Here is a 114960-nt window from a genome sequence, read left to right as displayed (position 1 = left end):
TCGCCGCGCATGTTATGCCAGTCGTACGGATTGACGGAGCTGGCACGTACCCGGACCAGGACCTCGCCGTCGCGAGGAACGGGGATGGGGATTTCGCTAAGTGTCAGGACGTCGGGTGGCCCGTACGAGCGTGAGACGAACGCCTTCATCGCCATCTCCTTATGCGAGTCAATGCGAGTGCGGAGGCAGCCAAAAGGCTAAGAAACGCGGCCAGACCACCGGATCAGCCGAAAGTACGCCTGATCGCTGGATGATCGGCTGACCTGAATCGGACCGTTCGTGTGATGAGCAGACATGGGCGAAGAAGCCACGATCCCCTCATGACCGAAAGCAGTGTGAGGGACAGCAAGCTCCAGAAGGTACAGCCGGGCGGGCGGGGCGCCAAAGTCCCCGGATGGATGGGGCCCACCGGCCTGATCATGCTCAGCGTGATTCCGGTGGTCGCCGGTGCGCTGCGTGTGGGGGAATTAGCAGGTGGCGCGGCGATCACCCCCGCCAACGCGCGATTCTTCGCGACACCGCTACCCGTGGTGTTACACATCATCGGAGCGTCGCTCTACGGCATTGTGGGCGCCTTCCAGTTCGCGAAGAGGTTCCGTCGTCGGAGGCCGGGCTGGCACCGCATGGCAGGACGGACTCTCGTTGTATGCGGACTTGTCGCCGCACTCTCCGGCCTGTGGATGACCGTGTTCTATCCCCGCCCGGAAGGCGACGGCGATCTCCTCACGGCGTTCCGGCTCGTGTTCGGCACGGCGATGGCGGCCTCCCTCGTGCTCGGCTTCGCCGCGGTCCGGCGGAGAGATTTCCGCCGCCACCACGCCTGGATGATCCGCGCCTACGCGATCGGCATGGCCGCAGGCACCCAGGCGTTCACCCAGCTCCCCTGGATGCTCCTCGTCGGCCCCCTCGGCGAGATCCCCAGGGCCCTGCTCGTGGCCGCCGGATGGATCATCAACCTCGCCGTGGCCGAGTGGATCATCCGCAGACCCTAGTGCAGTGCCGCAAAGATCCCTGAGGGGTTCAGGTGATCACTCGGAGTCAACCCTCTGATTCTGCAAGGTGGACACGGCAGGCACACTCCAGTGCCTCGCTGGGCGTGCCGACGCGGCTGCCGCTCGGCAGGATCGAGGGCTCGTAATCCTCGCTACTGGCCCGGTAGATCGCGAACCCCCAGGCGTCGGGATCGCCGAGGTACTCGATCCGGGCCAGCGGGAAACCCTCATCGCTTTCGTCGTCATCGAAATGCCCGGTCAGATAGCCGAAAGAGCCCTTCCAGCGGACGGTCACCTCTCCCAGCTGAGGCCAGTGCGTGAAGGCATAGGAATCGGCGTCCTCTTCGACGAGGACTTTGACCTGCTTGGGCGGTACCGGCATGGTGACGATTGTGGCCGATAGCGGTGTGTTGGTCCCGCTTCGACACCGTCAGCACTGCATCCTCGGGCGATCACTCGTGACCACCGAAGGATGGGAGTTCATGGCTGGACCGGTCAGCGAGGTCGTCATCACCATCGGTCATCGCCGCAGGAGGCGCCTCAACAAAATCATCAGCAGGCACTCCAGCCCGCAGTCGTTGGTGCTGCGCGCCCGGATCATCGTGCTGATCGCCGACGAGCGCCTGCCGGTGGCCGCGGTCGCCGAACGCTTGTCCACGACAGAGACGACCGTCCGTAAATGGCGCGACCGGTTCGCCGCGGGCGGCATCAAGGGGCTGGTCGACCTGCCCCGGCCGGGCCGCCCCGAACTCTACGGCCCCCAGGTGCGGTTACGGGTGATCGCCTGCGCAACCAGCACCCCGCCCGAGGGACAGGCGGCCTGGACGCACACGACGATCGCCGCCCACCTGGCCGATACCGGAATCTCCGCCTCCCAGATCGGGCGGATCCTGGCCGAGGCCGACCTGCGGCCGCACCGCGTCCGGGGCTGGCTCAACCGGCTCGACGATGAGCAGTTCTGGCACCTGGCCGGCGCCGTCTGCGACCTGTACCTCAACCCGCCCGAAGGTGCGGTCCTGCTCAGCGTGGACGAAAAGACCGGAATCCAAGCCAAATCCCGTAAACACCCCGAGATCTGCGCTCGGCCCGGCCGGCCCGGCCATGCCGCCCGGCGGGAGTTCGAATACATCCGCCACGGCACCGTCTCCATCCTCGCCGCGATGGACGTCCTGACCGGCCAGATCCTGGCCGAACGAATCGACCGCAACACATCTGCGACCTTCATCGCCTTCCTCATCCTGCTCGATCAGATGATCGACCCGGCCCTGGACATCCACCTGATCCTGGACAACGGCGCCAGCCACACCTCCAAGGCCACCCGCGCCTGGCTGGCCGCCCACCCCCGGTTCACGGTCACCTACACGCCCAAGCACGCCAGCTGGCTCAACATGATCGAGATGTGGTTCTCCGTGCTGACCCGCCGCCTTCTCCGCCGCGGTGATTTCACCTCCCGCGAGAACCTGATGCAGCAGATCGACACGTTCACGATCCGCCATAACGCCACCGCGCAGCCGTACCGGTGGCGCTACGACGCACGCGCCGACCACATCCGCTACCTCACCCGGCGCGATCAGGAACGGACACGTGCCGCACTCTTGAAGAAGACAGCAAGTTGAGCACGTACCGTTACGACTCGGACCCCTTAAGGATCTTTGCGGCGCTGCACTAGTTCCTGACCCGATGGGTCTCGTACGCCCATATGGCGATTTCCACCCGGTTCCGGGCGCCAAGCTTGGCCATCAGGCTGGCGATATGGGTCTTGACGGTGCTGAGTGAGATGTGAAGTTCGTCAGCGATCTCACTGTTGGTACGCCCCCGGGCCACCGTGACGAGAATCTGCTCCTCACGCTCGGTGAGCGCCTCGATGGGACGGACCGGCGGCGCGGCGGGCCCGGCGTGGGCGAAGGCGGTGAGCAGGCGGGCGGTGACGCTCGGAGCGATGAGGGCGTCACCGGCCGCCGCGGCGTGAACGGCCTGGGAGAGCAGCTCGGCGCCGGCGTTCTTCAGCAGGAACCCCCGGGCTCCCGCGCGCAGCGCCGCGTAGACGTACTCGTCGAGGTCGAAGGTGGTGATGACCACGACGGCGAGTGGGTCGTCGACGGTGGGCCCGGCGAGCATCCGGGTGGCCTCGATGCCGTTGAGCACGGGCATCCGGATGTCGAAAAGGCACACGTCCGGTCGAAGCCGTCGGGCGAGTTCGACCGCTCGCCGCCCGTCGGCGGCGTCGCCGACCACCTCGATCCCCGGTTGAGCGTTGAGGATCATCACCAGTCCGGTACGGACGATCTCCTGGTCATCGGCGACCAGCACCCGGATGCTCACCTGGCCACTCCGGTACGCGGCAGCACGGCGGTGACGCTCCATCCCCGGTCGGGATTGGGGCCCGCCGCACAGGTGCCCCCGAGGAGATCAGCCCGTTCGATCATGCCGGTGATCCCGTAACCGGGTGTCCCTGCGGGGCGAACGGGATCGCCGTCATCGCTCACGTACAGACGGACCGACCTGGCATCGGCGCTGACCCGAACCAGGACGCGGGTGGCGTGCCGCGCGTGGCGCCGCGCGTTGGTGACCGACTCCTGGGCGAGGCGGTAGATCGCGGCCTCGACGGAAGGGGAGAGGCCGACGGTGTCGCCCTCGATCTCCACCTGGACGGACGGGCCGGATTGTCCCGGGCTTTCGAGCTGGGAGAGATCGGCGATGCTCCGCCCAGGCGCCAGGTCCGCGGGCACGTTCCGGCGGAGGACGTGAACCATGGCACGCATCTCGGCAAGCGCCTGGGTCGCCTCGGCCTCGATCACCTGCAACGCCTCGGTGGCGGCGTCCGGCCGCGACGCCGCCGTCGCCAACCCCGCCTGCGCCCGGATCGCCATCGCCGAGACGTGATGGGCGACGGTGTCATGCAGATCTCGAGCCAGTTGCTCACGTTCAAGCAGTTTGACCTGGTCAAGCTCCCGCGTCCGCGCCCTCGTCCGGTACCGGAACGCCGCTCCCACGGCGACCACCGAGAACACGACGGCGAAGGCGGCGGCGGTGTCGGCGGGACCGGGATAGTCCACAACCATGGAGAACGTGGCTTTGGCGAGAATGATCGCCAACCCGATGATCGCCTCTCGCCCGGACCCCCACCGGAACAGCGCATAGGGCAGGAGAAGCAGATAAATCATGGTGTTGGACTCGGGCGAGTCACCACCCGTCAGCACCTGGGCCACACCCGACGCGCCGAACGCGATCACGACCATCAACAGCGGCTGGGTGCGGCGCCACAACAAGGTGGGCACCAGCCCGACCGCGAGGCTTACCGAAATGACCCGTGAGGGCATATCCGGCCGCACCACTCCTTCGAGCAGCGCGACCGGCAGCAACACCCCCACGAGCACCCAGTCTCGCCACACCCGACGCGGTGCGTTGGGGGAACGGGGCTCGTACCACACGGAGCGAATAAGGCCGTGCACGAAGTCATGGTACGAGAGTCCCCACCACCCACAATCAGCCCAAAGTACGAGACATTTCGCTCACCGGATTGGTAGCGGTCGCGGACGACGCCTCAAAAGTGGATTAACCGGTTGTTGGAGGAGGAAGGTAACGAAGCCCAGGAGCTGCGGTAGCCGTTCAGCCTGTACTGCTTCACAAGTCGCCGCAGGGGGCTTTACCTGCGGATCGACCTGAGGCTGCTCAGGCAGGCTCGGTTCTTGTGCCTCGCGGTCTCTTCTACCTGCTCATGATCCGGATGTTCGGCTGGCTGGTGCTCCTAGTCCCTGGCGTCCGGCGGTCACATTCGCGCGAACGCCGGACGCCTCTCTGGAGTCGTCTACCAGCACCGCACAGCGGAGGCCGACCGCAAGATCGCGAATGCCATGAACGGAAAGATCACAGAAGCCCTGCCGACCAAGGTGAGTGGTCACTGAGCAAGATCGTCCGCGTCGGCCAATGACACGCTAATGGCATGAGCCCCGGTTCCACAGGTGGAACACGGGGCTTTTTTCGCTGGTCGGCGGTACTGGGTTCGAACCAGTGACCCCTCGCTTGTAAGGAGCCAAGATCGCTCTCGGTGGGACGCTGGCCTGCGTGTTGGCCTAGCGCGGCACTCCCCCGCCGACCGTCCTCGACCTGGCCTAATGGCGCGCTAATGGCACGACGATCATGCCTCTTCGCGCAGTTCTTCGGCGCTCCGGCGTTTATAGAGAGCTGTAATGGCTGGAGGGCCAACCTAGCCCAAGCTGAAGATTGAATCCTCATCCCAGAAGGGCAGGACATACCGGCATGCCGCACAGATCATCAACGTCACCTGGTGCGGGTTCCAGCCGTACTTGCTATCGAGGCGGCCCTCTGTCCGCTGGAACGCGGTGCCGCGACAAAGGGGGCAGGTTAACTGCGATGTCGTCATGCCAGCGGAACGAGCAGGCGATCAAGCCGGTTCCACTGCGTCGCCCTTGGCCGCCTTCAGCATGACCATGTCTGCGGCGTACTGGTTGTCCACGCCGTCCCATCAGCAGTGCCGGTGGATCTCCAGGGGCGAAGCGCGCTGTTCTCGGTGCGTCTCGCCACATGCGACACGGTCGTAGGCGTCGCGAAGGATTTGCGTACAGCGAACGAGTGGCCCGAGCACGGCCGTGCGGAGCAATCGTCAAGACCTGTGGATCAAGATCTTTTAGGCGGCTATCGACTGGTCCTCGATGGCCGGTGACTCCTCGGGCCGCTCAACGAGCTTGCCCTTGACGAACGTCGCCCCGGCGCGCACCAGGGCGACGAGATGCGGCGCATTGACCGCGCGCCAGCGCTTCTGCGCCGCCTCGATCAGCTTGAAGGCCATCGCCAGCCCGGCAGCACGCGAGCCCGGCCCCTTGGTGACCTTGGTCCGGTGCCGGACCGTGGCGAACGTCGACTCGATCGGGTTGGTCGTGCGCAGATGCACCCAGTGCTCCGCGGGGAAGTCGTAGAAGGCCAGCAACTCCTCGACATCGTCGACGACCTTGGCCACGGCCTTGCCGTACTTGGCACCGTAAGCGGCCTGGAACGCCTTCACCGCCGCCAGGGCGTGGTCCTTGTCCTCGGCGTTCCAGATCTCCGCCAGGTGCTTCTTGGCGGCCGGGTGGGCCGACTTCGGCATGGCCCCGAGTACGTTAGCGATCTTGTGAAACCAGCACCTCTGGGCCCTGGTCTGCGGAAACACCTCGCCCAGCGCCGACCAGAAGCCCAGCGCGCCGTCCCCGATGGCCAGCACCGGAGCCCGCATGCCCCGTCGTTTACAGTCGCGCAGCAGGTCCGCCCACGACTCGGCCGACTCGCGGTAGCCATCGCTCAGCGCGACGAGCTCCTTGCGGCCGTCAGCCCGCACACCGATCATCATCAGCAGGCATAGCTTGTGCTCCTCCAGCCGGATGTTGACATGGATGCCGTCCACCCACAGGTAGACGTAGTCCACGCCGGACAGATCACGCTCGGCGAAAGCGCGCTGCTCGCCCTTCCACTGCTCGGTCAACCGGGTGATCACCGAGGCAGACAGGCCCGCCGAGCTGCCCAGGAACTGGCTCAGGGCGGGCACGAAGTCCCCCGAGGACAGACCATGCAGGTACAGCAGCGGCAACACCTCAGTCAGCTGCGGGGTCTTACGCGCCCAGGCGGGCAGAATCGCCGAGGAGAACCGCCGGCGCTCGCCCGTCGTCTCGTCGATGCGCTTGTCGTTGACCCGCGGAGCCTTCACCTCGATCGCCCCGGCGCCGGTGAGAAGCTCGCGCGGTTGGTGATAGCCGTTGCGCACCACCAGGCGGCGGCCGGCCTCGTCGCGCTCGTCGGCGAAGGCGGCGATGTAGGCATCCACCTCGGCCTGCAGCGCGGCGGCGAGCATCTTGCGCGCGCCCTCACGAACGATCTGGTCGATCAACGAGGAGGAGTTCGCTGGGGAGTGGTCGTCAGCGGCCAGCTCGGGCACTACGGTGAGCACGGGTGTGCCTTCCCGACCGACGTTGGCGCGTCGGCCTTATCTCGAAACCTTGATCAGATGATTTGGGAAGGTACACCCCTTCCCGTCAGATCCACAGGTTTCGATCATTGCTCGCCGTGCGCGAGAACGGCCCCCAGGCCGCACGCGCAGCGTGCGGCCGAGCGCAGGGCGCGCCGGCGGCGCGGAGCGCCGTCGCTTGACCTGAACGCGGGCACAGTCACCGTTCGGCAACAGCATGTCGAGTTGGACACGGGCGAGCTGCTCGTCGGGCCGCCCAAGTCACGGGCCGGTGTCCGGACGGTCGCCATTCCTTCGGCAATCATCCCCGCGCTTCGGGATCACCTCGACGACTTCACCGACCCGGAGGACGACGCCCTGATCTTCACTGGCGCGCGGGGCGGTACCCTCCGGCGAAGCAACTTCCGCCGAGTCACCGACTGGGCGAAGAACACGAAGAAGATCGGTTTCCCCGGCCTGCACTTCCATGATCTCCGACACACCGGCAACACGATCGCCGCCAGCTCGGGCGCGACCCTCCGGGATCTCATGGAGCGGATGGGACACGACTCCGTCCGCGCCGCGGTGATCCACCAACACCGCACGGCGGAGGCCGACCGCAAGATCACGAACGCCATGAACGGCAAGATCACAGAAGCCCTGCCGAGCAACTAAGCAAGATCACCCGTCGGCTAATGGCACGTTAATGGCACGAAACCCCGTAGCAAGATCGCTACGGGGCTTGTTCTGGCTGGTGGGCGGTACTGGGTTCGAACCAGTGACCCCTCGCTTGTAAGGCGAGTGCTCTACCGCTGAGCTAACCGCCCCAGACTGGACTACACCTTACGACACCAGGGCGCCTTTCAGCACATCGGGAGATCGGTCCGTTCCCTTCGCGTACGGCCCGGCGACGCCGGAGCGCCTCCGCCGCCGGGCCGTCGCGTCACGGTAGGGCTAGCGTGCGCCGAGCAGCGTCGCCGGCGTCCAGTCGGCGCCCACGCCGGGCTCGCCGGCGGCCTGCCAGCCGAGCAGCGCGGCGCCCAGCATCCCCGCGTGTACGCCGAGGGCCGCCGGGCGGAGTTCGGGGGGCTCGCAGAAGGCGAGCCGCGCGGCGAGCCGTTCACGCAGCGGATCGAACAGGACGGCCCCCGCCTCCCCGAGGCCGCCGCCGATGACGATCAGCGACGGGTCCAGCAGCAGCGTGTATGAGGCGAGCGAGATCGCCAGCGCCTCGATCGCCTCGTCGAACACCTCGCGCGCGACGGGGTCGCCCGACGCCGCCAGCGTCACGACCTGCTTCGCGGTGGCCGCGCGGCCGGAGCGCCGCTCGTAGCGCCGGGACACGGCCGACGCGGACGCGTACGTCTCCAGGCAGCCGATCTGGCCGCACGCGCACGGCTCGCCGGACGGCCAGACGGTGGTGTGGCCGATCTCGCCGCCCCATCCGTGCACTCCGCCGTACGGCTCGCCGCGTACGACGACGGCGCCCGCGATGCCCGTGCCGATGGGGAGGAAGAGGAAGTCGGCGGTGTCGCGGCCGGCGCCGAAGACGCTCTCGGCCAACCCTCCGGTGCGTACGTCGTGCCCGAGACACGCGGGAAGGTCGCCCGGCACGAACTCCTCGGCGGGCACGTCCCGCCACCCGATGTTGGCGGAGTAGACGGCGGTGGACGAGGTCACGATCCCCGGTACGGCGAGGCCGACGCCGGACGGCTCCGCGCCGTAGCGGGCGCGCCCGTACCCGGCCAGCTCGCCCACGTAGGCGCGGATGGCGGCGACCACGGCGGCCGGCCCACGTTCGCGTTCCGTCGGGTGCCCGGCGAAAGGGGTCACCTCGCCGGAGCGCGTGACGAGCCCGCCCTTCATCGACGTACCGCCCACATCGAGGGCAACCACGTAACTCACCCGGACATCGTCGTCATCAAAGGACGTTTTCGCCAAATCCACGCCCGAGGACGATCAGGATCGGCCGAGAACCCGGTTGAGCGCCGCCTCGACCTCGGCCGACAAATCGGGCGATTCGGGCGTGGCGACCAGGGGCTCGCAGGAGCGCGCGACCCGCACGGCGCCGCAGGAGCGGCATTCGACCTCGCCGAGCCGGCAGATCAACACGGTGGAGCCACACGAGACGCACGCGTCGAGATCGAGATCGTGCGCACGCTGGCAGTCCGGGCAGATCAGGACCTGCGTCTCGTGGCGCACCCCGCGTTTCCAGGGACTCACGCCGCGGACCGGGTCGGTCTGCCGGGCCCCGCAACGGAAGCAGGGCATCTTCGCCTCCCGTAAGGCAGGGTCACAGATGTGTGAGCACCTTCTGGTACTCGGTGACGTCACGCGCCGATCCGATCGGGTTCACGACCTTCCAGCGGATGACGCCCTCACGGTCGATGATGAAGGTGCCGCGGTTCGCGACCCCCTTCTCCTCGTCGAACACACCGTACGCCCGGGCCACCTCACCGTGCGGCCAGAAGTCCGAGAGCATGGGGAAGGCGTAGCCCTCCCGGTCAGCCCAGGCGCGGTGGGCGAAGACGGAGTCGACCGAGACGGTCAGCACCTCGACGTCGTCGGCGACCGCGGGGAGAAGGTCGTCACGGATCGCGTTCAGCTCACCGTGGCACACGCCGGTGAACGCCAGAGGATAGAAGACGAGCACCACGTTGCGCCCTCGCAGGTTCGCGAGGCGGACGGGGGCACCGTGCTGGTCCTGGAGTTCGAAATCCGGAGCCTGTTCCCCGACTTCCACCGACATGCGTGCCTCCCCTGGCTTGGTCGCACATCATCCTGCCGCACGGCATCGCCGGGCCGTACGGCAGGGCGTCGGCGTCAGTTCAGCGGCGTGCCTTGGGCGTGACCAGCCGCGTTCCGGACCAGTCCCGGGCGGCGCTGATGCTGCTCGTCTGGGAGAGGCCGGCGGTCGTCGCGTCCTCACCGATGTCGCTGGGCTCGACGTGGCCCTCCCGGCCCGCCTTCGGCGTCAGCAACCAGATCTGGCCTCCGTCGGCGAGTGCCGTCATGGCGTCGCTGAGAGCGTCGAACAGGTCACCGTCGTCGTCGCGCCACCACAGCAGCACCACATCGACGACGTCCTCGTACTCCTCGTCCACCAACTCGTTGCCGGTCAGCTCTTCGATGGACTCGCGAAGTGCTTCGTCGCAGTCCTCGTCCCAGCCGATCTCCTGCACCACCTGACCGGATTTGAGGCCGAGTCGTTCGGCCAGGCCGCGCTCGCCCTGCGCCTGACCCGCGGTCGCGCTCACGTTTATCCCTCCTGCTTGGGTGACCCCGCCTTGTATGCGGTTGTCCGGCTCCTCTGAGAGCCATGCTTCGGCACAGTCCACACGCTGTGACCCACCGTCGTCAACGGTCGCCACGACCGGTGACCCGCACCGTTATCTAAAATCCGACAAAAACGATAAACGAACACGCCGGTCGGGGTTGTCCACGTTGAGATCAACAAGGGACACCGACTGCCAGGTGCCCAGCGCGAGCCTCCCGTCCAGCACCGGGATGGTCGCATACGGCGGAATGATCGCGGGCATGACATGAGATCTTCCATGCCCCCGGGAGCCGTGCGCATGCCTCCACCGGTCATCCGCGGGAAGCAGGTCGCCGAGCGCGGCGAGAAGGTCCTCATCGCTGCCCGACCCGAGCTCGATGAGGGCGATCCCCGCCGTCGCGTGCGGCACGAAGACGTGCAACAACCCGTCTCCCCCACACTCGCGCGCGAACTCCTCGCATTCACCGGTGATGTCGTGCACCCGGTCGCGCGCGCCGGTCCGCACCGCGATCTCTCTGGATCTCACAGCGCGATATTACGATCCCCGCTGAGCTGGGACGACGACCGCGTCCGGGCCGGGGAACACCAGGCCGGTGTGTCCGTCGTCGAATCTGACAACGTATGGCGGCTCACCACCGGGCCCGCGCACCTCGATGATCTCGCCGCGCTTGTCGTGCTCTCCCACGACGGTCCCATGCACCAGGAGCCGGTCACCCACGGTTGCATGCATCTCGTTTCCTCCCTCTCACTCCAGAGCCTGATACGGCTTTCGCCCGCAGGGAAGGGGAGTAACCCATCCTCCGCAAGAGGGAGGAACAACGCATACCGAAACGTTACGCTGTCCCATCACGACGGGCGGGGCGGATGGCGGGCGGGTTACGCCACGGACACCGAACGGCCGCGGCGAACCACGCAAGACCAGGAAAAATCGGGCGGCGACCCACGCGCGGGAGCCACCTGATCGAACGGCGCGGATCCGCCGATCCACACGGGGAAATCGGGAGGGCGGCAGCCCTTGATCCGCCCCGAGGACCGGGACACACTGGGCGGTCTGTAAGAATCGTCCCACCATCGGTGGTCTAGGCCATGTACCCCTGCCTGCCAGCAGGGACATCCTGGTTACCCGGCAGTAGAGATGCACTTTCCGGGGCAAGCGGCCAGGATGGAAGTGCCTAGACAAGACATAGTCCATCCTCGGAAGGCGAGACCCAGTGGCTTCCGGACGCCAGCGCTTCTCGATCATCAGTGACGGCCTACCCAGCCAGTTGCCTGATGTCGACCCGAGCGAGACCAGGGAATGGCTCGAATCGCTCGACAACGTCATCAAGACGGAGGGCCGCACCCGTGCCCGCTATCTGATGCTCCGACTCCTGGAGCGGGCCCGAGAGCACCAGGTCGGCGTGCCCGGCCTGCGCAGCACCGACTACATCAACACCATTCCACCGGAGCGAGAGCCCTGGTTCCCCGGCGACGAGTACGTCGAACGCCGCATCCGGGCCTACATCCGCTGGAACGCGGCCGTGATGGTCACCCGGGCCAACGCCCGCACCAACGTCGGCGGCCACATCGCGACGTACGCCTCCGCGGCCTCGCTGTACGAGGTGGGCTTCAACCACTTCTTCCGCGGCAAGGACCACGGCGAGTCCGGCGACCAGGTGTTCATCCAGGGTCACGCGGCGCCCGGCATCTATGCCCGCGCCTTCCTTGAGGGCCGCCTCTCCGCTCCGGAGCTCGACGCGTTCCGGCAGGAGCTGTCCCACGGGATCAAGGGTCTGCCGTCCTACCCGCACCCGCGGCTCATGCCCGACTTCTGGGAGTTCCCCACAGTCTCCATGGGTCTGGGGCCGATCGCGGCGATCTACCAGGCGCGGTTCAACCGCTACCTGCTGAACCGCCAGATCAAGGACACCAGCCGCAGTCACGTGTGGTGCTTCCTGGGCGACGGCGAGATGGACGAGCCCGAGTCGCTGGGCGCGATCGGCCTGGCCGCGCGCGAGGAACTGGACAACCTCACCTTCGTCATCAACTGCAACCTGCAGCGGCTCGACGGTCCGGTACGCGGCAACGGCAAGATTATCCAGGAGCTGGAGTCCTACTTCCGGGGCGCCGGCTGGAACGTCATCAAGGTCGTCTGGGGTCGCGACTGGGACCCGCTGCTCGCGGCCGACGTGGACGGCGTCCTGGTCAACCAGATGAACACCACGCCCGACGGCCAGTTCCAGACCTACTCGGTCGAGTCCGGCGGGTACATCCGTGATCACTTCTTCGGTAGCGACCCTCGGCTGCGCAAGATGGTCGAGCACCTGACCGACGACGACATCCGCAAGCTGTCGCGCGGCGGCCACGACTACCGCAAGGTCTACGCGGCGTTCAAGGCGGCCAGCGAGCACGTCGGCCAGCCGACGGTCATCCTCGCCCAGACCATCAAGGGCTGGACACTCGGCAAGGACTTCGAGGCGCGCAACGCGACGCACCAGATGAAGAAGATGTCGAAGGCCGAGCTCAAGGAGTTCCGCGACCGGCTCTACCTGCCGATCCCGGACAAGGACCTCGAAGGCGACCTCCCGCCGTACTTCCACCCCGGTGAGGACAACGAGGAGATCGCCTACATGAAGGAGCGCCGGGCCGCGCTCGGTGGTTTCCTGCCCAAACGGCTCACCCGGGCCAAGGCCCTCAAACTGCCCGGCGACGACGTCTACAAGCAGCTCGCCAAGGGCTCGGGCAAGCAGAACGTCGCCACCACCATGGCGTTCGTCCGGCTGCTGAAGGACCTCATGCGGGACAAGGAGATCGGCCACCGCTTCGTGCCGGTCATCCCCGACGAGGCGCGCACCTTCGGCGTCGACGCGATGTTCCCGACCGCCAAGATCTACTCGCCGCACGGGCAGACGTACGAGGCGGTCGACCGGGAGCTGCTGCTCTCCTACAAGGAGGCCACCGAGGGCCAGATCCTGCACGAGGGCATCAGCGAGGCCGGCTCGATGGGCTCGGTGATCGCCGCCGGCACCTCCTACGCCACGCACGGCGAGCACATGATCCCGATCTACATCTTCTACTCGATGTTCGGGTTCCAGCGCACCGCCGACCAGATGTGGCAGCTCGCCGACCAGATGGGCCGCGGCTTCCTGCTCGGCGCGACCGCCGGCCGCACCACGCTGAACGGCGAGGGCCTCCAGCACGAGGACGGCCACACGCCGCTCATCGCCTCGACGAACCCGGCCGTCGTCGCCTACGACCCGGCCTGGGCGTTCGAGATCGCGCACATCGTCAAGGACGGCCTGCGCAGGATGTACGGCGAGTCGCCGGAGAACGTCTTCTACTACCTGACCGTCTACAACGAGCCGTACCCGCAGCCCGCGCAGCCGGCGGACGTGGACACCGAGGGCATCCTCAAGGGCCTGTACCTCTTCGCTCCCGCCCCCTCGACCGGTGGGCCGAAGGCCAACATCCTGGCCTCCGGCGTCGCCGGCCCGTGGGCGCTGGAGGCGCAGCGGCTCCTCGCCGAGGACTGGGGCGTCGACGCCGCGGTCTGGTCGGCCACGTCGTGGGCCGAGCTGCGCAGGGAGGCTCTCGCCACCGAGGAGCACAACCTGCTCAACCCGGACGCCGAGCAGCGTGTTCCGTACGTCACGCGGAAGCTGTCCGAGGCTCAGGGCCCGTTCGTGGGCGTCAGCGACTACATGCGGGCCGTCCAGGACCAGATCGCCCAGTGGGTGCCCGGTGACTGGAGCTCGCTCGGCACGGACGGCTTCGGCCTGTCGGACACGCGTTCGGCGCTGCGCCGCCACTTCCACGTGGACGCCGCGTCGATCACCCTGGCGGTGCTGACCCAGCTCGTCCGGCGGGGCGAGATCAAGGCCGAGGTGCTGCGCGAGGCGATCGCCCGCTACCACCTGAAGAACGGCGTGACCGAGGTCGGCGCGCCCTTGGAGAGCAACGACACCCAGTCGATGGGCGTGTAACTCCGGAATCTCCGGGTCCGCGTCGGCGGACCCTCCTGTCGGGCCCCGGACTCCTGTCCGGGGCCCGACGCTTTCACTTCTTCTCTGGCCCGACGAACAGGATGACCTGCCCCTCCGCGCCGGCCACCGCGTCGTGGACGTACCACTCCGGCCTCACCTGGTCGCGGCTGAGCCCGTTCGGATAGGGCCGGTCGGAGCCGCGGAACTCGTAGCGGTACCCGACGCCGGTGATCTTCCGTTCCGCCAGGACGGCCCATGCCTCGGCCACCGTACGGCCGGGGACGTCCGGCAGGCCGACGCCTTCACCAGGCACGTCGTCTGGGCCGGTGTTGTACATCTCGCCGGGGCGGGCGGCCCGGCCGAACACGATGTGGGCGTAGCCCTTGTAGTCCAGCGGAACCTTGACGCCGACCCCGCAGACCTCGCTGCCGCACGCACCCTTGGCCTGGATGATCTTTATCCCGCTGTCCGCCTTGTCCTCCAGGAAGATGACGGTGCCGGCGTTCCTCGGCGAGACGGGCCTGAGGTCGAGCTTGATGTCCAGCCCGTGGGCCGCGAACTCCTTCCGGTAGCGCGCCGGGTCGGCGACCGGGTCCTTGACCGTGACGACGAGGTAGCCGTCCTCCTTGCGGAAGGACAACGCGGCGGCGTCGGCCCGGTGTGGGCCGACGGACACCGAGCCGACCTTCTGGTCGGGGCCGGCGGCCGACAGCACGACCACCCCCGCCGCGGCGACCGCGGCGGCCAGGGGGACGCCGACGAGCAGCCGCCGCCCCCACCGGCCGTGCCGTACGGGCGCCGGGGCCTCGTCGGGCGAGGTCGTCATGACGCGCTCGGCGAGGTCGTCCCTGGTCTGGCGGCTCACCATCGCGGCGGCCTCCTCCTCGCTGATCGGGTTGAGTCGTTCGACGTTCATGCGACGCCTCCTTCTGACGCGGGTGCCACTCGCTCCTCGATCAGGTCTTCGTGGGTGTTCAGCTCTCGGGCGAGACGGCGCCGCGCCCGAAACATCCGGATCCGTACGGCGTTGCGGGAGCAGCCGAGGACGACGGCGATCTCCCCGAAGTCCAGGCCCTCCCATCCGGCGAGCGCGAGCAGTTCCCTGTCCTGCTCGGGCAGGCGCCGGAAGGCCGCGGCGACGGCGGACGGCTCGGTCGCGGGCGCCGCGTGGCGGTGCGCGTGGGCGAGCTCGGCGCGCAGCCTCTCGCTCAGCGCGGTGCGCCGCCGCGCGCCGCGATGCAGGTTCGCGAGCGTGCGCCGGGCGACGCCGAACAGCCAGGGCCGGGCCCGTTCGCCGGCGGGCACCTCGTCGAGCCGCCTCCAGGCGACGAGGAACGTCTCGGCGAGGACGTCGGCCGCGTCATGGCCGTTGTCCGTACGGCGGACGATATAGGCGAGCACCGCGTCGTGATATTTCCCGTAGATCGCCTCGAAGCGGTGCCTTCTCGTGTCGGGAGGTCCCAACGGCCCTCTCCTTTCCGGGGACGCCGTAGCGTCGGATCTCGGTCTGACACCCTCCACGTGTCCCGCTCGCCGGGGAGCATTTCAGAGCCCGCGTTCCGCAGCCGAACGTTCCGGAGCTGGGCGTTTCGGGGTCGAGTGCTCGTTTCGGCCGCTCGCCCGCGTGGCCCCGGCTCACTTGTCGTCGCGCCAAGTCAGTCACAAGCGCTGGACAAGCGGGCTAACCGACGATTGCCCGCGTGAATGGATATTTGACGACTTTGATCAGGAGATTGGCCGCGACGGCGTCGATCGCCCTGCTCACCGTGACAGCCGCTGTGGGGGTCGCGGCGGCACCCCCGGCCTGGGCCGACGGCGGTGAGAACCTCTCCGTGGGCACGCTGCTGGCCGCCCGCACCCACCCGGCCGTCCAGCTCACCAGCCTCACCTTCAGCGCCGAGGTGGTCGTGCCGACGGCGGAGGTCCGGCAGGGCGCGCTGCAGGAACTCGCCTCGCAGATCCAGGTCCTGGTGGCGGCGGGCAAGATCCCCTCGGACGAGCCCAGCATGTACAAGTACATGTTCAAGCGGATGGCCGCCGACGTGGACAAGTACCTGATCCCGGCCAAGCCGAACCGTACGGTCAAGGCGCGGGTCGGCGGCATGTGCACCGGCTGGTGGGTCACCCCGGACGGCTACATGGTCACCGGCGCGCACTGCGTCGACATGAGCGACGACGAACTGTCGCAGACCTTCGCCCAGCAGGCGCTGCAGAAGTTCAACGAGGAGGACGCGCAGGAGGTGATCAAGGGGCTGGAGAACGTCGTCGCCGACGAGGCGCTGATCGAGGCCGCGCAGATGGTCTACATCAACTTCAACTCGGCGCACATGAAGCTGCAGAAGTTGCAGAAGAGCCTGTCCGTGCTGCAGTCGCTCCCCGGCGGCGGCGTGGACAAGACCGCCAAGGAGGTTCCGGCCGAGCTCGTCTCCGTGGGCGAGAGCTACCCCGGTAAGGACTTCGCCCTGCTGAAGGTCAACAACCAGCAGAACCTGCCGACGGTCCCGCTGGGCGACGACTCCGACGTGCAGACCGGCGACACGCTGTACATCAGCGGCTTCCCCGGCCTGGTCACCAACACCCCGTTCTTCAGCATCGAGTCCAAGCTCGACCCCGCGATGACCGAGGGGCCGTACAACGCCCGGCGCACCACGACCGAGGGCGTCCCGTACATCCAGACCCAGGCGCCGTCCTACCACGGGAACTCCGGCGGCCCCGTCTTCAGCCGCGACGGCAAGGTCGTCGGCATGCTGATCGCCGGAACCGTCAGCGAGGGCGGCGAAGCGTCGGAGAACGAGAGCTTCGTGCTGCCGGTCTCCATCATCAAGGAGAAGCTCAACGAGAAGAACGTCAAGCCGTCGGCCTCGCTGACCACGACGAAGTACAACGAGGCCCTCGACGCCTTCTTCGCCAAGCACTACAAGGACGCGCTGCCCCTGTTCCGTGAGGTCCAGGCCCTCCACCCGAACCACCCGTACGTCGCCAAATACATCACCGACTCGCAGCAGGCGATCTCGGCCGGCCGGGACGAGACACCCCAGCCCGTCTGGCTCTGGATCGTCATCGGCCTCGGCGTCCTGATCGCCGTCGGCGGCGGTCTCGCGCTGCTCATGGTGCTGCTGCGCCGCCGCAGGCGCGCCGCCGCCACCCCTCCCTCGTACGGCCAGGCGTACGGCGGCGTCCACGCGACGGCGATCAGCGGACAGGACGAGCGCCAGGACTGGCGGCAGGCGGCGCCGCCGCGGTACGCGCTGCCCCAGGGCGAGTCCTCCAGCGCCCCGTCGCCCGGCGCGTACGCGCGGGGAGGGCCGGCCCAGGGCCAGTACCCGCCACAGCCGCAGTACGGCGGACCGGGCTACTCCGGCCACGACGACCGGCACAACGGCCACCCGCGCTACGACCAGCACGAGCAGCCGACCCAGGCGCCGGACGGGGCCACGCGGTACGTCCGCCCCGCTCCCCCGGCGTACGAGCGGGGCGCGGAGCGCGACGTCGCGGAGCTGGAGCGCGAGGTCGCCGAGCTGCGCCGCCGCCTCGGTCAGCGGCAGCCGCCCGATGCCTGAGCGGGGACGGCCGGGGGATCCGCCGGCGTGCCTCTCCGCCGGCGTGCCCTCTCACTCGCCGGGAGCCGCGCGGGCGCGCCGCGACTTCAGCGGGCCGCCGCGGTCACCCCGTCCGGGGCCGACCGCGGCGCACCGGTCCTCCCGGCTGAGCCGAGGACCACGGTCATTTGGGCACGCGTTCCGGCAGGAAGGCGGTCCGCTTCAGCGCCTCGACCGGGGCCGCAGTAGGGTCTGATACCCGGAAATTCCGGATCGTTACGGAAAACGAGGAAAAGGAACCCCAGAGGGGTGTACCCCCGTTGATCTCCCCGAACGGTACGCTGTGCCGACCCCGACCGACAGGAGCCCGATGACCGCCCCAGGGGAGAGCCCCGGCCCGCCGCGTCATCCGATGGCGATGGGAGCCGGCGACACCCCGCCGAAGTGGCGCGGCATGTCGTCGACCGCCGTCAAGCTCGGCGCCCTCGGCGTGCTGTCCACTCTCGTCGTCGGGTTCTGCGCGGCACAGAAGCGCTACGAGGAGGTCGGCGCCGACTGCGTGGACCTCAACAGCCGCAACCCCGACGGCTCCTACACTGTCGTGGACGACAGATACTGCGACAAGGGCGGCACCTACCGCTACTACGGCTCGCGCGGCGCGTACGGCTGGTACTACGGCGGCAACCGGATGGGCGGCCGCGTGTGGCAGGGCACGACGCTGAAGCCCGCGGACGCGCAGATCAGCACGAGGTCCGGCCGGGTGATCCAGCGCGGCGGCTTCGGGTTCCACTCCGGCGGCGGCGGGAGCTGACCGCGCGCCGATGAGACGTCAACCATCGACCCCGCGCGACGGCTGGGCCGAGCTGATCGAGTCCCAGGGCCTCGCCTTCCACCGCTCGTCCCACCCGGAGAACCTCGACCGGCCGTACTGGGACGAGAGCGTCCACTACGTCCTCACCATGGACGAGGTCCTCGCCCTGGAGGAGCAGGTCGAGGAGTTGCATCGGATGTGCCTGGCCGCGGTGGAGCACGTCGTCACGCACGACCGCATGGCCGACTTCGCCGTACCCGCCCACTGCCGGGCCGCGGTCGCGGAGTCGTGGCGGCGCCGGGACCCGCACCTGTACGGCCGGTTCGACCTGCGCTACGACGGCTCGGGACCGGCCAAGCTGCTGGAGTACAACGCCGACACCCCGACGAGCCTGGTCGAGAGCTCGGTGATCCAGTGGTTCTGGCTGAAGGACGTCCATCCGGACGACGACCAGTGGAACTCGATCCACGAGCGGCTCGTCGACCGCTGGCGCGCGCTCGCCCCGGGCTTCCCGACCGGCCCGACGCACTTCGCGTGGACCGGCGCGGACGAAACCGGCGAGGAGGCGATGACGCTCGGCTACCTGCAGGAGACCGCCGACCAGGCCGGGCTGAAGACGGTCGCCATCGCGATGGAGGACATCGGCTGGGACCCCCCGAACCGGCGTTTCGTCGACACCGAGTACCGCGTGATCCGGTCGATGTTCAAGCTCTATCCCTGGGAGTGGATGGTGGCCGAGCCCTTCGGGGCGCACGCCCTCGCCCTGCAGCCGACCATGACCTGGATCGAGCCCCTGTGGAAGATGCTGCTGTCCAACAAGGCGCTGCTGGCGATCCTCTGGGAGCTGTATCCGGGCCATCCCAACCTGCTCCCTGCCTACCTGGACGGACCGCGCGGCATGTCGTCCTACATCCGGAAGCCGCTGCTCGGACGCGAGGGCGCCTCGATGCGGGTCGTGTCGCCCGGCCTCACCCTCGACACGCCCGGCGACTACGGCACTGAGGGGTTCGTCCACCAGGAGTTCCTGCCGCTGCCGGACTTCGACGGCCGCCGCCCGGTGCTGGGCGCCTGGGTGGTCGAGGACGAGTCCGTCGGCCTCGGCATCCGGGAGACCTCCGGCCTGATCACCGACGACACCTCCTCGTTCGTGCCGCACCGCATCGCGCCGTCCTGACCGCCCCACAGCGCCGCGTGGCCTCCCGGACGCGCCGACGCGGCGCCGCCGAGCGGTCCCGTAGCGACCCGATCCCCCGAACCGCCCGCCCAGGGCCGCCCATCAAGGAGCCATGGTGACCACCCAGTCCACCCCCTTCACCGAGGTGCTCGGCAACGGAGCGCTGGCGATCGGCGCGTACGCCGTGCTCGGCGTGCTGCTGCTCGTCGCCGGCTTCTACGCGATCGACCTCGCCACGCCCGGACGGCTCAGCCGGCTCATCCGCGAGGAGCGCAACCCCAACGCCGCCGCCCTGGCCGCCGCCGGCCTGGTGGCGGTCGGGCTGATCGTCGCCGCGTCGATCTGGTCGTCGGGCGGCGCGCTGCGCGAGGGGCTGATCGCCACCCTGGTCTTCGGCCTGGTCGGCATCGCCGTCCAGACGATCGCCATGATCGCCTTCGACCGCGTCGTCGGCATCCCGGTGCGGACGCTGCTCGCCGAGACCACGCTCCAGCCGGCCACGATCATGCTGTCGGCCACCCACGTCGTGATCGGCCTGATCACCGCCGTCGCCGTCGTCTGACGGCCGTCCCACCGCCGACGCGCGCGTCCGAGCAAGCGCCCGACCCGCCCACATGTCCGATTCCTTCAAGACCGCCGCCCGTTTCCGCCCCTAGGGTCGGGGACATGGCACCGACCTTCAACCTCATCGGCCTCGTCGTCGCGGACATGGGCGCGTCGCTGGACTTCTACCGGCGGCTCGGCCTCGACATCCCGGCCGAGGCGGACTCGGCCCCGCACGTCGAGACGACGCTCCCCGGCGGGCTGCGGCTCGCCTGGGACACCGTCGACACGATCCGCTCCTTCGACCCCGGCCGGACGGCGCCGTCGGGCGGCTCCCGCGTCTCGCTCGCGTTCGCCTGCGCCGACCCCGAGGAGGTGGACCGCGTCTACGACGACCTCGTCGCGGCCGGGTACGAGGGCCACAGGAAGCCCTGGGACGCCTTCTGGGGCCAGCGCTACGCCCTGGTCCGCGACCCCGACGGCAACGGCGTGGACCTCTTCGCCCCGCTCCCCTCCTGAGCGGGGCCGCCGTCAGGCGGTCAGGACGCCGAGCGGGACGCCGGCCAGCGCTTTCACCTCGCGCGAGAGGTGCGCCTGGTCGGCGTACCCGGTGCGGGCCGCGACGGCGGCGTACGGCACGCCGGTCCTGGCCAGGGTGAGGGCGCGGTCCATCCGCAGGATCCGCATGAGGGTCTTCGGGCCGTACCCGAAGGCGGGGAGGCTGCGCCGGTGGAGCTGCCGCTCGCTCAGGCCCGCCGCGTCCGCCACCTCGGCGACCGCCGCGCCCCGGCGGAGCATGGCGACGACGCCGGGAACGGCCGGGTCCGGGGGCTGCGGGGCGGACGCGAGCCGCCGGACGGCCAGCTCCTCCAGCGCGACGCCCGGACGGGGCGCCGCGTGGACGCGCTCGGCGAGCCGTCCGACCTCGGCCTCCGGCCACAGAGAGGCCAGCGGCACCCGCAGCCCGCGCAGCTCGTCCGCGGGCACGCCGAGGACGGCGGGGGCGGTGCCGGGCGCGAACCGGATGCCCGTGTAGCCGGCCGCGTCCCCCGTGCCGGTGCCGAGGTGGGCGACCGGGTCCGGCCCGGCCACGAGCAGCTCGCCTCCCACCCACAGCAGGTCCATGCAGCCGTCGGGGAGGATCCGCAGGGTCGCCCCGGGGCTCGCCCCCGGCCGTCGCCACACCACCGCCCCGGGCACCCGTGAGGGCCTCTCCCGGTACATGCTCCCCAGCATTCCATCCCGTGCCGGCCGCTCGGCCGGGCGGCGGCTCCCTGGCTCCAGCATCGCCCGTGACCTGGCACGCTAGAACCGTGACGGAGCGGAGCGAGCCAGCGAGCAAGAACGGCGTCCCTGCCGGCAGGGGCGCCGACGAGAGCGGCCGGCCGGATGAGAAGGTACGCAGAGACACCGCGCGACGGCTCGACCGGGCGATGGGCAGCCTGGGCACGGCGGCGATGGCGCGGATGGAGGAGCAGCTCCTCTGGTACCGCGCGCTGTCGGCCGAGGACCGGTCGTGGGTCGGCCTGGTGGCCCAGGCCGGGATCGCCGCGTTCGTCGAGTGGTTCGGCCACGCGGGCGAGGGGCGTCCGACACCCAACATAGAGTTCTTCGGCACCGCGCCCCGTGAGCTCAAGCGCAGCGTCTCGCTCCAGCAGACGGTCGACTTGGTGCGCATCGTCGTCGAGGTCGTGGAGGCGCAGGTCGAGGAGCTGGCCGCCCCCGGCGGCGAAGACCTGCTGCGCCAGGCCATGCTGCGCTACACCCGGGACGTCGCCTTCGCCGCCGCCCAGGTATACGCCCGGGAGGCGGAGGCGCGCGGCTCCTGGGACGCCCGGCTGGAGGCGCTCATCGTGGACGCGCTGGTCCGCGGCAAGGTGGACGACGGGCTGCACTCGTGGGCCGCGGCGCTCGGCTGGACGTCCTCCCCCGTGATCGTCTTCGCCGGCTACTCCCCGGGCGACGACCCGCAGAGCGTCATCGACGGCCTGCGCGACCGGGGGCGCCGGGTCGGCTACGACCTGCTCGCGGGCGTGCAGGGCGACCGGCTGATCGTCATCGTCGGCGGCGCGGACAGCATCAAGGACGCCGCGCGCAGCGTGGCGCCCCGTTTCGGTCCGGGACCGATCGTGATCGGGCCGGAGGTGGCCGACCTGCACGCGGCGGCCGGCTCGGCCCGCGCGGCCATCGCCGGGCTCCGCGCCGCCGCGGGCTGGCCGGACGCGCCGCGCCCCGTGATGGCCGAAGATCTGCTCGCGGAACGTGCCATCGACGGCGACCCGGCGGCCCGGGTCCAGCTCGTGGAGAACGTCTACACGCCGCTGGTGGGGACGCCGCTGCTGGACACCCTCGCGACGTACCTGGAGCAGGGGACCTCTCTCGAGGCGACCGCGCGGCTGCTGTTCGTCCACCCGAACACGGTGCGGTACCGCCTGCGGAAGATCACCGAGCTCACCGGCTACCAGCCCACCGAGGGCCGCTCGGCCTTCACGCTGCAAGTCGGGCTGATTCTCGGCCGGCTCAGCCTCACCTAACCAGCCGTACCTTAATCAGGCGGAAACAAGGACTGTAGGTTCCCTACAACCCGATCACCGCAAACTTCGTCCGGATCTCCATCTCTGTGGTGAACCCCTACAGGGCAGGGTTGTGATGTGCTCGTCATCGTCTCTCCGGGCCAAGGCGCCCAGACCCCAGGATTCCTGAGCCCGTGGCTTGAGATCCCCGGTTTCCGCGACCGGCTCTCCGCCTGGTCCGAGATCGTGGGCCTCGACCTGATCGCCTACGGCACCACGGCGGACGCGGACGAGATCCGCGACACCGCCGTCGCGCAGCCGCTGCTCGTGGCGGCCGCGCTCGCGTCGTACGAGGCGCTCGGGGTCGCACCGGACCTGGTCGCCGGGCACAGCGTGGGTGAGCTCGCCGCCGCCGCCATCGCCGGGGTGCTGACCCCTGAGCAGGCGCTCGGCCTCGTCCGGGTGCGCGGTGAGGCGATGGCCAAGGCCGCCGCCGTCACCGAGACCGGCATGACCGCGGTGCTCGGCGGCGTCGAGGAGGACGTGCTCGCCGCCATCGAGAAGCATGGCCTCACCCCGGCCAACATCAACGGCGCGGGACAGATCGTCGCGGGCGGCACGCTGGAGCAGCTGGCCGCGTTCAAGGAGGAGCCGCCCCAGCGGGCGCGGCTGATCCCGCTCTCCGTGGCGGGCGCGTTCCACACAGAGCACATGGCCCCTGCCGCCGCCGACCTGCGCGAGGCCGCCGCGGACCTCACCCCGGCCGATCCCCGCGTCACACTGCTGTCCAACGCGGACGGCGCGACGGTCGCCACCGGCGCGGAATACCTGCGCCGCCTGATCGACCAGGTCAGCAACCCGGTCCGCTGGGACGCCTGCATGGGCACCATGGCGGAGCTCGGGGTCACCACCATGATCGAGCTCCTGCCGGGCGGTACGCTGACCGGCCTGGCCAAGCGCGGGCTGAAGGGCGTACGCACCTTCGCCCTCAAGACGCCGGAGGACCTCGAAGCCGTCCGAGAGGGGTTGAACGAGCAGTGAGACTGTCCCAGGGGGCTCCGGGGGCCAAGATTCTGGCGTTCGGCGGTTACCAGCCCGCCGACATCGTGACCAACGACGACCTGGCCAAGCGGATCGACACCAACGACGAGTGGATCCAGACCAGGGTCGGCATCAAGGAGCGGCGCGTCGCCGGACCGGGCGAGTCGGAGATCGACCTCGCGGTCCAGGCGGGCGGCAAGGCCCTCGCCGCGAGCGGCCTGTCCCACGCCGACATCGACCTGGTGATCGTGGCCACCTGCACGCTGGAGGCGCAGATCCCGAACGCCGCGGCCCGGGTCGCCCACCGGCTCGGCATCGACGCGCCGGGCGCGTTCGACGTGAACGCCGCGTGCGCCGGGTTCTGCTACGCCCTCTCCGCCGCCGCGGATGCCGTACGCGCCGGTTCGGCGAAACACGTGCTGGTCGTCGGCACCGAGAAGCTCAGCCAGTGGGTCGACTGGGACGACCGCGCCACCGCGGTGATCTTCGCGGACGGCGCGGGCGCCGCCGTGGTGGGTCCGTCCGACACCCCGAGGATCGGCCCGGTCGTCTGGGGCAGCTCCGGTGACAAGTCGGAAGCGATCTCCGTCGCGAACCGCCAGTCCTTCCTGCACCAGGAAGGACAGACCGTGTTCCGCTGGGCCACGACCACGCTTCACCCGGTGGCGAAGCTGGCGTGCGAGCGTGCGGGTGTGGACCCCGCCGAGCTCAGCGCCTTCGTCCCGCATCAGGCCAACCTGCGGATCATCGAGGCGATCGCCCGCAAGCTGGGCGCCGACAACGCCGTGATCGCGAGGGACATCGTGCTCGCCGGCAACACCTCGGCGGCCTCGATCCCGCTCGCGCTCTCCCGCATGGTCGAGCGCGGCGAGGTGCAGCCGGGCGGCCTGGCCCTGTTGCTCGGCTTCGGCGCCGGCCTCACCTACGCCGGACAGGTCATCGAAATCCCCTAACGCTTTGTACGGCCTGCCGTACAAACCCTGAAAAATCCGAAATTCAAGGAGAAATCGCGACATGGCAGTCACCGAGCAGGAGATCCTCGCCGGCCTTGGCAAGATCGTCAACGAGATCACCGGCATCCCGGCGACCGAGGTCACCCCGGAGAAGAGCTTCGTGGACGACCTCGACATCGACTCGCTCTCCATGGTCGAGATCGCCGTCGCCGCGCAGGACGAGTTCGGCGTCGAGATCCCGGACGACCAGCTCAAGCACCTGAAGACCGTCAAGGACGTCATCAACTTCATCCAGGCCTGAGCGGAGACCGCCGAGCGAGAGCCCGGCGGTCCCACCCCCGCCAGATGGCCTCGTGAATGTGCCGTGCCGCGGCACATTCACGTCCACGACCAACAAGAGGAGTGCACACAAGTGAGTACGAACCGGGTGCGTGTCGTTGTCACCGGGCTCGGCGCGACGACGCCCCTCGGTGGGGACGTCGCCTCGACCTGGTCGGCGCTCCTCGACGGGAAGTCGGGAATCCGCCCCATCACCGAGGACTGGGTCGACACGGTTCCGGTGAAGTTCGCCGGCGTGGCCGCGGTCGACCCGAGCGAGGTGCTGCCCAGGCCGGAGGCCCGGCGGCTGGACCGCGCGGAGCAGTTCGCCCTGATCGCCGCCAGGCAGGCCTGGCAGGACGCGGGCGCGCCCGAGGTCGACGGCGAGCGTCTCGGCGTGGTGGTCGGCAGCGGCATCGGCGGCATCGGCACGATCCTCTCCGCGTACGACCTGTACCGGGAGAAGGGCTGGAACCGGCTCTCGCCGTTCACGGTCCCCATGCTGATGCCGAACGGCTCCGCCGGTTGGATCAGCATCGAGCTGGGCGCCAAGGCGGGGGCGCACTCCACGGTCAGCGCCTGCGCCACCGGCGCCGAGTCCATCGGCTACGGCATCGACATGATCCGCTCCGGCCGCGCCGACATCGTGGTCGCGGGCGGCACCGAGGCCGCGATCCATGGCCTGAACGTGGCGTCGTTCGCCGCGGCGCGCGCCATGTCCACCCGCAACGACGAGCCCGAGCGGGCCTCCCGCCCGTTCGACAAGGGCCGCGACGGCTTCGTGCTCGGTGAGGGCGCCGGCATCGTGGTGCTGGAGTCCGAGGAGCACGCCCGGGCGCGCGGCGCGCGGATCTACGCCGAGGCGGCCGGCGTCGGCTACACCAGCGACGCCTACCACATCACCGGCATCGACCCCGAGGGCAAGGGCGGCCGCCAGGCCATGCTGAGCGCGCTCAAGGACGCGGGCATCGCCGCGTCCGACGTCCACCACGTGAACGCGCACGCCACGTCCACGCCGCTCGGTGACGAGATCGAGGCCCGTGCGATCAAGGACGCCATCGGCGGCCACGCGGCTGTCACCGCCACCAAGTCGATGACCGGCCACCTCCTCGGCGGCGCGGGCGGCGTCGAGTCGATCTTCACCATCCTGGCTCTGCACGAGCGGATCGTGCCGGCCATCGCGAACCTCGACGACCCCGCCGACGGCATCGAGGTGGACCTCGTGCGCGGCGAGCCCCGGAAGCTCGACGGTGGCCAGCTCGCCGCCATCAACAACTCGTTCGGGTTCGGCGGACACAACGTCGCCGTGGCCTTCACCACGGTGTGACTAGGAGCCCTAGATGACTGTGCTTGACAACAGGGTGGTGACCGAGGCTTCGGACGAGGAGGCCGCCGATCCCCGCGATCCCCGGGTACGGCTGGGCCACCTCCTGGACGAGGGCTCGATCCGGCTGATCAGCCCCGAGGACAAGAGCGGTGTCCTGGCCGTCACCGGCCGTGTCGAGGGCGTCCCCGTCGTCGCGTTCTGCAGCGACGCCCGGGTCCAGGGTGGCGCGATGGGCGGCGACGGCTGCGAGCACATCGTCCACGCGTACGACGTGGCGGTCCGCGAGCGCGTCCCGGTGATCGGCGTCTGGCACTCCGGCGGCGCCCGCCTGGCCGAGGGCGTCGAGTCGCTGCACGCGGTGGGCCGTGTGTTCGCCGCCATGACCAAGGCGTCGGGCGTCGTCCCGCAGATCTCGGTCGTCGTCGGCGCGGCGGCGGGCGGCGCGGCCTACGGCCCGGCCCTCACCGACATCGTGATCCTCTCCGACAACGGCCGGATCTTCGTGACCGGGCCGGACGTCGTACGCAGCGTCACCGGCGAAGAGATCGACATGGCCTCGCTGGGCGGCCCCGACCCGCACAGCAAGCGCAGCGGCGTCGCCCACGTGGTGACCAAGACCGAGGCCGAGGCGCTGCTCAAGGCCCGCCAGATCGCGTCGCTGCTCGGCCACCAGGGCCGGGTGCGCGACGTCGACGAGGCCGACTTCAGCGACCTGCTGCCGGACAACCCGCGCCGCGCCTACGACGTGCACCCGCTCGTGAACGGCATCCTCGACGAGCCCGGTGTCGAGCTGCACCCCAAGTGGGCGCCCAACATGGTGACCATGCTGGGCCGTCTCGGCGGGCGCACGGTCGGCGTCGTCGCCAACAACCCGATGCGGCTCGGCGGCTGCCTCGACTCCACCTCGGCCGAGAAGGCCGCCCGGTTCGTCCGGATGTGTGATGCCTTCGGGGTCCCGCTGGTGGTCCTGGTCGACACGCCCGGCTACCTCCCGGGTGTGGGTCAGGAGCACGACGGCGTCGTGCGCCGCGGCGCCAAGCTGCTGCACGCCTTCGCTGAGGCGTCGGTGCCCCGGGTGACGCTGGTCACCCGCAAGTCGTACGGCGGCGCGTACATCGCGATGAACTCGCGCGCGCTCGGCGCGACCCGCGTCTTCGCGTGGCCGACCATGGACGTGGGCGTGACGGGCGCGGTGGCCGCGGTCCGGATCCTCAAGCGGCGCGAGCTCGCCGCCGTGCCGGAGGAGGAGCGCCCGGCGCTGGAGGCGAAGTTGGCCGAGGAGCACGAGAAGATGTCGGGCGGTGTCGCCCGCGCCATCGAGCTCGGGGTCGTCGACGAGGTGATCGAGCCGGCGAAGACCCGGGGCTCGATCGCCAAGGTCCTGGCCCAGGCCACCCCGGCGCGCGGCGCGCACGGCAACATCCCGCTCTGACCCCGCCCCGGCCGCCGCGGCACGGCGGCCGGGTCGACGGCGACGACAACAGGCGCCGGTCCAGCAACTGGACCGGCGCCTGTTCTCATGCCGGAAGATCCCTCGTGCGGCACGGGCCGGTGGCGCTCGGCCCGCGCTCCGCCGCGCCCGCCGGGCGTGCGGCACACCGAGCGGGACAGGCGCGGCGCCGTCAGACGGCCGCGTGCAGCCAGCGGACGGGGGCGCCCTCACCGGCGTACCGAAAAGACTCCAGCTCCTCGTCCCACTGCTTGCCGAGCAGGCGGTCCAGCTCGTCCTCCAGGACGACCCGGCCCAGCGCGGCCATGAGCATGGCGGTGCGCAACCGGTCCTCGGTGATCAGGATGTCGCCGTTCGCGCCGACGACGGCCGTGAAGGCGCCGAGCGTCGGCGTGTACGCGTATCGGGAGCCGTCCACGCCGGGCGAGGCATCCTCGGTGATTTCGAATCGGATGCGCTGCCAGGCCATGAGCGACGACGAGATCGCCGCCGCCGTCCCCGGACGCCCCTCCCACTCGGCCTGGGCACGTACCGCCCCGGGCGCGGCAGGCTGAGCGGTCCACGTCAGATCGACGGGCACGCCAAGAACGCCTGCGACAGCCCACTCGATATGCGGGCACAACGCAGGCTGAGCCGAGTGGACGTACAGCACGCCACGAGCAGCTGCCACCGGACCTCCCAAATCGCATGAGGTGCGCCTTCCCCAACGGCCTCACACTGGGATGATCACAAGTGACAGAAGGAGAGACTACCGTCCGTCGCAGCCAGGCACCAGAGGGGGGTCATACGGATTAAGACTTGACAGCGATCTGTATATGAAAGACTGCGCTCAGTAAGATTTCCGACGCGAAGGGCCACCCCCATGTGCCCACCCGCAGGCGATCTCCCCGCGGTCCGGGTCGTCGAGCCAGAGCCCGGACGCCCCGCCCTCATCCGCCCCGGAGAGCTGATCACCTCGTCACTGAGCGCGGTCTCCCGATGGACGGTCGCCGCCGTCCCGGCCGGGCCGGTCCACCACTTGCGGCTCTCGCCCGACGCCGACGTCCTCGACCTCGCGGCCGGACTGCGCGACCAGGGACACCACGCCTCGCCCAACCACGTCCTCCTCGGTCAGCCGCTGCTGTTCGGCGGCCCCGGCGGCCGGCCGGTCCCGGCGCGGCCCGTGTCGTACGCGCGGGAGGAGCCGTGGGACGTCACGGTCGGTGTGCTGGACACCGGGCTGGCCCCGCACCCGTGGCTCGCCGAGTGGTACTCCGACGAGGTCGCGGAGATCGCCGACGCCGACCACGACGGGGTGCTCGACGAGCAGGCAGGGCACGGCACGTTCGTGGCCGGGCTGATCCTGCGAGAGGCCCCGGGCGTCCGGTTGCGTGCCGTACGGGTCCTCGACAGCCACGGGGTGAGCGACCAGGCGACGCTGCTGCGCGCGCTGGCGCGACTGGGCGGTGAGCGGATCGACGTCCTCAACCTCTCCCTGGGCGGTTACACCGTGGACGACGAGCCGCCGCTCGGGGTGGCCGAGGCGTTGCGCCCCTTCCCGGCGGTGGTCGCGTGCGCGGGGAACACCGCTTCCTCCCGCCCGTTCTGGCCCGCGGCGCTGCCGGACGTGGTCGCGGCCGGCGCGCTCGACGGCGCGGCACGGGCCTCCTTCTCGGCGCACGGGCCGTGGGTCGGCGCCTGTGCCGAGGGCGTGGGGATGACGAGCAGCTTCCTGGAGCACGGGGCCTTCCACGGCTACGCGACGTGGAGCGGCACGTCGTTCGCGGCCGCGGTCGTCACGGGAGCGGTGGCGCGGCTGTGCCGGGAGATGCCACCCGCCCGCGCCGTGCGGCACGCGCTCCTGGACGGCCGGCGCATGCCCGGCCTCGGCGTGGCGGTGCCGCGGCGGCGGGACCAGGACGAGGAGCGGGCGGCCGGACCGGTCGGGTGAAAGGCCCCGCCGGGCGCGGCCGGGGCCGATAGGGTGATCGCGCTTCGCATCCTCTCCGACGCGTGGGGTGACGGACATGCCCTCTGAGAAGACGCTCCCGGGCCTGGACCAGGCGGCCTGGGAGGAGCTCGTCACCCGCTTCGACGGCCGGATGTGGGCGGTGGCCCGCGCGTGCGGGCTCGGCCCGGCCGACGCGGCCGACGCCGTCCAGGGCGCGTGGCTGCGGATGGTCGAGAGCCTGGACGGCATCCGCGATCCCGAGCGGATCGGCGCCTGGCTGATCACGACGACCCGGCACGAGGCGGTCCGGCTGGCCCGGCGGTCCCGGGGAGAGCGCCCGGCGGCGGACGCGCTCCCGGAAGTGCTCGTCCCCGACCTCGCCGCGTCCGTGGTGGACGCCGAGTTCGGCCGGCGGCTCTGGCTGCGGCTGGACGGGCTGGCCGAGCCGTGCCGTTCGCTGCTCCGCCTGTACGCGCTGAACCCCGACGCGAAGTACGCCCAGATCTCCATGCGGCTCGGCCTCCCGATGGGGAGCATCGGGCCGACCCGCTCCCGGTGCATGTCCCGGCTGAGGGCGCTGATCGAGGAGGAACGGTGACCGACGACGACCACCTGCCCACGTATCTGCTGGCGGCGCTGCGGATGGCCGCCGGGGCCGATCCGGTGCCGGGCCGCGTGTCCACCTCCGCGCGCGCCGCCTTCGCGCTGCGGCTGCCCGGCGCCGTGGTGGCGAGCCCGGCCGAGGTCGGGCCGGGCGTGGGCGCCCGCTCAGAGGGACGGCCCGCGATGCACCGGTTCGACGCGGACGGCCTCACCCTCGACGTCGAGGTGACCGTCGCCGACGGCCGCCTCGACGTGGCCGGCCAGGTGTCCCCCGCTCCCGGCCCGGGAACGAGGATCGAGGTCCGCACCCCGGGCGCCGGCAGCAGCCGCGTCCCGTCCGAGACGGGGCACTTCGCGGTAACCGGCCTGCCTCCCGGCTGGGTCAGCGTGGTCTGCCACCGGCCCGGTCGTGCTCCGGTGGCCACGCGCTGGCTCCGCGTCCGCGATTGACCGCCGTGAACCCCGGCGCTCCGGTCGACGTCGGCCCGGACGGCAATGAGGCAGCCCCGCTGGCCCGGGCCGAGCGCGCGGTCTGGCTGTCGGCCACCGATCCCGAGCTCGCCGAGGCGGAGGCCCGCGCCGTCCTGGCCGAAGCGGAGGCGGAACCGCCTGGCACCCGGCGGTGCGCCGAGGCGGTCCCGGTGGCCCTGCGGGCGGCGGCCCTCGCGGCCCGCGAGCTGGGCGACATCGACCTCGCCGTCGCACGGCTCGAACGGGCCGTGATCGTCGGCGCGGACTTCCCGAACCGGGTGGCGCAGGCGCGACTGTCGCTGGTGACCATCGTGGCCGAGCTCGGCGACCCCGAGCGCGGGCTGCGGCTGGCCGACCTCGCCGAGCGTGACCTCACCGGCGTCGATCTGGCCCGGCTCGGCGTCCAGCGCTCCGGCGCGCTCATCCTGCTCGGCCGCTTCCGCGACGCCGTACGGCACTGCGACAAGGCGCTCGGCGGGCTGGGCGGCGACCCGCGGTTCCACGCGGGCGGGCTGCTGAACCGGGGGGTCGCCCGTACCTATCTGGAGGAGTACGCGCGGGCCGAGGCGGACCTGTCGGCGTGCGCGCGGATCGCCAGGGAGGCGGGGCTCGGCCACCTCGCCATGCTCGCCGAGGGCAACCTGCCGTTCGTGGCCGCGCGGCGTGGCGACATCTCGGGAGCGTTCGAGAGTTATCGGGCCGCGGAGGCCGCGCTGTTCGGCTATCCCGAGCGGCTGGCCGCGATGCGCGCCGACTTCGCGCACGCGCTGGTCGAGGCGCGGCTGCTCGGGGAGGCCCGCACGCTGCTGGAGCGGGCCGTCCCGGATCTCGCCGGGTCCGGGGCGCAGGCCGGGCTCGCGGACGCCCGGCTGCTGCTGTCCCAGGTCGAGCTGCTCACCGGGGCGGCCGCGGACGCCCGCGCCTCGGCCGAGGCGGCGCGGTCGGAACTGGTACGGCAGGGGCGGACCGCCCGGGCGCCGCTCGCGACCGAGGTGGCGCTGCGCGCCCGGCTCGCGCTGGACGGGCCGACACCCGGGCTGCTCGCCGAGATGCTGGCCTGCGCGCGCGACCTCGACGACGGCGGCGCGGCGGCCGACGCGGCCGCGCTTCGCCTGACCGTCGCCGAGGCGGCCATGGCGATGGGTGACCTGCCCACGGCGCGCGACCGGCTGACGCTCCTGGCCCGCTCCGCCACCCCGGCCGTGATCCGGCAGCACGCGCTGGCCGTGCTGCGGCGCCTCGACGGGGACCTTGCCGGGGCGCTGAACGCGGCCCGCGCGGGCGTGGCGGCGGCGCTCGCGCCGCGCCCGGCCGCCTCCGCGAACGGTGAGGCGGCCGCTCCCGTCGAGGCGCGCGCGTACGCCGCCCGGTCCGCCGAGGATCTCGGCCGCTTCTGCGTGGGGCTCGCGCTGGAAGGCGGCGACCCGTGGACCGTGCTCACCTGCTCCGAACGCCGGCGGGCGCTCGTACGGGTGACTCCGGAGCCGTGTCTCCCGGGCGAGGCGGGGTTCGCTTCCGAGGGGGCGCTGATCGAGTTGGTGCGCAGTGACGCCGACCTCACGGGCGTGCTGGTGACGTCCGGCCGGAGCGTCCTGCGGCGGCTCGGCTCCTACCCGGCGGCGGCCGAGGCCACGGTCCGGGTCCGCTACGCGCTGCGCCGGCGCAACCTGCGCGACGTGCCGGCCGAGAGCGGCCTCGACCGCGATCTCGCGGCGCTCGACGACGCCCTTCTCGGGCCGCTCGGCGTGCCCGCCGGGCCGGTGACGATCGTGCCGACCGGCGCCCTGCACACCCTGCCCTGGCCGCTGCTCCCGTCCCTGCGGGGCCGCCCCGTGTCCGTGGCCGCGAGCGCGTCCTCCTGGCTCGCCGGGCCGGAGGCGCCTCCGGTGCGGGAACCCGCGGTCGTGGCGGTGGCCGGGCCGGGGCTGGAGCACGCGGCGGTCGAGGCGGACGCCGTCGTCCGGGCGCATCCGGGCGCGATCCGGGTGGACCCGACGAGGGCGGCGGTGCTCGCCGCCCTCGGCCGCGCCGACGTGCTGCACGTCGCCGCGCACGGAACCTTCTCGCCGCGCGGCCCGCTGCTGTCCCGGATCACGCTCGACGACGGGCCGCTGATGGCCTACGACCTGGCCCGGCTGGACCGGATGCCGAGGCTGGTGATCCTCTCGGCGTGCGAGGCGGGCATGGCGCACGCCCCGGCGGACGGAGCCGTCCTCGGACTGGCCGGCGCGTTCCTCGACCGGGGCGTCCGGTGCGTGATCGCCGGCGTGGTGCCGGTACGCGACGAGGAGGCGCCGGCGCTGATGGCGATGTTCCACCCGCTCCTCAGGGACGGGCACACGCCGGCCGAAGCGCTCGCCCTGGCGGCTGATGCGACCGATGTGCCGGGTTTCGTGTGCTTCGGCGCGGGAGATCTCCGGCTGGCGGCCCGCTGACGCCGGCCGCAGCTTCGCTGCGGAAGGCGGGCCGTCCTCCTCCGATCAGCCGGTGGCCACCGGGCGGGAGGAGTCGGTCACCCAGTGGGACCAGGAGCCGACGTAGAGCGCGGCGTGGATGCCGGCCAGTTCCAGCGCGAGCACCTCGTGCGCGGCGGTCACGCCCGATCCGCAGTAGGCCCCGACGGGCACCCCGTCCACCGCGCCGAGCGTGTTGAACCGTTCGCGCAGGAACTCGCGGTTGTGGAACCGGCCACCGGGCTCGACGTTCTCCGCCGTGGGCGCGCTGACCGCGCCGGGGACGTGCCCGGCCACCGGGTCGATCGGCTCGACCTCACCGCGGTAGCGCTCGGCGGCGCGGGCGTCGAGCAGGACGCCGTTGGCGGCGAGGTCGGCCGCCTGGTCCGCGTCCAGCGTCGGCATCCCTCCGGGGACGGCGGTGAAATCGCCGCCGCGCCCGGTGGCGTCCCCCTCGCCCTCCTCGACCGGGAGCCCGGCGTGCCGCCAGGCCCGGATGCCGCCGTCCAGAACGCGCACGTCGGGATGGCCGAAGTAGCGCAACGTCCACCACGCCCGCGCCGCCGCCGACGAGTCGGCCTCGTCGTAGACGACGACCGGGCGGGAGCCGTCCACGCCGAGGCGGCGCATCGCGGCCTGGAAGTCCGCCGCCTCGGGCAGCGGGTGACGTCCACCCGCACCGGGCGCGGCGGCGAGGTCGGCGTCGAGAGCGCAGAAGACCGCGCCCGGGATGTGGCCCTCCACATAGGACTTGTGATCGGACGGTCCACCGCCGAGCCGCCAGCGGACGTCCAGGATCGTGACTTCGCCGAGGCCGGCGAGCTCTTCGGGCGTGACAAGGATGCTCATCTGGCACTTACCTCCAGCAACGGGACATTCTGTTCGGCCGCCGTCAAGGAGCCGTGATAACCGATCATGGCGGCTTCGAGCGGCTCGGCCTGGGAGGCGACGATCGCGGAGTCGTCGTACGGCACCGCCACGACGTCGCCGATCCGGCCCAGCCACTCGCGGCGTACGGCCGGGCCGAACCACCCGGAGTCCACGGCCTCCTCCCTGGAGACCACCCAGGCCCGGCCGCGCAGCGCCTCGGCCCACGTCTCCAGGACCGCCGGGGCCGCCCCTTCCACCGTGTAGAGGTGGCGGACCCGCGCCTCGCCGCCGAGGAGCGCGACCCCCTCACGCAGCTCGGGCCGCAGGTCCACGTCCACCTTCTCGACCGCGTTGACCATGCCGTGGTCGGCGGTGACGTACATGGCCGAGCCGCGCGGCAGCGACTCGGCGATCCGCTGCGCCATCCGGTCGACGACGGCCAGCTCCTCCAGCCACTGGGTGCTGCCCCAGCCGGTCTCGTGGCCGGCCGCGTCCACGCCGCCGTAGTAGACGGTGACGAACGACCGGCCGCGCAACGCCTCCCGCGCGCCCTCGACGCGGTCGTCCACGCTCTCCGCCGCGACGTGCCGTACGCCCCGGTAGACCGCGCGGGAGAGTCCGGTCCCCCGGAACGCCCCGGGCGCGACGTAGACGGGGTCCACGCCCGCCGCGGCGAGCCGCTGGTAGACCGTCTCGGCCGGCTGCCACCACTCGGGGTCGACGGCGTGGCCGGGCGCGGTCCAGCGCAGGCAGTTGAACAGCCGCCCCTCCCCCGGGACCGCCATGAGGATGCCGACCATCCCGTGCTCGCCGGGCGTCGAGCCCGTGCCGAGCGTGGCGAGGCTCGTCGGCGTCGAGGACGGGAACCCGGCGGTGAGCGTCCGCCCCCGCTGCCCGGACAGGAACGGCGCGGCGTCCGGATGGGCGCGCAACAGGTCGGCGCCCAGGCCGTCCACGAGGAACAGGCACACCCGCTCGGCGGGGTCGAGCCGCAGCGTGTTCTCGGCGCCGGCCCCCAGGGAGGCCAGTACGGACCCCGGCAGGTCGGACAGCGAGGCCCCGCCGTACTCCGGGACGTACGGCACGGCGGAGCGCCCGGAGCGGGACTCGGTCACGTCACCTCCAGGGACGGGTCAGGCGGCGGCGTGGGCGGTGGCCTCGGAGAGGGCCTTGGCGAATTCGAGCACGTGCGCGACCGCCTCCGGGCCGTCGGCCGCCTCGCTCACCCGCAGTGACAGGTCGTCGGCGGTGATGGCCCCCGTGTAGCCGTGGTCGGCCTCGCAGTTCTCGTCGCCGCAGGTCGCCGGCTCCAGATCCACGTGCGAGATCGCCCCCCAGCCGATCGTCAGCGTGGCCTCGGTGGGAGGAACGCCGGGAACGTACGAGGCCGGGTCGGGCACCACCCGGGTGACGGCGACCGACTGGATGCGGCTGAGCCGTACGGCCTCAGTGGTGGTGGAGGCGTGCGAGGCGGGCATCCCCTCGGCGGGCGGGTGTTCGTCGGTGTGGCAGACGAGCAGCCGGCTCGCCGTGAGCACCAGGACGGTGACGTGCCTGCGCACCTCCATCGCCGGGTCGAAGGTGGCCTCGTGATGCACGACGTATGCCGTGACCTGTTCCTTGCCAAGGGCGGAGTCGACCGCGTCGGCGACCAGGTCGGGGTAGTAGCCGCTGCGCTCGATCGCCTCACGCATTCCGGCGGCGGAGACTCGGGTTTCCCTCATGGGGTCCATCCTGCCCTGTAAGGGACACCGGTTTCACACTCACGCGAAACCGGCTCCTTACCGCAGACGGCGCGGTCCGACGTCGAGCCGGGGGCCGACCTCGGGCCGCAGCACGGCCCTGGCCCCCAGCACGACGACCGCCGTCTCCCCCACCAGCACCTCGTCCAGGTCCATCCGGCGAACCTCGGGCAGCGCGTCGGCGAGGAGTCCCACCCTGACCAGCAGATCCTCCAGCGCGTCCACTGCCACCGGCGGGTAGCCATACTCGCCGAGGAGCAGCGGCGCGGCCCGCACCGAGCGCACGAGCGCGGCGGCGTCCTCCGTGGTGAGCGGGGCCAGCCGGTAGGCGCGGTCGCCGAGCAGCCGGGCCGCCACGTCACCCAGCCCGAAGGACACCACCGCCCCGGCGTCCCGGTCCTGCAGCACGCCGACGACCGTGGCGGCCGACGGCTGCGGCGCCATGTGCTGCACCGCGATCGTCGCGCCGGGGCTGAGCGTCGCGGCGAGGTCGGCGTACGCCTGGCGGAGGCTGCCCGGCTCGCCCAGGCCGAGCCGTACGGTGCCGGACCGGCGGGGCGCGTGGGGGTCGGCGGCCGCTGTCACAGGCCGTGCCACCGGCCGCAACGCCACGGGCCAGCCGAGCCGGGTGGCCGCGGCCACCGCCTCGTCGGCCGAGCCGACCGGCTCGGCGGGCCACACCTCGACGCCGTAGCAGGCGAGCAGCTCCGTCGCGTCGATCTCGACCTGCTCGGTGCCGGGGACCAGCGCGTCGGCGATCAGCCGCCTGGCCCGCGCGGTGTCCACGCCCTCGACCATCGGCGGCGTGCCGACCGGCTGCTCGCGCCAGCGGGCGTAGCCGACGGCGTGCGCGAGCGCGCGTACGGCCTCCTCCGGCGCGGGATAGGACGGGATGGAGCCTCTGGACGGGCCCTCCCCGGGGACGCGCAGCTCGACGGGCATGCCCAGCTCGCCCTGGAAGGTGGCCAGCACCGGCTTGCCGGACTCCCCGGCGACCCGGACCAGCTCGGCGGCGACCTCGGCGTGGCCGCCCGGGATCGGCGGCATGTAGATCACGACCGCCGCGTCCACGTCGGGGAGCACGCCGGAGAGGGCGGCGGCGAACTCGGCGCCCCCGGCGCGCGCCCCGAGGTTGACCGGCGGGACCGGTTCCAGACCCCGGGCGCGGCAGGCCTCGACGGCGAGCAGCGCGAGCGCGTCGGAGTTGCTCACCACGCCCACCCGGGGGCCGGCGGGCAGCGGCTGGTGGGCCAGCAGCTGTGCGACGTCGAAGAGCTGGGCCAGGTCGTCCACCCGGATCACCCCGGCCTGCTGGAACAGCGCGCTCAGCGCGGTGTCGGGCAGGCGGAGCACCCGGGCCGCGTGCCCGGTCGGCACCCCCTGGCTCTTGACGACGACGACCGGCCTGGTGCGGGAGATCCGCCGGGCCAGCCGGAAGAACTTGCGCGGGTTGCCCAGGGATTCCAGGTAGAGCAGGATCACGTCGGTCGCCGGGTCCTCCTCCCAGTACTGCAGGAGGTCGTTGCCCGACACGTCGGCGCGGTTGCCCGCCGAGACGAACGTCGAGATGCCCATGCCGCGCTGGGCCACCCGCTGCAGCAGGGCCGTGCCGAGCGCACCCGACTGGCTGAAGAACCCGACCCTTCCCTGTCCCGGCAGCGTCGCGGCGAGGGTGGCGTTGAGGCGGATCGCGGGGTCGGTGTTCGCGATGCCGAGACAGTTGGGGCCCACCACGCGCAAGCCGTACGCGCGGGCGATGCGGACCAGCTCGTCCTGGCGGGCACGCCCCTCCGGCCCGGTCTCCCCGAACCCGGAGGAGACCACGACCAGGCCCTTCACCCCTTTCTCCGCGCACTCCTTCACCACGTCGAGCACGCCCTCGGCGGGGATCGCGAGCACCGCGAGGTCCACCTCGCCGTCGATCGCCGATACGCTGCGGTACGCGCGTACCCCGGCGACCGCCCTCACCTCGCGGTGCACGGGGTAGACGGGGCCGGTGAAGTCGGCGGCGAGCAGGTTGCGCAGCACGGTCTGGCCGATGCCGCCCGGCTCGCGGCTGGCGCCGATCACCGCGACGGACTCCGGCTTCAGCAGCCGCTCGATGGAGCGCGCCTCGGCCCGGTGCTCGCGCGCCGCCGTCACCTGCACGGCGCTGTCGGTGGTGGCCAGGTCCAGCGTCATGCGTACGACGCCGTCCTCGAAGTGGCTCTGCGCGGTGTATCCGGCCTGGCGGAACATCGCCATCATGCGGTGGTTGGCGGGCAGCACGTCGGCGATGAACGTGCGGATGCCCCGCTCCCTGGCGGCGGCACGCAGGTGTTCGAGCAGCACGGACGCCATGCCCCTGCCCTGGTGCGCGTCCTCCACGAGGAACGCCACCTCGGCGTGGTCGGCCGGCTGCACCCGGTCGTAGCGCACGACCGCGACCATTTCGGTGCCGATCGTGGCGATGAGCGCGACCCGGTTGTCGTAGTCGACGTTGGTGAACCAGGCGATCTCGCGGTCGCTCAGTGTCGGCCGGGGACCGAAGTAACGGAAGTAGATCGACTCCGCGGAGAGACGCGAATAGAACGCGCGCATCAGATCCGCGTCGTCCGGCCGGATCGGGCGCAGATGCGCCGTTCCGCCGTCCGAGAGCACGACGTCCGCCTCCCAATGGGCGGGGTAGCGGGATTCCACAGATTCGAGAGTAGTCCCGGCGCTCCACCTCTCTGCAGGGCAACGCTTGTGCATCGACTCCCTGCGAGTGGCGACCCGCCCCCCACGACGTGGCCAGAAGCTGTTAAGTTTCTCGGCATAGCCCTAAAGCCCGGCGAGGACGCCGACCCCCTCCGGCGGACTCACCTCAACGAGCAGCTGGCAAGGTGGTGACATCATGACGCGGGTCGTTGTGGTGGGCGATCTCATGACTGACGCACTCGCGCGCGCCCGCTTCCCCCTCGCGAGGGCGAGCGACACTCCGGCGGTCGTGACGATGCACGGCGGCGGATCCGGCGCGAACATCGCGTCCTGGCTCGCGGTCGAGGGCCACGAGGTGGCCTTCATCGGCCGCCGCGGTGCCGACATCACCGGTCGCAACCGGGACATGGAGCTGATGGGCTACGGCGTGGACGCCCGGCTTGTGATGGACCCCGAGCGCCCGACCGGCACCTGCGTGGTGCTCGTCACGCACAAGGGCGAGCGGACCATGCTGTCCGACCCCGGGGCCAACGCCGCCCTCGCCCCCGAGGACCTGCCGCGCGACCTGTTCAGCGGCGGCGCCCACCTGCACGTGTCCGGCTACACGCTCATCAACGAGGGCTCGCGCGACGCCGGGCTGGCCGCGCTGGACCTGGCTCGCCGGGCCGGGATGTCCATCTCCGTGGACTGCGCCTCGTCCGCGCCGGTGGAGCGCACCGGCGCCGAGCCGTTCCTGGAGTGGACCCACGGCGCCAAGCTGCTGCTCGCCAACATCGACCAGGCCAAGGTGCTGACCGGCCGGGACGAGCCCGCGGCCGCGGCGAAGGTGCTCACCGCCTGGTTCCCCCAGGTCGTGATAAAGCTCAACAAGGACGGCGCCCTCTGGTACACCAACAACCGGTCCGAGCCGGTGCGGGCGCCCGCCGAGTCGATCGACCGGATCGTGGACGGCACCGGCGCCGGCGACGCGTTCGCCGCCGGCTTCATGCCCCCGTGGCTGGCCGGCAAGCCGCCCGCCGAGGCCCTGGCGGCGGGCAACGCCCTGGCCGCCAAGTGCATCTCCTACCTCGGCGCCCGCCCCCGCCTCTAGCCTCACCGCCTTCCAGCATCCCCGCGCGCGGCTCCACGTTCACGGCCGGGTGCCGCCCGGCCCCCGCGCGGCGTCAGGACGTCACGGCGAGGGCGAGCGGAAGGACGGCGGGGGCGCCCGCGTGCCGGATCTGGGCCGTGGCGAGCGTCATGGTCCAGCCGGTGTCCACCCGGTCGTCCACGAGCAGGACGGGGCCGCCCGCGGCGGCGATCCGCTCCGCGAGATCGCGCGGCATCGCGAGGGTGCCGCGGACCGCGGCGACGCGCTGGGCGCTGTTGAACTGCCGTCCCGGCGGCCCGCCGCGATAGCCCAGCTCTCCCAGGTAGTCCAGGCGGCCGATGGCGGCGATCCGCTCGGCCAGGCTCCGCACGAGCTGCGGGTGGGACGCGGACGGGACGCTGACCACCGCCACCGGCCGCGTCGGCCAGTGCCAGGACTTGAGCACGCCCACCACCGCGCCGAACACGTCGTCGGGAATCGGTCCGTCCGGCCCGGCGAACAGCTCACGCAGCCGAGTGCCCCAGCCGATGTCGGTGAGCCGGCCGAGCGTGCGGCCCGTCTCGGCCGCCAGCTCGGGCTTGATCCTGCCCTTCAGGTCGGCGAGGCCGGTCGGCCACTGGCGGCGCGCCTCCAGGTCCACCCCGGGGCGGGCCAGGCGGTCGTGCGCGACCTGGACATCCTCGACCGCGACCTCCGCCGAGCGGTGGGCGCCGGTGCAGTTGTCGCACCGGCCGCACGGGAGCGCCTCGTCGTCGAGGTGCCCGCGCAGGAACTGCTCCCGGCACTCGGTGGTCGCGATGTAGCCGAGCATGGCCTCCTGCTCGGCCGCGCGCTCGGCGGCGACCCGGCGATAACGCTCGGCGTCGTACGTCCAGGGCTCCCCGGTCGCCTCCCAGCCGCCCTTCACCCGGCGGACCGCGCCGTCCACGTCGAGGACCTTGAGCATCATCTCCAGCCGGCTCCGGCTGAGATCGACCCGCGTCTCGAGGGCGGCCGTCGAGAGCATGCCCTCCTCCGAAAGCGCCGCGAGCGTCGCGCGGACCACCTGCTCGGGCGGGAACGCGAGCGAGGCGAAATAGGACCAGATCTCCCGGTCTTCCGCGCCCGGAAGCAGGATCACCTCCGCCCGCTCCACGCCGCGGCCCGCGCGGCCGACCTGCTGGTAGTACGCCACGGGCGAGGACGGGGCACCGACGTGGACGACGAAACCGAGGTCCGGCTTGTCGAAGCCCATGCCCAGGGCGGAGGTGGCGACCAGCGCCTTGATGCGGTTGGCGAGCAGATCCTCCTCGGCGGCCAGGCGCTCGGCCGGCTCGGTCTGCCCCGAGTACGCGGCCACCGGGTGCCCCTGCTCGCGCAGATAGGCGGCGATCTCCTGGGCGGCGGCCACGGTCAGCGTGTAGACGATGCCCGACCCCGGAAGCTCGTTCAGCGTCCTGGCCAGCCACGCCAGACGCTCCCCCGCCCCGCGCAGCCGCACGACGGACAGGTGCAGGCTCTCGCGCTCAAGGGAGCCGCGCAGGACGAGCGGGGCGGCGGGATCGTCCCACTCGGGACTCGCCGCGAGCTGCTCGGCGACGTCCCTGGTCACCCGCGCGTTGGCGGTCGCGGTGGTGGCGAGGACGGGGATGCCGGGCGGCAGCTCGGTCAGCATCGTGCGCAGGCGACGGTAGTCGGGCCGGAAATCGTGCCCCCAGTCGGAGATGCAGTGGGCCTCGTCGATCACCACCAGCCCGGCGCTCTCGGCCAGCTCGGGCAGCACCTGGTCGCGGAAGTCGGGGTTGTTCAGCCGCTCGGGACTGACGAGAAGCACGTCGATCACACCCTCGGCGACCTGGGCGTAGATCTTCTCCCACTCCTCGGGGTTGGCCGAGTTGATCGTGGCGGCGTGGATGCCGGCGCGCTCGGCGGCCGCGATCTGGTTGCGCATGAGAGCCAGCAACGGGGAGACGATCACCGTCGGCCCCTCGCCCAACTCGCGGAGCAGTGCGGTCGCCACGAAGTAGACCGCTGACTTGCCCCAGCCGGTGCGCTGCACGACCAGGGCGCGCCGCCGGTCCATCACCAGCGCCTTGATCGCCGCCCACTGGTCGTCGCGCAGCCGCGCGCCGTCTCCGGCCAGCGCCCGCAGGCGCGCCTCGGCCTCGTCGCGCAACGCCTGCTCTTCCCCTGCCACTTCTGCTGTCACGGGTCTTTGCTACCAGTTCCCTCCGACTGTTCGCGCCCCGTCTTCGGCACTTGTGGACAACGCGATCGTAGAGCGGCCGGGTATGCCCCCGCCGACTCGGTTCGGCGGACATGGTTGGATGAATCCCGCTATGGACGTGACTACCTGGTACCTGGAGCAGACCGACCCCGGAGATCTACGGCCGGCGCGGGAGCCGCGCCTGCCCGTGGACATCGTGCGCGCGGCGATCCCCTCCCCCGAGTTCAACCGGTTCCTGTACACCGCCGTCGGCGGCGACTGGCAGTGGACCGAGCGCCTGCCGTGGACCTGGCAGCAGTGGATGTCCCTGCTGGACCGGCCGGGCAGCGAGACCTGGGTCGCCTGGCGCGACGGAACGCCGGCCGGCTACGTGGAGCTGGTCTCCCAGGACGACGGCGTGGTGGAGATCTCCAGCTTCGGGCTGCTGCCGTACGCGATCGGGCAGGGGCTGGGAGGTCACCTCCTCACGACCGGTACGGCACGGGCCTGGGACATGGCCGACCGCTGGCCCGGCCTCCCTCCCACCCGGCGCGTCTGGCTCCACACCTGCTCCCTCGACGGCCCGGCGGCGCTGGCGAACTACCAGGCCCGCGGCTTCCGGATCTACGACAGCCGGCTGAACGTGCCGGGCGACGAGGACGAGGGCAGCACACCCGGCCCCTGGCCGGGCGCGATGCGTCCGCTGCCCGGCACCCGCTGAGACGGCTCAGGCCCGGTCGCCCGAGAAGCGACGCGGCGTTTTTCACGGCGGCGGCCCCGCGTTCACCGAGCCCGGCCGAGCCCGGCGCTCACTGAGACGGTCCACCGCCGCGAAACGTCGGCGGGGGACCGTCCGCCACGGCGGTGACCACTGACGGTGACAGGGACACCCGACCGACCCCCACCGCGCGAGTGGAGCGAAACACCAGGTTCACCTCCTTGCCACGTCGTACCGGCAGGAACAGCACGTATCTCTGGCAAATGCGTCAAAAGTCACTTAAACCGGATTAGGCGGGGCGGGAATCGCCGCTGAGTCGCGACCACTCCCTGTCATCGGCACAATGTTCGATATGGCCCGACGCACGACCACACCCCCGCCGGACGAGGACTTCGAAGAGCGGATCGTCGACATCGACGTGTCCGAGGAGATGCGCGCCAGCTACCTGGAATACGCGTATTCGGTGATCTACCAGCGCGCGCTCCCGGACGCCCGCGACGGGTTGAAGCCGGTGCAGCGCCGCATCCTCTACTCGATGAGCGAGATGGGGCTGCGTCCCGATCGCGGCCACGTCAAGTCCTCGCGCGTCGTCGGCGACGTGATGGGCAAGCTCCACCCGCACGGCGACACCGCCATCTACGACGCGCTGGTGCGCTTGGCACAGCCGTTCTCGATGCGGCTGCCCCTGGTGGACGGGCACGGCAACTTCGGCTCCCTCGACGACCTGCCCGCCGCCATGCGGTACACCGAGGCCCGGCTCGCCGCCTCGGCACTGCTCATGGTGCAGTCGATCGACGAGGACACCGTCGACTTCAAGCCCAACTACGACGGCCAGGAGACCGAGCCGACCGTCCTGCCCGCGGCGTTCCCCAACCTGCTGGTCAACGGCGCCTCCGGCATCGCGGTCGGCATGGCGACCAACATGGCGCCGCACAACCTGGGCGAGGTCATCGCGGCGGCCCGGCACCTGATCAAGCGGCCGGACGCCACACTCGAAGAGCTGATGCGCTTCGTCCCCGGGCCCGACCTGCCGACCGGCGGCACGATCACCGGCCTCTCCGGCGTCAGGGACGCGTACGAGAAGGGCCGCGGCACCTTCAAGATGCGGGCCAAGGCCACGATCGAGCAGGTCACGCCGCGCCGCAAGGGCATCGTGATCACGGAGCTGCCGTTCAACGTCGGCCCCGAGCGCGTCATCACCAAGATCAAGGAGCTGGTGACCGCCAAGAAGCTCAATGGCATCGCCGACCTGAAGGACCTCACCGACCGCCACAAGGGCCTGCGGATGGTCATCGAGGTCAAGAACGGCTTCCACCCGGAGGCCGTGCTGGAGGAGCTCTACCGGCTGACGCCGATGGAGGAGACCTTCGGCATCAACAACGTGGCGCTGGTGGACGGTCAGCCTCGCACCCTCGGCCTGCGCGAGCTGCTCCAGGTCTACGTCGACCACCGCCTCGACGTCGTGCGCCGCCGCTCGGCCCACCGCCGCCGCAAGCGCGAGGAGCGGCTCCACCTGGTGGACGGCCTCCTCATCGCGCTGCTCAACATCGACGAGGTCATCCGCATCGTCCGCTCCTCCGACGACACCGCGCAGGCGCGCACCGGGCTGATGGAGACCTTCGAGCTGAGCGAGATCCAGGCGAACTACATCCTGGACACCCCGCTGCGCCGCCTCACCCGGTTCGACAAGCTGGAGCTCGACCGCGAGAAGGAGACGCTGTCCGCGGAGATCGCCGCGCTCACCGAGATCCTCTCCTCGGAGGACCGGCTCCGCCAGGTCGTCTCCAAGGAGCTCGCCGAGGTCGCCAAGACGTACGGCACGCCGCGCCGCACCGTGCTGCTGGAGTCGTCGGGAGCGGCGCTCACCGCGGCGGTGCCGTTGGAGGTGGCCGACGACCCGTGCCTGGTCCTGATGTCCTCGACCGGGCTGCTGGCCCGTACGACCGACGCCGTGCCGCTCGCCGCGGAGGGCGAGCGCGCCGCGCACGACGTGCTGGTCTCCGTGGTGCGCTGCACGGTCAGGACCGAGGTGGGTGTGGTCACCTCGCTGGGACGACTGATCCGGGTCCCCGTGGTGGACCTGCCGACGCTGCCGCCCTCGGCCAACCCGCCGACGCTGGCGGGCGGGCATCCGGTCTCCGAGTTCGTGACGCTGAACCCGGGCGAGACCGTCGTCGGGCTGGGCTCGCTCGACCCCGACGGCCCCGGTCTCGCGCTCGGCACCGCCCAGGGCGTGGTCAAGCGGGTCGTCCCCGAATACCCCGCCAACCGCGACGAGTTCGAGGTCATCGGCCTCCGTGACGGCGACACGGTCGTCGGCGCGGTCGAGCTGACCTCCCCCGACCATGATCTGGTCTTCATCACCTCCGCCGCCCAGATGCTGCGCTACCCCGCCGCCTCGGTGCGCCCGCAGGGCCGTCCGGCGGGCGGCATGGCGGGCGTCCGACTGGACGAGGGCGCCCGCGTGATCTGGTTCGGCGTGGTCGATCCCACCCAGGAGGCCCGCGTCGTCACGATCGCGGGCTCCTCGACCGCCCTGCCCGGCACCCAGGTCGGGGGCGGCAAGGTCTCCGACTACGCCGAGTTCCCGCCCAAGGGCCGGGCGACCGGCGGCGTACGGGCGCAGCGCTTCCTCAAGGGCGAGGACGTACTGCTGCTCGCCTGGGCCGGTCCGGCTCCGGTGAAGGCGGTGTCCTCGGTGGGCAAGCCGGTCCCGCTACCCGAGGAGCTGGGCCGCCGTGACGGATCCGGCGTCCGGCTCACGCACACGGTCGCCGCGATCGGCGGCGCGCTGGGCAGCACGGACCTGACGCCGTCCCCGGGCGACGGCTCGGCCCCGGCCGATCAGCACGGGGAGGACGGGGAGGACGGCCAGACGCCCGCCTCCTGACCAGGCCCGTCACACCCGTGTCCTGAACGGCACCGCCCGCGCCCGCGTCCTCGACAGGCTCGCTGCCACGCCCGCGTTAGGAACGGACCCGCCGCGCCACGGCCCTCCCCCTCCGGGAGCGCCGTGGCGCGTCGTCGTCTCCCCGTACAACGAGGCGGGCATCCCGTAACGGGCGGCCCGGACTTCTCGGGCCGCCGGCCGAGTCCCTTCAGTTCGATCACACCCTGTACTCCGGCGTGGAACCGATCGCTCTTCCCGCCGTCCGCGTCCCACCCGTGAATGCGAATCGGGGCATCGGTGAAGTAGTGGGTAACCGATCGAATCGAAGGGACACCCACCGCATGACCGCGCCACCGAACGCAGCCCGCCCTCCCACCGGAACGACACGCGGAACGACGCGGGGAGCGACAGTCGACGGCCGCGCCAGGCGGGCCACGGGGCGGATCGACCTGGCGGGGAGGTCGTGTTGCGCGTTCATCTAGTGGTCGCGGCCAAGCGCGCGGGCGCCCCGCTGCCGCCCGCGGTGCTCGACGCGGCGCGCGAGGCCATCACACGCGCCTTCCCGGTCCCGGCCGAGGCCGTGACCGCACGCGAATGGCGGTCGGCCGCCGGTGACACCGCGCTGCTGTCCTGGTCCAACGAGCCGGAGGGGCACGGGCTGCCGATCGTGTGCTCCAGCGGTGGCCGGGTGGCGGGCCTCACCGGGCACCTGGCCGAGCCGGGCGAGGTGGACCGGCTGCTGGGCGCTCCCCGGCTCGGCGAGGCCGCCGCCCGCACCGGCGGCGTGTTCTCGGTCTTCCGGGCCGGTGAAGGGGAGGTGAGCGCGGCCACCGGGCTCACCCGGGCCTGCCCCGTCTTCTACGCCGAGACCCCGGACGTCCACGTCGCCGGCAGCCGCGCGCTGCTCGTCCACCTCGCCGCCAGAGCGGCCGAGACGGGATCGAGCCGACCCGAGATCGTCTGGGACCTGCCCGCGATGGAGTCCATGCTGCGCGTCGGGTACTTCCTCTCCGACGAGACACCGTTTCTCGGGGTCGCCGCGTTGCGACCCGCCTCCGAGATCAGCGTCACCGGCGGCCGCCGCACCATCACCGTGTCCCTGCTTCCCGGCCCACGCGAGGTGCCGACGTCCAGGCGCGGGATGCGCGCCCAGATCGACGAGCTCGCCGACGCGCTGCTCGCCGCCGTACGACCGCTGCGGAACACCCCGGAGCCGGTACGGCTGTCGCTGACCGGGGGCCGCGACAGCCGCCTCCTCGCCGCGCTGCTGTACAAGGCGGGCATCCCGTTCGTGACGGCGACCTCGGGGCACGACGACAACCCCGACGTGGTGCTCGCCGCGCGCGTCGCGGAGGCGCTCCGCGCCGAGCACCGCGTCGTCCGGCCGAAGCGGTCCAAGAGCGGGACGGAGCTGGTCGTCCCGCATCCTCGCGTCCGCGGCCACAACGTGCTGTTCGCCTGCGAGGGCATGCTCTCGGCGTACGAGAACGTCCCGGGCGGCGGGCCGTACGATCCCACGCCCCGGATGTCGGGCCACGGCGGGGAGATCCTGCGGGGAGGCTTCCTGCAGAACCAGGCCGACCCGGACCCGAAGGCAATCAGGCGCCGGGTGAACAGCCTGTTCGGCAAGAACGCCGACCTGCTGACCGAGGAGGCCAGGGAGCACGCCCGCGCCCAGGCGGCCCCGTGGCAGGAGCGCTGCCGCGAGGACGGGGCGGGAGCGCTCGACCATCTGTACCTGACGTATCGCGTGGGCCGCTGGCACGCGGCGTCCCGCGCGTCGTTGCTGCGCGCCCAGAACCCCATCCCGCCGTTCCTCGACAACCTGGTCGTCCGGACCGCCCTGAGCATCGATCCGCTGTGGCGGCGTTCCGAGGCGGTCATCCACGACGTGATCGGCGCTTTCGCGCCCCAGTTGCGTGGCATCCCGGTGGAGGGCACGCCGTGGCGGTTCACCGCCGAGTCCTCCGACCGCACGCTGATGGACCGGCTCCGGCTGCGGCTGCCGAGGCGCGCCCGCCCTGCCGAGACCGCCGCGCCGAAAGCCGCCGCGCCGAGGACGTTCGACCCGGCGAGCAAGCCCTGGAACTGGCGGACGACGCCCTCACCGGAACTGACCGACCGGATGTACGCGGGCATCGTCGGCCCGCGTGGCGCGTTGACGGCCGGCGGGCTGGCGCGCGTCGTCGACGAGGACGGCGTGACCCGGCTGCCGGAGTCGCGGATGGACGCCTTCTGGCACCTGTACACGGTCTCGGTGATGCTGACCGACGCCTTCGCCGACCCGGTCGCTCCCGATCTCCCGCCGCTGCACATCCCCCTGCCGGCCTGAGCCGCCCCCGCGACGCCGCCGCCGGTCGCGGGGTCCGGCCGTCCGGTCCGGATGTGCGGCGATCCGTCCATGTGCGTACGGAAGGGGCCGGAACCGTCCTCGCTCTGCTACGTTCGTCGCGGAGCGATCAGTCGTTTCGTGAGGAGTCCCCCCATGCGCGTCCGTAAGTGGGCAATCCTGGCAGTCATCGTGGCCATCGTCGCCGCCGTACCAACCGTGATCGGCGCGTTCGGCGGCTTCGAGCGCACGGGAGGCGGCGAGGTGGCGGTCATCCGCAACGGCGGCCTCCTCGACGACAACCGGGTACGCCAGATCATCGAGCCGGGGTCGAGCGTCACGTGGATCGGATGGTGGTCCCAGGTCCACCGCTATCCCGCCCAGCAGCGCTACTACACGATCACCTCCAGCGGCGGCGGCGAGCGCTCCGGTGTCGACGTCGTGACCGTGCCCAGCAGCGACGGCGTCAACATGGGCATCGAGGGCACGCTCTACTTCAACCTGAACCTCGACCACGAGACGCTCAAGTCGTTCGACGACAAGTTCGGCACCCGCAAGTTCCGCGCCACGGGCGGCGGGATGTACTTCCCCTGGGACAGCGACGAGGGCTGGTCCGCCTTCCTCGACCAGATCATCCGGCCTGTGATCGACAACGACCTGCGCTCCCAGGTCAACAGCTTCCGCTGCGCGGAGCTGGTCTCGTCGTGCTCGCTCGTGCAGAACACGAGCGCCCGGCAGGCCGGCCTGCAGCAGCTCGGCAACAACGCCAACATCGCCAAGATCCAGAACGCGGTGAACACCAGCCTCTCCGAGGACCTCAAGAGCACGCTGGGCGCCGAGTACCTCACCAACATCCACTTCAACCTCTCCCGGGTCACGCTCCCGAAGCAGGTCCAGGACGCGGTCGACCAGGCGCAGGCCGCCTTCGCCAAGGTGACCGAGGCGCAGGCCAAGGTCGCCCAGGCCCGGGCCGAGGCCGACGCCAACAAGGCGCGGCAGGACGGCTACAACAAGTGCCCGACCTGCGCCGAGATCGAGAAGCTGAAGGCCCTGCCGCAGGGCATCACCGTGTACGCCCCCGGAAACTCCGGAGGCGTGGCCCTGCCCACCCGCTGATCATCTCCATGCCGAGCGCTCGCCGACGATGAGCGGGCGGAGGGGAGGCACGTCCCGATGCGGGTCCTGGCGTTGCCGGCGGTCCTGATCCTCGTCGCCGTCCTGGTCTTCCTGCTCGTGATCCTGATCCGCGGCGCCGTACGGGCCAAGCCCGGCGGCGCGGCGGGCCAGGCGCCGCGTTGGGAGGCCCACACGGCGATGGAGAACGGCTGGACCCTCGTGGCCATCAGGCAGATGACCCAGGGCCGGGACGGGCCGGTGGAACTGGCCAGGCAGACCGTGCGGGCCATCCCCGACGACGACCCGCACTGGGACGAGCGCTACCGGGAGGCCATGCTGGAGGCGCGCTCCCGGATCGCCACGCTCGAACTCGAGTCCAAGTAACCCGCGGTCGGGCGGCGACGTCCGCTCATCGCAGGGCGTCGACCGGTTCCATCCTGGCCGCGCGCAACGCCGGGTAGAGGCCCGCAAGCAGGCCGACCACGGCTCCGGCGACCGGCGCCGCGACGGCCAGCCACACGTCGAGGAGCGGGGTCCACTCCTTCGCGGCCGAGATGGCCACGATGCCGACCACGCCCACGCTGGCGCCGATCACGCCGCCGGCCAGCCCGGTCAGCGTGGACTCCAGCAGGAACTGGGCGGCGATGTGCCGACGGGCCGCGCCGAGCGAGCGGCGCAGGCCGATCTCGGCCACCCGCTCCATCACGGTGACCAGGGTGACGTTCGCGATGCCGACCGCGCCGACCACGAGCGAGACCAGGCCGAGGATCAGGAAGAGCGCGTCGACGTCGTCCTGCGCCTGGTCGCGGGCCCTGGTCGGGCTGGGCGGGGCGATCACCTGCAGCGCGTCGCCGTTGCCGGGGCTGAGCGCGGTGGGCGCCTGCCCGGCGACGAGGTCGGCCGCGCCCAGGCTGGTGTTGACGAGCACCCTGGTCACGTCACGCAGCCCGAACTGCCGGCCCACGCTGGGCGGCACGATCACCGCGGCGCTCAGGTCGCGTTCGCGGCGCAGGTCGCCCATTATGCCGATCACCGTGTACGCGTTCCTCCCGATGAAGATCGCGGGTGCCCGATCCAACCGGGTGACGCCGAGCATCTTGGCCGCCTGCTCGCCGAGCACCGCCACCCGGTCCGCGCGCTCGATGTGGCCCGTGTCGAAGAACCGGCCCCGCGTCATCCGGCCGCGGGCCGCCTCGGGCAGGCCGGGCGTGGCGGCCAGCACGGTCAACGTCTGCGCGGTGACCCTGGTGGGGTCCACGAGGTCGTTGGAGCGGACGGACAGGTTCACGCTGTCCTTGCTCTCGGCCACGGCGGCGGCGGAGACCACGCCGCGCAGCCGGGTCAGCCGGTCGATCGCGTCCCACGCCACCAGCGGCGTGTGCTCGGACTCCGGCACCTCCACGGTGATGGCCGTGGCCACCAGCTCGTCGAACCGGCCGACGATCTGGTTGCCGGCGGTGGCGGCCACGCCCAGTGTGATCACCAGCGTGGTGATGCCCAGCACGGTGCCCAGCGTGGTGAGCGCGGAACGGACCGGCCTGGCGAGCATCCCGGCGAACGCCTCGCCGACCAGATCGCGTACGTCCATCTAGGCCTCCTCCACCAGCACGCCGTCGGTGATCCGCACCCGGCGCGCGGCCCGGTCGCTGACCTCCTGCTCGTGCGTGATGACCAGGATCGTGAGGCCGTGCTCGCGTAGCTCGTCGAACAGGTCGAGCACCGCCTCGGTGTTGCGGCTGTCGAGGTTGCCGGTCGGCTCGTCGCACAGCAGCAGCGACGGCTCCCCCATGAGGGCCCTGGCGATGGCCGCGCGCTGGCGTTCTCCCCCGGACAGCCGGTCGGGCAGGAAGCCCACCCGGTGGCCGAGTCCGACCCGCTCCAGCGCCGCCAGGGCCCGCTCCCGCCTGCCCTTTCGCGCGTGATCGCCGTAGATCTCGGCGAGCATGACGTTCTCCACCACAGTGCGGTGGGCGAGCAGGTGGAAGGACTGGAAGACGAAGCCGATCCGGCGGCCGCGCAGCCGGGTCCTGGCCCCGTCCGCGAGCTCGGTGGTCTCGGTCCCGTCGAGCCGGTAGCTGCCCGAGGTGGGCCGGTCCAGCAGGCCGAGCACGTTGAGCAGAGTGGACTTTCCCGAGCCCGACGGGCCGATGACGGCCACGTAGTCGCCCTGGTCCACGCGCAGCGACACGTCGGCGAGCGCGCGGACCGGCGGTCGCGAGGGGAAGTCCTTACGGACCCGGTCCAGCTCGATGACCGGCTCAGGCACCGCCGACCACCACCCGGTCTCCTTCGTTGAGCGCGCCGGCGACCTCCACGGCGCCGTCGGCGGTCAGCCCCGTACGGACCTCGACCTCCCTGGTCTTGTCGGTGGCGTACTCCACCTGGACGCGGACCTTCCCGTCGGCCGTGGTGACGACCGCGGCCACCGGCACCACCAGCACCGGCTCCTCGGTCGCGCCGACCGTCACCCTGACCGTGACCGGGGCGCCGGACAGTCCCTTGAGCCCCTTCATCGAGGTCGGAGTGAGCAGGATCGGCCGCGTGCCCTGCGCCCCCTCCTCCTCGCCGGGGACCTTGGCCTTCTCACCGACCGCGGTGACCGTCGCGGGATACTTCTTGCCCGAGTCGAGCTCGATCGTGGCGCGCATTCCCTCACGCAGCAGGTCGGACTCCGCGGCGTCGACCGAGCCGGTGGCCATGAACGTCGAGCTGGTCACCGTGGCGACGTCGTTCTCGACCATCTGTCCGGCCCTGACCGCGACCTTCTGCACGCGGGCCGGCAACTTCGGCAGGAATACGATCTCACCCGGCGGAATGGACGGGCCGTAGGTCCGCGTGAACTCGGCGAGCATCGACCTGGCCGCGGCCAGATCCTTCCCGGCATTGGCGATCTTGAGCTTGGCCGGGGAGAGTCGACGGGCCTGGCGCAACGCCTGCTCCGCCGTGAGCACCGCCTCCCGCGCGGTCCGTACGCCCTTGCGCAGTTCGTCCAGCCTCTTGTCGCGGCCCCGTCCCGACTCCTCCAGGACTCGGCCGCGCTCCAGGCGCGCATCCTCCAGATCCGCCCTGGCGTTCGTGACCTTCATCTCCAACAGCCGGGTGTCGGTCGCCGGCCGCGGCGTGGGGCTGGCCCCGGGCTCGGCGGTCGCCTGGTTCAGGGCGGCGGCCAGCTCCTGCTCGGCCGCCAGCAGCCGCTCCTCGGCCGCCCGTACCGCGGCGTCCGCGGCCGCCAGTCGCGTCTCGTCCTCGGAGGTCGTCTCCTGCTCCTTCGCCTCCTCCAGCGCGTTTTCGGCCGACTTCAGATCGGCCTTGGCGTTGGTGAGCCTGACCTTCAGCGGCAGCACGTCCCGTCCCTGGTCGAGTGCCTGCTTCTCGGTCGCCAGGGTTTCCTCGGCGGCCTGTACGCCCCTGCGCAGCGTGTCGTACGACTGCCGATCGGTCAGCGTGGGCTGCTGGGCCTCGTACCCGCGTTTCCGGTACATCCGGGTGACCGCGGCGATGGTCGCCTGGTCGAACGCTCCCGAGACGGGCCCGCCGAACCCGAGCCTGCGCAGCGCTTTCTGCAGCTGCTTGACGTCGTCGCCCCTGGTGCCCGGGGCGATCGTGCGGTGCATCGGCACGGTGCCGCGCAACGCGAAGACGGGGCGGCCGTTGACCTCCATCAGCACCGCGCCTTCGACGGCCTTGCCCCGGCGTGGGGCACGGGTGACGCGTTGCAGGTCGGAGGTGCCGCCGACGACGCCGGCGAGGGAGATGGGAAGCGGCGAGCCGTACTGGAGGGTGCCGCTGACGACGACGGTGCTGACGAGTTTGCGGCGCTCGACGGCCGCCGTGATCAGTGAGGCTTTGGGCGCGGCACGGCGGGCCGCCTCGTCGGCCGGGGAGCGTAGACGGGTGCTGAGCACCCAGCCGATCGCAGCGATGATCACAACGGCCGCGACTGCGCCGATGAGCGGCTTTCGCGGCGACTTCATGGCGACGTCACACGCCGAATTCGTCGTTGACCTGCTGGGCGACGGCCTTCTCCTTCGGCGAATACGCCGGGTAGAAGTCCTTGCCGCACTCGAGGTCGTCCAGGGCGGCCTTGATCTCCTTGTCCATGTACGGCCTGGCCTCCGCGGCGCTCAACTGCGGCGGGTAGACCATCCTTGCCTCGCCGTCCTTGACCGGTGGCGCCACGTCCGGCACGTCGTCCCGCTGCTTCCTGCCCAGGCTGTCCGACTGGTCGAGGAACACCTTGAAGCCACGCCCGGACATGGCGGACGGTGTGGTCTTGCCGATCGGGTAGCCCTTGTCCTTCAGACAGGCGGCCATGCCCGCGGCCAGCTCAACCAGCTTGGGGTCGCTGTCGAGCGTGGCGGTCCTGGCGCGCTCCAGCGCCTTGTTGATCGTGTTGTAGAAGTCCATGTCCGACTTCACGTCCTTGCCGAGGACCTGCTTGGCCGCCACCTTCACGCACGCGTCGGACGCCTTCCGGTAGGCACCTGCCTGCGCTTCGGAGAGCTTGCCCTGGATCGCGAAGTTGGGGTCCTTCTCCGCCTCCTTGCCGTTGTCCGCCCGACGTTTCATCTCCTCGGGGTATGCGAACTCCGCGAACACCCCGAACCCGTATTTGGCGCTATATTTCCGCATCGCCTGGTAGTCGCCGGAAGCGCGCTTGAGCTCCTCGTCGCTCTCCGGCCTCCCGGGCGGCACGTAGGCGACGTACTTGAAGCCCTTCTGCTTCATGCAGTCCGCCTTCACCGCTTCGAGCCGGTGCTTCTTGTCACCTTCCGGCGCCTTGGCCGCCGCGCTCCGCTCCGGCTGGGAGCTCTCGGCCGCGCCCCCGCAGCCGCCGAGAACGACCAGCGCGCCGAGGCACAGCAGGGCCGAGGCCATGGTTGATCTTTCAGGCATGGCGGAGACCATACTTCGTTTAACGAAGTGCGGTCAATCCAGACAATGACGACGCGGCCGGTACGGCACGATGGCCGCCCCCAGCATCAGCAGCACCAGAACGCCCCAGTAGGCCACGTGCTGCCTGGTGAGGAAGTCGGCATTCGAGCCCAGCTCACCCGACGCGACCAGCAGGTAGATGGCCGAAGCAAGCGCCCATCGCGGATCTCGGGCCAGATAGGCCGCCATCACGGCCAACGCGAACACGGCCACTTCGACGGCCACTCTGCTCAGGCTGAGCGCGTACCACGTGCCGTCCGGCATCCACCCCGGTCCCGCCCACGCGAGCGCCGGCACGACCGGCCACCACCACCAGGACCTGGCTCGCGCCGGCCCGCCCCGCCAGACGAGCACCAGCAGGCCGAGCAGCACGACCGCGTACCCGAGGGCCACCGTGAACGGGCTGCCGCGCTCGAACAGGGAGTCCCCGGTCAGGAACGTCGGCGCGACCGGAACCAGGGTCAGGTCGAACAGCGCCCAACCGCCGGCGACGGCCACCGCCTTAATACCGGTCAGGGCGGTCAGCGCGAACGCGGTCCGGGGCCGGCCGCGCAGGACGGCCAGCAGCGCGAGCGCCGACAGCAGCGTCCACCACGGCAGCACGCCCGCGTACGGCAGCAGCGCGGCCAGGTTCGCCGCGGACACGGCCGTGATGCCGAGGTGCACCCCGTCCGCCCAGGCGCCGCCCGTCGCCAGATGGGCGATGCGCGAACGGACGCCGCCGATGATCAGTCCCAGCGCCTCTCTGACCGCCGGAACCGACCGCGTGGGCCCCGCCGACGCCAGCAGCACGTCGATGATCTCGTCGCCGTGCGCGGCACGGTATGTCCTCGGGTAGGCGATGAGCAGCAGGCGATAGTGCCGCTCCAGGGCCGTCATGTGCTGGTCGGCCTCAAGATGAGGGAGGCGACCTCGTACATACGCCTGGCCTCGGCCTCGACCAGCGCCTGCCCCGTGTCGGTGATCCGGAAATAGCGCCGGTTGCGGCCGTTGACCGTCTCCTCGCGGTCCACGGCGATCACGCCTCGCTCGTTGAGCCGCTCCAGGATCCCGTAGAGGGTGCCGACCGAAGGCCGGACCCGACCCCCGGACAGCTCCTGGATCGACTTGCTGATCGCGTGACCGTGCAGCGGACCGCCGCGCAACGCGGCGAGCACGAAGTACATCGGCTCGCTGACTTCCGACGTTCCCCTGGGCATAGGGCTATTATTCCGTTCAACGTAGCCTTGGCAATGCCCGCACACGACAGGGTTCCAGCGTGTCTCTTCCGGACGGCCCGGTCGCGGTTGGGTGGTGCCCGCCCCCGGTCGCGATCCGGGGGCCAGGTCGGGTCTGAGACGCCCTGCTAGGCGTCGATGTGGTTGCGGTCGACCTCGGCCGCGCTGCCGACGATGAACTCGCGGCGCGGGGCGACGTCGCTGCCCATGAGCAGGTCGAAGATCCGCTCACCCGCCTCGACGTCCTCGATCCGCACCCGGCGCAGCACCCGGTGGCGCGGATCCATGGTGGTCTCGGCGAGCTGGTCGGCGTCCATCTCACCGAGGCCCTTGTAACGCTGGACCGGATCCTTCCACCGCTTGCCCCGCCGCTCCAGGTCGCGCAGGGTCTTGTGCAGCTCAGCGTCGGAGTAGGTGTAGATGTACTTGTCCCGCCCCCGGCCCGGGTTGGTGACCTCGATCCGGTGCAGCGGCGGCACGGCGGCGAACACCCGCCCGGCCTCGACCATGGGCTTCATGTACCGGTGGAACAGCGTCAGGAGCAGGCAGCGGATGTGCGCGCCGTCGACGTCGGCGTCCGCCATCAGGATGACCTTGCCGTACCGCGCGGCGTCGATGTCGAACGAGCGGCCCGACCCCGCGCCGACCACCTGGATGATCGCCGCACACTCGGCGTTCTTCAACATGTCGGAGACGGACGCCTTCTGCACGTTGAGGATCTTTCCTCGAATCGGCAGCAGCGCCTGGAACTCCGAGTCGCGGGCCAGCTTGGCCGTGCCGAGCGCGGAGTCTCCCTCGACGATGAACAGCTCACTGCGGTCGACGTCGTCGCTGCGGCAGTCGACCAGCTTCGCCGGGAGCGCCGAGTTCTCCAGCGCGGACTTGCGGCGCTGGTTGTCCCGGTGCTCGCGGGCGGCGATGCGCGCCTTGGCGGCCGCGACGATCTTCTCCAGCACGGCGCGGAGCTGCTGCTTCTGCGCCCGCTTGGGCGTGGCGAGCAGCTCCTTCAGGTCGCGCGAGACGACGTGGGACACGATCCGGGTGGCGGCGGAGGTGCCGAGGATCTCCTTCGTCTGCCCCTCGAACTGCGGCTCGGGCACCCGTACGGTGACCACGGCCGTCAGGCCCTCGAGGATGTCCTCCTTGCTGACCGGGTCGTCGCCGTTCTTGAGCAGCCGCGTCTCGCGGAGCTGCTCGTTGATCGTGCGGACCAGGGCCCGCTCGAACCCGGCGACGTGGGTGCCGCCCTTGGGCGTGGCGATCACGTTGACGAAGGAGCGCACCGTCGTCTCGTAGCCCTTGCCCCAGCGGAGCGCGACGTCCACGGACAGCTCGCGCTCGACGTCGGTGGGGGTCATGTGGCCGAGCTCGTCGAGCACGGGGACGGTTTCCCGGAAGTGCCCCACGCCCTGCAGCCGCAGCACGTCGCACACGGCCTCGTCCCGGGACAGGAAGTCGACGAACTCGCCGATGCCGCCGTCGAAGTGGTACGTCTCCTCGACCGGCTCCTCGCCCCGGCCGTCCCGGAGCACCAGGGTGAGCCCGGGGACCAGGAAGGCCGTCTGGCGGAGCCGTACGTGGATCTCGTCGATGGACAGCTCGGCGTCGGGCAGGAAGATCTGCTTGTCGGACCACCAGCGGACGCGGGTGCCGGTGACGCTCTCGCCCTCCTGCGAGCGCCGGCGGGTCTTGCGCAGCCCCGAACGGGGTTCGAAGGCGGCGTCGGGACCGGCTCCGGAGAACACGCCGGGGTTGCCGCGCTTGAAGCTGATCATGTGGGTGCGGCCGCCGCGGTCGACCTCCACGTCGAGCCGCGAGGAGAGCGCGTTGACGACCGACGCGCCCACGCCGTGCAGACCTCCGGACGCGCCGTAGCTGCCGCCGCCGAACTTACCGCCCGCGTGGAGCTTGGTGTAGACGAGCTCGACCCCGGCGAGACCGCTCTTGGGCTCGATGTCGACGGGGATGCCGCGACCGTTGTCGCGGACCTCGATCGAGCCGTCGGCGTGCAGCTCCACCTCGATGCGGCTGCAGAACCCGGCCAGCGCCTCGTCGACGCCGTTGTCCACGATCTCCCAGAGACAGTGCATGAGGCCGCGGGTGTCGGTGGACCCGATATACATCCCCGGACGCTTACGGACGGCCTCGAGACCTTCCAACACCGAGAGATGACGAGCCGTATAACCCGTCTCCGCGCTGACCGCCGTCACACCAACTCCCATTTAGCAATCGAACAGGCGTACGCAGCCTACCGTCCATCAGCTTTTTACGGGTACTAAGCTTGCCAGGCTCGGGACGATCTCCTGACCTTCCGATGTGATCCGGACCACTTTCCAGATCATTCCGCTCTCGGCGTAGTGGCGGGGCGATTGGGAACGTCCGCATCCGGTTAGATGTTGTCCCAAGTGACTGACGCCAACGTCCCCACAGCAGGTGGGGTGACCCGAAAGGCGATACGTGACTGGAGCTCTCGCCCCCGCCAAGCCGCTGACCGCCCTGGACCGCTGCGACCGTTGCGGCGCCCAGGCCTACATCCGCGCGACCCTGCCCGTGGGAGGGGAGTTGCTCTTCTGCGCTCACCACGGACGTCAGCACGCCAGCGTGCTGCGTGACAAGGGTGCCGAGATCCAGGACGAGTCGGCCCGACTGAGTGAATCCCCCGCGTCCGCCACGAGCGAGCGCTGACCCGATAGACGGCGATGCCGGGAGCGGTCCTCGCGGACCGCTCCCCGCGCGTCACCGCCGTTTCTTCCCCGCTTCCCCGTCCCCGATCTTCCCCATCAGCGGACGCGGTAGTGGTAACGGGCGGCCACCGTGAAGCCTGCCCGCTCATACAGTGCGCGAGCCTCTTGGTTCGCCTCCGTGACAACCAGATAGGCCCGGCTCGCGCCCGCCTCCGCGCCCCAGCCGAGCAGGCCGCGCAGCACCGACGCGCCCAGCCCGCGCCGCCTGGCCTCGGGCACCACGGCCATACAGTAGATCCCGAGCCACTCCCCCTGAAGCACGCCCCGGCCCACCGCCGCCGCGCCCAGCGACGCGTACGCCGCGGGCACGCCGGTCAGGATCCGCGCCGCCCACGCCTTGGCGGAGATGTCCTGGCCCTCCGGATGCCTGCCCCCGTCCACCCGCCACCAGGTGTCCAGCCACTCGGGAGACGGCTCGGACGCGAGCGCCGGGCCCGCCGCCCCTTCCACCGATACCGACGGCCGGGCCATCACCAGGGTGGGATCGACCAGCCGGTAGCCACGGGACTCCAGCTCCTCGTCCAGGCCGGGTGTGGCTCCGGCGCCGATGGAGAACACGCACGACCGGCCGAGATCCGCGTAGAACGCCTGCGCCTCGTCGATCGCCTTCCCCAGATCGGTACGATCGCCCAGCGCCAGGACCGAGTTGGCCCGCTTGGTCACCCCGCCCGCGTGCCGGTAGACCCAGTCGCCGGCGGCCACCCGATACGGGGCCGGCCACGCCTGGTCCACGAGAAGGTCGAATTCGGACATGGGCGCGACCTTATCCCAGGCCCCGACCCGCTCCGTCCGCACCGGGCCGGCCCCCTCCCCCGCCGTGACGCAGCGCTCCCATCGGCCCCCAGCAGCCGCCAGGCCGATCCGCCCGCCACCCAGCCGTCCCCGGTGGCCACTCGTTATCCACAGGCGCCCGTGGGACCGGCCGGCGCCGTCGCTAGGCTGAGGACGTGCTGATCCTGCTGCCGCCCTCCGAAGGAAAGGCGTCCCGGGGTGACGGACCCGTGCTCGACCTCGACACCCTCGGCTTCCCCGAGCTGACCTCCCCCCGGGAGAAGGTGCTCGACGCCCTCGTCACGCTCTGTCACACCCCCGACGCCCGGGCCGTGCTCGGCCTGTCCGAGAGGCAGCTCGACGAGATCGGCAGGAACCGCGACCTGCACGACGCCCCCACCCTCACCGCCGCCGAGCTGTACACCGGTGTGCTCTACGACAACCTCGGCCTCGCCACGCTGGCCCCGGACGCACGGAGACGGGCGGACCTGCGCGTCGTCGTCTTCTCCGGACTGTGGGGCGCGCTCCGGCTGACCGACCGCGTCCCGCCGTACCGGCTCTCGATGGCCCGCGCGCTCCCGCCGATGGGTGGCCTGGCCGCGTTCTGGCGCCCCTTCCTCACCGCGGCCCTCGGCCCGCTGCCCGGCCTGATCGTGGACATGCGCTCCGCGCCGTACGCGCAGGCCTGGCCGGCCGGCGAGCGCGCGGTGGCCGTACGGGTGCTGAAAGAGAGCGCCGGCAGACGCACGGTGGTGAGCCACATGGCCAAGGCCACCAGGGGCGTGGTGGCCCGATCGCTGGTCGAGGACCCCGGCGAGCCGGGCGATCCGAGAGAGCTGGCCGAGGTCCTCACCGGGCTCGGCCACCGCGCGGAACTGCACCCGGCTCCCCGTCCGGGCAAGCCATGGACCCTGGATATCGTGATCGATTCGTGATCACATTCAGCCGACCGCGTGCCCGGCGTGTCGAGCCGGAGACCTCGTGCCATCGGGAGTACGACGGAAACGCGGAACGGCCCCGCCCTCCGATGAGGAGAGCGGGGCCGCTCACGTGGCCGCGCTGGAACGCGACCGGGGTCCAGTTCCGCCGGTGCCCGCGCTGCGGGAGGCGTCCTAGTCCAGGTAGTCGCGGAGCACCTGAGACCGCGACGGGTGACGCAGCTTGGACATGGTCTTCGACTCGATCTGGCGGATCCGCTCGCGGGTCACGCCGTAGACCTTGCCGATCTCGTCCAGGGTCTTCGGCTGGCCGTCCGTGAGACCGAAGCGCATCGACACGACACCCGCCTCCCGCTCGGACAGCGTGTCCAGAACGGAGTGGAGCTGCTCCTGGAGCAGCGTGAAGCTGACGGCGTCGGCCGGCACGATGGCCTCGGAGTCCTCGATGAGGTCACCGAACTCGCTGTCACCCTCCTCACCCAGGGGGGTGTGCAGGGAGATCGGCTCGCGCCCGTACTTCTGCACCTCGATGACCTTCTCAGGGGTCATGTCGAGCTCGCGGGCCAGCTCCTCGGGCGTGGGCTCGCGGCCGAGGTCCTGCAGCATCTGCCGCTGGACCCGAGCCAGCTTGTTGATCACTTCGACCATGTGGACCGGGATGCGGATGGTCCGCGCCTGGTCCGCCATGGCACGCGTGATCGCCTGCCGGATCCACCAGGTGGCGTACGTGGAGAACTTGTAGCCCTTGGTGTAGTCGAACTTCTCGACCGCGCGGATGAGGCCGAGGTTGCCCTCCTGGATCAGGTCCAGGAAGAGCATGCCGCGCCCGGTGTAGCGCTTGGCCAGCGAGACCACGAGGCGGAGGTTGGCCTCCAGCAGGTGGTTCTTCGCCCGGCGGCCGTCCTCGGCGATCCACTCCAGCTCGGCGCGGACGTCGACCGGAAGCTGCTCACCGTCGCTGGCGAGCTGCTCCTCGGCGAACAGGCCCGCCTCGATGCGCTTGGCGAGCTCCACCTCCTGCTCGGCGTTGAGCAGGGGGACCTTGCCGATCTGCTTGAGATAGTCCTTGACCGGGTCGGCGGTGGCGCCGGCGGCCGCGACCTGGGCCACCGGAGCGTCGTCGTCATCGTCGGTGAGGATGAGGACCTCGTCCTCGGACTGGACGGTGGGCGCCGCCTTCTCCTCGCCGTCACCCTCGGTTTCGGCTTCGGTGTCCGTGTCGGAGTCGGCTTCGATCTCGACGTCGTCCACGTCGATCTCGAAGTCCTCGATCTCGACGTCACCCTCGAGCTCGATGTCCTCATCGTCGTCGGCTGCGTCGGACGACTTGGGCTTCGGCTCCGCTTTGACGGGCTTGGAGTCGGGCCCGGCGGCGGGCGCCCCGGGCTTGGGCTTGGTCGCGGGCGCCGCGGTCTTCTTGGCCGGAGCGGCCTTCTTCGCGGCGGGCCGCTTCGGCGCGGGCGCGGGCGCGGGATCAGCCGAGCCGGTCACCACGGCGGTGACGGTCTCCGGCTGCGCCTCCTTGGCTGCGGCGGACTTGGTGGTCTTCTTGACCGGGGAGGAGGTGCGGCGCTTTGCTTGGCCACGAGACCGCTTGGGCGCCGCGGCGGCATCGGCCGCGGTGACCACGACGGTCACACCCTCCTTGCTGAGGCTGCGCAGGAATCCAGCGGCGTGCGACAGCGGGATGTCCGCTTCCTCGAAGGCCCTGCGGACATCCTCGGACTCGAGGAAACCCTGCGAGCGCCCACGCTCGAGGAGCTGCTGAATCACTGGCTCGTTCAGCTCCGACGGCTTCGAGCGAGTCGAACTTGCAGGCGACACGAACACCTCTCGAACGAACGCATGGCGAGAATGGACCCAGATGGTTGCTTCTTTTCCGATGGTGAGGCCGCGCGGACCGCGACATGCCATTGTGACACGCCACGGCGGTCCATACGGCCACCTCCGGCCGGTTGCCTTCCCACCCTAGGCCGACCGAGACAGTAGTGCGTACGGATGAGGGGGACCGATACCCGAAAGCAACCGTTATGACTGTTTCATTCAGTCACTCTTCGTGGCTGGAGGTACGTGGACCGCGAGCACGGTCACGTCGCCATCCTGCTCATACCCGGACAGCATCCGATCTACCAGGAAATCCAGCAACATGTGGGGACTTGCCACAACTTCGGGCGGTGCCTCGGCCACGACGTTCGACAGATCCCGCAGTCCGGCGTCCAGCCCGCGCTTCCGGTTCTCAACCAAACCGTCGGAGTACAGCACCGCGGTGTGACCCGGCGGGACACAGAACCTGAACTGCTTGCGGCTGGTCGCCCAGCCCAGCGGCGTGCCGGGCTCGGTCTCGTGCAGCACCGCCACGCCCTGCGGCGACACCAGCAGCGGTGGCGGGTGACCGGCCAGCGCCAGCGTGCCCTCACCGGTGCCCGGCTCGACCACCATGTAGGCGAGCGTCGTGACCTGCTCTTCGTCTTCGGTAGCCTCGAAGACCCGGTCCAGGCCGGTGAGCACCGCGGCCGGCGGCGGGTTGGTCAGCGCCAGCGCCCGCATGGCGTTGCGGATCCGGCCCATGCCCGCGGCGGCCTTGACGCCCTTGCCCATGACGTCGCCGAGCACGGCCGCGACCCGGCCGTCCTGCAGGACGAACGCGTCGTACCAGTCGCCGCCGACCTGTACGTGCCGGGAACCGGATCGGAAGCGCTGGGCCAGGACCAGCCCGCCCACCACGGGCAGGTTGTCGGGAAGGAGACTCCGCTGCAGCGTCTCGGCGGTCTTGTGCTCGCGCTCGAAGAGCGTCGCCCGCTCCACGGCGAGCGCGCACTGCCCGGCGAGTGCCTCCAGGAAGACTCCGTCCTCCTGCGAGATCTTCTGCGGGCGGTTGAACGAGAACCGCAGCGCGCCGAGCGCCCGGCCGGCCGCGAGCAGCGGCAGGCCGACCCAGGCCCGCTCGCCGGTGCCGTCGAGGAACTCGGTGACCCGCTCGTCGTCGGCGCCCGCCTCGACGAGCTGGTTACGCAGGCTCTGCTGCGACTCGGCGAACACCGGACGCCGGCTGTTCACCGCCATGGTCATCATGCTGGTGGTGGACAACGCGATCTCGTCGCCCGAGATCCCGGGCGCGTCGGGGACGCCCCCGCTGTTGATCACCTTCAGGCTGGCGCGGTCCTGGTCCAGCAGTGCCACGCCCGAATGGTCGGCGGCGAGGGCCGTACGGCCGACGTCGATGATGACCTGGACCACCTGCTCGACGGTGAGCGCCTCGGCCAGCTGGGCCGTGGCGCCCTGGAGCCGGGCGGTGCGCAACGCGGCGGCGCCGAGCTGGTCGGTGAGCCTGCCGCGCATCTCCTCGGCCTCGCGCTGCGGCGTGACGTCGGAGTTCGCGCCCACCCACTCGATCACGCGGCCGTGCCGGATGATCGGGACGGCGCGCACCTCGAAGTGCCGGTAGCCGCTGGCCCGGGTGCGCACCCGGAAGCTCCACTCGAACATGGTCCGGCCGCGCAGCGCCTCCCGCCACGCCTCCTCGGCGCCGGTGCGGTCGTCGGGATGGACGGCGTCCAGCCAGCCGTGGGCCAGATACTCCTCCAGGCCCTGGCCGGTGACCGCACGCCACTGCGGGGCGTCCTCGACCGCGACACCGCTGGGAGAGGTGATCCACACGAGCTGCTGCTGGGACTCGACCAGCGAGCGGTAACGCTCCTCGCTGCGCCGCAGCTCCTCCTCGGTCTGCTGGCGCTCGGTCAGGTCGACGCCGAAGAGCGCGGTGCCGAGGAGCAGGTCGTCCTCGCGCATGGGGAAGAACGACACCGCCCAGTGCCGGGTGTCGCCGTTCTCGGCGCGGGTCCGGATGCGCTGGTCGGTGACGGGGAGGCCCTCGCCCCCGATCCTGCGCAGAGCCGAATCGATCATGGTCGCGAGATCGGCCGACAGCAGCTCGGCGGGCGTCATCTCCAGATGCCGCTCGACAGGGTGGCCGGTCAGCTCTGTAAAGGTCGAATTGACACGGACAAATCGCCCGGACGCGTCAAAGAATGCGAAAGCGAAGGGGGCCTCGGACATGAGGCCACGGAAGAGGCCGGAGTCTGAGATGTCCAAACCCGACTCCCGGGGACGGGGCACGGAGGTTTCGGCGCTCACGGTCGGCACCTCCGTCGCGTGCCAGGGTCTCCCACGAGGCACATCTCCATAACTGTGATTTACGGTCGTGTCCTGATCTCTGCCTACCGTGTGACGCCGGTTCCGCGCCAAACGGCCTGGTCATGCCCGCGGCCGTGCACAACCCCGTGATGCTCCCCTCCTCCGCTCCAGGACGCACCCGTCGGGCCGCAAGTCGCTACCGCAAGATCCATAAGACACTCCCTGTAGCGCAGGATCTGCCCTACATCATCGGCGATGGGCATACGCGGACGGAAGCCCCGCCCGGCATGCGGTCAACGCATCCTGTCAAAAGGCGCCATCTCGCGCAGCAGGATCGGGCTTACTTCTTGGCGGACCTCTTCGCTTCCTGCTTGGCCGCCCGCACCATACCGAGGCTCGCGGGGTCGACCACGTCGGCGACGGACAGGTGCACACCCTCGGCGCCGTACGACCCGGCGGCCTCGCGCCAGCCTGGCGGGCGAACCCCGAGCTGCTTACCGAGCAGCGCGAGGAAGATCTGTGCCTTCTGCTTGCCGAACCCGGGCAGCGCCAGCAGGCGGCGTAGCAACTCGGCACCGTCGTCGACATCCTCCCACACCCGGTCGGCCGAGCCATCGTAATGCTCGACCAGATAGGCGGCCAGAGCCTGGATCCGGCCCGCCATGGAGCCCGGATACCGATGGACGGCCGGCCTGGCTGCCAGCAGTGCCGCGAACTCCGAAGGATCATAGGAGGCGATCTCCCGCGCGTCCAGATCATGCCCAAGCCGGTCGGCGATGGTACGCGGACCGGCGAACGCCCACTCCATGGGGATCTGCTGATCAAGCAGCATGCCGACGAGCAGCGCCAGGGAGCTCCGACTGAGCAGTTCGTCGGCGTCCTGGCGCTGGGCGAGCTGGATACGCATGGGGACAGCTTTGCACGGAGCTTCGTGAGGGGTTGACACGTCTGCGGAAAGTTATGGAATGAAAGCGGCCGGTCCCTGTCATTTCCGGCGCAGAGACCGCCGGGTGGTCACTCAGCAAGGAATGTGACGATGCCAGCACTCGCCACACGGGTCGGCGGCCGCGCGCCGGCGCCCCTGCTCGAACCGGTCAGCGCCCGGCTGGCCGCGGAGTTCTGCACCATACCCGCGGAAAGGGTGAGCCGCTGTGTCGCGGACGTGTGGGCCTGCACCGAGCATCTCGGGCTGCCCGCCACACCGGCGACGGTCGAGTGGATCGCGCGCGAGCACCTGCTCGCCCTGGTGAACTCGGCGCCGCCTTCCCGGGCGGAATAGGGCCGCCCGTATAACAGGGAAGTCACCGGGCCGTGTTCCGGATGCCGATCGGGCCGGGAATGCGAGAAGGTGGGTTCCGTGAGCGAGCTCCCCGACAGTCACCGCAGGCCGGGCTCGCCCGCGCCCGCACGCGGCGGGGCGGCCCGATGAGGGGGCGCAGGCGGCGCGATCCCCGGGAGACGCAGACCCCGGACGACGTCTTCGCCGAGATGCTTCTCGCGGCGCGCGAGCTGCTCGCCGTACGGAGCCCGCTGGACGCGGAGCTCATGGTGTCGGACATGCTGGGTGCCTGGTGGGGCCGGCGGCTGCGCGGCGGCGACGTCGAGCAGATCCTCGGCGAGGGCCTGGTCGACTACGCCGCCAAGGCCGGCACGCCCGCCGCCCTCACCCTGCTGATCTCCGTCGCCTACCTCGGCACCGCCCGCCAGGCCGCCAAGGCCGAGGGCGCCGCCCTCGCCCTGATGGAGTCCGACGTCGCCCGCCCCCGGTGGGCCGACCGGGTGGGCACGGTGAAGCCGGCCGGGTGCTACGTGTCCAGGGACATCTACGGCGACCAGGACACGGTGGTGTGCACCTTCGCCTACAACGGCGAGGACACGCACGCCCTGGTCGTGGTCGTCGACTACAACATGCGCGGCATGGCCCGCGACGCCTGGGTCTCCTCACAGGTGGACAAGCTGCTGGAACAGGCCAGGCTGGAGGCGGCGGTCAACCCCATGCTCCGGTTCGAGGAGATCGAGCCGCAGCAGGCGCGGGCACTGATGGAGTTCGCCATGAAGGCGACGCGGGACTCGCTCAGCCGCGACCGCCGGAACGCTCCGCGGCTTGTCAGCGACGGCTACAGCGCCTACCACGCGTTCGCCCGCTCGCGGATCAAGGCGCTTCCGCCCGGTCGCAAGCGTCCCGCGCCGCCGCACAGCGAGGCGCCGTACAGCAGGGACCGGCGGGCGATGCTCGCGGCCGAGTTCCTCGCCTCCGACGCGGCGGAGAACCTCTCCGACCCGTCGGCGGCGTCCCGGTGCGCCGACCACATCATCGACTACGGGTGCGACCAGGACCTCGGACGGCCGCTGCGGGTGAGCCCGGTCAAGTGCGAGACGTTCCTGCTGGACTGGCTGCCGCGGAAGGTGATGCTGCGGCCGGCCGAGCAGGAGGCCATGCCGCACGCGCTGGCAGCGTGGGTCCGGTTCGCCGGGCCGCGCACCGGCCTGCCGGAGCAGGGCATCCGGGCGACGCTGGACGCGGTGTGGGAGGCGACCGCCCGGTTCACCGAGGCGTACCGGGACCCGGCCACCTTCGGGCTGGACCCGGCACTGGTCGAGCGGCTGCTGCCGGACGGCGATTTGTCGGCCCTGGCCCGCCGCGCCTTCGCCTTCCCGCTGCTGCAGGGTGTCCACGGCTCGATCATCCTGGACACGCTGAATCCGGCGGACGAGGGCGACCGCCGGATCCTGCTGGAGATCGATCACGCCGACGAGCGCGACCGGCCCGACTTCGACGAACACCTCGCCTGGCATGAGGAGATCGCGGCCCGGCTCTGGGAGGGCGACCCCCCGCAAATGTGGGAGGCCGCCCAGCGACTGCTGGATCTCGGCCACGAGCGGCATGAGGTGCTGCACCTGCTCATCGAGATCGCCGAGCGGATGGGCGACCACCCCGATGAGCTGGCCGCCGCCCTCGCCGACATCGCCGACATTCCCGACGAGACCTCCCCCTGACCCACCTCGCCCGCCCCCCAGCGTGCCGTGCCAAACAAACACCGCAAGACCAGTGAGTAAGCCTGCGAGGGGCGCGGCGGTGTCTGGACTGAGGAGCGAGTGGGGAGCGAGGAACGAGCGACTCCGAGTGACGAGGGAAGACATCGACTGAAGGCGCCCCGAGCCCGCCGAGCGAAGCGAGGCCATTTAACCCGTGAAGCCGATGTTGGCATACCTCAGGTCGTAGAAGCCGGTGGCGCCGATGTTGGCCAGGGTGGACCTGGCGATCACGGTCTGGGGGCGCTGGAACAGCGGCAGGACCGTGGCCTGCTCCCAGATGAGCCGGTCGGCGGCGTTGAGCTTGGCGGCGGCCTTCGCCTGGTCGAGCTGCGATCCCGCCGCGAACAGCGCGGAGTCGATCTTGGGGCTGCCGGCGCGGCCGAGGTTCGCGTCCCACTGTTTGGCGGCCTGCCGCTTCTCCTCGCGCTTGCCGCCGGAGGACGGGTTGGTCGCGTTGAGGTACACGCCGTAGTTGGCCGACACGGGGAACGGCGAGGCCCCGTAGGCGAAGGAGGCCAGGTCGAACTGCCCGGGGACGAGGTACTTGTCGAAGTAGTCGTCGCCCGGTACGGCGACGACGGCGACCTTCACCCCGATTTTCTCCAGGGACGCGCTTATGACGTCGGCCTCCGTGCGGGCCACCGGCGCGTCGGAGGGGATGAGGAAGCGCAGCGCGAGTTCCTGGCCGTTCTTCTTACGGGTGCCGGCGGTCAGCGTCCAGCCCGCCTGGTCGAGCAGCCGCCCGGCGCGGGCCGGGTCGTATGTGCCGAGCCAGCCCGCGTCGTCCCGGTAGGCACCCTGTCCGTGGACGTAGAAGTGGCTGTTCAGCGGCACCGTCGGCCAGTTCATCCCCTTCAGATCGGCCGAGATGACGGCCTTGCGGTCGATCCCGACGGCGATGGCCTGGCGGACCCGCACGTCGGACAGCGCCGGGCTTTCGGCGTTGAGCGTGACCTGCCGGAAGTCGGTGCTGCCCGCCTGCCGCACCGAGACGGTCGGTTCGCTCTTGCCCCAGTCGTACGCGGTGGGTGACAGGCCGGCGTCGAAGGTGTCCAGATCGCGGCCGCTGTAGGCGTTGACGAGGGCGTTGCCCTGCAGGGCGCGGAACACGATGCGGTCGAGCTTGGCGCGATCGCCCCACCAGGAGGTGTCGCGCGCCAGGGTGATGGTCCTGCCCGCGGGGTCGAGCCCTTCGACCTTGAACGGCCCGGCGGTCACGGGGATGCGGTTGACCCAGCCGGAGTTGAACGCGGTCACGGATTCGTTGGCCGAACGCGGGTAGAGCGGGGAGAACAGTGCCCGCCATTCGCCGAACGGCTCGGCGAAGGTGACCACGACCTCGTGGTCGTTCGCGCCCTTCGTGACGCTCTTGACCGAGTCGTATCCCGACCCGGTGTAGACGCCGTACGCCTTGTCGTGGCCGTTCATGGCCTTCCACTGGGCGGCGTAGTCCTGCCAGGTGATCGGCTTGCCGTCGGACCATTTGGCCTTGGGGTTGAGCGTGTACCTGACGACCTCGTGCGGGGTCTTCTCGGTGACCTTCGCCTGGAGGACGTAGTCGCGGTCGAGCGAGAGGCGCCCCTTCTCGTCGGAGCGGAACGTGATGGGCATGAGGGCGCCGATGACGGCCCACGCCTCGCCGCTGTCGCCGTCCGTCTGGTTGATGTTCCACTGGGCCGGGAAGTCGGACAGGCCCCACTTGAGGGTGCCGCCGTCCTTCACCTTGTCCCGGGCGACCGGGTTGATGTCGTACGCCTTGAGGGAGCCGGTGGTGTGGCTCCCCTGGTCGTCGCCGGAGGACCCGCCCGAGCAGGCTGTCGCGGTCCCCACAACGAGCAGCGTGATCAACGCGGCCAGCTTTCGTGCCTGCACGGCGCTCCTCCCCGATACGGTCGCAGTTTGCATGCTTTATGTAACAGACCGTAATCAGTGAGGCGAGCCTCCGCGCCGTGGGCGGGGACAACCGGGAACCCGCCGTGACGTTCAGGCCGTCGCGGCGCGGGTCAGGAGAGCTCGTCGACGGCGCTGCGCACGTCGTCGCTGATGATCGTGGTCAGCTCGGCGGTGTTGGCCGAGCCCTGCGCGGCCAGCCGCACGTCGCGCCGCATGGCGGCCCGCTCGTAGAGGGAACGGGCGAACCGGCCGTTGCCGAGCCCGTCGATCAGCCCCTCGCGGCAGACCCAGTCGAAGACGTCGGCGAGGTCGCGGCGGGCGGAGGCGTCGAACCTGTCCCCCGCGCGGGCCGCCTGCAGCTCGGCGATCTCGGCCAGCTCGCCCGGCGCGTACGAGGGGAACGCGACGAACTGGTTGAACCGCGAGGCGAGGCCGGGGTTGGTGGCCAGGAAGGCGTCCATCTCCCTCTGGTATCCGGCGAGGACGACGACCAGGCGGTCGCGGTCGTCCTCGGCCCGCTTGAGCAGCGTCTGCACCGCCTCGGCGCCGAAGGCGTCCCCGCCCGCGTACCCGTTGTTGACCAGGCCGTACGCCTCGTCGATGAACAGCACGCCGCCGAGCGCCCGGTCGATCAGCTCGTTGGTCTTGATCGCGGTGGCGCCGAGGTGCTGGCCCACGAGGTCGGCGCGGGACGCCTCGACGACGTCGGGCCGGGCGAGCAGCCCGAGAGCGGAGAAGATCCGGCCCAGGATGCGGGCGACGGTGGTCTTGCCGGTGCCGGGCGGCCCGACGAAGACGAAGTGCCGCATCTGGGACTGGACCGGCAGGCCCTGCTCCTGGCGCATGCGCGCCACCTTGAGCTGAGCGGCGATCGCGTGGACCTGCCGCTTGACGGGTTCGAGGCCCGCCATGGAGTCCAGATCGGCCAGCGCCTCCTCCAAGGTGGGCGTGGCCTGGTATCCGCGGAACCTGGCCGTGATCTCGTTGAACGCCCTGGTGACGTCGTCGGCGGTGGTCGTGACCAGGTCCTCGCCGCGGGGCGCTCCCCCGGCGCTCACCACGCGCACGTCTCTGGCCTGCGCGGCGGCCTCGGCGAGGGTGCGGGCGAAGCGGGCGTTGCCCAGCTCGTCGACCAGCCCGCGCCGGTGGACGTCCTCGAACAGGCCGCGCAGGACGGGACGGGCGTCGGAGGGCAGCCGGTCGCCCCGCCTGGCCTGCAGCGCCTCGGTGATCGACAGCAGCTCGTCCGGGGTGTAGCCGGGGAAGCGCACCCGGGTGGCGAACCGGCTGGAGAGGCCCGGGTTGGAGGAGAGGAAGGCGCCCATCTCCTTCTCGTAGCCGGCCAGCACGATGATCAGCCGGTCGCGGTCGTCCTCGGCCCGCTTGAGCAGCGTCTGCACCGCCTCGGCGCCGAACCGGTCGGGCTGGCCGTCGCCGGAGTTGATCAGCCCGTACGCCTCGTCGATGAACAGCACGCCGCCGAGCGCCCGGTCGATCAGCTCGTTGGTCTTGATCGCGGTGGCGCCGAGGTATTCGCCGACCAGGTCGGCCCGCTGGGCTTCGACCACGAAGGGCGTCTCCAGCAGGCCGAACGCGTAGAAGATCTTGGCGAGGGTGCGCGCGACGCTCGTCTTGCCCGTGCCGGGCGGCCCGACGAAGACGAAGTGCCGCATCGGGGGCTCGTTGGTGAACCCCGCCTCCTTGCGCAGCCGGGCCGCCTCGATGGACGCGGCGATGGCCCGCACCTGCTCTTTGACCGGCTCGAGGCCGATCATCGACTCCAGCTCGCCCAGCGCCTGCTCGACCGTGATCGGCGGCGGCGGGCCCGTCTCGCCGGTGGGGTGCTGGTGCCCGCCCACCCGCAGCCGCTGCCTGACCGGGACGTCGCCGCCCTGATGCGGGACGGCGATGGCCGCGCGCACCCGCCGCGCCAGCGTGAAGCGGTAGACGAGCACCACGCAGGCCGTGCCGTACGCGGCCCAGAGGGCGACGCTGATGGAGACCGGGGAGATCGCGAAGGCCACGACGGCCGCCGGGGCCAGGGCGGCCAGCGTGGTCAGCCACGGAGGCACCCACCGGATGAGATGCGCCGCGCCCGCGACCGGTGCCGCCAGGAACAGCAGCAGGTACGGCTCAACGGCCTGGGCGCCGCCGAAGGCGCCGAGGAACAGCGGGAGCAGCGTCCCCCAGGCGGCGAGGACGAGCGCGGTCGCCGCCGCACGCGGATAGCTGAGCGCGAGCGCGAGGAAGGCCAGCACCACGACCGTGGTGAAGAACGTGGTGAGCAGCGGCCACCCCAGGGCCGCGGCGACGCCGATCGAGGCGATCAGGGTCCCGGTGAAGAGCACGCGCCGCACGAAGGGAGGAAGGTGGAAATAGCGCAGCCGCGCTTGTTCGAACAGATCCCGCGCCCCGGCGCTGCCCGCCGGCTGGGCCCTGTCGGAGTCCCGCATCAACGCCTCCCCGGTTCGCCCCCCGGTTATACCGCACGCGAACGCGCGATGGGTGGATCTAACGTGCTCGGGCCTGGTGGCGGCCGGGGTACTCCCGCACGACGACCCGTTTGGGCGTGATGCGCAGAACATCGCCGGAGGGGACCGCGACCCCGCGCACCTCGGCCCAGAACCGCGGGTCGCCCACGAAGAGGACGGCCCGCGGATCGCGCTCCACCGCCTCCCACGCCTCGTCCCCCGCGATCAGCCTCAGCTCGCCCGACGCGCTCACCGAGGTCACCGCGCCGACCGCGAGTGCCCGCGGGCAGCCCCGCTGGGTGTAGGCGAGCACGACGCTCCTCGAATAGGTGGCGGCGTGCCGTACGGCGTCGCTGACGCCCGGCGGGGGCGAGGCGTCGCCGGGGAGCCGCCTCCCGCGTGACTCGCACAGGATCAGCGCGGAGCGCCAGGGGCCGGGAGCGGCGCGGGACGTGATCTCGGGCGAGGTTCCCGGCACGGTCGTGGTCCTGGTAGCGGGCGTGATCCGGGTCCTCGATGTCGCTCCCCACTCCCGCATGATCGGTTGCCGAGCAGGGGTTGCCTAGATGCCGGATATATACCTATATCTCGCTAGAAAGCGCAATGCCGGAAGCTGCTGAGGGATCTACCGGGAATGGCCTAAGCTGCGACGCATGTTCCACCAGGCCGGCGGATTCCGCCCATGATCGTCGTGGGGGTCGGGACGCGGTCCCGCGCCGTTTCCGCCGCCGCGCGTCACGCGAGCCGGTGGGCCGTTCTCGCGTTACTCTGCTTCAGCCTGCTGCTCATCGCGGTGGACGCGACCGTGCTCCACATCGCGGTGCCCGCGCTGACCGCGGCGCTCGAACCGTCCGCCGTCGAGCTGCTGTGGATCATCGACATCTACTCGCTCGTGGTCGCGCCGCTGCTCGTCACCTTCGGCACGCTCGGCGACCGGTACGGCAGGCGCCGCCTGGTGCTGGCCGGCTACGTCGTCTTCGGGCTGGCCTCGCTCTCCGCCGCGTTCGCCGAGACGCCGCTGGCGCTGATCATGTCGCGCGCCTTCCTCGGCGTCGGAGGCGCGATGATCATGCCGGCAACGCTGTCGATCATCCGCGAGGTCTTCACCGACCGTAAGGAACGCGCGATCGCCCTCGGCGTCTGGAGCGCGGTCGCCGCCGCGGGCGCCGCCGTCGGCCCGCTGGTGGGCGGCGTCCTCGTCGAGCACTTCTGGTGGGGCGCGGTCTTCCTCATCAACGTGCCACTGCTGATCGTGGCGCTCCCCCTCGCCGTACGGCTGCTGCCTCCGTCGCGAAACAGGTCCGGCCACCCGTGGGACGTACTGAGCGCCGTCCTGTCCACGCTCGGCATCCTCGCCATCGCGTTCGGGCTCAAGGAGGCCGGGTACGGGCACATGATCGGCCGCGGACCCGCGCTGGCCGTCGCCCTGCTCGGGATCGCCCTGCTCACCTGGTTCGTACGGCGGCAGCGGCAGCTGGAATACCCGCTGCTCGACATCGCGCTCTTCGCCCGGCGCGGCTTCGCCACCGGCGTCGCCTGCGTGCTGCTGGCGATCTTCGCACTCGTGGGGCTGGAGCTGCTGCTCGCGCAGTATCTCCAGCTCGTCCTCGGGCTCTCCCCGCTGTCGGCGGGCGTCCGGATGCTGCCGCTGATGATCGCGGCCGTCGCGGGCGGGCTGGCGGCGGCGCACGTGCTCCAGCGGATCGGACTGCGAGCCACGATGAGCGGCGGCCTCGCGCTCACCACGATCTCGCTGGCGCCCGTGCTCACCTGGGGGGTCGAGCAGAGTCCGGGGATGCTCGCCGTCTGCTTCATCGGGATCGGGTTCGGCGTCGAGGTCGCGCTGCTCGCCGCCTCCGACACGATCATGGCGGCCGTCCCCGAGTCACGGGCGGGCGGCGCGGCGTCGATCGAGGAGACGGCCTACGAGCTGGGCGCCGGTCTCGGCATCGCCGTCCTCGGCACGATCACCACGATGGTCTACGCCCCGGCGCTCGGCGTGGTCCCCGGCGTACCCGGCGACCTGATGAGCGAGGCCAGGGAGTCGCTGGCGGCCGCGGCGCACGTCGCCGTCCAGATCGGCGGCGCCCCGGGCGCGGCCCTGCTCGGCGCGGCCCGCCTCGCGTTCATCACCGCCCTGCACCGCACGGTCGTGGTCAGCGTGATCCTGCTCGGGCTCACCGCCCTGGCCGCGGCCGTGTTCATCTCCAGGGAGGCCGCGGCCGGTCACTGCGCCGACGAGCCGGAGGAAGCGGCGACGCCGGAGAGGTCGGAGAGCTCACCCCGGCCGTCATCGTGACGGGCGGCGCCACGGGTCTGAGGTCGATCCTTATGGGCAGATGTCTGGGCAATCGTCACCCGTCTCCCCAGAATGGGGAAGCGTGAAGCGAACCCTCCACGACGTGGCCTCGCTGGCGGCCCGGTTGGGCGTCGGCGGCATCTTCTTCGCGAACGGCTGGGAGAAGCTGGAAGCGGGCCTCAACGCGACCGGTGCCCAGTTCTCCGAGCTGGGCGCTCCCCTGCCGTCGGTATGGGCCGCGGCGACCATGCTCATCGAACTTGTCGGCGGCGCGCTGCTGGTGGCGGGCCTCGCCGTGTCGTTCGTCGGCCTGCTGCTGTTCGCCGAGGCGGTCGCCGTCTTCGTCATCACCACCGGGCACAGCGGCATGCCGCTGACCGGCGGAGACGTAAAGATCATCGTCGCGCTGGGCGCGGCGTCCGTGCTGCTCTCGGTCGGCGGGGCCGGGCGCGTCTCACTCGATCACATGGTCGTCATCAAGCGCCGAGAGGCCGAGGCGGCGGACGAGTTCGCCGCGGACAAGGAGGCGGACGCCGTCATCGCCGCGCTGCGCGACCCTGCGGAGGGGCCCAGGGCGATCCCTCCGGCGGCCGCGCCCGGCGAGGCCGTCGCGCCCCCGGGGGACGCCGCGTCGCGAGGAGCGGGCCCCGCCACCGCGGCGACCGCGGCGGCGGATACGGCACCCGACGCGGCGCCGGAGGCCGCACGGAACGCCGGACAGGGCGCCCCGGCCAAGGCGCGGACGCGCCGTACGAAGCGTGCACGGGACGAGGCCGCCGAGAGCCGGAGCGAGCCGGGATCCAGTCCCGAGTCGAGCTCTGGTCCTGAACCGGGCTCCGGCCCCGAGCCCGGCGACAGCCTGGTCGCCGGGCGGCGCCCCGGGGCATCCTGACCCTGGCGGGCCGACGACCCGCTGCCGGTGATCGCGCCCGCCGCGGGCGATCAGATCGCCGCGCCGACCTTGTCCACGATCTGGGTGGCGCCCAGTTCGCGCGCGCAGTGGGCGCAGCAGCAGATGCGGCCGTTGACGTCGACGCCGTGGCCCACAACGCGGCAGCCGCAGTGCTCGCACACCGGGGCCATCCTGGTGATCGCGCATTCGAAGCTGTCGAAGGTGTGCACCGCCCCCTGCGCGTGCACCTCGAAGCTCAGGTCGTAGTCGTTTCCGCAGACTTCACAAGCCGCCATGTTTCCCCCCGAATCTGGTGCTTGCTTTCGTCTACCCCCGCGACCGCGTCGATCACCACACATATTGGTCAATCTCCCCCAAGATCCCCAAAAACCCCCGAAGGAAGGACATAAGCCACCATTTTCGGATCTTCCGTATAGATCCTTTACAGACGCCCGTCCGGGTCGAAATACTCGTCGGTGCTCAAGATCGGCCACCCCTCGGGGTGGCCTCCCCTTCGAGGATTGGAACCGGATGATCAAGTTCGTCAAGGCGGGGGCCCTGACGCTCGGCGCGATCACGGCCGTCGCACTCCTGCCTGCCGCCGCCGAGGCGGCGTCGCCGCAGAGCATCTGCGGCGCCGGGTACACGCTCGTCAAGGACGGATCGCGCGCGATCAAGACAAAGAAGGGCGAGCAGCTCGCCGTCACCCACCTCCTCTACAACGGGAGGACCGGTAAGAACTGCGCCGTCACGATCAAGACGATGTACATCGGCAAGCCGAGCTACACCTACGTCGGGCTCAACGTGGAGAACGGAACCGATGCCGGCGAGGGGGCCTGGTTTGACCGGTACGCCGGCCCGATATACGTGAACGCCCGCCACAAGTGCGTGAGGTACTCGGGCAAGGCGAGCTCCCCGGACGGCAAGAAGAAGGCGTTCGGCGGCCGGGACAAGTTCGACAACTGCGGATGACCATAAAGCTGCTCTTAATCCCTTTTGTCCGAATTTGGGGTAACATCGGGGGCTAATTGACGCGAAAGGGATGCCCCCATGACCAGATTCGTTCATGTGATGCCACTCGACGATGTCATCGGTCATGAGGGCAGCCCCGACTGCGTCTGCGGACCGGGCGGCCAGCCGGTGGAGACGCTCGCCACTCGCGAGCCCGTCGGCATGATCTACCACCACCACGCCGTCCACCCCTGCTCCCTCTGGGAGGCCTCCGCCGAGGTCTGACCTCGGCGGAGGCCCCGCCCGTCAGGGCGACCGTACGCCTCCCGGGCAGACGTCCTCGTACGGCAGGCCGGGGAGGTATTCCTGCCACTCGGCTTCGGTCAGCGTCCGCCCCGCCCGCGCGCACACCGCGGCGGCGACGGCGTCCGGCGTCACCGGCCGGGACGCGACCGCACCGCTCCCGTCCAGGCCGACCACCGCGAGGCCGCCGGAGCCTTCCGCTCCGGGCGCCGGGGCGTCGCTCCGGAAGGCCACCGACACCACGTCGGCCCCGAAGGTGCCGACCGGCTCCCCGACCGCCGTCCCGGCCTCGACGTCCCACAGCCGGACGCCCTGCCCCGCCGCGACGGCCAGGAGCGAGCCGTCCGGGCTGAACGCCATGGCGGACACCGGCCGCCGTTGCGGCAGCACCGCGCCCCGGCGCTCGCCCGTCCGCGAGTTCCACGCGATCACCCGCCCCGCGAAGTCGCCCGTCACGATGATGGGCGCACGGGGGTGGAAGGCGACCGCCATGAGCGTCTGATCGGTGGCTCCGAAGGTCCGGACCTTCCCGTCGGCGACGTCGACCAGGTAGCCGGCGCCCGATCCGAGGACGGCGAGGTCCCGCCCGTCGGGGCTGAAGGCGGCGGTTCCGCCGCCCGCGTCGGCGATCTTGGCGACGGTGCGCCAGGCGCCCGTCCGCAGGTCGCCGACACCGACCTCCAGTTCCGTGGACGACTTCGCCGTGATCGTCGCCGCCTTCGTCCCGTCCTGGCTGACCGCGACCCCGACGATCGTCTGCGTACGGTCGTCCCGGACCTCGGTCGTCGCGAGCTTCCGGCCGCTCATCCGGTCCACCGCCCAAGCCCGGCGGCCCGTGTCGTCGGCGACCGCCATGACGCGCGTGTCGCGGCTGAAGGCGACCGCCTGCAACGACGCGGTGATCGGGACGGACGCGCCCGCGGGCCGGCCGGTCCCCGCGTCCCGGAACGTGAGGGCGCCGGCGCCCGTGCCGTGGACGGCGTATCGCCCGTCCGGCGTGAGCACGGCGGACTCGTCGGCCGGTCCCGCCCTGAGCGGGCCGGTCAGGTCCGCGATGCCGACCGTGTGGAGGGTGTCGTCCACGATGTACCGCAGCGCCCCTCCGTCGCGGTCGAAACGTATCTGCGCGGCCTCCCCCAGCGTGGGCTGGACGAGCAGCGACCTCTGGTCCGCCAGCCGCCACACCGTGATGGATCCCTCGGCGCGGACCGCGAGGAACCTGCCGTCCGCGCTGAAGGTCGCCGCCGGCCGCCCCGCCACCGGTGGGCCGAACGGCGGTCCGGTGCTTCCCGCCGTGAGATCGGTCAGGGTGACGCCCTCGTTCGCGGCGCAGGCGAGCCTGCGGCCGTCCGGGCTGAACGCGAGCGCCTGCGGTCCGACCCCGTCGTCCGCCCGGGCCGGGATCGGGCCGCCGCAGATGCCCGAGGGCGTACGGCGCGGGGTGGCGCGGGGCAGGTCGAACAGCCGGGGGCGCTCTCCGATGCCGTCGATCGCCGCGATCCGGCCGGCCGGGTCCACATCCGCGAGGTAGCCGGACCGTCTGGAGCTCGCCGTCCCAGTGTCGAGGTCCCAGAGCCGGACCGCGCCGCTGAAGCCGATGATCAGCACGCGTGGGCTCGCCCCGAACGCGATCTCGATCGGATAGTGCGCCTCGTACGTGCCGGCGCCGAGGGACAGTTCGCGCCCCGTAGCCCGCCCGGTGCGCGCGTCCCAGACGCGCACCCGCCGCCCCGCGGCGACGGCGAGGAGCCGGCCGTCCCCGCTCAATGCGATCGAGTGCACGTGCCTGCCGTCAACGCCGAGCCCGGACCACCCGCCGATCCGCCGTCCCGACCGCGCGTCCCGGAGCGTCACGCCGTCGCCGTCCAGGGACGCGACGGTCCGTCCGTCCCCGCTGAGCGTGTGGACGGCGCCGTTGAGCCGCAGCACGCCCGTCTCCCGCCGGCCGAGCGACGTGATCAGGCTGCCGCGCGCCTCATCGGTGTGGCCGAGCCGCCAGGCGGCGACACTCAGCAGCATCCCTATGACCGGGTCGGTGTCGCCGAGCCGGTCCGCCATGGAGGCGAGACCGCGCGACTCGGCCAGATACCGCTGCTCGTTCACCGCGGCGCTCTGCCAGACCGTCGCGGCGCCGAAGCCGACGGCGAGCACCAGCAGCACGGCGAGGGCGGCGGTGACGATCCGGCGGCGGCGGGCCCGGCGGCGGGCCAGCGCGGACCCCGCATCGAGGAAGTCGCGTTCGAGACGGCTCAGCGTGACATGGCGGCGGCCGGTCGCCGCCCAGCGCAGCACCGTGTCCAGCCGGTCCCCCTGGAGGAGGTCGCCGTCCGCGCCGCGGTTCCACCGCCGCGCCGCGACCGTGATCTCGCGGAGCACGGCGAGGCCCTCGCGCTCGGCCTGGACCCAGGCGCGCAGGCGCGGCCACGCCTGGATCAGCGCGGGGCGGGCGAGCTCGACCTCGCCGTCGCGCTCGACCAGCAGCTGCCCGAAGGACTCGATGATCCGCGCGACCGCCGCGGCCTCCTCCCCCGTACGGCCGTCGAGCAGCTCGGCGCGCGCGGCCCGTCTGGTGGCGACCTCGCCGTCGTCGGTCACGGTCGCGAGCCGGAGGAGCACCTCGGGCACCAACTCGCGCTCCGCCTGGACGAGCGCGCCGTACCTCTCCTCCGCGAGCGGGCCGAGCCCCGGGTCGGCGACCTCCGGTCCGGGCAGCAGCCCGGCCTCGGCGCTGCCGAGGACCAGCAGGTCCTCCGCGGCGACGCCGCGCGGGCCGGAGATCAGGCCGTACAGCAGCTCGCGCGCGTCCGGGCGGACGACCGGGTCCTTCGCCAGCGTGGCCGCGACAAGGGAGCGCAGCGAGCTCGGGAGCGGGCCGAGATCGGGGTCCTCGGAGAGCACGCGGTGCATGACGCCGCCCAGGCTCTCCGCGCTGAACGGGTCCGCGCCGGTGGCGGCGTACAGAACGATGCCGCCCCAGGCGAACAGGTCGGCGGGCGGCCCGGCCCGCTCGCCGACGAACACCTCGGGGGCCATGTACACGGGGGTCCCGGCCACCAGCCCGGTCGCGGTGAGGGACATGTCGCGGGCGCGGGCGACGCCGAAGTCGATGACGCGCGGGCCGTCCGGGCCGAGCAGCACGTTGTCGGGCTTGAGGTCGCGGTGGACCACCCCGGCATCGTGGATGGCCGCGATCGCCGTCGCCACGGCGGTGGCCAGGCGGTGCAGGTCGTCACCGGCGAACAGGCGGCCTCCGGCGACCGCCTGGCGCAGGCTGGCTCCCTCGACGTACTCGCTCACGATGTACGGCCGGGGCCCGTCGAGGACCGCGTCGATCACCTGGGCGGTGCAGAACGACGCGACCCGGCGGGCCGCATCCGCCTCGCGGGCGAACCGGCGGAGCAGCTCCGGGTCCTGCGCCGCCTCCCCGTGCAGCACCTTGATGGCGACGCGGCGTCCGGCGGGGTCGTACGCCTCGTAGACCACCCCCTGGCCGCCCGCGCCGAGCCGTCCGGCGAGCCAGTAATCGCCCAGCCGCCTGGGGTCCTCCGCTATCAACGTTGCCGACGCCACGCTCATCAGACGTCCGCGACCCCGCTCGCGTTTCGTCTCGATTCGATAAAGCGCCAGTCCGGACGGGAAGCCGCCGCGCGTATGGGGGCCCGAGCGGCGGCGGCTCCAGGCCACCCCGGCCGAGGGCTCGCGAACAGGTCATGGCACATTAGTCACAAAGGTCCCGCCAGATATCACCGCTTTACACCAGTTTTACGGGTAGATCGGTAGACATCTTGGTAAATAACGGAATCGTCACGGTCGGGGGGATCGGGAAGATGCTGAAGGTGGTCACGTCACTCGACGAGTCGCTCGACACGTTCGGCAAGGTGCGGGATATCAGGTCCGTACTGCGCCGCAAGCCCAAGAACGACAACAAGATCGTGGACATGCGGGCATACGCGGGCCGCAACGTCATCCGTTTCCCGAAGCCCGACCCGACCTCGGCCGCCTGACCTTCCCGGGACGCCCGACTACTGATTTGATGTCACCTCATGCGTGACATGCCCGACTTGTCGTCAACGGAGCGAACCCGGCACCGCAGGCTGCGCGAGCAGGGCCGTACGAACAGGACAGAGCTGTTCGACGTGCTGAAGGCCGGGTTCGTCTGCCATCTCGGAGTGATCGTGGACGGCGCGCCCATGGTCGTGCCCACCGCCTACGGCTTCGACTCCGACAATCTGTACATCCACGGGTCGGTCGCCAGCCGCAGCCTCGCGGCCGGCGGACCGACACCCATGTGCGTGACCATCACCCACGTCGACGGCCTGGTGCTGTCCCGGTCGGTGTTCGAGCACGGCGTCAACTACCGCAGCGCGATGATCTACGGAGTGCCGCGGGCGCTGGAGGGCGAGGAGAAGCTGGAGGCGCTCCGGATCCTCACCGAGCACACCGCCCCGGGCCAGTGGGACTACGCACGCCGCCCGAACCGCAAGGAACTGGCCGCCACCGTGATCCTGGCCGTCTCGCTGGAGGAGGCCTCGGTCAAGGTCCGCCAGGGGCCGCCGGACGACGCCGACGACCCGCACGACGTGTGGGCGGGCGTGCTGCCGCTCGCCGCCACCTGGCAGCCCCCCGTCACCGACCCGGCGGCCGCCCACGAGGTCCCCGAGCACGTACGGCTCCGCGCCGGCACCCGCCTCGGCTGACGACGCGGCGGCCGGGACGGGCGGACGGGTGGGACGGCGGGACGGGTGGGACGGCGGGACGGGTGGGACGGGCGGGACGGCGGGACGGGTGGGACGGGCGGGACGGGCGGGACGGGTGGGACGGGCGGGACGGCCGCCGCCTCCGGGCGGCGGCCTCAGGCCTACCGCCCGGCCGGCTCCAGGTTCGCCGCCATCGTTTGCAGGGTTTCGACCACGGTCCGGTACTGCTCGTCGCCGACACCGCGCAGGATCCGCGCCCGCGCGGCGTGGACGGCCAGGGCCAGCCGCTCACGGGCGGCCTTTCCCTCTTCGGTCAGCGCGTACGGCGCCTCGGGCGTGACCCAACCGTGGCGCCGCAGGTCGGCGAGCACCTCGCCCACCGAGATCTCCCCTTCCGCCCAGAAGGGGCGCAGCGCCTCGGCCAGCTCCTCCTCGTTGACGGGGTTCTCCTTGAGGACGTTGAGCGCCTGCCAGTGGCGGCGCCGCACACCCTCCCCCGCGAGCACGCGTTGGAAGTCGCCCTCGATGAGGCGGTCCACGCGCTTGAGCCAGTACCCGATCGGCTTATCCACGAGATCTCCCTCGATAGATGTAGAGTGACAGCTACATGTCAATAGTTATGTATCACCAAGGAGTGCGTGACGCCATGGACGAGATCGCCGTCATCGAGGGAGCGATGGTCGCGATCAGGCGCTCCCAACGGCGCCGCACACTCGCCGGGCTGTCGGGCGCGAGCGCATCGGGCGCGGTCTTCGACGTGCTCGACGTGGTGGAGGCCGCCGAGCGCGACGGGGAGCGCGCCACCGTCTCGACGGTCGCCACCGCGCTCGGCGTGGACCAGCCGCGCGCCAGCAAGCTGGTGACCGCCGCGGTCGAGGCGGGGCTGATCCGGCGCGAGGCCGACCAGGCCGACGGACGCCGGTCGCTGCTCGTCCGCACCTCCGAGGGGGTCGAGGCGTCAGAGCGGATCCACGAGTTCCGGCGCGGCGTCATCGAGCGGGTGGTCTCCTCCTGGAGCGGCGCGGATCGCGCCGACCTAGCGCGGCTGCTCGCCCGGTTCATGGCGGATTTCACCAGCGTGACGTCCGGGGGCGCGCCCTCGGAAGGCGCACGGCGGTGATCCGGCCCGTGACGCCCGGGGACCCCCGGCATACGGGGGCGCCTCGCGCACTTGATGAGGCAGGATGGGGCCGTGACCCCTTCCCCAGCGGTCGTCCGGCCCGATCAGGAGTTGATCACCCAGATCCTGGACGAGTTGGACCTCGACCACACCCTCGACGCTGAGGGCGACATCGCCATCGCCACGCCGGAGCTCACGGTCTACTTCCTGTTCGGCTCCGAGGGCGACCTGTTCACGATCCGCACCTTCTATGACCGGCACTACTCCGTCGACGACAAACCGATGCTGGTCAGCGCGCTGAACGAGTGGAACGCCGACACCATGTGGCCGAAGGTCTACACCTTCACCCAGGACAGCGGCGTGCTGCGCATCGTGGGCGACTCCCAGCTCTACATCGGCGCCGGCGTCACCCGCGAACACCTCACCACCGTGGTCGCCCACTGGGTGAGGTACGCGATCAAGTTCCACCGCTGGCTCACCGACCGGCTCGCGTTCGAGACCGACTGACCCGCGGCCCACCCGGGGCGGGCCGGAACCCCCGATATGGTGGGGATCCCCTCTCCCCCGACTCCCCGGAGCGCTGCCCGCCGATGCCCGAAGGTCACATCATCCACCTGCTCGCCGCCGAGTACGGCCGGCGGTTCACGGGCGGCGTGGTCGCGGCGAGCAGCCCGCAGGGCAAGTTCTCCGACAGCGCGGCCCTGCTCGACGGGCAGCGCATGGCCGTGACCGACGCCCACGGCAAGCATCTCTTCCTCGGCTTCGAGGGGTTCGACGGCCACGGCTGGGTGCGCGTCCACCTCGGCCTGTACGGAAAGGTCGCCTTCGGCCCGGCCCCCGCGCCCGCACCCGTCGGCGCCGTACGGCTCCGCCTGGAAAACGAGCGGGATTACGCCGACCTGCGCGGGCCGACGGCCTGCGAGCTCATCACCGCCGGAGAGAAACGGGCGGTGCACGACCGCCTCGGCCCCGACCCGCTGCGGCCGCACGACGACCCCGAACGCGCCTGGTCGCGGATCACCCGGTCACGCGGGCCGATCGCGGCGCTGCTCATGGAGCAGAAGATCATCGCCGGGGTCGGCAACGTCTACCGGGCCGAGGTGCTCTTCCGCCACGGGATCGACCCCTACCGCCCCGGCCGCGAGCTGAGCCGCGCCGAGTGGGACGCCATCTGGGCGGACCTCGTCGCGCTCATGCGCGAAGGCGCCGCCTCGGGCCGGATCGACACCGTACGCCCCGAGCACACGCCCGAGGCCATGGGACGGCCGCCGCGCGTGGACGACCACGGCGGCGAGGTGTACGTCTACCGCCGGTCCGGGCAGCACTGCCACATCTGCGGGGGCGAGATCCGCACCGCCGACCTGGAGGCGCGCAACCTGTTCTGGTGTCCCGCCTGCCAGCGGCGCTGACGCCGGAAGCCCGGCCGGAGGTCAGGGCAGCGGTTCCAGCATCCGGTGCGGCCCGCGCAGCGCGACGCTCACCGGGTCCTCGCGGGTGAGGTCGGCGCCGGGACCGGGCCATATCTCGACCTCCTCGGCGGGCACGTGCGCCCCGCACACCGAGCAGGTGGCGCCCGCGCCGATCGGCGCGTCGCAGGGGACGTGACGGAAGACGCGGCGCGGCCCCGCGGCGCTCATGTGCCGCTCGCCCCACTGGGCGAGGGCGAGCACCGGCGGCCAGAGCTCCCTCCCCTTGCCGGTCAGGACGTACTCCTCGCGCGGCGGGGACTCCTGATAGCGGCGCCGCTCCATGACCCCCGCGTCCACCAGCGCGGACAGTCGCTGGGAGAGGACCGCCCTCGGGATGTCGAGGTGGGCGAGGAAGTCGCCGTACCGGCGCACGCCGTACAGCGCGTCGCGCACGATGAGCAGCGTCCACCGCTCGCCGAGCAGTTCCAGTGACCGGGCGAGGGAGCAGTCCTGCCCCTCGTAGTTCTTGCCGAGCCCCATCAGCGCCGCCCTCCTTTCGCGCCATCTTAGTTCATTCACTGAACCAACCCGTGTTATCGTCGCGCCGTCAGTTCAATGACCGAACCTTGGAGGTCCTGTGCTGGTCGAGACCCCGGCTCCCTTGCGGGCCCGGCCGGCGACCCTCGCGGTCGCGTGCGCGGCGCCACTGCTCGCGCTGATCAACTACACCGCGCCGATGGTCACGCTGCCGGAGGCCGCCCGCGCGCTCGACGCCGGTCCCACCGGCCCGGTCTGGATGCTGAACGCCGTCACCCTGGGGCTCGCGGTGTCGCTCCTCCTCGCCGGAGGGCTCGCCGACGATCACGGCCGCCGGCGCGTCTACGTCGTCGGCATGGCGTCGCTCGCGGTGTCGAGCGCGATCGTGGCCCTCGCGGGAGGTGTGCCGGTGTTCGTGATCGGCCGCTTCGCCCAGGGGGTGGCCAGCGCGGCGCTGCTCGCCGCCAGCCTGGGCGTGGTCGGCGAGGTCGTTCCCCCGGGCCCCGAGCGGGTGCGGGCCACGGGGCGGTACGGCGCGATGCTCGGCCTGGGCATCGCGATCGGCCCCCTGGTGTCGGGCGGGCTCGCCACGCTGTCGAGCTGGCGCGGCGTGTACTGGCTGACGGCCGCCTGCTCCGTCGTGCTGGCCGTGCTGGCGGCCCGCACGCTGCCCGCGCGGACGGAGCCGCGGCCGGGGCAGCGGCCAGGGCGGCGGCGGCTCGACGTGCCCGGCGCCGTCACGCTCACCCTCGGGCTCGCCGCCCTGGTGACCGGCGTGACCGAGGCACGGCTGGGCTGGTCCCGGCCGGTCGTGCTCGCGGCCCTGGCCGCGGCGGCCGTTCTCCTGACCTCTTTCGCCCTGGTGGAGGTCCGCCGTCCCGAGCCGCTGATCGACATGGGTCTGTTCCGGCGCCCGTCGTTCCTCGTCGCCACCGGCGGCGCGCTGGTCACCGGCATCGCGATCGTCGGGCTGATGAGCTATCTGCCGACCGTGCTCCAGTCGGCCCTCGGCATGACGCAGCTCGCCACCGCCGCGGTATTCGCGTTCTGGTCCGGCACGTCCTTCGTCGCCGCGCTCCTGGCTCCCCGATTGCGGCTCGCCGCCCGCGGCCGGCTCGCGCTCGGTCTGCTGCTCTCCGCCGCCGGCAGCCTCGCCCTGCTCGGCACGATGGCCCATTGGTCGGCTCCGCGGGCGCTCGCCGGGCTCCTGGTCGCGGGGATCGGCAGCGGACTGGTCAACGCGTCCCTCACCCACCTCGCGATCGAGAGCGTGCCGCGGCACCGGGCCAGCATGGGGTCCGGGGCGAACAACACCGCGCGGTACGTGGGCTCCTCGGTGGGCGCTGCGCTGACCGCGGCGGTCACCGCCGGTCAGGGGCTCGCCGCCGGCACCGATCTCATGATCGTGGCCTGCGCGGCGGCCGCCGCTCTCACCGCCGGGCTGGTCCGGTTCGCCGCCTCCTGACCTTTCACGTGGAACGGCCGGGCCCGGACGAGGTCAGGCGAGCGCCCGGCCGATCTCGCGTACCACGTCCGCCGCCGGACGCTCCTCGGCCAGCCGCCAGGCCGTGCCCGCCCAGAGGTTGACCCCGCCGGGGTCGCCCTGCGCCACCGCGGCGCGGCGGATCGGCGTGGTCAGGTGGTGGACGGCGGGGTAGCCGACCGGGGCGTCCGGATGATCGAGGATGAACCGGTTGGTCAGGCCGCGCGCGGGCCGTCCCGAGAACGCGGTGGTCACCGTCATCGAGGTGAACCGGGGGTCGCGCAGCGCGGCCCGGTGGACGGCGCTGGCCCCGCTCTCCGGCGTCAGCAGGAACGCCGTCCCGAGCTGTACGGCCGCGGCGCCCGCCTCCCGCGCGGCCAGGGCCGCCGCCGCGTCGCCGATGCCGCCCGCCGCGATCAGGGGCGTCCGGACGGCCGCGCGGACCGCCGCCAGCAGGTCGAGCAGCCCCGGCTCGGAGCGCCCGTACGGCTTGCGCGGCACGAAGGAACCCCGGTGCCCGCCCGCCTCCGGCCCCTGCACAGACAACGCGTCCGCGCCGGCGACCACGGCGGCCACCGCCTCACCGGGGTCGGTGACGGTCACCACGACAGTCGTCCCCACGTCGTGGAAGCGGTCGACGAGATTGAGGTCGGGACACCCGAACGTGAAGCTCACCACCGGCACCGGGCTCCGGAGCAGCAGGTCGAGCTTGGCGTCCCAGTCGTCGTCATCGTCGAGCGGGACGTCGGGCAGCTCGACGCCGTACCGCTCCGCCTCCGGCGCGAGCTCGGCGGCGTAGGCCTCCACCACGTCGGGATCGGCCGGATCGCCGGGGACGAAGAGGTTCACCCCGAACGGGCGATCCGTGGCGGCCCTGACCCGCTCGATCTCGGCGGCCACGGCCTCGGCCGTCTTGTATCCGGCGGCGAGGAATCCCAGCCCTCCGGCCTCGGACACGGCCGCGCACAGCTCGGGCGTGCCCGAGCCGCCCGCCATGGGCGACAGGACGACGGGGTGGGCCAGCGAGTCCAGGATGCGATCGGGCATGACGGCAGCCTAGCCGCGCCCTTGTGGGCGCCCCTCGGCCCGGGTCCGCCGGTCCGCGGGCCGGCCGTCAGAAAGAGCCGGCCTTCAGAAAGAGCCGGCGCCGTCGTCGTCGTGCCCGCCGTCGGTGAGTACGACGACGGCGCGTTCGAGCAGCTCCCGCAGCAACGCGATCTCGTCGGGCGTGAAGGCGTCCACGAGGCGGCGTTCCACGGCCACGGCCTCGGCGTCGGCTTTGCGCAGCAGCGCCTGCCCGGCCCGGCTCAGCCGGGTGACGAGCACCTGCGCATGGTCGCTGGAGGGACGGCGCTCGACCAGGCCGCGCGACTCCAGCGTCTTGATCACGGTGGCCATGCTCTGCGGCGTCACCGAGCACAGCCGGGCCAGCTTCGCCCCGGAGATGCCGGGGGCCAGCGAGAGCGCGTACATCGCGGCGTACTGCGGCACGGTCAGCCCGAACGGGCGCAGCACGCGGCTCTTCTCCGCCATCAGCGCCTGCTCGGCACGCTTGACGGCACCGCCGGGACGCCACGCCACCGACTCCGCGACCTTCTTCTCGTCGGTTCCCACCCGCGCTCCCCGAACTATCAAAGTCCTGATGTACGCCTGAACCCTACTACCGATTTGACGTAGCCCACCGGACAATCCATGCTCTGTTTTCCATCAGAGCTTTTATGGTCATCAGAGCTGGAGTGTTCTATCGATGCCTGTCAGTCGCTCTCCCGCCTCCACCCTGGCCGTGGTCTGCGCCGCGGTGCCGGGCGTCCCGGTGACCGCCACCGGCACGGCCGAGGCGCTCGGCGACATCGGCGCGGACCTCCGGGCCGACCTGGCCTCCACGCAGTGGGTGGTCAACGCCTTCTTCCTCACCTTCGCCGCGCTCATGGCGTGCACCGGTTCCCTCGCCGACCGGATCGGGCGGCGCCGGATGTTCATCGGAGGTCTGGCGCTGTTCGCGGCGGCCATGCTGCTGGCTACGGCGGCACAGGACATCGGCGTGCTGATCCTCGCCAGGGCGCTGGCGGGTGCGGGCGCCGCCGCCACAACGACCGGCGGCAGCGCGCTGCTCGCTCACGCCTTCCCGGGGAGAGTCTCCCGATCCAAGGCCTTCGCCTGGTTCGGCACCACCATCGGCCTCAGCCTGGCGTTCGGCCCGCTGATCGCCGGAGCGCTGGTCACCGCGATCGGCTGGCGGAGCCTGTTCACCGCCGCCGCGCTCGTACTGCTGCCGATCCTGCCCGCGACCGCGCTGCTGACCGAGTCCCGAGCCCCCGCCCGCGGCCCGGTGGACTGGGGCGGCGCGATCACCTTCACGCTCGGCCTCACCGCGTTCACGTTCGCCGTGGTCGAGGGGCCCGCGCTCGGGTGGACCCATCCGGGAGTGGCCGGCGGGTTCGTCGCCTGCGCCGTCCTGCTGGCCGCCTTCGCGGTGATCGAGCGGCGTCACCCCGCTCCGCTGGTCGACCTGTCACTGCTGGCCCGCCCGCGTTTCGTGGCGATCTCCTCGATGCCGTTCCTGCTCGCCTTCGGCTTCGTCGCGCCGACCATCGTGCTCCCGCCCTACCTCATGGCCACCCTGGGCTACTCCGCCCGACAGGCCGGGCTGGCGCTGATCCTGCTCACCGGGCCGACGCTGATCGTGCCGCCGCTCACCGGCGTCATGGCCCGCCGCCTGTCCCAGCGCGCCCTGCTCGTGACCACGCTGCTGCTGGTCGGAGCCGGAACCGGGCTGCTGGCACTGCTGCCCGCCGGGTCGGGTCCGGCGCGGCTGGCCGCGCCGCTGCTGATCATCGGGATCGGGTTCGGCGTCTCCCTGGCCGTCATGGACGGCGCGGCGATCTCCTCCGTCGACGCCTCGCAGGCCGGCATGGCCGCCGGGCTGTTCAACACCGCGCGGATCACCGGCGAGGTCGTCGCCATCGCCGTGCTCGGCGCCGTGCTGTCCACGCTCACCCAGGCGAGCCTGACCGTCCGGTACGGCACGGCCGACGCCGCCCGCGCCACCTCGCGCCTGCTCCAGGGCGACATGGCGGGAGCCGTCCCGCCCGGAGCCGATCACCTGGAGTTCACGCGCCTCGCGACCGCCGGGTACGCGGGCGCGTTACAGACCGCGCTGTGGATCCTGACCGCCCTGTCCCTGGCCGGCGCGCTCGCCGTCGGCCGTCTGATGTCCGCACGCCGCGGCGAACCCGCGGCGCTCACCGCCTGAAAGGAAGCAGTCATGCCCACCGTCGAAGTGAACTCCGGCACCGTCAACTACCTGGTCACCGGAAGCGGTCCCGGACTGGTGCTCGTGCACGGCACGGGCGCCACTGGGGAAACGAACTGGGCGCCGCTCATCGAGGCGGTCTCCGACCGGTTCACCGTGGTCGCCCCCGACCTGTCCGGCTCGGGCGCCACCGTCGACGACGGCGGCCCGATCCACATCCACGACCTCGTCTCTCAGGTCCTCGGCGCGGCCGACCACGCCGGGCTGGAGCGGTTCCACCTGGTCGGCCACTCGCTGGGAGCCGTCGTCGCCCTGGCCGCGGCGGGAACGCGACCGGAGCGGGTGCTCTCACTCGTCGCACATGCCGGGTGGGCCAGGACGGATCCCTGGATGGCCTTCCAGATGGACTTCTGGATCCGCCTGATGCGCGTCGACAGGGAGCTGCTGGCCCGGTTGCTCCAGGTGACCGCCATGGGCGACGACACGCTCCGCGCCCGCGACCTCGCCGACTTCGAGCAGGCCACGGCCGGGTTCGCCGCCCTCATGGACGGCGCGGAAGCCGGGTTCGTACGGCAGGCCCGGGCCGACATCGACGTCGACATCACCGCGCTGCTCCCGAAGATCACCGCGCCGACGTTGATCATCTCCAGCGCCCACGACCGGATCGTGCCGCCGCACCACCAGCGCGAGCTGGCCGAGTCGATCCCGGGGGCGGATCTCGTGTCGCTCCCCGGCGGTCATGGTCTCCCGTTCGAGAACCCCGGCCTCTTCGTGTCCACGATCGCGGAGCGCCTCCTCGCGGACAGCGTGACAGCGTGACGGCGCCCGCGGGGCACATGTCGGCATAAAGCGGGAGCGGGGCGCCGGCTGTCCGGGGCCCCGCTCCGAGCTCACGCCCCCAGCGTCCCCTTCTGCCCGCCAAAGCTGTAGATGGATCTGTCGGGGCATGCGGATAGAGTCCCGCCGACACTTGCGGGTGAACTGAAGGAGTTCAGATGGCGAGGACCACTCCACCTCGGCCGGTCGACATCGCCGCCGTGTTCCCTGAGCTGGTGCCGCTGGCGCGGCGGGCGGTTCGCCTGCATCCCCGCCCGGGCCGGCCCACGATCCACGAGAGCTCGATCGGCGGGCCTCTGCTCTGGCCCGCCGACGAGGACTGGCCCGCTTGCAGCGACGAACATGACCACTGGCAGCCGCCCGCTTCACTTGACGACATCCGCCGGCGCCGCGACTTGCTGGAGGCTGCGTGGCTCCGGCCCCGGCCGTCCCACGAGAACCTCCTCACCCCGGAGCAGCGCGCGTACCTCGACAAGCTCGAAGCAGGGCATCCTCCGCACAGTGCGCCGAATCCGCTTCTGCCCGTCGCACAGCTGTACCTCCGCGATGTCCCGGGGCTCGTCGGCCCCGAAGGAGCAGACGTCCTCCAAGTACTGTGGTGCCCGCTCGACCACAAAGGGGGCATGCCCACGGCTCGTCTGATCTGGCGAGATTCCACTGACGTCCAGAAGGTGCTCACGAACCCACCCGCTCCGCTCGACGTCGACCACTTCGGCCACTACGTACCGGAGCCGTGCGTGCTGCACCCCGAGGTCGTCACCGAGTACCCCGCATCCCACGAGCTTCCCGACGAACTCGCGGAGCGCCTGCACGCGTGGGGGCGCGCCGAGTGGGCCGAACTGCACCCAGACGATGAGCAGTATGCCGGCAGCGCGTACTACCAGTTCGAGCACAGCGTCGCTCCTGGCTGGAAGGTCGGCGGCTGGGGCCCCTGGAGCTTCTGCGACCCGTGGCCGATGAACTGTGACACCTGCGGCTCGGAGTACCGGCCGCTGCTGACCATCAGTTCGGGCGAGTGGGACGGAGGCAGCGGCAGCTGGATTCCCCTCGAAGATCGCGACCACACGGGCCCTGTCGGGATCCGGAACCCGTCCGACCCTCCAATGGTGCAGATCGGCCGCGGGTACAACATGCAGATCTATACCTGCCCCACGTCCTTCGACCACCCGCACCTCGAAATCATGCAGTGAGCTTTTCCACGTGGCTCAGCGGCTGTCCAGTTGGCACCCTCCACCTGCGTGCCTGACGCCGGTCAGGCGAGGGGTGACTTCAGATGTGCCGTGCGGTCCAGCCATGCCGCGGCAGCGGCGCACCGCTGCGCGACGACGTGGTCCGGCTCGCCGGATCACGGCTCGCGCCTCCGGCTCGGCGTGGGGACGCGAGAGCCGCGCATCCGCGCAGGGGGCACAAGCAGAAGCGGGGAACCGGAATCTCACAGGTGCGGAGGATGCCCTGCTCCGAGCTTGTCGAGGTACGCGCGCCGCTCCGGGGTGAGGAGGTTATCGCGGCGGTGAAGAGCAGGCGGGCGATGGGCGACGACGCGCACGGATCGTTGTCATTGACTGCGGACGAGGGCAAGCATCTCATCCACCGAACCGGCCGGATCGCTGATCGGAAACTGCACCGCGCGGATGATCGCGTCGGCGTCGACCAACAGGGTGAGGCGCTTGAAGCGGTCGACGCCGGCCGCCCGGAAGGTCGGCAGCAGCAGCCCAGCGGCGAGTCTGCTGTCCTGGTCGGACAGGAGGGGATAGGGCAACCTCGCGTGCGTGACGAAGGCGGCCAACTGGTCGGGTCGCTGGGTGCTCACGCCTCGGATCGTGGCACCTGCCGCCTCGAAGTCGGCACACCGTGACGCGTAGGTAAGAGCCTCCAACGTGCAACCCTTCGTCCCTGGGACGTCGGCCCAACCAGGCGGGTAGCCCTGGGTGTCCGGGGCAAAGGCGCCGGGGAAGAAGTAGAGCACCGTCCAGACGCTGCCCGGTGCGTTGGGCGCGACCAGCTCGCCGTCATGTCGTTCCAGCACGACATCCGGCATTTTCCGGTTGACCAGCTTGTGCACGCGACGGCTCTCGGCGGACCCGTCCTCGCTGGTCGCGGTCAGCGCCCCATCGCCCATCACATGTCTGGCGCCCCAATCTTGCAGGGCGATGAGCGCCGGCAGCAGGCCTTCACCCTTAGTGGTCAGCACATAGTCGTAGCGCGGCGGGCGATCGGAATAGGGCCGCCTCTCGAGCACCCCGTGTTCGACGAGCCCGGCCAGGCGTTCGGCCAGAGCTCGACGGCTGACGCCGAGCTCACGCTGAAGGCTGTCGAAGCGGGTGGTGCCGCCCGCGATGTCCCGCACTACCAGGAACGTCCACCAGTCGCCGATCACTCCGAGCGCTTGTGCGATACCGCAGTCGGAGTCGGGCAGATCGGCGCGCTTCACGCACTCAAGTATAGTGCGTTCCATTCTGGAACTTACTCAGGAGGGGCGCTGGGATGGGAATCGACACTGGAGGTGGGGTGGGCGTCTTCTGGCGGTGGTGGACGGCTGGCACGACCAGCGCGGTCGGCTCGGCGGTAGGCGCGGTGGCGCTGCCGCTGACGGCCTTGATGGTGCTCGACGCCTCCGCGTTCGAGTTGGGCATGATCGCCGCCGCTGGTTACGTCGCCTGGATCGTGATAGGCCTGCCCGCCGGGGTGGTGGTGCAGCGACTCCCCATGCGAAGGGTTCAGGTCGCCGCCGACCTGGCCCGCGCGACGGCGGTCATCTCCATCCCGCTGGCCTGGTGGCTGGATTGGCTGACGGTCGCCCAGCTGGTGATCGTGGCCCTCGTGATCAGCTTCGCGAACGTCATCTTCGACGTCGCCAACTCGACCTTCCTGCCGTCGATCGTGAGCAAGGAGCAGCTGCAGTCCCGTAACAGCCTGACGTCCGGCACTCACGCCACTACTCAGCTCGGTGGGCCGTCGGTTGGCGGTCTCCTCATCCAGGTGCTCGGGGCGGTGCCCACCCTCCTCGTCGACGCGGCCAGCTACCTTGTCTCAGCCCTGCTGCTGCGGACCCTGCCCGAACGCCGCGCAGAGGCCCCCGACCGCTGGCCACCGGTGCGCGCGATGATCCGCGAAGGCTGGCGTTTCGTCGTGCACCACCCGGTCATGGGTCCGTGCATGTGGGCCGCGACCGCGGCCAACACGGTCTGCGGGGCACAGCAGGCGCTGTACGCGCTGTACCTCGTACGCGAGCTGCACACCGAGCCCGGCCTCGTCGGCCTTCTGCTGGCGGCGGACGGCGTCGGCGCCCTGATCGGCGCGGCTTTGACGAACCAGGTCACGGCCAGGCTCGGCACCGCCCGCACCCTGATCGTCTCCGGCTTCGTCATGGTCGCCGGGGCGCTCATCGTTCCCCTCGGCACCGGCTGGCAGGGCCTCGCGGCCTTCGCCGTCGGCAACGTGGTATTTTCCGCCGGCGTCGTGGTGCTCAGCGTGGTGACCCGCACGTACCGGCAGATCGCCAGCCCGCCCGACCTGCTGCCTCGGGTGATGGCCACGGTCCGCTTCGTCTCCTGGGGCGCGATCCCGATCGGCGGGTTGATCGCCGGAGCGATCGCCGGGCTACTCAGCGGCCGGGCCACCCTGATGATCTTTGTCGCCGCGGCCATCTGCATACCGTTGGTCCTGCTGGCCTCACCGATCCGGCACCTGCGCGACCTCACCGACTATCAGCAAAGTGACGAATCCACCGGCTCGCCATCGCATCGTCGGCAGCTCGCCCCTGAAGCCCAAGCGGGCATGTCCAACCCGTGAAGCCCAGCATCCGCGCAGAGCGAACAAGCAGAAGCGGGGAACCGGAATCTCGCCGGCTCCCCGCTTCGACTTGCTATTTCACATCCCTGACGGCGCCGGGATTCAGCTGCAGCCGCTGGTGCTGCCGCAGCCCTCGCAGACGTAGCAGCTACCCGCCGGGCGCATCTTCGTGCCGCAGGTCATGCACAGCGGCGCGTCGGCCGTACGGCCCTGGTGGCTCTCCAGAGAGTCGGAGGAGGAGCGCTTGGGCTCGGGGCGCGCCACCTCCGCGCGCTTGGGCTCGATCGGCGCGGACTGGGCCAGCGCCGCCGTGTCCACGACCTCGTGCAGCGCGGCCGGGTCCTCACCGCGCGCCTGCGCGGCCCGCTCGGCGGCGGAGAAGATGCCGAGGGCGGCCCGGTCCTCGTACGGCAGGTAGTTGAGCGCCAGCCGCCGGAAGATGTAGTCCATGACGGACTGGGCCATCCGGACGTCCGGGTCGTCGGTCATGCCGGCCGGCTCGAACCGCATGTTGACGAACTTCTGGACGTAGGTCTCCAGCGGAACGCCGTACTGCAGGCCGATCGAGATGGCGACGGAGAAGGCGTCCATGACGCCCGCGAGGGTCGAGCCCTGCTTGGACATCTTGAGGAAGACCTCGCCGAGGCCGTCGTCGGGGTAGGACGACGCCGTCATGTAGCCCTTGGCCCCGCCCACGGTGAACCGCGTGGTGATGCTCGGCCGCTGGTTCGGCAGGCGCCGCCGGGTGGGCCGGGGCACCTCGATGACCTGGACCTCGGGGGCGGTCTCCTCCGAGACGCTCTCGGAGGTCTTCTTCGCCACCGAGAGCGGCTGGCCGACCTTGCAGTTGTCCCGGTAGACGGCCAGGGCCTTCAGCCCGAGCTTCCAGCCCTCCAGGTAGACCTGCTCGATGTCGTCCACGGTGGCGGTCTCGGGCAGGTTGACGGTCTTGGAGATCGCGCCGGACAGGAACGGCTGGACGGCGGCCATCATCCGGACGTGGCCCATCGGGGCGATGGCCCGCTCGCCCATCGCGCAGTCGAACACCTCGTAGTGTTCGGTGCGCAGGCCGGGGGCGTCCACCACGTGGCTGTGCTCGGAGATGTACTCGACGATCGCCTCGACCCGCTCCTCCTGGTAGCCGAGCTGCCGCAGCGCCCGCGGGATCGTCTGGTTGACGATCTGCATGGAGCCGCCGCCGACCAGCTTCTTGAACTTGACCAGGGCGAGGTCGGGCTCGATGCCGGTGGTGTCGCAGTCCATCATCAGGCCGATGGTGCCGGTGGGCGCGAGCAGCGACGCCTGGGCGTTGCGGTAGCCGTTCTTCTCGCCCAGCCGGAGGCACTCCTGCCACTGGCGGGTCGCCTCAGCGTGGATCGTCTTGTCCATCGCGTCGAGCGTACGCAGGTCGTCGTTGGCGCTCGCGTGCTTGCGCATGACGCGCTTGTGCGGCTCCGCGTTGCGCTCGTAGCCGTCGTACGGGCCGACGATCGCGGCGAGCTCGGCCGAGCGGCGGTAGGAGACTCCGGTCATCAGGGAGGTGATCGCCGCGGCGATCGCCCGGCCGCCCTCGGAGTCGTACGCATGGCCGGTGGCCATCAGCAGCGCGCCCAGGTTGGCGTAGCCGATGCCGAGCTGCCGGTAGGCCCGGGTGGTCTCGCCGATCTTCTCGGTCGGGAAGTCGGCGAAGGTGATCGAGATGTCCATCGCCGTGATGATCAGCTCGGTCAGCTTGACGAAGTTGTCCACGTCGAACGTGTCGTCGTCGCGCAGGAACTTCAGCAGGTTGATCGACGCGAGGTTGCAGGAGGAGTTGTCCAGGTGGAGGTACTCCGAGCAGGGGTTGCTGGCCGTGATGCGCCCGGTCTCCGGGCAGGTGTGCCAGTCGTTGATCGTGTCGTCGTACTGCAGGCCGGGGTCGGCACACTCCCAGGCGGCCTGGGCCATCCTGCGGAACAGCGACTGGGCGTCGACCTTCTCGATGATCTCGCCGGTCAGCCGTGCCCGCAGGCCGAAGTCGCCGCCGTTCTCGACCGCGCGCATGAACTCGTCGGAGACGCGGACGGAGTTGTTGGCGTTCTGGTACTGCACGGACACGATGTCCTTGCCGCCGAGGTCCATGTCGAACCCGGCGTCCCGCAGCGCGCGGATCTTGTCCTCCTCGCGCGCCTTGGTGTCGATGAACTCCTCGATGTCGGGGTGGTCGACGTCGAGGACGACCATCTTGGCCGCCCGGCGGGTGGCGCCGCCGGACTTGATGGTGCCCGCCGAGGCGTCGGCGCCGCGCATGAACGACACCGGCCCGCTGGCCGTGCCACCGCTGGAGAGCAGCTCCTTGCTGGAACGGATGCGGGAGAGGTTGATCCCGGAGCCGGAGCCACCCTTGAAGATGACACCCTCTTCCTTGTACCACTCCAGGATGGACTCCATCTGGTCGTCCACGGCCAGGATGAAGCACGCGCTCACCTGCTGCGGCGAGGCGGTTCCCACGTTGAACCACACGGGCGAGTTGAAGCTGAAGACCTGGTGGACCAGCGCGTGCTTCAGCTCGTGGTCGAAGATCTCGGCGTCCTCGTCCGTGGCGAAGTAGCCGTTCTCGACGCCGGTCTTGGTGTAGACGTCGACGACGCGGTCGACGAGCTGCCGCAGGCTCGACTCGCGCTGTGGCGTGCCGACGGCGCCGCGGAAGTACTTGCTGGTGACGATGTTGGTGGCGTTGACCGACCAGAAGTCGGGGAACTCCACGCCGCGCTGCTCGAAGTTGATCGAGCCGTCGCGCCAGTTCGTCATGACGACGTCGCGGCGCTCCCAGGTGACCGTGTCGTACGGATGGACCCCCGGGGTGGTGAAGACGCGCTTCATCTTCAGACCCTTACGCGGCCGCTTGCCGCCGCGTCCCCCGGTGCCCGTCTCGGTGCCGTTCACGATCTCCGTCATGAATTCCCCCTCCCGGGGCCCGGTGGGAGCCCCTCGCATCCGATCACGTGTCTGTTTGATCACCCTGAGTGACGACGGCCGACGTGCGCGGCCCCGCCACCTTCCGCCGCTACTGCTGGACGGCGGTACGCGCGCCTCTGAGCTGCTCGATCTCGGCCTCGAAGTCGGCGAGCGTCTCGAACCCCCGGTAGACGGAGGCGAAACGCAGGTAGGCGACCTCGTCCAGCTCGCGCAGCGGCCCCAGGATGGCGAGCCCCACCTCGTGCGAGGCGATCTCGGCGCATCCGGTGCCCCTGATGTTCTCCTCCACCAGCTGCCCGAGCTGGGCGAGCGAATCCTCGCCGACCGGGCGTCCCTGACAGGCCCGCCGCACTCCGGCGACGACCTTGTCCCGCGAGAACGGCTCGGTCACCCCGCTGCGCTTGCTGACCATGAGGAGGACGGTCTCCTGCGTGGTGAACCTGCGCCCGCATTCGGAGCAGGTACGCCGGCGGCGGATGGCCGCCCCGTCCTCTGTCGAGCGACTGTCGACGACCCGCGTGTCCGGGTGACGGCAGAACGGGCAGTGCACGTCATCGCCTCCCTGGAAACGCTTGCGCCCACTTCACGAAAACGTCGTGAAGCGGTCACGGAAACACAAGCTGTGGTGAAGTACATCTCTGTAACTACTAGATGTTGTGGTCCAACCGTAGAAGTGCCCGACCTTGAACGCAAGTCGGCGGACCCCCGCCGAGCGAAGTGGCTGTTCAACCAGCGGAACCGTCTGGAAGCTCGGGCGTGTCGCCCACCCCAACAGCATCGCGCGGCACCCTACAAGAAGATCGGCGAAATCTCGGCAATATCGAACACGATGTCGATCGAACTCCCGTACGATGTCGATACAACTGCGCAGGTGACGGCGATTCACATCGAATCGAACAATTGTTTGAAGATGATCTTCGATCGAGGTACCGTCGCTCTGTGCGACATGAAGAACACGGATTGGGAGGTGGTTTGGTGAGCGGGCAGGAAGAGAGCGTCAACGACCTGGCGGTGCGCAGGCGGGATGCCCTTGGTCTCACCCCCAGGCAGCGCAAGATCCTCGAGGTGATCCGCGACTCGGTGCAGCAGCGCGGATATCCGCCGTCGATGCGCGAGATCGGCGAGGCGGTCCAGCTGACCAGCACCTCAAGCGTGTCGCATCAGCTCACCGCCTTGCAGCGCAAGGGCTACCTGCGCCGTGACCCGCACCGGCCCCGCGCGCTGGAGGTCCGGCTGCCGGGCGAGCCGGTGCTGTGGGTCGATCCGGACGCCCCTGAGGTGGAGCCGAGCTTCAGCCGCCCGACCGCCGCGTACGTGCCGCTCGTCGGCCGCATCGCGGCCGGAGGCCCGATCCTGGCCGAGCAGAGCATCGAGGACATCTTCGCGCTGCCCAAGCAGCTCGTCGGCGAGGGCACGCTGTTCCTCCTGCAGGTCAGCGGCGACTCGATGATCGACCTGGCGATCGCCGACGGCGACTGGGTCGTGGTGCGCCAGCAGCCGGTCGCGGACAACGGCGACGTGGTGGCCGCCATGATCGACGGCGAGGCCACGGTCAAGACCTTCAAGCGCAAGGACGGCCACGTCTGGCTGGTTCCGCACAACGCCAACTACGAGCCGATCCCGGGCGACGAGGCGACCGTCCTGGGCAAGGTCACCGCCGTCCTGCGCAAGCTTTGACGCGCCCCCGGCCTGACTGAAGGCCGGAGCACCACCGACGACACCGGCAGCCCGGTTCGTCCACGCGTCGCTCCGCGGTGACGCAGGTCACCGCGGAGCACCAGCGTGACAGGCTGGCCAATGGGCAATGCGGGTGAATGCCGCAAATAGGCTTACTGGTGTGACGCGCAACCTTGATCAGCTCACCCTTGAGGCGGCATCCCGCCGCGACGGCCTCAAGTGGTCGGAGACCGCACCCGGTGTGATCCCCTCCTGGGTCGCCGACATGGACTTCCCTGTTCCGGAAGCGGTGCGCGAGGCGCTGATCCGCCGCGTCGAGACCGACCTCGGCTACCCCACCTGGATCGATCAGCCCACCGTCGGCCCCCTCGGCGAGGCGTTCGCCGAGCGCATGGAGACCCGGTACGGCTTCCGCCTCGACCCCGGCCACGTCCGCTCGTACAGCGACGTCAACCAGGCGCTCCAGGTGCTGCTGCACCTGACCACCCGCCCCGGTGACACCGTCGCCCTGCACACCCCGGCCTACCACCCGTTCCTGGACACGATCGCGCAGATGGGCCGGCGGCTGCTCCCCGTCCCGATGGTGCCGGACGGCGACGGCTGGCGGTTCGAGGTCCCGGACGAGCGGGCCGACGTGCTGCTCCTGGTCAACCCGCACAACCCGACCGGCCGCGTGCTCACCGCGGCGGAGCTCGCCACCCTCGCCGCCTACGCCGAGCGGCACGACGCCCTCGTCATCTCCGACGAGATCCACGCCGACCTGACGTACGCGCCGCGGACCCACATCCCGTTCGGCACGATCCTCCCCGAGCGCACGGTCACCCTCACGTCCGCGACGAAGGCGTTCAACATGGGCGGCATCCGCTGCTGCGTCGCCCACCTCGGCTCCGCGGCCGTGCGCGAGGCGGTGGACGCGCAGCCCGCCCACATCTACGGCGCGCCGAACCTGTTCGGTGTGGAGGCCACGGTGGCCGCCTGGCGGCACGGCGACGACTGGCTGGCCGAGGTGCTCACCATCCTCGACCGCAACCGCCGCCTGATCGCCAAGCGGCTCCCGCCCCAGGTCGGCTACCGGATCCCCGAGGCCACCTATCTGGGGTGGCTCGACCTCGGCTTCCTCGACGAGGATCCGGCGGCGTACCTGGAACGGGAGGCGCGGGTGCGGTTGAACCCCGGGCCGCTGTTCGGCCCGGGAGGCGAGGGCTACGCGCGGCTCAACTTCGGCACCTCGGAGCCGATCCTGGAGGAGATGCTCAGCCGCATCTCCGCCGCGCTGTCCTGACCGGCCGCCCCACGGGGGCGGCGTTCAGGAGGCGGTGCAGGTGACCGACGCCGGGCTGTCGTTGGCGCCGGACAAGGACGCGCTGAAGCCGAACGTCGTCGAGGCGTTCACCGCCAGAGCGCCGTTCCAGCTCAGGTTGGTCACCGTGACCGAGGAGCCGTTCGCGGCGAGCGTGCCGTTCCAGAGCTGGCTGATCGTCTGGCCGTTCGGGAAGGTCCACTTCACCGTCCATCCGGACATCGCCGCCGTCCCGGTGTTCTTGACCGCGACCTCGCCCTGGAAGCCGTCGCTCCACGAGTTGGTCACCGTGTAGGTCGCCGTACACGTCTTCCCTCCGGACGGGGGCGCCAACGGGGAGGCCGACGGCGTGACAGACGGCGAGGCCGAGGGGGACGGCGTGCCGCCGCCTGTGGGCGGGATCAGGTACGGCTGGAGGATGCTCTGCTTGGCCTGGTCGACGGTGGTCCAGTCGTCCTTGAGGATGCCGCCCGTGTCACCCGAGTTGGGGTTCCACGACCAGTACGTGAACGACATGCCGTTGACGCCGCTCCCGAGGTACTTCATCAGCTCCTGGAGCCAGACCTTGTCGATGTTGCTCGCCAGCGTGGTGCCGAACTCGCCCACCATGATCGGGGCGATGTTCTGCTTGTACAGGTAGCCCAGTACCGGTCCCAGATGGCGGGCATGTTCGCGGGGTAGGACGGGTCGTCGAACCACTCCTGGTGATACACCGAGGTGGCGTACTCGTGCGGCGAGTAGACCAGGCGGTTCGGCACGTCGAGCCGCACCGGGTAGCCCTTGGCCTGCCGGATCAAGGCGTCCGGCTCCCCCTTTGGTTGAGCTCATGCGTGGCGGCGAGGCCGTCTCCGGCCCCGCCGCCACACGTCGTCACGGCGAGCCCGACCCCCTGCAGCAGCGCCCCCAGCCATCTCACGATCGAGACCTACTCAGGGCGCCGCCGGGGCATCAGGGGACGATGTTGACCAGCTTCGGCTGGCGAACGATCACCTTGCGCGGGGCGCCGTCCAGGTACGGCCGGACCTTCTCGCTGGCCAGCGCCAGCGTCTCCAGGTCGGCGGCGGAGATCGCCGGCGACACCTCCAGGCGGTCGCGGACCTTGCCCGCGACCTGCACCACGCAGGTGACCGACTCGCGCACCAGCAGCGCCGGGTCGGCGACCGGCCAGCCGGCCCGCGCCACCGACGGGGCATGGCCGAGCCGCGCCCAGCCCTCCTCCGCCGTGTACGGCGCGACCAGCGACAGCATGACGGCCAGCGTCTCGGCGGCCTCGCGGACGGCGGAGTCACCGGCGCCCGGGCCGGAGTCGATGGCCTTGCGCACCGCCGACGTCAGCTCCATCGTGCGGGCCACCGCCACGTTGAAGCGGTGGGCGTCCACCAGCTTGGTGACCTCGTCGATGGTCCGGTGGGTGACCTTGCGCAGCTCCAGGTCACCCACGGCGACGTCGGCGCCCGGCGCGGAGGCCGCGCCCGCCTCGGCCATCACGCGGAAGGCGCGGGCCAGGAACTTCTGCGAGGCGGCGGGCGAGACGTCGGCCCAGTCGATGTCGTCCTCGGGCGGGCCGGCGAAGACCATGGTCAGCCGGACCGCGTCCACGCCGAACGCGTCGATCTGCTGGCCGAGGTCGACGCCGTTGCCCAGCGACTTGGACATGGCCTTGCCCTGGTTGATGACCTGGCCCTGGTTCAGCAGCCGCAGGAACGGCTCGGTGAAGGTCACCAGGCCCATGTCGAACAGGACCTTGGTGAAGAACCGCGCGTACAGCAGGTGCAGCACGGCGTGCTCCACGCCGCCGACGTACTGGTCGATCGGGCCCCAGCGGCGGACCTTGCCCGGGTCGAACGGGCCGTCCTCGTACCCCGGGGAGCAGTAGCGCAGGAAGTACCACGAGGAGTCGACGAAGGTGTCCATCGTGTCGGTGTCCCGCTTGGCGGCGCCGCCGCACTTGGGGCACTCCACGTTGACCCAGTCGGTCGCCGCGGCCAGCGGCGAGACGCCCTTCGGCTTCAGGTCGGCGCCGCGCAGGTCGGGCAGCGCGACCGGGAGCTGGTCGTCGGGGACGGGGACCTCGCCGCAGTCGGGGCAGTGGATGATCGGGATCGGGGTGCCCCAGAAGCGCTGCCGGGACAGCAGCCAGTCGCGCAGCCGGAAGTTGACCGTCGCGCGCCCGGTGCCCCGCTCCGCCAGGATCTCGATGATCCGCGCGATCGCCTCGGTCTTGGTCAGGCCGTCCAGGGGCCCGGAGTTGACCAGTTTGCCCTCGCCCGGGGTGGCGACACCGGTCTCGCCCGGGTCGGCCATGCCGGTGTGGACGACGACCTTGACCGGCAGCCCGAACTTCAGCGCGAAGTCCAGGTCGCGCTGGTCGTGGGCGGGGACCGCCATGATGGCGCCGTGGCCGTAGTCGGACAGGACGTAGTCGGCCGCCCAGACCGGGATCCGCTCGCCGTTCACCGGGTTGATCGCGTGGACACCCAGGAAGACGCCGGTCTTCTCCTTCTCGGTGGACAGGCGCTCGATGTCGGACAGCTTGGCCACCTCGGCGCGGTAGGCCTTCAGCGCCTCGCGCCGGTCGGGGGCCACGATCTCCTCCGCCAGCGCGGCGTCGGCGGCGACCACGAAGAACGTCGCGCCGTACAGCGTGTCGGGGCGCGTGGTGTAGACCGTGACCGGCTCTTCCCTGCCCTCGATCTGGAACTGGACGTCGGCGCCGGTGGAGCGGCCGACCCAGTTGCGCTGCATGGTGAGGACCCGCTCGGGCCAGCCGCCCTCCAGCAGGGCCATGTCGTCCAGCAGCCGGTCGGCGTAGTCAGTGATCTTGAAGTACCACTGCGTCAGCTCACGGCGGACCACGTCCGAGCCGCAGCGCTCGCACTTGCCGGCCACGACCTGCTCGTTGGCCAGCACCGTCTGGTCCGTCGGGCACCAGTTGACCAGGCCGCCCTTGCGGTAGGCCAGGCCGCGCTCATAGAAACGGTTGAACAGCCACTGGTTCCAGCGGTAGTAGTCCTCGTCGCTCGTGTGCAGCCGTCGCGACCAGTCGAAGGAGACGGCGTAGCGCTTGAAGGAGTTCGCCTGGGTCTCGATGTTGGTGTAGGTCCACTCGGCGGGGTGGGCGTCACGCTTGATCGCCGCGTTCTCCGCGGGCAGGCCGAAGGAGTCCCACCCGATGGGGTGCAGGACGTTGTAGCCCTTCTGGAACCAATAGCGCGCGACGACGTCGCCGATGGCGAACACCTCGCCATGGCCCATGTGCAGGTCGCCCGACGGGTAGGGGAACATGTCGAGCATGTAGCGGCGCGGCCTGATGTCCGCCTCGTCCTCCACCGCCGCGAAGGGGTTCAGCTCCTCCCACCGCTGCAGCCATTTGGCCTGCAGCGCCTGCGGGTCGTACACCAGCTCGTCCACGTCAACTCCCGAAGGGATGCTTTCCTTAAAGGCACGGTGAGGGCGCCTGCTCACAACAAAGCCCCCCGCTTCGCACGAGGGGCAGCCGCATCGAGGGGGAATCAGCCCAGTCGATGCGGCCAAGCAAGCAGGGTCGCGGCGCGCATATACCAAGGGTAGCGCAGACGGCAAGAGCGTCGCTTCAGGATCTACCGGACCACATCGGGTCTGGACGGCGATACGGCAAAGGTGATAGATCCGCTGTGACCGTCTATGTCCTTTTAGTTTACTCTCTTCGGGTGGTGAACTCAGTCCAGCCGGGTTCGGGCCCGGAATTCCCGCAGACGGATCTTCCGATGCAGGACCCGCCGACCGACCCGACGGGCGAGCAATTCCGCGGTGCATTCTCGGGTTTCCATACGACGCCGCCAGGTTCGCATGAGATCATGCCAGGCGCACCCAATTCGGGCATGATCTCGGGAGGTACCGTGCCCTCGGAGCACAGCGAGTCGCAGCGGACACCGGCGTGGCCGGAGGTCCCGCCCGCGTGGCCCGAGGTCCCACCGGGCTCGTCGTTCACGCCGTCCGCACGATCGTTCGAAGCGGCCGAGCAGGCCGCGGACCCATCGCGGCACACCGGAGAGTACCCACCTCTGGGCCCCTCAGGGAACCCGTCTCATGGTCGGGAGGAGCGCGTCGCTTACCTGCCCCCGGCCTCCTACGGTGAAACTCGCGCCGACGACCCGTACGGCATGCCGCAGTCGTCGCAGCACGTGACCGGCCCCAACCCCTTCCCCCCTTCGTCCCCGGCCTCGTACGGGAGCGACCCGCTGGGCGTGCGCCCCGAGCCCGCGCGCCAGGACGGGTGGTCCGAGCAGTCGCGCCAGGACGTGTGGGGTCCTCCGCCCAGGCGGGAGCAGGCGCGGCAGGACTCGGCGTGGAGCGAGCCGGCCCGCGCTGACAGCAGGTGGCCGGAGCCGGCGTGGCCCGACCCCGCTCTCGGGGACCCCTCCCGCCCCGATCCGCTGGCCGTCGACCCGCTGCGCCCGGACCCGCTGGGCGTACGGCAGGACCGTCCCGGATCGCCTCCGGACCCGCTGCGCGACGACCCGCTCGGCGTTCGCCAGGACCCCCTGCGTTCCGGCCCCTCTCCGGACCACCGGCCCGATCCGCTGGCCGTCGACCCGCTGCGTCCGGACCCGCTGGGTCAGGCACCGCGGCCGGACCCGCTGCGCGACGACCGCCTGGCGTTCGGCGGCGCCGCGGCGGCCGACGCCACGATGTCGCTGCCCACCCCCTCGCCGCCCGTGTCGTCCGCGCCCGGCCCGGACGCGACGATGTCGATGCCCGCGCCCGCCGTGCACCCGCAGGCGGCCCCCGGTGGTCCGCCGCCCGCCGGGCAGCCCGGCCCGGAGCAGCGCCCCGGTTTCCCCGGCGGCGCCGACCCGTACGGCCAGCGGCCCCAGGAGGGCATGGAGCGCGCGGACGATCCGTACCGGCCGTTCGTCACGGCCGGTCAGATCAGCGGCCCGAAGACCCCTCCGGCGCACCGCCAGGAGGAGCTGTGGAACACCGTCTTCGGCCCCGAGGGTGAACGCAGCTCGGACGACGATTACTACGACGACGAGAACAGGCGGCCGATCTGGCTGTTCGCGCTGCTCGGCACGGTGGTCATCGCGCTGATCGCCGCGCTGGTGTGGGCGTTCGTCTCCGGCCCGCTGAGCGGCGAGTCCCCGGACGACACGAAGCCGTCCAGCGCGCCGTCCGCCAAGCAGTCGGCGCCGGTCGCGGGCAAGCAGGCGTCGCTCCCCGCTCTGCCGACGTTCAAGGGCACGCCGTCTCCGGTGGCCGGTACGGTCACCGACTCCGAGGGCAAGATCACGCTGCCCAAGCTCGGCGGCCCCTGGCAGTACGACCAGCGCACCCAGCACATCCACGACATGTACGGCTTCGCCACCCGCCAGTACGTGGCGGCCGGGATGACGTCCGGGGGCAAGCCGCAGTTCGCCCAGGTGATGACCGGGCCGTTGGACAAGTCGCTCGCCGCGAAGTACAACGCCGGAGAGGACCTCAGCCCGGTGATCACCTCGGTGATGCTCCAGGCCCGGCAGAAGCTCTTCGACAAGGACACCAAGTTCGCCAAGGCCGCGCAGCAGCGGCTGTCGCGGGGCGGCATGACCGGTCAGCTCGTGGCGTACACGGTGAAGTCGGGCGCCGCGCAGACCACCGCGGTCGTCGCGGCCCTGAACACGGGCGGCGAGCTGCCCACGATCGTCTACATGCACGTGCCCAAGCAGAAGGACGAGCTGCTGCCCGACATCAACACGGTCTTCAAGCGGATCCGCCCGGTCGGCTAGCCGACCGGGCGGCGGACCCTGCCCGGCGTCAGAACGTGCAGGTCATGCGCTTGGTGCCGTTGATGAAGCTGGAGAAGAGCAGCTCCGGCTCGCCCGCCTCGATCTCCGGCACCCGGGTGAGCAGCTCGCGGAACATCACGCTGATCTCCCGCCGGGCCAGGTGAGCACCGAGGCAGAAGTGCGGGCCCGGCCCGCCGAAGCCCAGGTGCGGGTTGGGATCGCGGAGGATGTCGAAGCGGAGCGGGTCGGTGAACACCGACTCGTCCCGGTTCGCTGCCCGGTAGTAGAGGACGACCTTCTCGCCCTTGCGGTACAGCGTGCCGTTCATCTCGTGGTCCCGGGTGACCTTGCGGCGCATGTAGTTGACCGGTGAGGCGAGCCGCACGATCTCCTCGACCGCGCCCGGCGTGCGCGCGGTGAGGTCGTCGGTCCACAGCCTGCGCTGCTCGGGGTGGAGCGTGAGCAGGCGCATGCCGTACGAGATGGCGTTGCGGGTGGTCTCGTTGCCGGCCACGACGAGCAGGATGAAGAACGAACCGAGTTCCTGCGCGGTCAGCCGCTCGCCGTCGATGTTGGCGTTGACGAGCGCCGAGGTGAGGTCGTCGGTGGGGTTGTCGGCGCGGTGGGCGGCGAGCTCCTGCACGAGCTGCTGCAGGTCCATCCCGGCGGAGAGCAGCGCGGTGGCGATGGCGTCCTTGTCGGCGACGTACTCGGGGTCGCCGGCCCCGAGGATGATGTTGGACCGGTCGAAGACGAGCCCGTAGTCCCGCTCGGGGATGCCCACCATGTCGCAGATGATCTTCAGGGGGAGGCGGGCCGCCACCTCGGCGACGAAGTCGCACCCCGGTCCGGCCTCCAGCAGGTCGTCGACGATGCGCGCGGCAGCCGCCTCGACGTCGGCCTCGAACCGCTTGATCATGCGCGGCGTGAACGCCCGCGAGACGATCCGGCGCAACCGGGCGTGCCGGGGGTCGTCCATGTTGATCATCGAGCCGAAGTACTCGGCGAACTCGGCGGGCATGTCGATGATGTTCGTCGAGCCGCCGTCCCCCGAGCAGAAGATCTCGGGGTTCCGGCTCGCCTCGACGATGTCGGCGTGCCGGACGAGGGCGTAGTAGCCGGGGCCCGGGGTCGCGAACGGCGACTCGGGCTCGGCGAAGAACGCGGGCGCCTCCAGGCCGCGGAGCACCGCGAAGGCGTGCTCGCGTTCCTCCATGGGCCGTTCCCAGAAGTCCCAGTCGGACAGATTGATGTCGGCCGCCGATCTGATCGGCGTGCGTTCCACGGGCTGAGATGTCATGAGAGGACTCCCGGGGCTGACGACTGACTAGAATGCCGTTCGGTTTTGATGCTGCCACAGCGATCGTGCCCGCACCAGTTGCTCCCGCGATCATGACATTCCAGGCGATCTCCTAGTACGGTGTGTTACCAACCGGTCGGTATGTAACCCCCCAGAACCGAGGAGCGGCGATGCTCAATCTTTCTGTCGTGCTCGAAGACAGCGCCCGGGAAGTCCCGGACCGAACCGCCGTGATCTTCGGGGACCTTCGCCTCCCCTACTCCCTCGTCAACACCGTCGCCAATCAGGTGGCGAACCTGCTCGTCTCGCGCGGCATCGGCAAGGGCGACAGGGTGGCGCTGGCCTGCCCGAACCTCCCCTACTTCCCCTTCGTCTACTTCGGCATCCTCAAGACGGGCGCGACCGTCGTCCCGCTGAACGTGCTCCTCCAGTCGCGGGAGATCGCCTACCACCTCGACGACTCCGACGCGAAGGCGCTCTTCTGCTTCGAGGGAACCCCGGAGCTCCCGCTCGGCGAGCGCGGCCGCAAGGGCTTCGAGGAGTCCGGCGCGGAGCACTTCTTCGCGCTGCCCGCGCAGGCGTTCGCCACGGAGTCCCCACACGGCGAGTCGCTGTGGGCCGCGCTCGACGGCATGTCCGGCGAGTTCGAGACGGTACAGACGGCGCCCGACGACACGGCCGTCATCCTCTACACCAGCGGGACCACCGGACAGCCCAAGGGCGCCGAGCTCAGCCACCAGAACATGCTGGTCAACGCGATGGTGAGCGACGAGATGTTCCTCCGCCAGGATGACGACGTCTTCCTCGCCACGCTGCCGCTGTTCCACTCCTTCGGCCAGACCACGGTCATGAACGCCGGGTTCCGGCGGCGCGCGACGCTGGCGCTGCTGCCCCGTTTCGAGCCGGTGGAGGCGCTCACCCTGATGAACGCGGAGAAGGTCACGTTCTTCGCGGGCGTGCCCACGATGTTCTGGGCGATGCTGACCGCGGTCCGGACCGGCGCCGCCGAGGTGCCCCCCACCCTGACCACCGCCGTCTCCGGCGGCGCGGCGATCCCGGTCGAGGTGCTGAAGGACTTCTCGGCGACCTTCGACGTCGGCGTTCTCGAAGGGTACGGCCTGTCGGAGACGTCCCCGGTGGCGGCCTTCAACCAGCGGGGCCGTCCGACGAAGCCCGGTTCGATCGGCACCCCCATCTGGGGCGTGGAGATGAAGCTCATCGACGCCGAGTGGAACACCCAGGACGAGGTGGGCGAGATCGCCGTCCGCGGCCACAACATCATGAAGGGCTACTACAACCGGCCCGAGGCGACGGCCGAGGTCATGCGGGACGGCTGGTTCCGCACCGGCGACGTGGCCAGGCGCGACGAGGACGGCTTCTACTTCATCGTGGACCGCGCCAAGGACATGGTCATCCGGGGCGGCTTCAATGTCTACCCGCGCGAGATCGAGGAGGTGCTGATGACCCACCCCGCCGTCTCGCTCGCCGCGGTCGTCGGCGTCCCGCACGACTCGCACGGCGAGGAGATCAAGGCGTACATCATCCGCAAGGCGGACGTGACGGTCACGGAGGACGAGCTGATCGCGTGGAGCCGCGAGACGATGGCGGCCTACAAGTACCCCCGGATCGTCGAGTTCCGCGACGCCCTGCCCATGACCGCCACCGGCAAGATCCTCAAGCGGGAGCTGCGGTAGCGGTCAGGGCGGCGTAGTACTACGGACGGCCTCCGCCCGAGCTCACGGCCAGTCGAGCGACGGGCGGAGCGCCATCTGGGACTGCGCGTCGCGGTCGAGCTTGACACCGAGGATCTGGTGGAGCTGGACCTTGTTGCGCTCGAACCCGACGACACAGCCGGCCATGTAGAGCCGCCACACCCGGGCGGTGCCCCGGCCGACCTCCCGGACCGCCTCGTCCCAGTGGGCGTCGAGGTTGGCGCACCACTCGCGCAGCGTGAGCGCGTAGTGCTCGCGGAGGTTCTCCTGGTGGCGGACCTCGAACCCGGTGTCCTCCATCCGGCGGACCAGGTGGCCGACCGACTCCAGCTCGCCGTCCGGGAAGACGTAGCGGTTGATGAAACCGCCCTTGTTGATCGTCTTCTCCTTGCCGGTCGGGCGGGTGATGCAGTGGTTGAGCAGCCGCCCGCCCGGCTTGAGCTTGCTGTACAGGAAGGAGAAGTACGACGGCAGGTTGTCCTTGCCGATGTGCTCGGTGAGGCCGATCGAGCTGACCCGGTCGAAGCCCGACTCCTTGACGTCGCGGTAGTCCATGAAGCGGACCTCGGCCAGCTCGGACAGGCCCGCCTCGGCGATCGCCTTCTGCGCCCACTCGGCCTGCTGCCGCGACAGCGTGACGCCAAGGGCTTTCACGCCGTACTCGCGCGCGGCGTGAATGACCATGCCGCCCCAGCCGCAGCCGATGTCGAGCAGCCGCATGCCCGGCTGGAGGTCCAGCTTCTTGGCCACCAGGTCGAACTTGGCGTACTGCGCCTCCTCCAGCGTGGCGTCCGCCGTCGGGAAGACCGCGCACGTGTACGCCATGGAGGGGCCGAGCACCCACTCGTAGAACTGGTTGGAGACGTCGTAGTGGTGGTGGATCGCCTCGGCGTCACGCTGCTTGGCGTGCCGGCTGCCGAGCCGGGCCAGCGTGCTGCGCCGCATCTCCTGGGGCGGCGGCGGCACCCGCATCAGCAGCGGCTTGGTGCCGAGCGCCCGCATGGCCGCGATCTTCTCGCTGAGCGGGATGTCGTTGAGCGTGAGCGTCCACATCCGGTTGAGCAGCTCGTACATGTCGCCGTGGACGTCGATGTGGCCGGAGACGTACGCCCGAGCCAGACCGAGCTCACCGGGGGCCTGCGCGAGATACGCGACCGCGATGGGGGACTTCACCTCGAGACGGACGTCGGCGGTGGGGGGACCCGCCTTGCTCCCGTCATAGGCGACGAACTGCACATCCGCGTTAGGGCCAACGATCTTCTCGAAGATCTCGGCGAGTTTCATTGATCACCTTCCCCGTACACACTTCTCATACAGGTCGAGCAAGCGCCCGCCGGGGTCGTAGGTGTGCTTGACCGGCCAGTAGGCGTCTCCGTTGTACAGCCGCCAGAACTCCTCCCGCTCATAGAAGGAGGAGGAGTAGAGGGACTTGTGCCCCTCCAGCTCGTGCACGGCGTTCTCGATCAAACGATTGTGATGGCCGTCGTGCGCGCCTCTGGGCAGCGGCACCATTCCCCAGAAGCCGAAGTTCACGTAGAGCCGGCCGGGCTCCAGCGGGTAGAGCGACCACTGCCCCGTCGCCTTCAGCGGGCACATCCAGACCGGCGTCATGCCGACCTGCTCCTGGAAGAACTCCAGGAACTCGGCGGCCCGCTCCACCGGCACCTCGACGTCCTGGATGACCGACTCCTGCACCGGCCGGTCGCGCCAGCGGTCCAGCCGCGCGGTCACGCCGTACCTCTGGTCGAGGCCGACGAGGCGGCGGTAGACGTCGGAGCGGAGCCAGCGGCGCGGCAGGAGCGAGCGGACCAGCGGCTGCTGCACGCCGAACGCGCGCGAGCACCAGAACCAGTCGGTGTCCCAGCGCCACAGGTAGTCGCGGACGGTCAGCCAATCGCGGGTGCGCGTGCGCAGCGACTGGTAGTAGATGCGCATCCCGGTGTAGTCGGACACGTACGGCGCCGTGTCGGCGAACGTGCCGATCGTGAGGTAGAGCTCGTCGGGGCTGAAGTAGGTGCCGTCGACGAAGTCGGCCCGCTCGCCGTCGTGCTCGCCGCTCTGGCAGATCTCCTGCATGGCGAGCATGCACTTGGCCGCGTCGGTGAACCGCAGGTGGGTCAACCGGACGAACGGCTTCACCGGGGCCAGCTTGATCCGGATCCGCAGGGCGTATCCGAGCGTGCCGTAGGAGTTCGGGAAGGCCCGGAACAGGTCGGCGTACTCGCCCTCTTCCCGGGCGACGACGACCCGGCCGTCGCCGGTGAGGATCTCCAGCTCCTCGACCGACTCGTGCGGCAGGCCGTCTCTGAAGCTGCTGGACTCGATGCCGAGGCCGGTCACCGCGCCGCCCAGCGTGATCGTCTTCAACTGCGGCACGACATACGGCATCAGGCCATACGGCAGGGTGGCGTCGACGAGGTTCTCGTACGTCGTCATGCCCTGGACCTCGGCCGTCCTGCGCTCCGGATCCACCTCGATGACCTGGTCCAGGTCACGCGCGGAGAGCCTGGCCGTCTTGACCGGCTCCCGGAAGCGGAAGAGGTTCGTGGTGGCCTTCGCCAGCCGGGGCGCGGAGCCTTCGGGAATCGCGGCGTACGACTCCCTGATCTGCTCGACCGCCTTGTCGTGGGCGGTCATACTGGCCGTGCGCTCTGGCATGAAACCACCCCCAGGAATGTAGAGATCGTCTCTAGGGCACGTTATCCCTGGAAACCATCCCAGACCAGACTGGACACGTTAAGCCCGAGAAAACTATCAGGGCTCTGAAATCAGTGATCCTCAGGGGGGCGGCCATTCTCCCGTACCCGCTGTCACTTGCGCCTACGCACCGAACCTTGTTCTACTCGTGCCTGCCGTACGGACGCGACGTCGAGGAGGTCCCATGAGCGACGGGAAGGGCCCGCTGGCCGGAGTACGCGTGCTGGAGCTCGCCGGTCTCGCGCCGGGGCCGTTCGCCGGGATGATGCTGGCCGACCACGGCGCGGAGGTGTTGCGCGTCGACCGGGTGGCCGCGGTCACCGACGCGCCGCGCCGGGACGTGATGGACCGGGGCAAGCGCACGATCGGGCTCGACCTGAAGTCCCCCGCGGGCGTGGAGGCGTTCAAGACGCTCGCCGCCGGCGCCGACGTGGTGATCGAGGTGTTCCGGCCGGGCGTGGCCGAGCGGCTCGGCATCGGCCCGGCCGACCTGCACGCCGTGAACGAGCGTCTGGTGTACGGCCGGATGACCGGATGGGGCCAGGACGGCCCGCTGGCACCGAGGGCGGGGCACGACATCGACTACATCGCCGTCTCGGGCGTCCTGTCGATGCTCGGCCGGGAGGGCGAGCGGCCCACGGCGCCGATCAACATCGTCGGCGACTTCGCGGGCGGCGGGCTCATGCTCGCGTACGGCGTCCTGCTCGCCCTCTTCGAGCGGGAGCGCACCGGGCGCGGCCGGGTGATCGACGCCGCGATGGTGGACGGCGCGGCGGCGATGGTCGCGATGTTCTACCAGGCCGTGCAGTCCGGCCTGTGGGGTCCGCGCGGCACGAACCTGCTGGACACCGGCGCCCCGATGTACGACACGTACGAGACGGCGGACGGCGGCTACCTGGCCGTGGGCGCGCTGGAACCGCAGTTCTGGGCCGAGATGCTGGCGAAGATGGGCCTTTCCGACCTGCCCGACCGCGACGACCGGGCCAACTGGCCGCTGATCCGCGAGCGGCTCGCCGCGGCGTTCCGCGGCCGCACCCGGGCCGAGTGGGAAGCCGTCTTCGAGGGGTCGGACGCCTGCGTGTCCCCGGTGCTCTCCATGGCCGAGGCCGTGCGCCACCCGCATAACGAGGCGCGCGGCACCTTCGTGGAGGTGGATGGGGTCACCCAGCCCGCGCCCGCGCCCCGGCTGCTGGGGGCCGGGCGGAGCGACCTCGCCCCCGCGACCCGTCTGCTCGACCTCGGCTCGTGGGGGCTGGACGACGCCACCGCGACCGCGCTGCGCGAGGCGGGCACGCTGGCCTGAGCGGGATCGCCGAGAAGTCAGGACTCCCCGAAGGACGGCAGCACGGCGATGAAGAGGTCCACGCCCGCCGGGTGGTGGATCTCCAGGTCCGTCGTGAACGCGCGGGGCGGCGTGCCGCCGGAGTCCGTGTGCCTCCGCACCTGGTCCCAGACTTCCAGGAGCGCGTCCGGCATCGGGCCGCGCGCCTCCAGCCGCATCGCCGGCACGCCCGGCACCCGTACGGCGACCATGCCCTCGGGCAGCCGCGCCGCGGTGTGCACGGCGACGCCGACGACCTGGGTATAGGCCCCGTTGTGGTCGCTCTCGTAGTCCGTCAGCACGGCGTACAGGTTCTCCTCCACGCGCCCGGGCACGTGCGCGAAGGCTCCGGGCGCGCCCGCGCGGGCCCACAGCGCCGGCAGCTGGGCGCGAGCGGGATCGGCTTCCGCCGCGTTGGTCGTCCGCACAGCATGGCCGACGACGAGCACCTCCGGCCGGTCCACGATGATCACATTTCCTCCCAATAATTCCCTCGCCACCACGGATCCTACGAAAGCGGATCGCTGGTGCACGGCACCGGACCGGCGGGAATGCCAACTTCCTCCGCTCACCGCATATGCTGGACAAACGTGCGATTCCTCAATGATGTGACGCCGCCCTACGATCTCACGTACAGCGACGTCTTCATGGTCCCGTCCCGCTCCTCGGTCGGGTCCCGGCTGGCCGTCGACCTGTCGGCCAAGGACGGCACGGGCACCACCATCCCGGTCGTCGTGGCCAACATGACCGCCGTGGCGGGCCGCCGCATGGCGGAGACCGTGGCCAGGCGCGGCGGCATCACCGTCATCCCGCAGGACATACCGCTCGACGTGGTCGCCGACGTGATCTCCTGGGTGAAGGAACGCGACCTCGTCCACGACACGCCGATCACGCTGACCCCGCACGACACCGTCGGCGAGGCGCTGAACCTGCTGCCCAAGCGGGCGCACGGCGCGGTCATCATCGTCGACTGGGACAACCGCCCGGTCGGCGTGGTCACCGAGGCCGACTGCCACGGCGTCGACATGTTCACCCAGCTCTCCCAGGTCATGACCCCCTCGCCGCAGACGCTGCCCCGGGGCACCGACCCCAAGGTCGCTTTCGACTCCCTGCACGAGCGCCGGCACCGGCTCGCCCCCGTCGTGGACGGGGAGGGCCGCCTGGTCGGCATCCTGACCCGGACCGGCGCGCTGCGCGCCACGCTGTACGAGCCCGCGGTGGACGCCTCCGGGCGGCTGCGCGTCGCGGCCGCGGTCGGCGTCAACGGCGAGGTGGGCGCGCGGGCCAAGGAGCTGCTCGACGCGGGCGTGGACGTGCTCGTGGTGGACACCGCGCACGGACACCAGGACAAGATGATCTCCGCGCTGGGCGCCGTGCGCGCGCTCGACCCCGGCGTCCCCGTCGTGGCGGGCAACGTCGTGACCGCCGAGGGCGTGCGCGACCTCATCGAAGCGGGCGCCGACATCGTCAAGGTCGGCGTCGGCCCCGGCGCCATGTGCACCACCCGGATGATGACGGGCGTCGGCCGTCCCCAGTTCTCCGCCGTGCTGGAGTGCTCGGCCGAAGCGCGCCGGCTGGGCCGCCACGTGTGGGCGGACGGCGGCGTGCGGCACCCGCGCGACGTGGCCCTCGCCCTCGCCGCCGGCGCGGCCAACGTCATGATCGGCTCCTGGTTCGCCGGGACGTACGAATCGCCGGGTGACACGCGGACCACCGCGGACGGCCAGAAGTACAAGGAGAACTTCGGCATGGCCTCGGCCCGTGCCGTACGGCTGCGCACGGCCGACGACACACCGTTCGAGCGGGCGCGCAAGGCACTGTTCGAGGAGGGCATCTCGACCTCGCGGATGTTCCTCGACCCGGTGCGGCCCAGCGTCGAGGACCAGATCGACGCGATCGTGGCGGGCCTGCGCTCCGCGTGCACCTACGCCGGGGCCACCAGCCTGGAGGAGTTCCACGAGCGGGCCGTCGTCGGCGTGCAGAGCGCGTCCGGCTACACCGAGGGGATGCCCCTGCACCAGAGCTGGTGACAACCGGACGCCGCCCGCCCCGGCCCGGACCGATCTTTCCATGCTGCCCGGACCGCGGGGCGGCGCCCGGTAGAGTCATCCGGTTGGCCAGGGCATCGGACCCCGGCCCCGAGTGACGCGACCGCGACAAGGAGAGCCAGGTGGCACTGGAAAAGCCCGAGATCGACTTCCCCGAGGGCGCCGCGCCCACGGACCTGGAGATCGTCGATCTCGTAGAGGGTGACGGCCCGGAGGCCAAGCCCGGACATACCGTGAGCGTGCACTACGTCGGCGTCGCGTTCTCGACCGGCGAGGAGTTCGACGCGTCGTGGAACCGCGGCACGCCGTTCCAGTTCCCGCTGGGCGGCGGCCGGGTCATCGCCGGCTGGGATCAGGGCGTCGCCGGGATGAAGGTCGGCGGGCGACGCCGGCTCACCATCCCGCCGCACCTCGGGTACGGCAACCGCGGCGCGGGCAACGCCATCAGGCCGGGCGAGACGCTGATCTTCGTGGTCGACCTGCTCGGCGTGAGCTGATCGATCGGGCGGGGGCCTTCACGCGCACCGCGTCGTGAAGGCCCGCGCCCGGCGTTCCGGATCGGGATCGGCCGGCCGATCGGGGTTCCACGGCGCGGCGTTCCCGTCGATGATGACCGCGTGACCACAACCCCCCAGATCACTCGGACCGACCGGGAACCCCCCGTTCCTCGCTTCGCGCTCCGGCCGGTGGGCGCCGTCGCACTCGCCGCCACCGCCGTCCTGCTCGCGGTCAGCCCCTGGTACGGCTACCACCGCGACGAGCTCTACTTCCGCCTGCTCGGGCAGCATCCTCAGCTGGGCTACTTCGACACCCCGCCGCTCACCCCGCTGGTGGCCCGGATCTCCACTGCGCTCTTCGGCGACACCGTCACCGCGCTTCGCGTCGTACCCGCGCTGCTGACGGGTGTCCTCGTCGTCCTCGTGGCCTGCGTGGCCCGCGAGCTGGGCGGCGGCCGCGCCGCGCAGATCATGGCCGCGGCCGGGGTCGCGACCGGGCTGTTCCCGCTGGTCGCCGGGCACTCGCTGCTCACCCTCACGTTCGACCTGCCGCTGTGGACGGCCGCGATCCTGTTCATCCTGCGCGCGCTCCGGCGCGGCGACGGCCGCTGGTGGCTCGCCGTCGGAGCGGCGGCGGGCGTGGCCGCCTACAACCGCCAGCTCATCGTGCTGCTGCTCGTCGGGGTCGGCGCCGGGATCCTGCTCGTCGGTCCTCGGACGGCGCTGCGTGACCCGCGGCTTTGGCTCGGCGCGCTGCTCGCGCTGGTGATCGCCGCGCCGAACGTGGTCTACCAGGCCACCCACGAGTGGCCGCAGGCGCAGATGGCGGCCGCCCTGAAGATTGACGAGGGAGACGACAACCGGATCACGTTCGTCCCGCTGCAGCTCGTCCTGGTGAGCTGGCCGCTCGTCCCCGTCATGGTCGCCGGGTGGATCCGGCTCTGGCGCGACCGCGCCGTCCGATCGCTCGCGATCGCGTACCCGCTGTGCTGCGCGGTGGTGCTCTACGCGGGCGGGCGTCCGGACTACGTCGCGGGGCTGCTGCTCCTGCTCTTCGCCGCCGGATGCGTGCCCACC

General features: G+C 71.0%; 101 protein-coding genes and 1 tRNA gene (2 of these 102 cut by a window edge). 52 read left to right on the top strand and 50 right to left on the bottom strand.

Annotated elements, in window-relative coordinates; all coding sequences use genetic code 11:
- A protein-coding gene (locus ACQP1V_RS11675) for an NAD(P)-dependent alcohol dehydrogenase (RefSeq protein ID WP_433421890.1) crosses the window boundary here: on the bottom strand, positions 1 to 149 show its 5' portion. 838 nt of this gene lie to the left of the window's left edge; the window shows 149 of its 987 coding nt (coding positions 1–149); the start codon lies at positions 147 to 149; the stop codon falls past the left edge of the window.
- A 171-nt stretch (positions 150 to 320) separates the two neighbouring features.
- Between ACQP1V_RS11675 and ACQP1V_RS11670 the strand changes: the two genes are divergently transcribed.
- On the top strand, positions 321 to 992 hold the full coding sequence (locus tag ACQP1V_RS11670; RefSeq protein WP_433421888.1) for a DUF2306 domain-containing protein: 672 nt from the start codon (positions 321 to 323) through the stop codon (positions 990 to 992).
- 46 nt (positions 993 to 1038) lie between these two features.
- Here the strand turns inward: ACQP1V_RS11670 and ACQP1V_RS11665 are convergent, their stop codons facing one another.
- Positions 1039 to 1374 (bottom strand): hypothetical protein, encoded by a 336-nt coding sequence (locus ACQP1V_RS11665; protein WP_433411371.1) that lies wholly within the window; start codon positions 1372 to 1374, stop codon positions 1039 to 1041.
- 100 nt (positions 1375 to 1474) lie between these two features.
- On the opposite strand from ACQP1V_RS11665, the gene ACQP1V_RS11660 reads away from it, so the two are divergent.
- Positions 1475 to 2608, top strand: a complete 1134-nt coding sequence (locus ACQP1V_RS11660; RefSeq protein WP_433411369.1) for an IS630 family transposase — start codon at positions 1475 to 1477, stop codon at positions 2606 to 2608.
- A gap of 49 nt (positions 2609 to 2657) precedes the next feature.
- On the opposite strand, the gene ACQP1V_RS11655 is transcribed toward ACQP1V_RS11660, so the two are convergent.
- From ACQP1V_RS11655 to ACQP1V_RS11645, 3 genes are all read right to left on the bottom strand, one after another.
- Positions 2658 to 3314, bottom strand: coding sequence for a response regulator (locus ACQP1V_RS11655; RefSeq protein ID WP_433421885.1), 657 nt, complete (start codon positions 3312 to 3314; stop codon positions 2658 to 2660).
- Complete coding sequence (locus tag ACQP1V_RS11650) at positions 3311 to 4444, bottom strand: sensor histidine kinase (RefSeq protein WP_433421882.1); 1134 nt, start codon at positions 4442 to 4444, stop codon at positions 3311 to 3313. Before ACQP1V_RS11650 ends, ACQP1V_RS11655 begins: the two co-directional genes overlap by 4 nt.
- Positions 4445 to 5640: 1196 nt before the next feature.
- Entirely contained in the window at positions 5641 to 6933 is a 1293-nt protein-coding gene (locus tag ACQP1V_RS11645; protein WP_433421879.1) for an IS256 family transposase, read from the bottom strand.
- Here ACQP1V_RS11645 and ACQP1V_RS11640 point away from each other — a divergent pair.
- On the top strand, positions 6895 to 7605 hold the full coding sequence (locus tag ACQP1V_RS11640) for a tyrosine-type recombinase/integrase (RefSeq protein WP_433421876.1): 711 nt from the start codon (positions 6895 to 6897) through the stop codon (positions 7603 to 7605). The genes ACQP1V_RS11645 and ACQP1V_RS11640 overlap by 39 nt on opposite strands.
- A 77-nt stretch (positions 7606 to 7682) precedes the next feature.
- Here ACQP1V_RS11640 and ACQP1V_RS11635 read toward each other — a convergent pair.
- The 7 genes from ACQP1V_RS11635 to ACQP1V_RS11605 all read right to left on the bottom strand — a co-directional run bounded on the left by ACQP1V_RS11635 (position 7683) and on the right by ACQP1V_RS11605 (position 10937).
- Positions 7683 to 7757: transfer RNA gene (locus ACQP1V_RS11635), tRNA-Val, on the bottom strand.
- A 127-nt stretch (positions 7758 to 7884) separates the two neighbouring features.
- Entirely contained in the window at positions 7885 to 8835 is a 951-nt protein-coding gene (locus ACQP1V_RS11630; protein WP_433421873.1) for an ROK family protein, read from the bottom strand.
- A gap of 54 nt (positions 8836 to 8889) precedes the next feature.
- On the bottom strand, positions 8890 to 9201 hold the full coding sequence (locus tag ACQP1V_RS11625) for a hypothetical protein (protein WP_433421870.1): 312 nt from the start codon (positions 9199 to 9201) through the stop codon (positions 8890 to 8892).
- A gap of 22 nt (positions 9202 to 9223) precedes the next feature.
- A complete protein-coding gene (locus tag ACQP1V_RS11620; protein ID WP_433224170.1) occupies positions 9224 to 9679 on the bottom strand; it encodes a peroxiredoxin in 456 nt (151 codons plus the stop codon).
- 79 nt (positions 9680 to 9758) lie between these two features.
- The gene (locus ACQP1V_RS11615) at positions 9759 to 10187 is read right to left on the bottom strand and encodes a DUF3052 domain-containing protein (protein ID WP_067130873.1); all 429 of its coding nucleotides are present in this window, start codon (positions 10185 to 10187) and stop codon (positions 9759 to 9761) included.
- A gap of 132 nt (positions 10188 to 10319) precedes the next feature.
- On the bottom strand, positions 10320 to 10733 hold the full coding sequence (locus tag ACQP1V_RS11610) for a secondary thiamine-phosphate synthase enzyme YjbQ (RefSeq protein ID WP_433421867.1): 414 nt from the start codon (positions 10731 to 10733) through the stop codon (positions 10320 to 10322).
- 9 nt (positions 10734 to 10742) lie between these two features.
- The gene (locus ACQP1V_RS11605; protein ID WP_067130867.1) at positions 10743 to 10937 is read right to left on the bottom strand and encodes a DUF1918 domain-containing protein; all 195 of its coding nucleotides are present in this window, start codon (positions 10935 to 10937) and stop codon (positions 10743 to 10745) included.
- A 481-nt stretch (positions 10938 to 11418) separates the two neighbouring features.
- On the opposite strand from ACQP1V_RS11605, the gene aceE reads away from it, so the two are divergent.
- Positions 11419 to 14169 (top strand): pyruvate dehydrogenase (acetyl-transferring), homodimeric type, encoded by a 2751-nt coding sequence (gene aceE, locus ACQP1V_RS11600; RefSeq protein WP_433421864.1) that lies wholly within the window; start codon positions 11419 to 11421, stop codon positions 14167 to 14169.
- A gap of 73 nt (positions 14170 to 14242) precedes the next feature.
- Here the strand turns inward: aceE and ACQP1V_RS11595 are convergent, their stop codons facing one another.
- Complete coding sequence (locus tag ACQP1V_RS11595; protein ID WP_433421862.1) at positions 14243 to 15085, bottom strand: hypothetical protein; 843 nt, start codon at positions 15083 to 15085, stop codon at positions 14243 to 14245.
- Positions 15082 to 15633, bottom strand: coding sequence for an RNA polymerase sigma factor (locus tag ACQP1V_RS11590; RefSeq protein WP_433421859.1), 552 nt, complete (start codon positions 15631 to 15633; stop codon positions 15082 to 15084). Before ACQP1V_RS11590 ends, ACQP1V_RS11595 begins: the two co-directional genes overlap by 4 nt.
- A 236-nt stretch (positions 15634 to 15869) precedes the next feature.
- On the opposite strand from ACQP1V_RS11590, the gene ACQP1V_RS11585 reads away from it, so the two are divergent.
- The 5 genes from ACQP1V_RS11585 to ACQP1V_RS11565 all read left to right on the top strand — a co-directional run bounded on the left by ACQP1V_RS11585 (position 15870) and on the right by ACQP1V_RS11565 (position 20755).
- A complete protein-coding gene (locus ACQP1V_RS11585; protein ID WP_433421857.1) occupies positions 15870 to 17729 on the top strand; it encodes a trypsin-like peptidase domain-containing protein in 1860 nt (619 codons plus the stop codon).
- 349 nt (positions 17730 to 18078) lie between these two features.
- A complete protein-coding gene (locus tag ACQP1V_RS11580) occupies positions 18079 to 18519 on the top strand; it encodes a hypothetical protein (protein ID WP_433421856.1) in 441 nt (146 codons plus the stop codon).
- Between the two features lie 10 nt (positions 18520 to 18529).
- Positions 18530 to 19693 carry a glutathionylspermidine synthase family protein gene (locus ACQP1V_RS11575; protein WP_433421854.1) on the top strand — a complete coding sequence of 388 codons (1164 nt, stop codon included), beginning with the start codon at positions 18530 to 18532 and terminating at the stop codon, positions 19691 to 19693.
- Positions 19694 to 19805: 112 nt separating this feature from the next.
- Positions 19806 to 20255 carry a DUF350 domain-containing protein gene (locus tag ACQP1V_RS11570; RefSeq protein ID WP_433421852.1) on the top strand — a complete coding sequence of 150 codons (450 nt, stop codon included), beginning with the start codon at positions 19806 to 19808 and terminating at the stop codon, positions 20253 to 20255.
- Between the two features lie 104 nt (positions 20256 to 20359).
- A complete protein-coding gene (locus tag ACQP1V_RS11565; protein WP_433421850.1) occupies positions 20360 to 20755 on the top strand; it encodes a VOC family protein in 396 nt (131 codons plus the stop codon).
- A 12-nt stretch (positions 20756 to 20767) separates the two neighbouring features.
- On the opposite strand, the gene ACQP1V_RS11560 is transcribed toward ACQP1V_RS11565, so the two are convergent.
- On the bottom strand, positions 20768 to 21460 hold the full coding sequence (locus tag ACQP1V_RS11560) for a helix-turn-helix domain-containing protein (protein ID WP_433421847.1): 693 nt from the start codon (positions 21458 to 21460) through the stop codon (positions 20768 to 20770).
- 89 nt (positions 21461 to 21549) lie between these two features.
- Between ACQP1V_RS11560 and ACQP1V_RS11555 the strand changes: the two genes are divergently transcribed.
- From ACQP1V_RS11555 to ACQP1V_RS11530, 6 genes are all read left to right on the top strand, one after another.
- A complete protein-coding gene (locus ACQP1V_RS11555; RefSeq protein ID WP_387412597.1) occupies positions 21550 to 22770 on the top strand; it encodes a PucR family transcriptional regulator in 1221 nt (406 codons plus the stop codon).
- Between the two features lie 117 nt (positions 22771 to 22887).
- Positions 22888 to 23790: an ACP S-malonyltransferase gene (locus ACQP1V_RS11550; protein WP_433421845.1), complete on the top strand. Its 903-nt coding sequence runs from the start codon at positions 22888 to 22890 to the stop codon at positions 23788 to 23790.
- Complete coding sequence (locus ACQP1V_RS11545; RefSeq protein ID WP_433421843.1) at positions 23787 to 24743, top strand: beta-ketoacyl-ACP synthase III; 957 nt, start codon at positions 23787 to 23789, stop codon at positions 24741 to 24743. The genes ACQP1V_RS11550 and ACQP1V_RS11545 overlap by 4 nt, the downstream gene beginning before the upstream one ends.
- A gap of 61 nt (positions 24744 to 24804) precedes the next feature.
- The gene (locus tag ACQP1V_RS11540; protein ID WP_067130827.1) at positions 24805 to 25044 is read left to right on the top strand and encodes an acyl carrier protein; all 240 of its coding nucleotides are present in this window, start codon (positions 24805 to 24807) and stop codon (positions 25042 to 25044) included.
- A gap of 111 nt (positions 25045 to 25155) precedes the next feature.
- Complete coding sequence (fabF, locus tag ACQP1V_RS11535) at positions 25156 to 26388, top strand: beta-ketoacyl-ACP synthase II (protein WP_387412603.1); 1233 nt, start codon at positions 25156 to 25158, stop codon at positions 26386 to 26388.
- Positions 26389 to 26401: 13 nt separating this feature from the next.
- Positions 26402 to 27820 (top strand): acyl-CoA carboxylase subunit beta, encoded by a 1419-nt coding sequence (locus ACQP1V_RS11530; protein WP_433421839.1) that lies wholly within the window; start codon positions 26402 to 26404, stop codon positions 27818 to 27820.
- A 190-nt stretch (positions 27821 to 28010) separates the two neighbouring features.
- On the opposite strand, the gene ACQP1V_RS11525 is transcribed toward ACQP1V_RS11530, so the two are convergent.
- Complete coding sequence (locus ACQP1V_RS11525; RefSeq protein WP_084258805.1) at positions 28011 to 28487, bottom strand: DUF3145 domain-containing protein; 477 nt, start codon at positions 28485 to 28487, stop codon at positions 28011 to 28013.
- Positions 28488 to 28700: 213 nt separating this feature from the next.
- Here ACQP1V_RS11525 and ACQP1V_RS11520 point away from each other — a divergent pair, with 213 nt between their 5' ends.
- From ACQP1V_RS11520 to ACQP1V_RS11505, 4 genes are all read left to right on the top strand, one after another.
- Positions 28701 to 29768, top strand: a complete 1068-nt coding sequence (locus ACQP1V_RS11520; protein ID WP_433421836.1) for a S8 family peptidase — start codon at positions 28701 to 28703, stop codon at positions 29766 to 29768.
- Positions 29769 to 29844: 76 nt separating this feature from the next.
- A complete protein-coding gene (locus tag ACQP1V_RS11515; RefSeq protein WP_433421833.1) occupies positions 29845 to 30366 on the top strand; it encodes an RNA polymerase sigma factor in 522 nt (173 codons plus the stop codon).
- Positions 30363 to 30821 carry a hypothetical protein gene (locus ACQP1V_RS11510; RefSeq protein ID WP_433421830.1) on the top strand — a complete coding sequence of 153 codons (459 nt, stop codon included), beginning with the start codon at positions 30363 to 30365 and terminating at the stop codon, positions 30819 to 30821. Before ACQP1V_RS11515 ends, ACQP1V_RS11510 begins: the two co-directional genes overlap by 4 nt.
- 5 nt (positions 30822 to 30826) lie before the next feature.
- Positions 30827 to 33277: a CHAT domain-containing protein gene (locus tag ACQP1V_RS11505; RefSeq protein ID WP_433425804.1), complete on the top strand. Its 2451-nt coding sequence runs from the start codon at positions 30827 to 30829 to the stop codon at positions 33275 to 33277.
- Between the two features lie 45 nt (positions 33278 to 33322).
- Here ACQP1V_RS11505 and ACQP1V_RS11500 read toward each other — a convergent pair whose 3' ends face one another.
- From ACQP1V_RS11500 to ACQP1V_RS11485, 4 genes are read right to left on the bottom strand one after another with little or no spacing between them, the layout of a single operon-like run.
- Complete coding sequence (locus tag ACQP1V_RS11500; protein WP_387412611.1) at positions 33323 to 34144, bottom strand: sulfurtransferase; 822 nt, start codon at positions 34142 to 34144, stop codon at positions 33323 to 33325.
- The gene (locus ACQP1V_RS11495) at positions 34141 to 35280 is read right to left on the bottom strand and encodes an alkaline phosphatase family protein (protein ID WP_433421826.1); all 1140 of its coding nucleotides are present in this window, start codon (positions 35278 to 35280) and stop codon (positions 34141 to 34143) included. Before ACQP1V_RS11495 ends, ACQP1V_RS11500 begins: the two co-directional genes overlap by 4 nt.
- A gap of 18 nt (positions 35281 to 35298) precedes the next feature.
- Positions 35299 to 35889 (bottom strand): DUF5998 family protein, encoded by a 591-nt coding sequence (locus tag ACQP1V_RS11490; RefSeq protein WP_433224129.1) that lies wholly within the window; start codon positions 35887 to 35889, stop codon positions 35299 to 35301.
- Between the two features lie 57 nt (positions 35890 to 35946).
- The gene (locus ACQP1V_RS11485) at positions 35947 to 38640 is read right to left on the bottom strand and encodes a GNAT family N-acetyltransferase (RefSeq protein WP_433421823.1); all 2694 of its coding nucleotides are present in this window, start codon (positions 38638 to 38640) and stop codon (positions 35947 to 35949) included.
- 142 nt (positions 38641 to 38782) lie between these two features.
- Here ACQP1V_RS11485 and ACQP1V_RS11480 point away from each other — a divergent pair, with 142 nt between their 5' ends.
- A complete protein-coding gene (locus ACQP1V_RS11480) occupies positions 38783 to 39676 on the top strand; it encodes a carbohydrate kinase family protein (protein ID WP_433224125.1) in 894 nt (297 codons plus the stop codon).
- A 73-nt stretch (positions 39677 to 39749) separates the two neighbouring features.
- Here ACQP1V_RS11480 and ACQP1V_RS11475 read toward each other — a convergent pair whose 3' ends face one another.
- Positions 39750 to 41864 (bottom strand): RecQ family ATP-dependent DNA helicase, encoded by a 2115-nt coding sequence (locus ACQP1V_RS11475; RefSeq protein ID WP_433421821.1) that lies wholly within the window; start codon positions 41862 to 41864, stop codon positions 39750 to 39752.
- Between the two features lie 130 nt (positions 41865 to 41994).
- Here ACQP1V_RS11475 and ACQP1V_RS11470 point away from each other — a divergent pair, with 130 nt between their 5' ends.
- The 5 genes from ACQP1V_RS11470 to ACQP1V_RS11450 all read left to right on the top strand — a co-directional run bounded on the left by ACQP1V_RS11470 (position 41995) and on the right by ACQP1V_RS11450 (position 49298).
- A complete protein-coding gene (locus ACQP1V_RS11470) occupies positions 41995 to 42582 on the top strand; it encodes a GNAT family N-acetyltransferase (protein ID WP_433421818.1) in 588 nt (195 codons plus the stop codon).
- Between the two features lie 349 nt (positions 42583 to 42931).
- Entirely contained in the window at positions 42932 to 45469 is a 2538-nt protein-coding gene (locus ACQP1V_RS11465) for a DNA gyrase/topoisomerase IV subunit A (RefSeq protein WP_433421815.1), read from the top strand.
- 466 nt (positions 45470 to 45935) lie between these two features.
- The gene (locus tag ACQP1V_RS11460) at positions 45936 to 47801 is read left to right on the top strand and encodes an asparagine synthase-related protein (protein WP_433421813.1); all 1866 of its coding nucleotides are present in this window, start codon (positions 45936 to 45938) and stop codon (positions 47799 to 47801) included.
- Positions 47802 to 47954: 153 nt separating this feature from the next.
- Positions 47955 to 48914, top strand: a complete 960-nt coding sequence (locus tag ACQP1V_RS11455; RefSeq protein ID WP_433421810.1) for an SPFH domain-containing protein — start codon at positions 47955 to 47957, stop codon at positions 48912 to 48914.
- 57 nt (positions 48915 to 48971) lie between these two features.
- A complete protein-coding gene (locus ACQP1V_RS11450; RefSeq protein WP_387412627.1) occupies positions 48972 to 49298 on the top strand; it encodes a hypothetical protein in 327 nt (108 codons plus the stop codon).
- 25 nt (positions 49299 to 49323) lie between these two features.
- Here ACQP1V_RS11450 and ACQP1V_RS11445 read toward each other — a convergent pair whose 3' ends face one another.
- The 7 genes from ACQP1V_RS11445 to ACQP1V_RS11415 all read right to left on the bottom strand — a co-directional run bounded on the left by ACQP1V_RS11445 (position 49324) and on the right by ACQP1V_RS11415 (position 57288).
- Positions 49324 to 50502 carry an ABC transporter permease gene (locus ACQP1V_RS11445; protein ID WP_387412628.1) on the bottom strand — a complete coding sequence of 393 codons (1179 nt, stop codon included), beginning with the start codon at positions 50500 to 50502 and terminating at the stop codon, positions 49324 to 49326.
- The gene (locus ACQP1V_RS11440) at positions 50503 to 51180 is read right to left on the bottom strand and encodes an ABC transporter ATP-binding protein (protein ID WP_387412629.1); all 678 of its coding nucleotides are present in this window, start codon (positions 51178 to 51180) and stop codon (positions 50503 to 50505) included.
- Positions 51173 to 52888, bottom strand: a complete 1716-nt coding sequence (locus ACQP1V_RS11435; protein WP_387412630.1) for a peptidoglycan-binding protein — start codon at positions 52886 to 52888, stop codon at positions 51173 to 51175. The genes ACQP1V_RS11440 and ACQP1V_RS11435 overlap by 8 nt, the downstream gene beginning before the upstream one ends.
- A 7-nt stretch (positions 52889 to 52895) precedes the next feature.
- A complete protein-coding gene (locus ACQP1V_RS11430; RefSeq protein WP_433421805.1) occupies positions 52896 to 53810 on the bottom strand; it encodes a hypothetical protein in 915 nt (304 codons plus the stop codon).
- A gap of 33 nt (positions 53811 to 53843) precedes the next feature.
- Positions 53844 to 54728 (bottom strand): hypothetical protein, encoded by an 885-nt coding sequence (locus tag ACQP1V_RS11425; protein ID WP_433421803.1) that lies wholly within the window; start codon positions 54726 to 54728, stop codon positions 53844 to 53846.
- Positions 54725 to 55048 (bottom strand): PadR family transcriptional regulator, encoded by a 324-nt coding sequence (locus tag ACQP1V_RS11420; RefSeq protein ID WP_067130761.1) that lies wholly within the window; start codon positions 55046 to 55048, stop codon positions 54725 to 54727. The genes ACQP1V_RS11425 and ACQP1V_RS11420 overlap by 4 nt, the downstream gene beginning before the upstream one ends.
- A 146-nt stretch (positions 55049 to 55194) precedes the next feature.
- A complete protein-coding gene (locus tag ACQP1V_RS11415) occupies positions 55195 to 57288 on the bottom strand; it encodes a DNA gyrase/topoisomerase IV subunit B (RefSeq protein ID WP_067130758.1) in 2094 nt (697 codons plus the stop codon).
- 235 nt (positions 57289 to 57523) lie between these two features.
- Here ACQP1V_RS11415 and ACQP1V_RS11410 point away from each other — a divergent pair, with 235 nt between their 5' ends.
- The gene (locus tag ACQP1V_RS11410) at positions 57524 to 57751 is read left to right on the top strand and encodes a DUF7455 domain-containing protein (protein WP_066943177.1); all 228 of its coding nucleotides are present in this window, start codon (positions 57524 to 57526) and stop codon (positions 57749 to 57751) included.
- Positions 57752 to 57846: 95 nt separating this feature from the next.
- Here ACQP1V_RS11410 and ACQP1V_RS11405 read toward each other — a convergent pair whose 3' ends face one another.
- Positions 57847 to 58563, bottom strand: a complete 717-nt coding sequence (locus ACQP1V_RS11405; RefSeq protein ID WP_433421800.1) for a GNAT family N-acetyltransferase — start codon at positions 58561 to 58563, stop codon at positions 57847 to 57849.
- A gap of 194 nt (positions 58564 to 58757) precedes the next feature.
- On the opposite strand from ACQP1V_RS11405, the gene ACQP1V_RS11400 reads away from it, so the two are divergent.
- Complete coding sequence (locus ACQP1V_RS11400; RefSeq protein WP_067130752.1) at positions 58758 to 59516, top strand: YaaA family protein; 759 nt, start codon at positions 58758 to 58760, stop codon at positions 59514 to 59516.
- Between the two features lie 177 nt (positions 59517 to 59693).
- Here ACQP1V_RS11400 and ACQP1V_RS11395 read toward each other — a convergent pair whose 3' ends face one another.
- The 3 genes from ACQP1V_RS11395 to ACQP1V_RS11385 form a co-directional block, all read right to left on the bottom strand.
- The gene (locus tag ACQP1V_RS11395) at positions 59694 to 61343 is read right to left on the bottom strand and encodes an RNA polymerase sigma factor (protein ID WP_433421796.1); all 1650 of its coding nucleotides are present in this window, start codon (positions 61341 to 61343) and stop codon (positions 59694 to 59696) included.
- Positions 61344 to 61562: 219 nt separating this feature from the next.
- Positions 61563 to 63653, bottom strand: coding sequence for a SpoIIE family protein phosphatase (locus ACQP1V_RS11390; protein ID WP_433421793.1), 2091 nt, complete (start codon positions 63651 to 63653; stop codon positions 61563 to 61565).
- A 340-nt stretch (positions 63654 to 63993) separates the two neighbouring features.
- Positions 63994 to 64560, bottom strand: coding sequence for an HhH-GPD-type base excision DNA repair protein (locus ACQP1V_RS11385; protein ID WP_387412648.1), 567 nt, complete (start codon positions 64558 to 64560; stop codon positions 63994 to 63996).
- A 129-nt stretch (positions 64561 to 64689) separates the two neighbouring features.
- Between ACQP1V_RS11385 and ACQP1V_RS11380 the strand changes: the two genes are divergently transcribed.
- A complete protein-coding gene (locus ACQP1V_RS11380) occupies positions 64690 to 64932 on the top strand; it encodes a hypothetical protein (protein WP_387412650.1) in 243 nt (80 codons plus the stop codon).
- Positions 64933 to 65078: 146 nt separating this feature from the next.
- Entirely contained in the window at positions 65079 to 66650 is a 1572-nt protein-coding gene (locus ACQP1V_RS11375) for a hypothetical protein (RefSeq protein ID WP_433421789.1), read from the top strand.
- 186 nt (positions 66651 to 66836) lie between these two features.
- On the opposite strand, the gene ACQP1V_RS11370 is transcribed toward ACQP1V_RS11375, so the two are convergent.
- The 3 genes from ACQP1V_RS11370 to ACQP1V_RS11360 all read right to left on the bottom strand — a co-directional run bounded on the left by ACQP1V_RS11370 (position 66837) and on the right by ACQP1V_RS11360 (position 71531).
- Positions 66837 to 68561 (bottom strand): ABC transporter family substrate-binding protein, encoded by a 1725-nt coding sequence (locus ACQP1V_RS11370; protein WP_433421787.1) that lies wholly within the window; start codon positions 68559 to 68561, stop codon positions 66837 to 66839.
- 131 nt (positions 68562 to 68692) lie between these two features.
- The gene (locus tag ACQP1V_RS11365; RefSeq protein WP_433421784.1) at positions 68693 to 71035 is read right to left on the bottom strand and encodes an AAA family ATPase; all 2343 of its coding nucleotides are present in this window, start codon (positions 71033 to 71035) and stop codon (positions 68693 to 68695) included.
- Between the two features lie 58 nt (positions 71036 to 71093).
- Complete coding sequence (locus tag ACQP1V_RS11360) at positions 71094 to 71531, bottom strand: hypothetical protein (RefSeq protein ID WP_433421781.1); 438 nt, start codon at positions 71529 to 71531, stop codon at positions 71094 to 71096.
- A gap of 204 nt (positions 71532 to 71735) precedes the next feature.
- Between ACQP1V_RS11360 and ACQP1V_RS11355 the strand changes: the two genes are divergently transcribed.
- Both ACQP1V_RS11355 and ACQP1V_RS11350 read left to right on the top strand, forming a co-directional pair.
- Positions 71736 to 73352, top strand: coding sequence for an MFS transporter (locus ACQP1V_RS11355; RefSeq protein WP_433421778.1), 1617 nt, complete (start codon positions 71736 to 71738; stop codon positions 73350 to 73352).
- Between the two features lie 82 nt (positions 73353 to 73434).
- Positions 73435 to 74244 carry a DoxX family protein gene (locus ACQP1V_RS11350; RefSeq protein WP_433421775.1) on the top strand — a complete coding sequence of 270 codons (810 nt, stop codon included), beginning with the start codon at positions 73435 to 73437 and terminating at the stop codon, positions 74242 to 74244.
- 50 nt (positions 74245 to 74294) lie between these two features.
- Here the strand turns inward: ACQP1V_RS11350 and ACQP1V_RS11345 are convergent, their stop codons facing one another.
- On the bottom strand, positions 74295 to 74540 hold the full coding sequence (locus ACQP1V_RS11345; RefSeq protein WP_067130728.1) for a hypothetical protein: 246 nt from the start codon (positions 74538 to 74540) through the stop codon (positions 74295 to 74297).
- A gap of 235 nt (positions 74541 to 74775) precedes the next feature.
- On the opposite strand from ACQP1V_RS11345, the gene ACQP1V_RS11340 reads away from it, so the two are divergent.
- Entirely contained in the window at positions 74776 to 75216 is a 441-nt protein-coding gene (locus tag ACQP1V_RS11340; RefSeq protein ID WP_433421772.1) for a hypothetical protein, read from the top strand.
- 78 nt (positions 75217 to 75294) lie between these two features.
- Positions 75295 to 75480 carry a hypothetical protein gene (locus tag ACQP1V_RS11335; protein ID WP_067130722.1) on the top strand — a complete coding sequence of 62 codons (186 nt, stop codon included), beginning with the start codon at positions 75295 to 75297 and terminating at the stop codon, positions 75478 to 75480.
- A 21-nt stretch (positions 75481 to 75501) separates the two neighbouring features.
- Here the strand turns inward: ACQP1V_RS11335 and ACQP1V_RS11330 are convergent, their stop codons facing one another.
- A complete protein-coding gene (locus ACQP1V_RS11330) occupies positions 75502 to 79074 on the bottom strand; it encodes a protein kinase domain-containing protein (RefSeq protein ID WP_433421770.1) in 3573 nt (1190 codons plus the stop codon).
- 251 nt (positions 79075 to 79325) lie between these two features.
- Here ACQP1V_RS11330 and ACQP1V_RS11325 point away from each other — a divergent pair, with 251 nt between their 5' ends.
- A complete protein-coding gene (locus tag ACQP1V_RS11325) occupies positions 79326 to 79502 on the top strand; it encodes a hypothetical protein (RefSeq protein ID WP_169806542.1) in 177 nt (58 codons plus the stop codon).
- A 48-nt stretch (positions 79503 to 79550) separates the two neighbouring features.
- The gene (locus ACQP1V_RS11320; protein ID WP_433421767.1) at positions 79551 to 80195 is read left to right on the top strand and encodes a pyridoxamine 5'-phosphate oxidase family protein; all 645 of its coding nucleotides are present in this window, start codon (positions 79551 to 79553) and stop codon (positions 80193 to 80195) included.
- Between the two features lie 161 nt (positions 80196 to 80356).
- Here the strand turns inward: ACQP1V_RS11320 and ACQP1V_RS11315 are convergent, their stop codons facing one another.
- Positions 80357 to 80767 (bottom strand): MarR family winged helix-turn-helix transcriptional regulator, encoded by a 411-nt coding sequence (locus ACQP1V_RS11315; protein WP_433421764.1) that lies wholly within the window; start codon positions 80765 to 80767, stop codon positions 80357 to 80359.
- A 74-nt stretch (positions 80768 to 80841) separates the two neighbouring features.
- Between ACQP1V_RS11315 and ACQP1V_RS11310 the strand changes: the two genes are divergently transcribed.
- From ACQP1V_RS11310 to ACQP1V_RS11300, 3 genes are all read left to right on the top strand, one after another.
- Positions 80842 to 81315, top strand: coding sequence for a MarR family winged helix-turn-helix transcriptional regulator (locus tag ACQP1V_RS11310; protein WP_433421761.1), 474 nt, complete (start codon positions 80842 to 80844; stop codon positions 81313 to 81315).
- Between the two features lie 72 nt (positions 81316 to 81387).
- Positions 81388 to 81822, top strand: coding sequence for a YbjN domain-containing protein (locus tag ACQP1V_RS11305; RefSeq protein WP_387412673.1), 435 nt, complete (start codon positions 81388 to 81390; stop codon positions 81820 to 81822).
- Positions 81823 to 81905: 83 nt separating this feature from the next.
- Complete coding sequence (locus ACQP1V_RS11300; protein ID WP_433421757.1) at positions 81906 to 82724, top strand: Fpg/Nei family DNA glycosylase; 819 nt, start codon at positions 81906 to 81908, stop codon at positions 82722 to 82724.
- Positions 82725 to 82745: 21 nt separating this feature from the next.
- Here ACQP1V_RS11300 and ACQP1V_RS11295 read toward each other — a convergent pair whose 3' ends face one another.
- The gene (locus ACQP1V_RS11295) at positions 82746 to 83264 is read right to left on the bottom strand and encodes a winged helix-turn-helix transcriptional regulator (RefSeq protein ID WP_387412676.1); all 519 of its coding nucleotides are present in this window, start codon (positions 83262 to 83264) and stop codon (positions 82746 to 82748) included.
- A 97-nt stretch (positions 83265 to 83361) separates the two neighbouring features.
- On the opposite strand from ACQP1V_RS11295, the gene ACQP1V_RS11290 reads away from it, so the two are divergent.
- Positions 83362 to 84726 (top strand): MFS transporter, encoded by a 1365-nt coding sequence (locus ACQP1V_RS11290; RefSeq protein WP_433421754.1) that lies wholly within the window; start codon positions 83362 to 83364, stop codon positions 84724 to 84726.
- 33 nt (positions 84727 to 84759) lie between these two features.
- Here the strand turns inward: ACQP1V_RS11290 and ACQP1V_RS11285 are convergent, their stop codons facing one another.
- Both ACQP1V_RS11285 and ACQP1V_RS11280 read right to left on the bottom strand, forming a co-directional pair.
- Entirely contained in the window at positions 84760 to 85791 is a 1032-nt protein-coding gene (locus ACQP1V_RS11285; protein ID WP_433421751.1) for a nitronate monooxygenase, read from the bottom strand.
- A gap of 84 nt (positions 85792 to 85875) precedes the next feature.
- Positions 85876 to 86358, bottom strand: coding sequence for a MarR family winged helix-turn-helix transcriptional regulator (locus ACQP1V_RS11280; RefSeq protein ID WP_433421748.1), 483 nt, complete (start codon positions 86356 to 86358; stop codon positions 85876 to 85878).
- A 133-nt stretch (positions 86359 to 86491) separates the two neighbouring features.
- On the opposite strand from ACQP1V_RS11280, the gene ACQP1V_RS11275 reads away from it, so the two are divergent.
- The 3 genes from ACQP1V_RS11275 to ACQP1V_RS11265 all read left to right on the top strand — a co-directional run bounded on the left by ACQP1V_RS11275 (position 86492) and on the right by ACQP1V_RS11265 (position 90024).
- Entirely contained in the window at positions 86492 to 87997 is a 1506-nt protein-coding gene (locus tag ACQP1V_RS11275) for an MFS transporter (RefSeq protein ID WP_433421745.1), read from the top strand.
- Between the two features lie 12 nt (positions 87998 to 88009).
- Entirely contained in the window at positions 88010 to 88816 is an 807-nt protein-coding gene (locus ACQP1V_RS11270) for an alpha/beta fold hydrolase (protein ID WP_433421742.1), read from the top strand.
- Between the two features lie 176 nt (positions 88817 to 88992).
- The gene (locus ACQP1V_RS11265; protein ID WP_433421739.1) at positions 88993 to 90024 is read left to right on the top strand and encodes a hypothetical protein; all 1032 of its coding nucleotides are present in this window, start codon (positions 88993 to 88995) and stop codon (positions 90022 to 90024) included.
- A gap of 365 nt (positions 90025 to 90389) precedes the next feature.
- Here ACQP1V_RS11265 and ACQP1V_RS11260 read toward each other — a convergent pair whose 3' ends face one another.
- Entirely contained in the window at positions 90390 to 91265 is an 876-nt protein-coding gene (locus tag ACQP1V_RS11260) for a winged helix-turn-helix transcriptional regulator (protein WP_433421737.1), read from the bottom strand.
- Between the two features lie 53 nt (positions 91266 to 91318).
- Here ACQP1V_RS11260 and ACQP1V_RS11255 point away from each other — a divergent pair, with 53 nt between their 5' ends.
- On the top strand, positions 91319 to 92626 hold the full coding sequence (locus tag ACQP1V_RS11255) for an MFS transporter (RefSeq protein WP_433421735.1): 1308 nt from the start codon (positions 91319 to 91321) through the stop codon (positions 92624 to 92626).
- 102 nt (positions 92627 to 92728) lie between these two features.
- Here the strand turns inward: ACQP1V_RS11255 and ACQP1V_RS11250 are convergent, their stop codons facing one another.
- Entirely contained in the window at positions 92729 to 95563 is a 2835-nt protein-coding gene (locus ACQP1V_RS11250; RefSeq protein ID WP_433421733.1) for a vitamin B12-dependent ribonucleotide reductase, read from the bottom strand.
- A gap of 109 nt (positions 95564 to 95672) precedes the next feature.
- Positions 95673 to 96134, bottom strand: coding sequence for a transcriptional regulator NrdR (gene nrdR, locus ACQP1V_RS11245; RefSeq protein WP_067130684.1), 462 nt, complete (start codon positions 96132 to 96134; stop codon positions 95673 to 95675).
- Here nrdR and ACQP1V_RS11240 point away from each other — a divergent pair.
- From ACQP1V_RS11240 to ACQP1V_RS11230, 3 genes are all read left to right on the top strand, one after another.
- Positions 96129 to 96563, top strand: a complete 435-nt coding sequence (locus ACQP1V_RS11240) for a hypothetical protein (protein WP_433421730.1) — start codon at positions 96129 to 96131, stop codon at positions 96561 to 96563. The genes nrdR and ACQP1V_RS11240 overlap by 6 nt on opposite strands.
- Positions 96560 to 97261: a transcriptional repressor LexA gene (gene lexA / locus ACQP1V_RS11235; RefSeq protein WP_067130681.1), complete on the top strand. Its 702-nt coding sequence runs from the start codon at positions 96560 to 96562 to the stop codon at positions 97259 to 97261. Before ACQP1V_RS11240 ends, lexA begins: the two co-directional genes overlap by 4 nt.
- Before the next feature lie 160 nt (positions 97262 to 97421).
- The gene (locus tag ACQP1V_RS11230) at positions 97422 to 98543 is read left to right on the top strand and encodes a MalY/PatB family protein (RefSeq protein ID WP_433421728.1); all 1122 of its coding nucleotides are present in this window, start codon (positions 97422 to 97424) and stop codon (positions 98541 to 98543) included.
- Between the two features lie 24 nt (positions 98544 to 98567).
- Here the strand turns inward: ACQP1V_RS11230 and ACQP1V_RS11225 are convergent, their stop codons facing one another.
- Together ACQP1V_RS11225 and leuS are read right to left on the bottom strand one after the other, a co-directional pair.
- Positions 98568 to 99260 (bottom strand): cellulose binding domain-containing protein, encoded by a 693-nt coding sequence (locus ACQP1V_RS11225; protein ID WP_433421725.1) that lies wholly within the window; start codon positions 99258 to 99260, stop codon positions 98568 to 98570.
- A 249-nt stretch (positions 99261 to 99509) separates the two neighbouring features.
- Positions 99510 to 101972: a leucine--tRNA ligase gene (gene leuS, locus ACQP1V_RS11220; RefSeq protein WP_433421722.1), complete on the bottom strand. Its 2463-nt coding sequence runs from the start codon at positions 101970 to 101972 to the stop codon at positions 99510 to 99512.
- A gap of 449 nt (positions 101973 to 102421) precedes the next feature.
- Here leuS and ACQP1V_RS11215 point away from each other — a divergent pair, with 449 nt between their 5' ends.
- The gene (locus tag ACQP1V_RS11215) at positions 102422 to 104308 is read left to right on the top strand and encodes a hypothetical protein (protein ID WP_433421720.1); all 1887 of its coding nucleotides are present in this window, start codon (positions 102422 to 102424) and stop codon (positions 104306 to 104308) included.
- A 28-nt stretch (positions 104309 to 104336) separates the two neighbouring features.
- Here the strand turns inward: ACQP1V_RS11215 and ACQP1V_RS11210 are convergent, their stop codons facing one another.
- Entirely contained in the window at positions 104337 to 105608 is a 1272-nt protein-coding gene (locus ACQP1V_RS11210; RefSeq protein ID WP_433421717.1) for a cytochrome P450, read from the bottom strand.
- Positions 105609 to 105778: 170 nt separating this feature from the next.
- Between ACQP1V_RS11210 and ACQP1V_RS11205 the strand changes: the two genes are divergently transcribed.
- The gene (locus tag ACQP1V_RS11205) at positions 105779 to 107302 is read left to right on the top strand and encodes a long-chain-fatty-acid--CoA ligase (protein ID WP_433421714.1); all 1524 of its coding nucleotides are present in this window, start codon (positions 105779 to 105781) and stop codon (positions 107300 to 107302) included.
- A 42-nt stretch (positions 107303 to 107344) separates the two neighbouring features.
- Here ACQP1V_RS11205 and ACQP1V_RS11200 read toward each other — a convergent pair whose 3' ends face one another.
- Positions 107345 to 108604, bottom strand: coding sequence for a class I SAM-dependent methyltransferase (locus tag ACQP1V_RS11200; RefSeq protein ID WP_433421711.1), 1260 nt, complete (start codon positions 108602 to 108604; stop codon positions 107345 to 107347).
- 3 nt (positions 108605 to 108607) lie between these two features.
- Complete coding sequence (locus tag ACQP1V_RS11195; RefSeq protein WP_387412716.1) at positions 108608 to 109978, bottom strand: FAD-binding oxidoreductase; 1371 nt, start codon at positions 109976 to 109978, stop codon at positions 108608 to 108610.
- A 223-nt stretch (positions 109979 to 110201) separates the two neighbouring features.
- Here ACQP1V_RS11195 and ACQP1V_RS11190 point away from each other — a divergent pair, with 223 nt between their 5' ends.
- A complete protein-coding gene (locus ACQP1V_RS11190; RefSeq protein ID WP_433421708.1) occupies positions 110202 to 111320 on the top strand; it encodes a CaiB/BaiF CoA transferase family protein in 1119 nt (372 codons plus the stop codon).
- A 17-nt stretch (positions 111321 to 111337) separates the two neighbouring features.
- On the opposite strand, the gene ACQP1V_RS11185 is transcribed toward ACQP1V_RS11190, so the two are convergent.
- The gene (locus ACQP1V_RS11185) at positions 111338 to 111811 is read right to left on the bottom strand and encodes a GyrI-like domain-containing protein (RefSeq protein WP_433421706.1); all 474 of its coding nucleotides are present in this window, start codon (positions 111809 to 111811) and stop codon (positions 111338 to 111340) included.
- Positions 111812 to 111928: 117 nt separating this feature from the next.
- On the opposite strand from ACQP1V_RS11185, the gene ACQP1V_RS11180 reads away from it, so the two are divergent.
- From ACQP1V_RS11180 to ACQP1V_RS11170, 3 genes are all read left to right on the top strand, one after another.
- Positions 111929 to 113368: a GuaB1 family IMP dehydrogenase-related protein gene (locus ACQP1V_RS11180; RefSeq protein WP_433421703.1), complete on the top strand. Its 1440-nt coding sequence runs from the start codon at positions 111929 to 111931 to the stop codon at positions 113366 to 113368.
- Positions 113369 to 113508: 140 nt separating this feature from the next.
- Positions 113509 to 113883, top strand: a complete 375-nt coding sequence (locus ACQP1V_RS11175; protein WP_067130614.1) for an FKBP-type peptidyl-prolyl cis-trans isomerase — start codon at positions 113509 to 113511, stop codon at positions 113881 to 113883.
- A 120-nt stretch (positions 113884 to 114003) separates the two neighbouring features.
- Positions 114004 to 114960, top strand: partial view of a glycosyltransferase family 39 protein gene (locus tag ACQP1V_RS11170; RefSeq protein ID WP_433421700.1) — the 5' portion only. 540 nt of this gene lie beyond the right edge of the window; only the first 957 of its 1497 coding nucleotides appear in the window; it begins with the start codon at positions 114004 to 114006; its stop codon lies beyond the right edge, outside the window.

Origin of the sequence: Microtetraspora malaysiensis (assembly GCF_050947145.1) — a bacterium.
Classification (GTDB): domain Bacteria; phylum Actinomycetota; class Actinomycetes; order Streptosporangiales; family Streptosporangiaceae; genus Microtetraspora_A; species Microtetraspora_A malaysiensis.
This window is presented reverse-complemented; position numbering and strand designations above follow the sequence as displayed.

Coding starts and splice junctions, on each gene's coding strand:
- ACQP1V_RS11670 (WP_433421888.1), top strand. CDS start 321: ATGACCGAAAGCAGTGTGAGGGACAGCAAGCTCCAGAAGGTACAGCCG.
- ACQP1V_RS11665 (WP_433411371.1), bottom strand. CDS start 1,374: ATGCCGGTACCGCCCAAGCAGGTCAAAGTCCTCGTCGAAGAGGACGCC.
- ACQP1V_RS11660 (WP_433411369.1), top strand. CDS start 1,475: ATGGCTGGACCGGTCAGCGAGGTCGTCATCACCATCGGTCATCGCCGC.
- ACQP1V_RS11625 (WP_433421870.1), bottom strand. CDS start 9,201: ATGCCCTGCTTCCGTTGCGGGGCCCGGCAGACCGACCCGGTCCGCGGC.
- ACQP1V_RS11620 (WP_433224170.1), bottom strand. CDS start 9,679: ATGTCGGTGGAAGTCGGGGAACAGGCTCCGGATTTCGAACTCCAGGAC.
- ACQP1V_RS11605 (WP_067130867.1), bottom strand. CDS start 10,937: ATGCATGCAACCGTGGGTGACCGGCTCCTGGTGCATGGGACCGTCGTG.
- ACQP1V_RS11595 (WP_433421862.1), bottom strand. CDS start 15,085: ATGAACGTCGAACGACTCAACCCGATCAGCGAGGAGGAGGCCGCCGCG.
- ACQP1V_RS11580 (WP_433421856.1), top strand. CDS start 18,079: ATGACCGCCCCAGGGGAGAGCCCCGGCCCGCCGCGTCATCCGATGGCG.
- ACQP1V_RS11575 (WP_433421854.1), top strand. CDS start 18,530: ATGAGACGTCAACCATCGACCCCGCGCGACGGCTGGGCCGAGCTGATC.
- ACQP1V_RS11570 (WP_433421852.1), top strand. CDS start 19,806: ATGGTGACCACCCAGTCCACCCCCTTCACCGAGGTGCTCGGCAACGGA.
- ACQP1V_RS11565 (WP_433421850.1), top strand. CDS start 20,360: ATGGCACCGACCTTCAACCTCATCGGCCTCGTCGTCGCGGACATGGGC.
- ACQP1V_RS11560 (WP_433421847.1), bottom strand. CDS start 21,460: ATGTACCGGGAGAGGCCCTCACGGGTGCCCGGGGCGGTGGTGTGGCGA.
- ACQP1V_RS11540 (WP_067130827.1), top strand. CDS start 24,805: ATGGCAGTCACCGAGCAGGAGATCCTCGCCGGCCTTGGCAAGATCGTC.
- ACQP1V_RS11530 (WP_433421839.1), top strand. CDS start 26,402: ATGACTGTGCTTGACAACAGGGTGGTGACCGAGGCTTCGGACGAGGAG.
- ACQP1V_RS11520 (WP_433421836.1), top strand. CDS start 28,701: ATGTGCCCACCCGCAGGCGATCTCCCCGCGGTCCGGGTCGTCGAGCCA.
- ACQP1V_RS11515 (WP_433421833.1), top strand. CDS start 29,845: ATGCCCTCTGAGAAGACGCTCCCGGGCCTGGACCAGGCGGCCTGGGAG.
- ACQP1V_RS11500 (WP_387412611.1), bottom strand. CDS start 34,144: ATGAGCATCCTTGTCACGCCCGAAGAGCTCGCCGGCCTCGGCGAAGTC.
- ACQP1V_RS11490 (WP_433224129.1), bottom strand. CDS start 35,889: ATGAGGGAAACCCGAGTCTCCGCCGCCGGAATGCGTGAGGCGATCGAG.
- ACQP1V_RS11485 (WP_433421823.1), bottom strand. CDS start 38,640: ATGCACAAGCGTTGCCCTGCAGAGAGGTGGAGCGCCGGGACTACTCTC.
- ACQP1V_RS11480 (WP_433224125.1), top strand. CDS start 38,783: ATGACGCGGGTCGTTGTGGTGGGCGATCTCATGACTGACGCACTCGCG.
- ACQP1V_RS11470 (WP_433421818.1), top strand. CDS start 41,995: ATGGACGTGACTACCTGGTACCTGGAGCAGACCGACCCCGGAGATCTA.
- ACQP1V_RS11465 (WP_433421815.1), top strand. CDS start 42,932: ATGGCCCGACGCACGACCACACCCCCGCCGGACGAGGACTTCGAAGAG.
- ACQP1V_RS11455 (WP_433421810.1), top strand. CDS start 47,955: ATGCGCGTCCGTAAGTGGGCAATCCTGGCAGTCATCGTGGCCATCGTC.
- ACQP1V_RS11450 (WP_387412627.1), top strand. CDS start 48,972: ATGCGGGTCCTGGCGTTGCCGGCGGTCCTGATCCTCGTCGCCGTCCTG.
- ACQP1V_RS11445 (WP_387412628.1), bottom strand. CDS start 50,502: ATGGACGTACGCGATCTGGTCGGCGAGGCGTTCGCCGGGATGCTCGCC.
- ACQP1V_RS11435 (WP_387412630.1), bottom strand. CDS start 52,888: ATGAAGTCGCCGCGAAAGCCGCTCATCGGCGCAGTCGCGGCCGTTGTG.
- ACQP1V_RS11430 (WP_433421805.1), bottom strand. CDS start 53,810: ATGCCTGAAAGATCAACCATGGCCTCGGCCCTGCTGTGCCTCGGCGCG.
- ACQP1V_RS11425 (WP_433421803.1), bottom strand. CDS start 54,728: ATGACGGCCCTGGAGCGGCACTATCGCCTGCTGCTCATCGCCTACCCG.
- ACQP1V_RS11420 (WP_067130761.1), bottom strand. CDS start 55,048: ATGCCCAGGGGAACGTCGGAAGTCAGCGAGCCGATGTACTTCGTGCTC.
- ACQP1V_RS11415 (WP_067130758.1), bottom strand. CDS start 57,288: ATGGGAGTTGGTGTGACGGCGGTCAGCGCGGAGACGGGTTATACGGCT.
- ACQP1V_RS11405 (WP_433421800.1), bottom strand. CDS start 58,563: ATGTCCGAATTCGACCTTCTCGTGGACCAGGCGTGGCCGGCCCCGTAT.
- ACQP1V_RS11385 (WP_387412648.1), bottom strand. CDS start 64,560: ATGCGTATCCAGCTCGCCCAGCGCCAGGACGCCGACGAACTGCTCAGT.
- ACQP1V_RS11380 (WP_387412650.1), top strand. CDS start 64,690: ATGCCAGCACTCGCCACACGGGTCGGCGGCCGCGCGCCGGCGCCCCTG.
- ACQP1V_RS11375 (WP_433421789.1), top strand. CDS start 65,079: ATGAGGGGGCGCAGGCGGCGCGATCCCCGGGAGACGCAGACCCCGGAC.
- ACQP1V_RS11365 (WP_433421784.1), bottom strand. CDS start 71,035: ATGCGGGACTCCGACAGGGCCCAGCCGGCGGGCAGCGCCGGGGCGCGG.
- ACQP1V_RS11355 (WP_433421778.1), top strand. CDS start 71,736: ATGATCGTCGTGGGGGTCGGGACGCGGTCCCGCGCCGTTTCCGCCGCC.
- ACQP1V_RS11345 (WP_067130728.1), bottom strand. CDS start 74,540: ATGGCGGCTTGTGAAGTCTGCGGAAACGACTACGACCTGAGCTTCGAG.
- ACQP1V_RS11340 (WP_433421772.1), top strand. CDS start 74,776: ATGATCAAGTTCGTCAAGGCGGGGGCCCTGACGCTCGGCGCGATCACG.
- ACQP1V_RS11335 (WP_067130722.1), top strand. CDS start 75,295: ATGACCAGATTCGTTCATGTGATGCCACTCGACGATGTCATCGGTCAT.
- ACQP1V_RS11330 (WP_433421770.1), bottom strand. CDS start 79,074: ATGAGCGTGGCGTCGGCAACGTTGATAGCGGAGGACCCCAGGCGGCTG.
- ACQP1V_RS11325 (WP_169806542.1), top strand. CDS start 79,326: ATGCTGAAGGTGGTCACGTCACTCGACGAGTCGCTCGACACGTTCGGC.
- ACQP1V_RS11320 (WP_433421767.1), top strand. CDS start 79,551: ATGCCCGACTTGTCGTCAACGGAGCGAACCCGGCACCGCAGGCTGCGC.
- ACQP1V_RS11310 (WP_433421761.1), top strand. CDS start 80,842: ATGGACGAGATCGCCGTCATCGAGGGAGCGATGGTCGCGATCAGGCGC.
- ACQP1V_RS11300 (WP_433421757.1), top strand. CDS start 81,906: ATGCCCGAAGGTCACATCATCCACCTGCTCGCCGCCGAGTACGGCCGG.
- ACQP1V_RS11295 (WP_387412676.1), bottom strand. CDS start 83,264: ATGGGGCTCGGCAAGAACTACGAGGGGCAGGACTGCTCCCTCGCCCGG.
- ACQP1V_RS11285 (WP_433421751.1), bottom strand. CDS start 85,791: ATGCCCGATCGCATCCTGGACTCGCTGGCCCACCCCGTCGTCCTGTCG.
- ACQP1V_RS11275 (WP_433421745.1), top strand. CDS start 86,492: ATGCCTGTCAGTCGCTCTCCCGCCTCCACCCTGGCCGTGGTCTGCGCC.
- ACQP1V_RS11270 (WP_433421742.1), top strand. CDS start 88,010: ATGCCCACCGTCGAAGTGAACTCCGGCACCGTCAACTACCTGGTCACC.
- ACQP1V_RS11265 (WP_433421739.1), top strand. CDS start 88,993: ATGGCGAGGACCACTCCACCTCGGCCGGTCGACATCGCCGCCGTGTTC.
- ACQP1V_RS11255 (WP_433421735.1), top strand. CDS start 91,319: ATGGGAATCGACACTGGAGGTGGGGTGGGCGTCTTCTGGCGGTGGTGG.
- ACQP1V_RS11250 (WP_433421733.1), bottom strand. CDS start 95,563: ATGACGGAGATCGTGAACGGCACCGAGACGGGCACCGGGGGACGCGGC.
- ACQP1V_RS11215 (WP_433421720.1), top strand. CDS start 102,422: ATGATCTCGGGAGGTACCGTGCCCTCGGAGCACAGCGAGTCGCAGCGG.
- ACQP1V_RS11210 (WP_433421717.1), bottom strand. CDS start 105,608: ATGACATCTCAGCCCGTGGAACGCACGCCGATCAGATCGGCGGCCGAC.
- ACQP1V_RS11205 (WP_433421714.1), top strand. CDS start 105,779: ATGCTCAATCTTTCTGTCGTGCTCGAAGACAGCGCCCGGGAAGTCCCG.
- ACQP1V_RS11200 (WP_433421711.1), bottom strand. CDS start 108,604: ATGAAACTCGCCGAGATCTTCGAGAAGATCGTTGGCCCTAACGCGGAT.
- ACQP1V_RS11195 (WP_387412716.1), bottom strand. CDS start 109,978: ATGCCAGAGCGCACGGCCAGTATGACCGCCCACGACAAGGCGGTCGAG.
- ACQP1V_RS11190 (WP_433421708.1), top strand. CDS start 110,202: ATGAGCGACGGGAAGGGCCCGCTGGCCGGAGTACGCGTGCTGGAGCTC.